This window comes from Acinetobacter halotolerans (genome assembly GCF_004208515.1).
Classification (GTDB): Bacteria; Pseudomonadota; Gammaproteobacteria; order Pseudomonadales; family Moraxellaceae; genus Acinetobacter; species Acinetobacter halotolerans.
In genome coordinates, this window is sequence record NZ_SGIM01000012.1 from 1 (window position 1) to 100,164 (window position 100,164).

Here is a 100,164-nt window from a genome sequence, read left to right on the forward strand (position 1 = left end):
ATTTAAGTGGATATTTTTAGATCAATTTCACATTTCTTCTTATATTTTGCTAGTGAATTTGTTTTAATAATAGGTGAATAATTAAATTGTATTCTGCTTAATATGTTTCGTGTTAAATAACACGATCATTTTTATGACTGTATTTCGCTCAAACAGCGATTAAGGATTGATATGCATTACTCCAATTTTATCTTGCTTGGGTTGTTAACTGCTGGAGCATGTTCATCCGTATTTGCTCAAGAGACAACTAATAAAGCGGCAATTGATAGCAATACGACTGTAAGCTCGATATCAGATGAACATAAGCCATCAACAATACAAGCAATAAAAGATTTAAAACATCTCACAAAAAATGATTTAAAAGTCAATGCAAATGCTGCTCAGCCAGATGCAGTGAAAGACCCATTACAGCCATTAAACCGTCAAATCTTTCTCTTTAATGATGCGTTAGACCGTAATCTATTGAAACCAATAGCAATACAATATGTTGCTAAAGTTCCAGAGCCTGTGCGTAGCCCCTATCGTCAATTTCGTAAAAATCTAGGCGAGCCATGGAATGCTGTGAATCAAGTTATTCAAGGTCGACCAAGCCGTGCAGCAAAAACCTTAGGCCGTTTTACTGTGAATACACTCACAACTTTGGGCTTTGCTGATCCTGCTCGTCGTTTAGGTTTATCCACAGAAGAAGAGAATTTCGGGGTAACTTTAGGTTATTACGGTGTTCCTTCAGGTCCATATGTCATGTTACCGTTCTTTGGTCCGAGCACTTTCCGAGACGGTGTTGGTTTAGCTGCAGATAGTTTTGGTCGCCCACAGAAATATCTACTTGACGATCAAGATGGTATTTATTGGTCAACAAATCTATTACAAGTTGTTGATGCCCGTTCACAAATTCTTGAAGTTGAAGAAAGCTTAAAAGGTGATAGATATTCGATGATTCGTGACTTTTATCTGCAACGTAAGGCTTTCCAAATTGCGGAGAAACGTGGCGATGCAAATGACATTTCCTTTATCAGCGACGAAGATGATATTGATGAGTCATTTTCAGATGAAGAATAGTTAATTTAAAATAATGTCTTACAAACTTATGTGTCGCTAGTGAATTTAAACGCTAGCAACACTATGTTTTAGGTTATCTTTCATCTATGATGAATTAAAAAATGATCATACAAAGGATTGGCGATACATCAATGTATTTCATTCAACCCACACGCTCCATACCCTACTTAGATCAAGCTTTAACTGAGTTACCCACCCTCCAAATTATTCAAGTTAATGATTTAGATTTGTATGATCAAACAATTATTGCGATTGCTGATGTACAAGACTTCTTAAAATATCAGTGGAAACTTCCAACCATTGTGCTTGCATTTGAACATGAAGGTGCTGCGTTAGCCCAAGCTTGGGAAATGGGCGCATTAGCAGGTTGGATGTGGGATAACCTCCCCAAAAATCCGATACATTCATTATTTAAGATTGATGCGCAATACAAGCGGAATCAAGACAGTCGAGATCTCCCTTCTGCGGCTGAATTACAAAAACGTCTTTTACCAAATGCAATTGAATTACCAAATTATCAATTCGAATCTTTTTTTCAGCCATCAGCCTATTTATCTGGCGATTGGTATGATTACTGGCGTTTAAATGATGAAGAGGTATTATTTTATCTTGCTGATGTTTCGGGACATGGTGTCACTAGCAGTTTATTGACCTCATGGATGGCTGCATTTCATGGTCGATCAAAAACACCTCGTCAACTCATTCAAAAACTCAATGCAATGTTGGTGCAAGAAAATATAGAAAAGCACATTACCATGGTCGCGGGGATTCTAAACTTGGTCACCAATGAGGTTCGCTGGTCAAGTGCAGGACATTACCCTCCTCCCATTATTTTTGAACCGAACCAACCACCACAAATTTTATCAACCAGTAGTTTTCCTTTAGGTCTCACAGAAGAACTCGAAGTTGAAGAGCATCTTTGTGTACTCAATCGCCAAGCAAGGTTCATTTTATGTTCTGACGGCGCACTTGAACCTTTTGATGGTGGATTGAATGATCAATTTAATCAATTGGTCGAACACCTACAGAATAACTCCTTCCAAGCACCAGAACATGTCGCCGATGACATTGCCATTCTGAGTTTATGCCGAATGAATTAACCTTAAAATCAGCACTTTAACTAGTTCACGGTATGCAAGCCCTTGTGTCTGGAATATCACTATGGGATAATTTTATATCCTTTCTCTGAAAATGGCATTTATATGTCAACAGGTCATGTTGAATATGCAAGTTTGAACGGAACGCATATTTTCAAGCTTATTGGCGAAGTGCGTGCTCACTCTTGTATAAGTTTAGACAAACTCCTCAACCGAATTGAACAACAACAGAACGTTGTTGGTGCAATCGTTGATTTAACCCAAGCCACTTTTATTGACAGTACCGTTTTAGGAATACTGGCAAAATTAGGCTTAAAACTTAAACAGACGCACCACATTCAAGCCGTGATGCTTTCAACAAATGCAGATATTACGACCTTAGCCAATAGCATGGGGCTGGCACAAGTGTTTGTGATTCTGAATTATTGTGGTGACCCTAACGTCTGTACACTCGAACTCACAGAGGAACATATCACGCATAGTGCTATGCTTAATACTGTGCTCGATGCACATAAAACCCTCATGCGCTTGAATGAAAATAACCAGAATATGTTTGAGCCTCTGGTTAAACAATTGCAAAAAGAACAAGATTGCTTAAGTATCGATGTACAAAAACAAAATGTTTGATCACTAAATTAATTGTGACTGGCTTATGACCTTACTTTCAGTTGTACAAATGAACTCCCAAGATGACATTGAGGCTAACTTCCTTGTCATTGAATCATTGATCCAACAAAGTAAGGCACAAGCCGCTAAACTGATTGTCTTCCCTGAAAATTTTGTCTGCTTTGCTGCTGGTAAACAACGTGAAACTGCTGAACAATTTGAAAGCATTCAACAACGCTTAGAGCAGCTTGCTCATCACTATCAAATTTGGATTGTTGCGGGCACTCTCCCTTGCCCTTTTCGTCCCGATGGTTCAATCATTACTGACGGTCGCGTTCGGACTGTGAGTCTATGTATTAGTCCCGAAGGCACAGAAGCGCGCTACGACAAAATTCATTTATTTGATGTTCAGGTTGGAGATCGCGTTGGGGGCTATCAAGAATCAAAATTCTTTGAACCAGGCAATCAGGTTGTTGTAGCAAAAACACCATTTGGCAATATTGGCTTAATGGTCTGTTATGATTTACGTTTCCCTGAGCTTGCTTTAACTTTACGCCAGCAAGGAGCAAATATCTTAACTGCTCCCGCAGCGTTTACTTACATCACGGGTCAATTACACTGGCAATTATTGTTGCAAGCACGTGCAATGGATAGTCAATGTTATGTGTTGGGAGCAGCACAACAAGGATGGCATGGTGAGCAACGCCAAACCTGGGGGCATGCAGGGATCACCGATAGTCGAGGCCAACTATTGCAAATGGTAAATACAGAGGGTCATGCTTTAATCAGCACTACTTTTGATCTCACTGAACAAGAGAAAGTCCGACTTGCAATGCCGTTGATGCAACATCGCCAACTCATCCACTATTAGAAATATAATTCCTACTTTAAATATCCAAACTTTTATTTCTTGGCATGAACTGACTGTTCTGATCAATTTTAGCGATGCGAGCGTGCTGAAATCATGATTTAATATAAATTATCGATCTCTGTCGAACAAAGCAAAATGCTTTTATTCTATGAGTGAAATAATATTGTCAACTAATTCTTATTAAGCCTTTGTTCATGTTTAGATTTATTACCATATTGTTTTTTCTAGGGGCACTTACTCCACTACATGCAGCAGCAGTAGAGGAAAATCCTGATGTATCAACCAACACACAGAATAACTTATCTACCCCCCAAAACTTGTCTCTCAATGCTTTTGGTCAATGGATTATTGGTTGGGGAACGGGGGCAGAAGGTGCAAGACAACGCTTAGACTATATTCAACGTGAGGATGTTGCGATCATCAAACAAAAAGGGACAACCTTGGAAATGATTAGGGCATGGCAGCAGTATTATGAACAAGAAGCTCACAATAATTTGAGCAACCCCACCGCTCGTTATAGAGCGCGATTAATGAAAAGAATTGCTGAACTTTGGTAAACACAATCTACAACAATCAGTACTTAATATTCAAAATTGAACAACTTTTACTTACTTGTTTTTTCATTCATATAGCGTACGATCTAATGCTATTCAATAATATTCAGGAATAATAATCATGTCTTTAGAAAAAGTGGTTTATAGCGCAAAAGCGAAAGCAACAGGTGGTCGTGATGGCCGTGCAACTTCTTCTGATGGTGTCTTAGACGTTCAATTAGGTGTGCCAAAAGAAATGGGCGGTGCTGGTGGTGCTGTCACCAATCCAGAGCAACTTTTTGCCGCAGGTTATTCTGCATGCTTTTTAGGGGCAATGAAGTTTGTTGCGAATCGCGATAAGTTCAATATAAGTAAAGATGCTTATGTTGAAGGTGAAGTTGGGATCGGCCCTATTCCGAATGGATTTGGTATTGAAGTGACTTTAAATGTCTATCTCATAGGAATGGAGGAAGCAGAGGCACAGCAACTGGTTGATGCTGCTCACATTGTCTGTCCATACTCGAATGCAACACGCAATAATATTGATGTGAATTTTAATATCGTGACTGCTGAATAATATTCCTGATCAAAAAAAACAGCATGAATTCATGCTGTTTTTTTTCGTGCCCCTAATTGCTTACCCTTCAGCAGCTTCATTAGTGACGCGCAGTACTTCTTCTAAAGTGGTTTTCCCAGCCAAAACTTTTCTTAAACCGTCATCACGGATTGAACCCGATTGTTTACGAACATAGGTTTCCAACTCATATTCAGCAGCATTGCCATGAATCAGGCGGCGCATCGATTCATCAACAGGTACAATTTCATAAATGGCCGTTCGTCCGCTAAAACCTACATGCGAACAATGCTCGCAGCCATTCGGCTCAGGTAACTCCATTTGATGATTGACATCGAGGTGTTTGAAAAGTTGTTGTTCGAAATCATCTGCTCTACGCCATGTCACACAATGTGGACATAAAGTACGAACCAAACGTTGTGCAATCACGCCAATCAGCGAACTTGCAAGTAAGAAAGGCTCAATCCCCATGTCTTTTAAACGAGTGACTGCACCAATTGCCGTATTGGTGTGTAGCGTTGATAAAACCAAATGACCCGTCAATGAAGCTTGAACCGCAATTTCTGCCGTCTCAAGATCTCGAATCTCACCGACCATCACCACATCAGGGTCCTGACGTAGCATGGCTTTAAGCGCTCGTGCAAAGGTCATATCAACTTTAGTATTGACCTGAGTTTGACCAATCCCTTCGAGTTGATATTCAATCGGATCTTCGGCCGTCAAAATATTACGCGTGTGATCATTCAAATCAGAGAGTGCTGCATACAACGTGGTGGTTTTACCCGAACCCGTTGGTCCAGTCACCAGGATAATGCCATGTGGCCGATGTACCAATTGGGTTAAACGGTCATAATCACTTTGCATCAAGCCCAAATGGGTCATATTTAAACGCCCAGCTTGCTTATCCAGCAAACGCATCACCACGCGTTCACCATGTGATGATGGCAATGTCGATACACGCACATCAACTTCGCGCCCTGCTAAGCGCAAGGAAATACGACCATCTTGCGGAATTCGCTTTTCTGCAATATCAAGTTTAGCCATGACTTTGATACGTGAAACTAACAACGGCGCTAATTCACGACGCGGCTGTACGATTTCACGCAGTTGACCATCAACACGCAAGCGTACCGAAAGTTTTTTCTCAAAAGCTTCAATATGAATATCTGACGCACTGACACGAATTGCTTCTGACAGCAAGGCATTGATAAGGCGCACAATAGGCGCATCATCTTCCTGATCCATCAAATCTTCCGCTTCAGGAACTTGATCCGCCAAGCTCAGCAGATCGGGGTGATCTTCTAAACCCGCAGCAACTTGTTGCGACTCGCCGGTATCTCCTGCATAGCTTGAACTGAGTAAAGCATGAAACTCTTGCTCGGTACAAAGTTGATCATGAGCTGACTTCCCCAAAATTCGACGTGCTTCCTGCAAAGCAATACGCGCCGTTTCCTTGCGTCGCACAATAAAAACTTGATCGCCTTCATAACGGAACAAAACGCCATGCCGTTTGGCAAAACTATATGGAATTTGTATTTGTTTAAGTATTTGCATCACACAAATAATGATAAAAGAAAGCATTGAGTGTACTCTAAGCTGGTTACAGCGTGAAGTCTCTTTAGCATCCTCACAAAGGAATTTTGCATCTTGTCTCAAAATAATCTATATGAAAGACCTCATTCAGAATCTTTGAAGTGGTGGGGCGAACAAAAATTTGAAATTCAACAAGCCAAAGCTTGGCAATTCGGTTCATTACTCTTCCGTCTCACACGCGGAATTAAAGAGTGGCGATTGGAATACCATCGTCCGCACTATCAGAACGATTATGAACAACAATGGCGAATTCTAACGGATACTGAATTTGCAATGCCACAACCAGCAAAAATTGAACGCTACATGCTCCATAAAACCAATGAGACGTTTCATTTGATGCCACGTCTAGCCAACCGTTCAGTGGTCATTAAACCCGTAGATCCTATTTATATCCCAGCAGGTCAACGGGGAACACTCTATATCAGTACACCACTGTGGATTGCTGGTTTGGCTGACGGATTGGCAGAGCCTTTGTTTGACATTCCTGTGATTCAACCCAAAGACACGTGGTTCGGGAAAAACCCTCAACATGGGGAAATTTGCTACGCCACTTCTGTCGATGGTCGCACGGATTTAAACCTTTTAACACCACGTGCCTTTCGCGCAGTCACACCCATCGAATTTCAAAACAACAGCCTACATCAACTCCGTTTTGACCGTATGAATGTCCCAGTTCCTGCCCTCCCCCTATTTTATAGCGAAGGCACTGGCCGACTATGGACCTCTAAGATCAAGGTTTATTATGATGGTGCTGAACAAGCACGAATTCGCATCGAGAATAGAACACCGAATCAAGCAGGAGAAGTGACCTATATTCACCCTCCACGCTCACCCAATAGTACTTTTTTGAATATGTTTGACTCGTTTTTTTAAGAGGTTGCTATGCCAGATTCCAATATTCCGAAAGATGTTGCAAGCAATCTCACCAGCATTTTTACCAATATTAATTTTGCGCGACTGAGTGAAATTGTAGTCGCGATTATTTTGTGTTTTATTGGTTTTATCATTGCAAGATTATTATCCAATACCTTTATCAGAACCATTGGCAACCGACTCAATGCACATCAACGCCTTTTGTGGCGTAGGGGTATTTTCTATTTCATTTTCTTACTGTTCATTATGACCAGTCTAAGAGAAGCAGGATTTAAACTCAGCGTTTTTTTAGGCGCGGCAGGTATTCTCACCGTCGCACTGGGTTTTGCCTCACAAACCTCTGCATCCAATTTAATTAGTGGTTTGTTTCTGATCGGCGAAGGTTCTTTTGAAGTCGGTGATACCATTCAAATCACCTTGATTCGAGGACATACCATTGAAGGTGAAGTCATTTCGATTGACCTTCTTTCAGTCAAACTACTTACCCTAGATAATGTTTATATTCGCCTTCCAAACGAGCAATTGATTCGTGCGCCCGTCATGAACTTATCTAAATATCCAATCCGACGAATTCCGATTACATTGGCGATTAATTTTCATGAAGATATCATTAAAGTCAGACATGTCTTACTTGATGTTGCATCAAAATATCCTTTTGTGATGGATGATCCCAAACCTGCCGTAACAGTGACCGCTTTTAAAGAGTCTTCAATCGAAATTTTGTTTGCGGTCTGGTGTCGTCAAGAAAACTATATTCAGGTTCGTGATGAAATGCAGGAACGTGTTCGTAATGGTTTCTTGGAAAATGAAATTGAAATTCCAGTACCAAAAATGGGTTTAATTGATCGACCAACATCATTAGAAGATGATGAAGTCGATCAATATACACATCAGAAAGAGCTCAAAAAAGAACAGAAAGAGAAATAATCAACGCTGTTTCTCAGGCTCGTCAATCGCAGGTGGTAAAGGTGCAAGATATGCAATCACCAACATGATGGCACCAGACCCAATAAATGAAATCACACGGGTCAATGTGCCACTTTGCGATAGATCAAGTAATAACAATTTAGCCACCACAATCCCTAACAACGCAGCGCCCACAAACCAAATTTGACGAATATGACGACGACTAGAAAAAGTCATTAATACAAAAGCCAAAATCATCCACAATAAGGTCAAGCTCAGTTGCACATCACCGTTTCGCCAAATTGCCCCACCCCATAACGGCGTATCTAAATAATGATGCATGGCACGAACCACCACACTACTCAAGACCAATAAACCAATTAAAATGGTTGTAACTTTAAAGCCCCATTCAATCGATCGTTCTGCACTGAAATCATGATGATAAATGATCCAAATCATGCCAATGAACATCAACAAAGACAGAATGTCAGTCAAATTTAGCAGCGGTAACACATAGTATTGCTCAGCAGAATAAGGATCTAGACTGACCAGCAGCAACCAAAACAAAGTTAAACCCCAAACTGGGAGCTGATGCAACAATTGGGTCTGCTTCGATGTAAACAACCAAATACTATAGATCGCTGGGATAAGTGCTAAAGCAATCACTGGCATGCTCGGGAAAATAGCTAAACCAATACTCGCCAAGCTCAGCCAAAGCAAAGTTGACCACACCAGCAGATAAGTTTTGGATGCTAAAGACTTTAACACCACAAGCAACACGGTTAAACCAATTGAAGCAATCAAAAAGCTCACTTGACTTAAGTGACTTGACCAATGCCCTAACGAATAGACATTTTCAGCCAAACTTGCGCCATAGAGTAAAAATAATAGTCCGCCTAACAAGATGAGCTGTAAATGCTGCCATTGCAATTTTGATTTCAAATAGACTGCAACACTAAATATTGCTAGCAATATGACAGCAATAGCTAAGTAAGGACTTAATCCATGTTGCTGCCACTGCATCAACTCAACACCCGCGATCGCACCCGCGTACATGCCTAATGCGATAAAAATCCCACTCAACATGCGTGAACTAAAATACTTTTCGACTTGTTGATAATGTAATAAATAGAATGCCGAGATAAATTGAGCTAAGGCATAAATGACGGTACTGAGGACGGGGAAATGGTCATTGGACCAAACTTGGAACATCAGTGCAATTGAACTGAATAAAACCAATGCTACCCCAATGTAACGACTCAGACGATAACGTTCTGTCACACCCCACACAATCAATGCCGTTCCTTGAATCACCCAACCGGTTGAGGTCCAATGTGCACCTTTAGCAAGCGGGAAAATCAGCGCGATAAAGACCACAGCAAGGATAAAAAAGCTTTTAGCTAAGATCGATAATTGAGGATGCTGACGTTTAATCCAGATATTTAAAACGATATAAACAACCGCCAATGCAACTGCACCCCAAGTCAATGCTGAGGTTGAGTTATGCATTAAATAAGCATGTAAAGAAAAACCGAGCACAGGCACACTGAAAATGAGCCCAACATCCAAAATTGGCTGTAAACGCTGTGCTTTAGGCGCTGTTTCTTCTTGCAGATTTTGCGCGCGTAACATCAATTGACTATAACGAATACTCAGCCAAATAAATAAGGCGATATGCAACCAAAGAATAAAATCAAGCGTTGTGTATTGTTGATGATCTGCATAAATACCAATGACCGCCCCACCAATAAACATGGTCACAAAAAAGGCAATTTGGTGCAGGATCTTCCAAGGTTGAATAAAATTTACCGCTGCAACGGCTAAATTAATTATGAAATAATAACCAAACAAGAAAATGACATCAGGGTGGTTTTGCGGAATAAGTAATGGCGCAAGATAGGCCATAGTCAACGCAAGGATCGCCAAATAAAGTGCTTGTTGTTTGAGACTGAGATAGACGGTTGCCAATAGTAAAATCACAAAAAGGATACTGGCAGTGGTCAAACTGGCAATCACTGCAAAATGATGCGAGAAAATAAGTGTTAAAAAGACAATCGCTAAACCTAAACCTTGTAAAGCCACTGCAAATAGCTGATTTTTCTTTTGTAGCAAATAACCTGCAACGGTCGTGATCCCACCCGCACTGGCAATAAAGCCAAGTTTAACACCGAGGCTTAACTGCCAATGTTCACTGGCAAAACGTAACAACAACACCACACCGACCATTAAAATCGCAACCGCGACACGTAAAATCGGATTGCCATGGACCATCCAATCAAATGCAGGTTGCCACCATGCAGCATCTTTAGCTTCAGAAGCAGGGATTATCGGTAGCGGGTTTTGAGTATTAGTTTGTTGACTTGATCCAGTATTGGCTTGCATCCAAGCAGGATGTTGTAGCTCAGACGCTGGGAAAGCAGCGGTTGTCGTCGAAGACTGTGATGGTTCTATATCTTGAGAAAAATGTGTGGATTCAATTTTCTGTGCAGCAATTGAAGACTGTTCTAAATGTAGCAATCTGGTTTGAAATGCACTGATAGTTTGAATCAAACACAGCATCAGCACCAATAAAGCACCACCCGCCAACCACATCCACGTATTAGCATAAGCAAATAATGCAACCAATGCCGCGCTATAAATCAGCACCCGCTGTATCCCAATTCCAGCGGATTGATCCGAAAAACCTGAACGGGCTTGTTCCAACTGACATAAGCGTTGGTGAATTTCAGAAAGGATGTGCACAATAGCAACGGTTAATCCCACGGTAGCGGCAACAATTGTTCCGTGCCATTTAAATGCAATTGCACAAGCCAGCAACACAGTCAAAGCAATTAAAACAATGACGATTCCCTGTTTGTCTTTTTTATACATAGACTTATATCAATAAAACAGCTTCATTGAAGCTATCTTACTTGATCAATAGATAAGCAGCTATTTTTGCATACAAAATACTGCAATTTTTTAAAGCGTCACAACTCGTCATTGCACAACACGGTGACCAGGACAGGCATCGCTTTTTCACGTAAAATACCTGCTAACTTATAATTAGGATTTGCGCAATGCCACCTTTTGTCTTGGTTGACGGGTCTTATTTTTTATTTCGTGCTTATCACGCGTTACCACCGTTAACGACGTCTACTGGCTTACATACCAATGCAATACGTGGTGCAATTTCTGCAATTCAAAAATTGATGCGTCGTACACAACCGACGCATATGGCGGTGATTTTTGATACGCCTGAACCTACTTTTCGCCACGCTCTTTCACCTATTTATAAGGGTGATCGTCCAAGTATGCCAGAAGAATTGTCTCAACAAATTCCATATTTGCACGCATTAATTAAGGCACAAGGGATCCCTTTATATTATCTCGCAGGCGCTGAAGCCGATGATATTATTGGAACTTTGACCAAGCAAGCACTAAGTGAAGGTCATCATGTTCTGATTTCAACGGGTGACAAAGACATGGCCCAACTGGTCAATGAACATGTCAAACTCGAAGATAGTTTCAAAGAACGTGTGCTTGATGAAGCGGGTGTTTTTGAAAAGTTTGGTGTTCATCCGCATCAAATTATTGACTACCTCACCCTTATGGGCGATGCGTCAGATGGCATTATGGGTGTTCCAGGTGTTGGTGCAAAAACTGCAGCTAAGCTCCTCAATGAATACGGCTCACTGAATAATATTATTGCCAATGTCGATCAACTGAAAGGCAAAATCAGTCAAAATATCAAAGACAGCTTAGACAACATCAAGATTGATCACCAACTGGCAAGTATCGTCTGTGATCTTGAGCTAAACCTAGATTGGCACGAGCTTAAACTTAGCAGCCCGAACATCGAAAGTTTACGTCATCTCTATACAGAACTCGAATTCCGTAATCAATTACAATCCTTAGATCATCCAAATAATCCGAATACCTCGGCTTATCAACAAACATCTCAAAAAATTGTGAAAGCTGAACAAAAAGCTGAAACGATTGTGACCGAAGACCATGCCACACTATCAAGTCAAGATGATCAGCTCGGAACAGCCACCTACCATACGGTTCTCACACAACAAGATTGGGATGCTTTGTTACAACGAATGCAGCAAGCTGATCATTTTGCCATTGATACAGAAACCACGAATTTAGATTATCGTATTGCCGAACTTGTTGGTTTCTCAGTCGCATTTGATGCCAATGACGCATTCTATGTGCCGGTGGCGCATGATTATGAAGGTGCACCACAACAACTCGATCGCGATCAAGTATTAGCTCAAATCAAACCAATCCTTGAAAATGAGCAGGTCAAGAAAATTGGTCATCATCTAAAATATGATGCCCATATCTTTGCCAATCATGGCATTACCATTCGAGGCTGGTACTTCGACACCATGCTGGCATCCTATGTATTGAATGCAGCAGCAACACGTCATGGCATGGATGACGTCGCCCGACTTTATCTAAGCCATTTGACCACCACATTCGAGCAAATTGCAGGCAAAGGTGCCAAACAGAAAACCTTCAATCAAATCGAACTCGAAGTTGCGGCGCATTATGCAGCCGAAGATGCACATGTCACCTATCGTCTGTATGAGGTCTTATCAGGGAAACTAAAAAACTCCCCAGAACTTGTGAATATTCTGCACAATATTGAAATGCCAGTTGCACGCGTATTGACCGCCATGGAAGAAGATGGCATTAAGCTTGATCATCAATTTCTTGATCAGCTCAGTGTTGAATTTTCGAAGACCATACAGACTCTAGAAGATCAGGCCACTGAACTGGCAGGTGAAGCTTTTAATGTATCGTCACCCAAACAAGTTGGTGAAGTTCTATTTGAAAAGCTGGGAATTAAAGGTGGGAAGAAAACAGCAACGGGGCAATACAGCACCAGTGAAAGTATCTTAGAAAAAGTTGAACATCCACTTGCTGAAGTCATTTTAGAGCATCGTGGATTGGCAAAACTTAGAAATACTTATACCGACCGTCTTATTGAGCAATCTCATAACACAACGCACCGTGTTCATACCAGTTATCATCAAGCTTTAACTGCAACGGGGCGCTTATCTTCGACTGATCCAAATCTACAAAATATTCCAATTCGTACCCCGATTGGTCGTCAAATCCGTAAAGCTTTTATTGCACCTGAAGGTCGCGTTCTACTTGCAGCCGATTATTCACAAATTGAACTGCGATTGATGGCACACTTTTCCCAAGACGATGCTTTGATTCATGCATTCCAGCTTGGCCAAGATGTACACCGTCGCACTGCTTCAGAAGTATTGGGTATTGCAATTGAAGATGTCACCAATGATCAACGTCGCCAAGCTAAAGCAGTCAACTTTGGTCTACTGTATGGTATGTCAGAATTTGGCTTAACTCGTCAACTTGGTTTTACGCGAGAAGAATCACGTGGCTATATCGCACGTTATTTCCAACGCTATCCGGGTGTACTGGATTATATGGAACGCACTCGTCAGATTGCACGTGAGCAGGGTTTTGTCGAAACTATTTTAGGTCGTCGCCTCTATACACCTGATATTTTGGCCAACAATAAAATGATCAAACAAGCTGCCGAGAGAGCTGCAATTAATGCGCCATTACAAGGCAGTGCGGCTGATATTATCAAATTAGCGATGATTGCTGTGGATCAAATGCTGCCAAAAGATCAAGCCAAACTCCTGCTACAAGTACACGATGAATTGGTATTTGAAGCAGATGCAGCAATTGCGGATGAGCTTTCTAAACAAATCGCAGAGGTAATGCAGTCAGTCTTGCAAATCTCAGTTCCATTCGTGGTTGAAGTGGGTCAAGGACTGAATTGGGATGCTGCGCATTAAGCTTCTATTTCCACAAAAAAAGAGATGCTAAGCATCTCTTTTTTTAAAGCAAAAATTTATAAACACTCAAGCTAGACAATCGCTCTCAGCATTGTTTCCGCCACAAATAACACTAAAAATGCAAGAATCGGTGATAAATCAATCATCCCCATATTTGGCATCACTTTACGGAATGGCGCCAAAATAGGTTCAACCAACTCCTGAATCACCTCCATATACGGCGAACGGAATTGCGAAAGCATCATGATCCAGCTACAAATAATAAAGGCAAAAATCATATATTTAAGGATCGTCACCAAAGACAATAGCATCTCTTTTACTGTAGAAACAATAAAATACAAGGTACTCCCCGTACCTACGCCAGCTAAATGCTTTTCTCCCCACATTTTCAGGAAGTAAAGCAAAATAACCAAGATTAGTGCGGCTAAATTGACCCGACCTTTGCTTACCGTTGGAAATATACGACTGAAAACATCTACAATCTTAGTCGCTTTCGTCGTTGAAAGAACAACAGGATTGTAGGGAGTAACTGCCGCCAATTGCATTAAAAAACGGAAAAAGATCAATAAAATTGCAACATTGATCAAAACACCAAAAATTAGCGCAGAACTTGCACCCATAATTGTCTTATCCTACTTAAACTGATTTAGTCTTGTCACTCAACTCTTGCGCAAGCTCTTGGCTACGTTTTTGAGCTGCTGCAAGCGCTGCTTGAATATTTTGTGAAATCTGGCCACGATCAAACACCTCTAATGCTGCTTGAGTTGTGCCATTTGGTGAGGTCACATTTTTACGTAATTCTGCTGGAGAATTGGAACTGGTAATGGCCATTTGCGCCGCACCCAGTGCAGTCTGCAAAGTCAATGCAGTGGCCACTTTTTCATCTAAGCCCAAGTTTTTACCCGCGCGAATCATACTTTCCATTAAATAGAAAAAATAGGCTGGACCTGAGCCAGATACCGCAGTTACTGCATCAATTTGCGCTTCATTATCAACCCAAATGGTTAGACCCGTCGCCGCTAAAATTTGACTGGTTAATTCACGATCTTTAGTACCCACAGCAGCAGATGCATAGATACCATGTGCCCCCGTTTGCACCAATGCAGGTGTATTCGGCATTACGCGTACAATCCGTTCACTGCCGCCAATTAAATCAGAAATGGTTTGGATTTCAGCGCCCGCAATAATTGAAATCACGAGTTTATCTGACAACAAGCCTTTTAATGGTTGTAAAACCGTTGCTAATACCTGTGGTTTCACTGCCAATACAACGACATCCGCCTCTTTGATTGCTGCAACATTATCCGTCGTGGTTTGAATCCCTTTTTCTTCTAATATTTGACGAATCTGCTCTACTGGATCAGACACTGTAATGCGTGTGGTCGGCAAGCCCCGAGAAAGTAGCCCACCAATTAAGGCCTGCGCCATATTTCCGCCGCCGATAAAACAGATATTTTGATTCAATGTTGTCGCCATGTCCTACTCATCATGTGATAAAGACTGATGAAAAATACAGTCAGAAATTAAACTTGGTTGCCAACCGCCCTGTACTAGATACTCAGATTGTGCTAACCAAAAACCTTTTGGGCTAAAAACCCCAAGCATAACATTATCCACGACTAATATTTGAATTGTATGACGAAACCAAGGCAAAATCTGCGCGTCTTGAATGGCTTTTTTGAGTGGCCAATGCCCAACTCGACCATATAGATGAATTTTCTCACCACCCTGTCGTTTTAATAACTGCAGCTCTCTTCCGAAGAGTAGAGGAGAAAGACCTAAACTTTGAGACTCAATTTTAAACCGCCCTGCTGCAACTTGAATGCTCTGCCCTAATAAATATCGCTGTGAAATAACATCAGGAAGTATTGATAATTTTTCTGCATACAAAACCTCATGGCTTAACCGATACAAGGTTTTTTGATAACGCACATAATAATACGGATGCACATGTAAAGTTGCTTGCGCATCTGGTTTGGCTAAAATGACTTCTTGTTGTAAACGCTGAACCATGTCGTAACTGGGTCGGTATTGCGCATCGCCTTTTATCCATGAGGAGAGCAATTGACGCTGGCGCGCATGAGATAATTCTTTGAGTTTAGTTAAATTGAGTTCATCGAATGTTGCGCATTGCTGCCAATCCGTTTGCAACACTTCATCTAAAATCTCAGCCGCATCTTGCATTAAATAACTACTACGTGCGACCGCCGCCTGCATTTTAGGAAATCGATGTTGTAATACATCCCACAGCACTTCTCGACACCACGCACGATCATAATGAATATCTTGATTGCTTGGGTCGGTCACATACTCAAGACCGATCTGTTGTGACCACTGTTCAACCTGTGCTCGACTTAGATCTAAAAAGGGCCGCCAAATAGTCATCTCTTTACGCACATCAATCTGCTGCATCGCAGCCAATCCATTTACACCTGCACCAGAGAATAAGCGTAACAAAACTGTCTCGGCTTGATCTTGTTGATGATGTGCTAAAACCAGAATTTCATTGGGTTGTAAATGTTGGAGATAGGCTTGATAACGGGCTTGGCGAGCTTGTTGTTCTAGATTTCCAGCCCTAACATCTACTTTTTGAATAATACACGGGACATTATGGATATCTGCATGACACTGAACCACATCGCCCCACATCGCACTTGATGGTTGCAACTGGTGATCGATATAAATCGTACGGATTTTCTTCGGGAAAAGTTCGGACATTAGAGACAGCAACAGCATGGAATCCATGCCGCCGCTACATCCAATTAAGAAGTGAGTTTGTTCAGAAAAATGTTGCGCTTGCGCTAGGATGCGATGCCTAAATTGCTGCTGCCAAACTTCATTAAACGTTGATAACGTGCTTCGCATCGTGCTTGAGCATCCATCGGTTGCAATTCTTCCAAGGCTTGTTTTAACACATCTTTTAGGTCATGCATGACTTTTTCAGGTTGCAAATGCGCCCCCTCACCTTCATCCACGACATATTCAACAATACCAATCGCTTTTAACTTATCAGCAGTCAATGCAAGTGCTTCACTCGCTTGCGCTGCTTTTTCTGCTGTTTTCCATAAAATAGAAGCACAGCCTTCAGGTGAAATCACCGAGTAAATACTGTGTGAAAGCATGATAACACGATCAGCCACACCAATACCCAAAGCACCACCAGAACCACCTTCACCTAGTACTGTTGCGATCACAGGTACTTTCAAACTCGACAGTTGTGCCAAGCTCGTTGCAATTGCTTCTGCTTGACCACGTTCTTCAGCACCGACACCAGGATAAGCCCCCATGGTATCAACAAAAGTAAAAACAGGTAAATTGAAACGTTCCGCCATATCAAGTAAACGTTGAGATTTTCGATAACCTTCTGGGTTACACATCCCAAAGTTATGTTGTAGCTTCTCACGGGTACCACGCCCACGATGTTGACCTACCACCATGACAGGCTGTCCGTCAAAACGAGCCAGACCACCAATCATTGCACCATCATCACCATATAGACGATCACCATGGAGTGCATCAAATTCAGTAAAGATTTCACTCACATAATCGAGGAATTGCGGACGTTCAGGATGTCGCGCAATTTGAACCGTAGTCCAAGCCTTGGACTGAGTCGCTTTATTTTTCATAAGTCGTAAATAATCCCTAACAAGGATGCAAGGTTTGTTGACACTTTCTATAAGTTATACGCAAATTGCGTTTCAAGCTGAAAGGTCAACAGCACCTAAGTTAATCAACAAATTTGTCTGACAAGATATGTAAGCCAATGTTCCAATGCTTAAATTGCACTTGTTCGTCATGCAGATCAGCAACCAGTAAAGGCCATTGCTTAGCATCGCCAGAAACACTCAGTTGCCATTGTTGATCATTTACCACACTCAGTTCAATGGCAGGAAGCATCTGATCACTACGACTATGGTTCAGTAAAACTGCAAGCCGAAGGATCATACAAAGATAAACCAAATGATGACCACCAACTTTCAATACATCGTTTTTAGCATCTGCGCGTAGCTTACGACGATGATGAGAAATCAGATGCGAAAGATGATTTTGATCAATTTGTGAAAAACCAGGAATATCTGAATGTTGTAATAAATAGGCACCATGACGGTGATAACCACCATGACTAATGGCTAATCCAATTTCATGTAAATAAGCCGCACGACGCAGTAAGTCACTGTCTTCAGTAGTTAAATCTAGTGAGTCAGCCACACCATTAAACAAGTGCTGGGCTGTATTGACCACACGCTCTGCTTGTTTTGGATCGGCATTATAACGCCCCATCAATGCTTGAACACTGCGATCGCGAATATCTTCATGTTTGAATCGACCCAGTAAGTCGTACATTACACCTTCACGTAATGCCCCATCCGAATAAGCAAGCTTATCAATATTTAATACATCAAAAATCGCATACAAAATCGCAAGTCCAGCTGGCAAAACTGCTCGACGATCTTCACGTAAGCCTTCGAAATCAATTTCTGAAGTATGCTTAAATTTCAACAAACGATCTTTGAGCTTATATAGACCATCACGAGTCAGGTTTTCTTGTTCGTCACTCAAACCAAGATTCACTAAAATTTGACGACAGGCTTTAATGGTTCCACTTGAACCCACCACGGTATCCCAGCCTTCCATTTTATAGGTATTGGCAATCCCTGACATTTCTTTACGTGCGGCAACGACAGCCTTATCAAAGGCTTTATTCGAAATTTCACCTTCCGCAAAGAAGGTTTTACTATAAGCCACACAGCCCATCTGCAAGGACTCGGTATAAATCGGCTCGAATTCTTCACCAATAATAAATTCTGTTGAACCACCGCCAATATCAATGACTAGACGTCGACCACCATTGGCCATGGAATGTGACACCCCAAGGTAAATTAAACGTGCTTCTTCACGACCTGCAATAATTTCAATAGGTTTAGGTAAAATTTCAGCTGCTTTCTGTATAAACTCATGACCATTCTTGGCTTGTCTTAACGCATTGGTTGCAACAATCCTTAAACGATTGGGTTGAACTGAACTCAAACGTCCAACAAAACGGGCTAAACAAGCCAAGCCTCGCTGTTGAGCAGCTTCTGTTAAATTTTTATTTTCATCTAGTCCAGCAGCCAATTGGACTTTTTCTGACATTGAAGCAACTTTTTTAACTTCACCGTGATCGACACGAGCAATTGCAAGATGGAAACTATTTGATCCCATATCAATTGCAGCAAGTAATTCTTCATCAATCAGAAAATCAGACATTATTCATATAAACCCATGCTCAATTCACGCATTAGAGTAATTCACATGCTTACAATTTTAAAGTCATTTTAAACAATAAAACGCGTGTATTTTCGCTTATGACATATAAATGATTGTTTAAGTCGATGATCAGCATCGTGAGCAACCATTAGACTTTTCACTTTCTAACTTGAATAATCAGAACAAACCCTTACATTGAATAAAGTAGCAATGTAATATTCTTTCTGATACTGACTTGATACTTTATTTCTTAAATTTGGAGCAATCCCATGTCTGCGACTATTGTTAATACATCTGATGAGAACTTCCAAGCAGATGTTTTAGATGCTGAAACTCCCGTACTTGTTGATTTCTGGGCTGGCTGGTGTGCACCTTGTAAAGCAATTGCACCTGTACTAGAAGACTTATCAAACGAATATGCTGGAAAAGTAAAAATCGTTAAAGTTGATGTTACTGCCTGCGAAGAAACAGCAGTGAAATATAATATCCGTAATATTCCAGCATTATTGATGTTCAAAAATGGTGAAGTTGTTGATCAACAAGTTGGTGCAGCGCCTCGTTCTAAACTTGCAGCGTTTATTGACCAAAACATCTAATTAGATTGTATAACTGTCCATCTGTGGAATACGCTATCCATTGATTAGCGTATTCCTCCTTAAAAATTGACAAAGCAGTTGATTTCGTCTATATTTCTCGATCAAGAAGCTTTGAATGGAATCTACTTCATTGCGCTTCTTACACGATACAAAACATAAGATCGCCGCTCGGCAATAACAATTGTTTTCACATTTCTCTCTGAAACAATGAACCAGACTACTGGATCGTAATTGTTTAATACAATTACATCAGTATATATGCGGTCGATTTTTTCTTTCCCAACACAATCCTCCACTTATTCCATTCTGTCTGACCACTTATGAACTTAACTGAACTCAAGAAAAAACCCATTGGCGAACTCATTAAAATTGCGGAGTTTATGGGCCTTGAAGGCATGGCACGTAACCGTAAACAAGATATTATTTTTGCCATTTTAAAACGCCATGCAATGAATGGCGAAGAAATTTTTGGTGATGGCGTTCTAGAAATCCTTTCTGATGGCTTTGGTTTTTTACGATCTGCTGCTGGTTCATATTTAGCAGGGCCAGATGACATTTATGTCAGTCCATCACAAATTCGCCGTTTTAATTTACGTACGGGTGATACCATTACAGGTACGATTCGCCCACCAAAAGAAGGTGAACGTTATTTTGCTTTATTAAAAGTAAATCAAATTAACTATGACACACCAGAAAATTCCCGTAATAAAATTTTATTTGAAAACTTAACCCCGTTATTCCCAACCGAGCAAATGGTGATGGAACTGGGTAATGGTACAACAGAAGATTTAACCTCTCGTGTTGTCGATCTCGTCGCACCGATTGGTAAAGGTCAGCGTTCAATTATTGTTGCACCGCCAAAAGCGGGTAAAACAATGCTTTTACAAAACATTGCTCAATCTATCGTCCGTAACAACCCAGAAGTTTTCTTAATTGTATTATTAATTGATGAACGTCCAGAAGAAGTAACGGAAATGGAGCGCACAGTTCGTGGCGAAGTTGTGGCATCAACATTTGATGAAGCCCCTGCTCGACATGTTCAAGTTGCCGAGATGGTGATTGAAAAGGCGAAACGTCTGGTCGAGCATAAAAAAGATGTTGTGATTCTGCTTGACTCTATTACTCGTTTAGCGCGTGCCTACAATACAGTTGTCCCTTCATCAGGAAAAGTACTTACAGGTGGTTTGGATGCACACGCGCTCGAACGCCCAAAACGCTTCTTTGGTGCTGCACGTAATATCGAAGAGGGTGGTTCATTAACCATTATCTCTACGGCATTGATTGAAACAGGCAGCAAGATGGATGATGTCATCTACGAAGAGTTTAAAGGTACAGGTAACCAAGAAATTACTCTTGATCGCCGTATCGCGGAAAAACGTGTCTTCCCAGCGATGAACATTAAGAAATCTGGTACACGTCGTGAAGAGCGTTTAATGGGAGAGGATAACCTGCGTAAAGTTTGGATTTTACGTAAGCTACTTCACCCAATGGATGAACTTGCAGCGATGGAATTCTTACTTGATCGTATGAAAGAAACTAAGACCAATGATGATTTCTTTGACCAAATGAAGCGTAAAGCTGCAAACTAGGTTTAAGATCGCATTTCCACAACAGCCACCTTTATGGTGGCTGTTGTGATTTGGTTGACACGCTTACACAATGGTTACAATTGAGTTCTTATTTCTTTAAATTTACTATCTATTTGATTTATATATGGATGTATAAGCACCCCCTGTCATTTTTCTCTAGAATACCGATTCACAAATGATCCTTCATAGTTATTTTCTATCAAAAAATGACCGATTTTTGTCTATTTTTGTCGTTTTGCCAGACAGAATAGTAGTAATTCATGATTTGCTTTGATAGGATAGCAGCTGACTAGTTAGACTGCTCCCTGCGTTGTTTCCTAAAATATTTAGGAATAATAAAAGCACAAACAGACTAACTCAGGTTTTTTTTAATCTCACAATTTTATGAGAGTGATGCCATGTTATTCAAAAAATTCGCTGTTATTGCTGCTGTTGCAACTACTTTAGCTTTTGTTGGTTGCTCTAAGAAAGAAGACGCAGCTGCTACTGACGCAACTGCTGCTGCTTCTGAAGCTGTAGCTGCTGCTTCTGAAGCGACTGTTGCTGCTTCTGAAGCGACTGTTGAAGCTGCTGCTGAAGTTGCTGCTGCTGCATCTGAAGTTGCTGCTCCTGCTTCTGTTGCTCAATAATCTAGTTTTAGATTAAAAAAAAGAGAACCTTTTGGTTCTCTTTTTTTACGCCTAAAAATATGTTTGGATTTCTAACAACATTTCAGGCTTAAAAAAGCAGATCAATCGATCTGCTCATTTCCAACGCGCTGTCTAAATTTCTGACCCGCTCTAAAGGTAACAACTCGACGAGCAGAAATCGGAATCTCTTCTCCCGTCTTAGGATTACGTCCAGGGCGCTCACGCTTATCGCGTAACTCAAAATTCCCGAACCCTGAGAGTTTGACTTGTTCACCAGCAATCAATGCTTGGCTAATTTCGTCAAAAAACAACTCGACCATTTGTTTTGCTTCACGGCGATTTAAGCTGGTAAGTTCACTTAAATGGTCCGCCATATCTGCTTTTGTTAATGCTGTCATGAGGCCCTCAATGTCGCTTGATAAGTGTTTTCCAACACTTGAATAATGTTATCCATACCAGATTTGATTTCAGCATCTTCAAGCGTACGAGATGGGTGCTGCCACAACAATGCAAAAGCTAAAGAACGTTTGCCTTGTTCGACGCCTTGCCCCGTATACACATCGAACAACCATGTAGAGTCAAGTAACTCACCCCCAGTTTGCTCAATCATGCGCTGAATATCTTTCACCACAATCTTATCAGAGATTAAAAGCGCAATATCACGTCTAACCGATGGAAAACGTGATAATTCTGTAAAATTAGATACATAAGATTGCAAAACTGCTTGTTGATTCAACTCTGCAACCCAAGTCGTACCCAAATCCAAATCATTTTCTAAAGAAGGATGTAAACGTCCTAAATAACCGATTGACTGCCCCTCAACCAAAATTTCAGCTGATTGTCCCGGATGTAACCAAGCTCGCTCGGTCCGAACGAACTCAACATTTACTCGACCAGCAGCCAAAATTTCTTCAATTTCACCTTTAAAATCAAAGAAATCCATTGCAGTTGGTTTAGCATGCCACGACTCAGGCACTTGTGAGCCTACTGCGATAAGCGCTAATGTAGGAATCTGCTTGAGATCATGAATATTTTTCGCATTTTGATAGTCAAAACGCAAACCTAACTCAAAGAAACGTACACGATGTTGTTGACGATTCAAGTTATATTGCACACAAGGAATCAAACTAGAAAGTAGTGTGCTACGCATTGCCGCCAAATCACTTGAAATTGGATTGGCAAGCATGAGTGGCTGTACATTTGGATTAAGTTGTTTTTCCAATTTCGCATCGGCAAAGCTAAAGCTAATCGCTTCTTGATAACCCAAAGTTGCAACACTTTGACGCAGTTGGGTGATATCAAAACCATCTTGATACTTTTTCAACATCACATCTATTTTTGGCAAACTGATTTGAATATTGTCATAGCCATGAATACGGGCAACCTCTTCAATCAGGTCTTGATAAATCACCATATCATAACGATGCGAAGGAGGAATCACAGACCACTGACCTTCGGCTACAATCTCTACATTACAGCCAAGGCGAGTTAAAGCATCAACGATAAACTCACCTTCAACCTGATAACCTAACAATTGATCAACTTGGCTTTGCTTTAACTGAATTGTTTCGCGTTTTGGTAATAATTCAGCTTGTTCAGCAACCGTGATTGGACCAAACTCACCACCTGCAAATGCTTGAATCAGTTCACAAGCACGGTGCATTGCGATCATTGGCAACTCAAAGTCCACACCGCGTTCATAACGCTGTGAAGAATCGGTATGCAAACCCAAACGACGTGCACGACCAGCGATCGCTAAAGGTGCAAAGAATGCACTTTCAAGGAAGATATCTTGTGTATCATCAGTAACCGATGAATCTAAGCCACCCATAATCCCTGCAATCGCCAAAACTTTTTGATCATCTGCGATCACCATCATGTCATCTTGCAATTCAACATCTTGGTCATTCAACAGCATCAGCTTTTCTTGAGCTTTTGCTTGGCGTACTTGAATTGAGCCAGCAATTTTCGCCAAGTCAAAGGCATGCATCGGTTGACCTAATTCAAGCAATACATAGTTAGTAATATCGACCAAGATACTATGGCTACGAATACCAGAACGAGTGAGTGCCTGCTCCATCCACTCAGGCGTTGCTGCCTTTACATTGACATTTTTGATGATACGACCCAAATAGCGTGGTGTACCTTCAGTGCTAATCGATACTGATTTTTCATCGGCAATATTTGCTGCAATGACTTGAATCGCTGGTTGATTCACACCTAATTTATTAATGACGGCAATTTCACGGGCAATACCACGAATACTAAAACAGTCACCACGGTTTGGCGTGATGCTAATATCAATGACATTGTCATCAAGTTTCAAATATTCACGGATATTCATCCCGACTAATGCATCAGCAGGTAGCTCTAATAAACCATCAATTTTATCTTCTAAGTCAATTTCAGAAGCACCGCAAAGCATTCCTTGTGATTCCACACCACGTAGCTTGCCTTTTTTAATTTTGAAATCACCTGGTAACACTGCACCAATAGTCGCCACAGGTGCTTTCATACCTACACGTACATTCGGTGCACCACACACAATTTGTAATGGTTCATCTGAACCAATATTCACCGTGGTTACTCTTAGACGGTCTGCATCTGGATGCTGTTCAACAGTCAAGACCTCGCCTACCACAACACCTGTAAATGGTTTAGCTACAGGCGCCAATTCATCAACTTCCAAACCTAACATGGTGAGTTGATCAGACAGCGTTTCGCTATCGATTGCTGGATTGACCCATGTGCGTAACCAATTTTCACTAATTTTCATTTGTATAAACCTTATTTAATCCTGAAAAAATTGTTAGGCAAATTGGCGTAAGAAACGCACATCATTTTGGTAGAACATACGTAAATCATTGATGCCATAACGCAACATCGCAAAACGCTCTACCCCTAAACCAAAAGCAAAGCCTTTGTATTTATCAGGATCAATCCCTGCGGCACGCAGTACATTTGGATGCACCATGCCACAACCTAAAACTTCTAACCAACGCCCACGCTCATCCATAATATCCACTTCTGCACTCGGCTCTGTGAATGGAAAATAAGAGGGACGGAAACGTACTTTTAAATCTTTTTCAAAGAATTCATTCAGCAGGTTAATTAATAAACCTTTTAATTCAGCAAAGCTGGTATTTTCCGCCACATACAGACCTTCGATCTGATGGAACATCGGAGAATGCGTTTGATCTGAATCACAACGATAGACACGGCCCGGACACACAATACGAATAGGTGGCTGATTACTTTCCATAGTACGAATCTGCACACCCGATGTATGGGTACGAAGTAGATGTGTCGCATCAAAATAGAAAGTATCATGCATAGCACGTGCTGGATGATGTCCCGGAATATTTAGCGCTTCAAAGTTATGATAATCGTCTTCAACTTCAGGCCCATGTGCAACTTGGAAACCCGCTTTGGTAAAGAACTGGCAAATGCGCTCTTGAACTTGAGTAACAGGATGGATACTCCCCATGCGTTGACCGCGACCAGGTAAAGTAATATCAATCGTTTCACTTGCTAATTTTTTTTCAAGTTCGGCTTGCTGTAAGGCCTGTTGACGCTCAGTCAAAGCAGCATTGATTGCTTCACGAACAGCGTGGATCGCAGCACCTTGTACTTTCCGCTCTTCAGGATCCATTTTTCCAAGTGCTTTCGACTGTTCTGCAAGCTGGCTTTTCTTCCCTGTAAATTGAACTCGAACTTGATCGAGTGCAGCAAGGTCTTGAGCCGCTGCAATGGCAGCAAGCGCTTCAGTGGTCAGGGCTTCCAGTGACATAGTAACTCTCAAAGCAACAAATTATAGAAATATAATAAAACGCTATAGTTTATCAGCTTTTTATCTATTTTTTGAAGATTAAGCCGATTGAAAAAACATATACCGCAACAATTTGATAAAATCGCCATTACCGCTAAAAAACCAAGAGTAAAAACAATGGCGCTCGATCAAATCTGGAAAGCACAATTGACGCTTGTCACCTATGGCAATGAGTTTTTACAGCAAGACTTAAGTATTAATGATTGGATTAACCATCCTATCTTTGCTCAACATCATTTGGTTTTTCGTGATTTAGCGTCTCAACAGCTTTTGGCACAACATTTTCGAGTTTGGTTAGAAGCATTAAAACAACAAGGGGTAGATAAACTAAGCCTACATAATTCAAGCATTCTCGATGAAGAAAGCAACCCCAATCCAAACGTTGAATTACTTCCCTACGCTCACTTTATTGTCAGTCATCAAGGCAAAAATAAAGCGGCATGGATTTGCGGTCATGAACTTGCAGAATGGCACCCTTATGACCATCCCTTTACAGCTCCCGCTACACAACAAATTAAATTCAGACAAGAGATTTTTTGGCGTTATCCACTCAATGAAAAACTGTCTAAAAAAATTACTTCAGATTTAAAAGATAATGATTGGCATGAAATAGAGAAATTTATTGATCAAGAGCTTTTCAACCATAAATGTGCAAAAAACTTCTTAGAGTCAGAACAAGTGGAGCTACCTTTTTATGGCTATGAGCTAGAACAAAGCCATTTAGATAAAACGGTCTTAGCTATTATTCCTACAACCTATCAAGCAGAGTCAGCCCATCAATTGATGCATCGTATGTCCGCGCTCACAGGTTTCATTGAGTGTCAACGCCTCAATCCATATGATAATGAAGGTGAAATCATTAGCCCTGAACAACAAATTGTCTTACGCAACTTTGCACAAAAAATAGATGATGTATTTGGCAGACTTATTACTAAGATTGCCAATCATTATAAAAATATTGATTTTGAAATGCCGATGGAACCTTATGATCGAACTATGGATGTTCCAGTCGGATCAGCTTCCACAAGTTCATACAAGACCAATCACTCCAGCGTGATTAAACTGGTGCTGATCACGGTCGTAATATGTGTGTTGGCTTATTATTTTGGGCTTTAATATTCAGTATAATCCAGCTCATCTTCGTCAATATTAATGAAGTTTGGTTCAGGAGTTTGCTCAAATCGCACCGCTAGAATCTCAGTTTGCTTAAGTAAGCTTGCTTTAGCAACATGATGCATCCCATCCATGACCCGACCCTCAGCACACAAGATAATGGGATAACTGAGATCTGCATCCTAAACTAATTGAAAATGCTCAATGATTTGCTGTGTCGTTGGATATTGATCTGGAAACCAATAGGCTTCGTTGAGTTCCTGAATATCAACCCTATTTAGCCAAAAGTTGTGCTCGAACCTGCATAAGTGCAAAACCGAGCAAATTTAAGCCCTTCCACAAACTAGGGTCTTGCACATGCTCGTGGTCTTGCGCCATACCAATACCCCAAACCCGATCAACAGGTGACGCTTCAACTAAAATAAGGTCATTGGTGGCAATTAAAAAATCTCTCAATTCTGAATACTGCGAGAATTTCGCCAAGTTTGCCTCTACCACGATTTCAAAACGTTTTTCCTGCCACACCTGTTCATCGTAGTTAAGTACTTTACGACCTAACTGTTTTGCTTCATTCGGATGTTTGACTTTCAAAATCTGATTAAATATTTCATCATCGTTAAAGAGTTTAGCTTTTTGTGCCATCATATAATGTTCAGCGGTGAGATATTCAACCCCATTCTGTGTAAATGGTGATGGAAACCACTGACTAAAACAACTCTTATCAACCATATTTGTTTGCTTTGGAGTATGCCCCCAAAAATATAAATATTTAAAAAAATGACCTTGTTGGACTTGTTGAATTAAATCATTTAAAAAAATTTCATCTTGCATATTATATCTCTCTACTTATTATCTATTATTTAGACCGAATGTTCTAAAAATAAAAAAGACCGCTAAAAAGCGGTCTCTTTTGAATCTCTAAGCTTATGCAGCTAATGCACCTTTAGCTTTTTCAGCTAAAGCAGCAAATGCAACTGCATCATGCATAGCGATGTCAGCTAATACACGACGGTCGATGATTACTTGAGCTTTTTTCAAGCCATCAATCATGCGGCTATAAGACAAACCGTTAAGACGAGCACCAGCATTGATACGCGCAATCCATAAAGCACGGAATTGACGTTTCTTCTGACGACGGTCACGGTAAGCATATTGACCAGCTTTGATTACTGCTTGGAACGCTACGCGATAAACGCGTGAACGAGCACCATAGTAACCTTTAGCGCGAGCAAGAATTTTCTTGTGACGACGATGCGCCACTACACCACGTTTTACACGAGCCATTTATAATCTCCTTAGATGTATGGGCACATACGACGAACTGATGCAACATCACTTACGTGAACCATTACACAGCCGCGCAATTGACGAATACGCTTAGCAGATTTTTTGGTCAAAATGTGGCGTTTGAACGCTTGTTTACGCTTAAAACCGTTAGCAGTCGCTTTAAAGCGTTTAGCTGCACCACGGCGAGTTTTCATCTTAGGCATAACAACCTCTTTTGAACACCTGTTCGGAACGTTTGCACCATTGCAAAAACGACCTGCAGGTAAGGGAGGCAGTATCATATAGTATTTTTGCTTAAAACTAAAGCAAAAATTATGGGTTCAAAGCCGAGCATTCGAGATGCCTTTGCAGATTTGATAAAGCCCTCAATACTCCCCTCAATAAGCTTACGGACTGAGAAATTCAGCTAAATAACCCTAAATATAAAGCATACATAAATAGATAACGCCCGCCTTTGGCAATCGTCACAATCAATAAAAATCGTCCAAACTTTTCTTTCATTAATCCAGCAATTAAGGTGATCGGATCCCCAATCACAGGTACCCAACTCAAAAGTAAGGAATAAAAACCATATTTATGATAAATCTGCTGAGCTTGTTCTAAACGAGGTTGAGAAACTGGAAACCATTTTTTATCTTTAAAATGTTCTATTTTTAGCCCCAACCACCAATTCACACATGAACCTAGTACATTACCAATGGTTGCCACGAGAAGTAAATAAAAGGGATTTGAAAGACCTTGTACTAATAGCGTCATTAAGACGGCTTCTGACTGTAAAGGAAGTAACGTTGCAGCCCCAAAAGCGGATATAAATAATAAGAAATAAGACATCAATTCAAAGTTTCACTCAGACTTGGGCAAAGCATACAGGCATTACCCAAAGAACATAACTTGTAATTATTGATTTAAAGCTAATTTTTCCCACAGTTGTTGCAATTGCTCTTTTTCAAGATTAATTCGCAAAACAGTTTTCATGGTTTCCTCAAAATCACTAAAAGTAGATAAAATCTTTTTATCCGACCTTTCTTTGCCATGTATTCTTAATACACGGTCTTTTAAAGTCATTCTACTCTCTGAATTGACCGTAAATAACATCAAATGCTGTGTAAACAATGATTCAGGTGATGTGGATATATACCAATTTGCAATCATAGCATCGGCTGGGGCAATCTTTTGCTCAGGATTAATGGCATATACATTGACCCATTCATCATGCAGAAAGACTTGCAACATATATTTCATATCCGTCAGCTGCGAAGCATCAATTCCACACGCTGCAATATCAACGAATCTGAAAGGCTCTAATGGCGTTGGCTGCATTTTCCCGATCGCCTCAAAAGACAAAATGGTTGTCGGTGTCATGCCACCAAACCCTGGATCATATAAAAATAATTGTTGATCAAGTCGAACCAATGTTACCAAGTGCGTGCGTACTGGCGCTACGGTGTGGGTACTTTGATAATACACTCGACCTAACACGTTAAATGCGTCATATCCCAATTCAGTTAACGCAATTCTGGTTAACGTACTGTGTTCTAAACAATATCCTTCCCGATTTTCAATTAATAACTTCTGAACAAGTCGATCAGGTTCTAATGAAACCTCTTCTCCCAAAAAAGAAGCAATATTACCAAAAGGAATGTGCTGCACATGCAAGCTTAATAAGGTCTTTAGATTATCCTGCGTCGGTGTGAAGTCGCCTTCAAAACCAAGCTTATTTAAATAACGTGTTGAAATTATTTGCTTCATGACTGACTATGCTTTTTATGATTAAACTATCCTATAATGATCAAGCCAATTTTAGTTTAAAAATTACACAACTATAAAATAGTCATTCACACCCTGATTAGATTACGGTTTTTGAAATGTCTAATCCTTCATCCGAGCTAACTTGGATCGAATAACATAAGTAAGGATTGAGAAAAGAAATGGGAAAATAAAAGCCATCCAGAAGGTGAGATCTGAGGTTACAATTTCTTGGTACAAGGTGAGTTGAGTATCCCCATCTGAAACTGCCGCCCAGTCAATGGATACCGTATGATCAAGATAAGTGCTTAACAATAACGACAGGCTTAAAAAGCCCACGAAAAGCCAAGTGCTATAATATGAGTTTCTAGTTTCCACCTGTAGCCAAGCAAATAACGAAGAAAATAAAAGCCCTAAAACACCAATCAAAACAAATACCAAAATCCCTAAATTATCCTCGGAATAGTGATTTTGCAGCTGAGCGCAAAGGATTGCTGTGATGAAGAGCAATCCCATTGCAATTGCCCAATGCTTAAAATAGCTGTGCCATCCAATGCCCTGATTCATCCAACTTTTATTGACAAGGCTTTTTGTATCGCAGGTCGAGCGGTTAGGCGCTCAATATAATCTTTCACATAAGGATAATCTTCGAGTTGAATACCTTGCCACTCATAACGTAATGCCCAAGGTAAAATCGCCATATCCGCAATTGAATATTCTCCCGCAACAAATTTCTGACCAATCAGCTGTTTATTCAACACCCCATAGAGACGTTTGGTTTCATTGATATAACGATCAATCGCATAGGGAATACGTTCAGCAGCAAACTTATTAAAATGATGATTTTGCCCAAGCATTGGCCCGAATCCACCCATTTGCCACATCAACCATTGCTCAACTTCAACACGTTCTTGCTCATCACTTGGATAGAACAACCCAGTTTTGCGACCCAGATATTGTAGTATCGCACCAGACTCAAATACAGAAATCGATTCGCCACGTGGTCCATTCTGATCAACAATCGCAGGAATTTTATTATTCGGAGAGATTCTTAAAAAGTCAGGCTGAAACTGATCATTCTCTAAAATATTGATAGGGAAAATTTGATATGCAAGTCCCATTTCTTCTAAAGCAATTGTTATTTTATGCCCATTGGGTGTACCCCAATAATATAAGTCAATCATTTATATTATCCTATTCATCGTTATCATGACTGTTTATGGCGTTATAGCATATTTAATCAGCGCTTCGTATTATTCCAATACGAAACAAAACAATAAAATGCACCTTTTCAATGGGCTGGTGTAAGAAAACTACTGGCTTGCTAAGTATGCTTTGGCTTTTTCACCGACAAACCGACGCCCCGCATTTTCGCCATCGATCCATTCTTCAACCGTAAATAAGTTGAATAATCCAACTTTAACCAAAGTGGGAATAGCCAGCGCCAACTCCTGTTCAACCTCACCACGTGCACCTGCATTATATAAATCAATGTTATGCAACATGGTTGCTACAGTTCCAGTTTGAACCTGACTACCATCCTTTAATCTAACTTGCGGTAAAATCTCTCCATCCTGTACCACTTTTTGATTTATTTCAGATAATTCATGTGTACCATTTATCGTAGACATTCGCGTGTGCCTCTATAGAAATAGTTTAATATTCAAGTAAATTTATCATGAATTAGCTTAAAAATTTAATGATTATCGTTATTGAGTAAATATTTTTTGCAAAAAAAAGCACCGCTTATTGCGGTGCTTTTTTATCAAGAAAAATTACTTTTTCTTTTTCGGGCCCAATAACATGCCCATTTGACGGCCTTCCATTTTTGGAGCTTGTTCAACAACGCCAAATTCAGCCACATCGCCCTCAATTTTTTGCAATTGAGCTAAACCAAGCTGTTGGTGTGCCATTTCACGACCACGGAAACGCAAAGTAATTTTCACCTTATTTCCTTCTTCAAGGAAACGTAAAATTGCACGCAATTTTACTTGATAATCACCCACATCCGTCGCAGGACGTAACTTGATTTCTTTCACTTGCACTTGATGCTGTTTTTTCTTCGCATCTTTTTGCTTTTGCTTTAAGTCAAATAAGTGCTTGTTGTAGTCCATGATTTTACAAACAGGAGGTTCTGCATTAGCAACGATCTCAACAAGGTCAAGATGGGCTTCTTCAGCAGCACGCAACGCTTCAGTTAATGAAACGACTCCTTTTTGCTCACCATCTGCTGCAACGAGACGTACTTCTTTCGCACGAATCTCATCGTTGATGGCAGGACGGTTACTTTTAGCACCTTGTTGTTGGTTACGGTCAGGCTGTTTAATCTTTATTACTCCACGATATACCGGCCACGTTCGGCAACGGCAGATTTCACTAAGTCAATAAATGCATCGATTGACATAGTACCTAAATTTTTTCCTGAGCGAGTACGCACGTTTACGGTACCTTCTTCAACTTCTCGATCACCAAGAACCAAAAGATAAGGAATACGCTCTAGGGTACGCTCACGAATCTTAAATCCGATCTTTTCATTTCTCAAGTCAGAAATAGTACGAAGACCATTTTCTTTGAGTTTTGCAACCACTTGTTCGCATGCTTCAGCTTGTGAATCGGTAATATTCATTACACAAGCTTGGATAGGAGCAAGCCAAGGTGGCATGAAACCAGCGTAGTGTTCAATTAGTATACCAATAAAACGCTCGAAACTGCCAAGAATTGCACGATGTAACATGACTGGTTGATCACGCTCATTATCTTCTGTGACATAAGATGCATCTAAACGAATCGGCAAATTAAAATCACATTGGATTGTACCGCATTGCCATACACGACCTAAGCAATCTTTTAACGAAAATTCAATTTTCGGGCCATAAAATGCCCCTTCACCTGGTTGCAAGTCCCAAGCCAAGCCAGCATCATCAAGTGCATCGGCCAAAGATTTTTCAGCGATGTCCCAAAGTGCATCATCACCCACACGCTTTTCTGGACGTGTTGATAACTTCATTTGTACTTCTTCAAAGCCAAAATCTTTATAAACATCTAAAGTCAGTTTAATAAAGTCAGCAACTTCTTTACCAATTTGTTCTTTGGTACAGAAAATATGGGCATCGTCTTGCGTAAATCCACGAACACGCATGATGCCGTGCAAAGAACCCGATGGCTCATTACGATGACAAGAACCAAATTCCGCCAAACGAATTGGTAAATCACGGTAAGACTTTAAGCCTTGGTTAAAGACTTGTACGTGACATGGGCAGTTCATTGGCTTCACCGCATAGTTACGACTTTCCGAATGTGTCGTAAACATGTTTTCTGCGTAGTTCGCCGCATGTCCAGATTTTTCCCACAAAGTGAAGTCAACAATTTGTGGTGTCTTAATTTCTAAGTAACCATTGTCTTGTTGAACTTTACGCATGTATTGTTCAAGCACTTGATAAATTGTCCAACCATTTGCATGCCAAAACACCATACCCGGCGCTTCTTCTTGCATATGGAATAAATCTAAAGCTTTACCAATTTTACGATGATCACGCTTTTCGGCTTCTTCAATACGTTTGATATATGCAGCTAACTGTTTTTTATCCGCCCAAGCTGTACCATAAATACGTTGCAGCTGTTCATTCTTCGCATCACCGCGCCAGTATGCACCAGAGATTTTAGTGAGCTTGAATGATTTTAAGAATTTGGTGTTTGGTACGTGTGGTCCACGGCACATATCCAAATAATCTTGATGGTAGTACAAGCCCATTTGTGTTTCTTCAGGCATGTCTGCTATCAAGCGTAACTTGTATTCTTCACCACGCGCTGTGAACTCAGCAACGACTTCATCACGTGGTGTCATTTTCTTAATAACATCATAATCTTGATCGATGAGCTTTTTCATACGCTCTTCAATCGCTGCCATATCATCCAATGTAAATGGACGTGGCATCCAGATGTCGTAGTAGAAACCTTCTTCGATCACAGGACCGATCACCATTTTCGCCTCTGGGAACAATTGCTTAACAGCATGTCCAACCAAGTGCGCACATGAGTGACGAATAATTTCTAAACCTTCTTCATCTTTCGGTGTAATAATCTGAACTGTTGCATCTTCTGTGATGAGATCACAGGCATCCACCAAGCGATCATTGATACGACCTGCTACAGTATTTTTCGCAAGACCCGGACCAATGCTCTGAGCAAGTTCCATTACGGAAATCGGATGATCAAATTGTTTCTGATCACCATTTGGTAAAGTAATGATTGGCATAATAAAATCCTTAAGGAGTGATGCCCTCTACGAAGGAGCATATCACCGCGAGATTATGTATTGAGGTAAACCTCAAAAGATAAAAAACGGCGGATAAAAAGTATCGAAGATTTTACACAGGTTTAGGCAAGGATGAAACCTCTGTGTCAGAAAAACCCAAGTTCATTCAAGGTTTTCTCTCAGACTAAAGCCTAAATGATTTAGATTGAACTAAACACTATGTTGATTAGATAGAGATGACAAAAACATTTAGGGAGCAATACACATGGTCAGTGCTTATGATGAGTTACCACAAACACCCGCAAACTTCGTCGCCTTATCTCCATTACGCTATTTAGAGCGTGCCGCCTATATTTATCCAGATCAAGCTGCGATTATTCATGGTGAGCGCCAAATTACATGGAAACAAACTTATCAGCGCTGTCGTCAATTCGCCCATCAACTCGAAAAATTAGGAATTCAGAAAAATGATACCGTCTCGGTGTTATTACCCAATATCCCTGCCATGATTGAAGCACATTTTGCGGTACCGATGGTTGGTGCGGTTTTAAATACCTTAAACACTCGCCTTGATGCAAAAACCATTGCCTTTATGCTTGAACATGCTGAAGCAAAAGTCCTATTGGTTGATCCTGAATTTCGCCCAATCGCTGAAGAAGCGCTCACACTTATCGCACAAGAAATTATTGTGATTGATGTGTTTGATGCCGAATTCGATGGCGAGCAAATTGCCATTGGACAATACGAATATGAATCTTGGATCGCCCAAGGTGATCCTGAGTTTGAATGGCATTTACCTCAAGATGAATGGGATGCGATCAGTCTAAATTACACCTCAGGCACTACGGGTAATCCCAAAGGTGTGGTCTATCACCATCGAGGAGCCTACCTCAATGCTGCAAGCAATATTTTAGCTTGTGGGATGAAACCACGTGCGGTGTATCTGTGGACACTCCCGCTATTTCACTGCAATGGTTGGTGTTTTGCATGGTCAATTGCAGCCAGTGGTGGTACTAATATTTGCTTACGCCGTGTAGATCCAACACTGGTCTTTAAATATATCGCCAAGCATAAAGTGGATTATTTCTGTGGTGCGCCCATTGTTTTATCGATGCTGATTAATGCACCTCAACAACAAAAAATAGCATTTGAACACCACGTAGAAGTTATGGTAGCGGGTGCCGCGCCTCCCGTTGCCATCATTGAAGGAATGCATCATATCGGCATTAATGTCAATCATGTGTATGGTTTAACCGAGACCTATGGCCCTTCAGCACTTTGCGCTACACAAGCAGGCTGGAGTGATTTATCTATTCAGGAACAAGCTCAACTTCATTCCCGTCAAGGTGTGCCATATCCATTGCAAGACAGTATGCGTGTACTTGATCCCGAGACCATGCAACCTGTGCCTAATGACGGTCAAACTATGGGAGAAATTATGTTCCGTGGCAATATCGTCATGAAAGGTTATTTGAAAAACCCTCAAGCAACGGAAGAGGCATTTAAAGGGGGCTGGTTCCATACCGGTGATTTAGCTGTGTGTCATCCTGACGGCTATGCCAAAATTACCGACCGTTCTAAAGATATTATTATTTCAGGTGGCGAAAATATTTCATCTTTAGAAGTTGAGGATGTGCTCTATCGTCACCCCGCAGTATTAACTGCAGCTGTGGTGGCAAAGCCAGATCCTCGCTGGCAAGAAGTACCATGTGCATTTATTGAATTAAAACAAGGCGCATCTACGTCAACGGAAGAGATCATTGCGCACTGTCACAAAGAGCTTGCTCGCTTTAAAGTTCCTAAAGATATCGTGATTACTGAAATTCCAAAGACATCGACAGGCAAACTACAGAAATTTATTTTACGCGAGTGGGCTAAACAACGCGCGTCAGGTGAGTTTGGAAATTAATCCAAAAAAAAAGAAGTTTCAAATGAAACTTCTTTTTGGTCTTTAGCCTTGTTCAGACAACAACGCCACTTGCTGTACATAATTCACCAATTTAAGTTTAGAGGCTGCAAGCTCTTCTTCACTCACTTCTCGTTTAATATCACGATGAATACGCAATACATGCTGCCGTAAAGTATGGCGTTCAGAGGCATTATAGACTTTACTAAATTCATTAATGATTGGATCACCCTGATCAATCATACGATCGACCCAACGTAACAACTGTGCTTGTTTCTTCGCACCTTGTTGAGGAGTTAGATAAGATAAAATCGTTGTTTCATTTTCATTGCGCAGTAATTTACCAATTCGTAAGAACTGACGACGTTTTGCTTCATATGAACTAATCGTTTGTACATCAAGCAGCGCATCAATTAAACGCTCATCGACAGGCAGCTTTTGAATCTGTTTTGGATTCAATTGAGCCAGTTGTTCACCCAAAGCGGCCATGCGCTGTACCGCTTTTTTTTGCTCAGTTCTACTTGCACGCCCTTCTAATGACTCGAAATCTTCATCGGTATAACGCTGCTGGGTACGACGTGACACTATTACTCTGCCTCATAAAATTTTGCTGCGAACAGCGATTGAATTTCTTCCAGTGCCTTTTCTTCATCAACACCTTCGATGACTAATCTTAATGTGGTGCCCTTACCAGCACCCAACATCAACAACGACATAATATTTTTTGCATCAACCAACTTATCGCCCTTACCAATTTGAATAAAAGAACGAAACTTCGTTGTCACTTCAATAAGTTTACCAGATGCGCGTGCGTGTAAGCCGAGTTTATTAATTACATCAATTGTTGTGTCTATCATGACCAGTGCTTCATTTCTCTATGTAAGATTTGGACAGCCCATTTTGCCTCAAGGGCTTGTTTGAGTCTATCCACAATATAAACTGAACGATGTTGCCCTCCAGTACACCCCACTGAAATGGTCATATAGTGGCGATGTCCTTCTGCAAATGCAGGCAACCATTTCTCTAAAAAAGTATAAATATCTTCAAACATTTCATCCGTTTGTTGACTACTTTCTAAGAAACGACGTACAGGCTCATCCAAGCCTGAAAAACGTCGTAATTCTAAATCCCAATGCGGGTTAGGTAAATGACGTACATCAAATACATAATCAGCATCAAGTGGGATACCGTGCTTATAACCAAAGGATTGCAAAATAACAATCAAATTATTCGACTGTCCAAGTTTGGACAACAAAATATGCTTTAAATCATGGACACTTTTATCCGTGGTATCAATATGTACATTTGATCGAAATTGTATCGGAATCAGTAACTGTTTTTCTTCCTGTATACATTGCAACAGGCTATTAAAACGATTCGCCAAAGGATGTGGTCTTCGTGACGCACTAAAACGCGCAATCAAATTTTGATCTTGCGTGGTTAAGTAAATAATATCCACTGAACCATGTTTTTGTAATTGGTCGAAAACTTGATCGAACTCTTGCATATCTGCACGAGTACTTCGAACATCGACACCTAAAGCAAGTTGTTCCAGATTATTTTCACGATCCAGTTTTGCCACTATTTCAGGCAACAATGCCAAAGGTAAGTTATCTATACAATAATATCCCAGATCTTCGAGCACTTGTAATGCAGAGGATTTCCCTGAGCCAGATTGTCCTGTGACGATAAGAATACGCTTCATGGCATTTTGCCCTTTTTATTTTTCAAGTTCTAAGTTTTAAAATGTATTTGTAAATTATCAATCAAACGTGTTGCACCTAGTTTTGCAGCAATAAATAAAACCAAATCTTGGTCAAATCGTTCTATAGGTTGCAAGTTGGTTTGCCGAGCTTCCACATAATCCACAATGAACCCTGCGTGTGTCAATTGAGCAGAGACATTTGCTAACACTTGGGAAAGTGCTTGTCCCTCATGCAATTGTTGCTCAGCTTGTTTTAACGATTGATAAATTGTAGGTGCAACAGCTCGTTGTTGTTCAGACAAATATCCATTGCGTGAGCTTAATGCCAAACCATCTTCAGCGCGCACAATCGGCACACCAATGACTTCAAGTGGCATGTTCAAGTCTTGAACCAATTGACGAATCACAGCCAACTGTTGATAGTCTTTTTCACCAAAGAAGGCGTAGTCAGGTTGTACAATATTGAATAACTTAGTAACAACAACAGCAACCCCGTCAAAGTGTCCTGGACGTGACTGACCACACAAATCATCAGTAATTTGAGCTACACTGATATTTGTTAAACGAGGGTGCTTGCCATACATTTGCTCGACAGAAGGCGCAAAAATAATATCGCAACCCACATCAGCCAATAGCCGACTATCTTGCTCTAAAGTACGAGGATAGCTATCAAAATCTTCGCCTACACCAAACTGAATAGGATTGACGAAAATACTAACCACCACCACATCGCAGATCTTTTTTGCAGCACGCACTAAAGTCAAATGACCTTCGTGCAAATTTCCCATTGTAGGTACAAAACCAATCATTTTTTTTGCAGTACGCGCAGGTGCAAGTGACGCAGTTAAGCCTTGTATGGTTGTTTCTGTTTTCATGAATCAAAGCTCAACTTGGAAAGTATGTTCTTTTGCTGGGAAAGACTGATCTTGAACGGCTGCATGATACGCTTTAAATGCATCTAAAATTGCAGTTTCACCGGCCTGCTCTTTCATGAAATTACGTACAAAACGCGCAACACGTCCAAAAGTTAAGCCCAACATATCTTGTGCAACGAGAACTTGTCCATCGGTTTCATTTCCTGCACCAATGCCAATTACAGGTGTATTCGGGAATAATTCAGCAATTTCTTTACCGAGTTGAGCTGGCACACATTCAAGCAGTAAAACAGCAGCACCGGCATCCACAACCGCTTGGCAGTCAGCAATCAGTTGATCTGCTGCTTCACGTGTTCTTGCCTGAAGCTTATACCCCCCAAACACGTGGACGGATTGCGGTGTTAAACCCAAGTGCACACAAACAGGAACGCCATTACGGGTCAAAACCTGAACCAACTCACTCAGCCAAGCACCACCTTCAATCTTGATCATTTGCGCGCCAACTTGCATGACCGCTTTGGCATTTTTCAAACCATCTTCAAGTGTCGCATAGCTCATGAAGGGTAAGTCCGTCATAATGAGGGCATGAGCATTACCACGGCGCACAGCGGCTGTATGATAAGCCATATCTTCAACCGTGACAGGAAGTGTTGAATCTCTTCCCTGAATCGCCATTCCGAGAGAATCACCGATTAAAATCGTATCAATTTCAGCCAGTTCCATTGCTTTCGCCATACTTGCATCGTAACAAGTTAGGCAAGAAAACTTGCGTCCTTCGGCTTTAAACTTTCTTAAGTCACTTAGACTAATCATGATGATGTCCTCTACAGGCATTTCCAGAACAAAATAATCTTAAGCGGTTGCCCAAGACTGATTTGCAACTACAGTCAAGTTTGCTTGCTGTACCAGTTCTAAATCTTTTAACGAATGACCATTTAACTGTAAATGAGCATCTAAATCTAATAAAGGGATAATCACAAAATCACGCTCAAGAAGGCCAATATGAGGCACAGTCAAACGTTCATTGTGAATTTGTTCCTGACCATAGATCAACAAATCTAGGTCAAGGGTACGTTCGCCCCAACGACGTAAACGTACACGCCCTGCTTCTTGCTCAAAGTGTTGTAATTGATCTAATAAAGCTAGAGGCGCAAGTGTGGTATCCAGTTGAACAACCGCGTTTAAGAAATTAGGTTGATCTTGAGGTCCCATCGGTGGGCTTTGATAGAGCTTGGAAACCTTTACAGAGCCTAAAGTCTCAAGTTTCGCAACAGCTTCATTTAAAATCTGCTGCGAATCTCCTAAATTACTTCCAAGACCAATAAAAGTGCGAATTGTCATTGCGTTGGTCCAAATACCACTTGACTTAAATCACGTTGAACACGCTTACGCTTGAGAATCGGATGATCCGCATGAATCTGATGAGGATCCATCGTTGCTTTTTCAATAAAACGATTCGCAGATTCAGTTGTTCTCACCCGCTCTTTTTTAGCACGACGATTTCTTGGTTCTGGTTCATTCACTAAAGGCTCTATTTCACTCACTTTAGCTTCATCCGCATCAGCAACCTTGCGACGAGTTCGAGTGCGCTGACGATTGTACTGACGAATTGCCGCTTCTTTTTGATCAACCGACATTTCTTGGTAGTTTTCCCACCAAACACCCATACCTTCAGTTTGGGTATCACCAGATTTCTCACGAAGTAACAAGAAATCGAATCCAGCACGGAACCTTGCATGTCCAGCCAAAGCTTCTATTTGCTGTGGTTTTGGATTCAACAAACGCGTTTGCATTTCCCAAACTTCACGGATAAAAGTTTCAGCAAAGCGTGGAATAATGGTACGGGTTGCTTGACGCTTCAATACATCAAGTCCAGCTTGAGCACGTGCTTCAGCAGGAACAATCCCTTTATTCAAATAAAAATCACAACGCTCTATAAATGGTTTCCATAACAATACTGCATAAAAGAATGCAGGATTAATGGTTTTACCAATTTGAATCCGTTGATCAGTATTTCGGGCTGCACGCTCTATAAATGCGGTGATATTTGGTGGAATTTCAGCAAATAACTGCTTCCACACCCCAAAATCAATCAACATCGGTAACACACGTGTTAAGTGTCCCATGGTAAAGAGCTTTTGCGATTCATCATATAAACGATGTGGCGAAACATCACGCAATAGCTGCGTCATGTCTGGATTAAATACATCGAGAATAGATTGATCAATTTGAAAATTCAGTTTCGCCGCAAAGCGTAAAGCTCGCAACATACGCACTGGATCTTCTTCAAAACGTTGTGCAGGTTCACCGAGAAAACGTAATGTACGTGACTTTACATCTTCAACAGCATTGCAAAAATCCAGCACAATGCCTTGACGAGGCTGATAATACAAAGTGTTGATTGAGAAATCTCGACGTGCGAAATCCTGCTCAATCGTTCCCCAATTATTATCACGAAGAATCATACCAGATGCACTGGTGACTGCTTTTTTAGGGGGGGCACGGAAAGTCGCAACCTCAATGAGTTCGCGACCAGAATAAACATGTGCTAATTCGAAACGTCGCCCAATAATCCGGCAACGTCGACCAAAAACTTCTTTCACTTGAGCTGGTGTCGCATCCGTAACTGCATCGAAATCCTTAGGATTAAGACCTAACATTAAGTCGCGAACACCACCACCCACAATATATGCCGCATAGCCAGCTTTCGTCAGGCTATCAATCACATCTAATATGGAGGAAGGAAGTTGAGTTGTGGATAACCCACATTTTGACGCACGCAAAGTTTGCAAAAGACACTGTCTCCTACGTCAGGACGTAAATAACAATTTGTCGCTAATCATAGCTCTAACACACACAAAGGGCAATTTATTCTGTTGAAGATTCAGCAGATCGATGTGTTTAATGCGTGATTTCATCCCAAAATCCACTTTAAAGTATCAGTCTTGCTTTATTCTTCTCAAGTAACTTTGACCCTATTCCTTTTACATTCATAAGTTCATCAACCATTTTAAAACCACCATTCTTTTGACGATACTCAACAATAGCTTGGGCCTTTTTCTCCCCGACACCATCTAAGGTTTGCAACTGCTGTAAGTTCGCTTGATTTAAACTAATTTTATCACCACGAATATTTACAGAAGATGAAACCTGCTTGGTACTATGTTGATGTGTCGGTCGCGAAAGATAATAATTATTGTTAGGCTGATTCGCCAATTGTTGATCACGTATTTGCTGCTGCGCTTTCCATTTTTCATAGGATTGATCAAACTGCTGTGCATGAATACTCGGTAAGAAACCCAAGCATAAAAATATGCACAAAAAAATATTATGTTTGCTGCTGGGTTGCGGCAAATTCATCGAAGATCCCCTGAGGTTTTAATTGTCGTTTTGCTTGCTCCCATAGTTCATCCATTTCTGCCAAACTCATTTCTTGCAAGTCTTTCTGTTGTCGTTGTGCTTGTTGTTCAATAAAAGCAAAGCGATGTCTAAATTTATGAATCGTTGCCAACAATGCCCTCTCACTTGACAGCCCTAGTTTACGTCCTACATTGATCAAAGAAAATAGACAATCACCAAACTCTTCTTCTATTTCATCGGCTTTTTGGTTTTTTATCGCTTGCTGTAACTCTGCCAATTCCTCATCAAGTTTTGCATAAGCATCTTCAATCGTTTCAAAATCAAAACCGAGTTGTGCTGCTTTGTGCTGGATTTCATGAGCCTGCACCAGTGCAGGTGCATGTTTGATCTCGTCTAAACGCGACTGAGCTTTACCCTGTTTCTCTTGCTGCTTAATTTGTTTCCATAATGCACTGACTTGTTCGGAACTTAGATTTTGAAATTTCTCAGCTTGAAATACATGAGGATGACGGCGAATGAGTTTCTCACTGATCGCATTCACAATATCTTGGAAATCAAATGCGCCTTGCTCACTAAACATCTGTGCTTGAAATACGACTTGGAGTAACAAGTCTCCAAGCTCATTACGAATTTCATCTAAATCCCCCGCTCGGATCGCAGCTTCAACCTCATAAGCCTCTTCAATAGCATAGCGAGTCAAACTGCTTGGTGTTTGTTGTTGATCCCATGGACATTTTTCTCGTAACTGTTGCATGATTTCTAATAACTTTTCCATGATGATCTCCCAAACCCGATAAAGCCAAATTGTTGCAGCATAAAACAGCTTATGCGTAATATACACCCACTCAAGAAATATCAATATAAAGGAAAGCCATGCAATATAGCGTTTTTATCACTGGAGCAGCCCAAGGAATCGGGGCGGAAATCGCTCGACTTTTTCATCAAAAAGGCTTCAGAGTCGGAATCTATGATATCAATGAACAACAGGCCCAAACTTTAGCTCAAGAACTTGGGGAAAATGCTAAAGCCGGATACCTAGATGTGAGCAATGATCAGCAATGGCAAATCGCGCTACAAGAGTTTCAACACTGGGCAGGTGAACTCAATATTTTAATCAATAATGCTGGAATTTTATATTCTGGTGCATTTGAACAGACTTCAATTCAATCACACCAGCGTACAATGGATATTAATATCAAAGGGGTTTTAAACGGCTGTCATACTGCTTTTCCATATCTTAAAAATGCCAGTTTTGCTCGTGTGATTAATCTCTCTTCAGCGTCAGCAATTTATGGTCAAGCGGATTTAGCATCCTATTCTGCCAACAAGTTTGCAGTGCGCGGTTTAACAGAAGCACTCGATGTAGAATGGCAAAAATATAATATTCGCGTGTTAGATGTTATGCCTTTATTTGTAAAAACCGATATGATTAAAAATATGGATGCAGCAAGTATTCAAAATATCGGCGTTGATTTAACTCCAACCGATGTAGCTAAACAGGTATTTAATTTAGCACTACAAAAAAACCATCTCCTCCTCCCAACACATACTCCAGTAGGAATGAAATCAAAACTCATGTATCAACTATCTAGTATTAGTCCACAATTTTTAAATCGGCTCAGCAATTTATTATTATCCAGACAAAATAAATCATTTTAATCGCAGCATTATCCTCAAATAAAATATAGGGTGGACGTTTTCCATAACCCCACCCATATTTGGTTGAAATTTCACATAAAACTCAGTTTTCAAATAAAATGCGATCAAAGAAGAACAAATTTTCATAATTTCAAGGAATATAAAATATATCACACAACCACAAATAAAAAATAAAATAAATTATAAAAATCAATAACATAAAATAAAAACTCTTTATTAAAAACACAATCAATATAACTAAAATTAAGTTAAATAATAATGTAGACAGACAATTCTTTAAAAAAAGTATTAAAAAATAGTGACATTTAAAAACAAATTAAATAGAATCCACCCGCCAAACATATCTTGGTCATTTAACCGAAAACCTTTTAAAGTGTTTATAATATGAAAAAATTATTAGTTTTAACTGCTGCTGCAGCCCTTTCTTTTTCAACTTTTGCAGCAACTGAGGGTAAACCTTTCTCAACGACTGAATTAAGAGCGATGGACTGCCCAACGCTTTCTGTTGAGCAAGCCAATGCGAAACGTGAACTCGCTGCAGCTGAAAAAAATATTGCCAACATTAACGCCAACGCTCAAGCACCTGGTAAAGCAATTAGCAAATGGGCTGGCGTTGCGGGTGGTGCATTAGCTGCATTTGGAGGTAACTCTGAGAAAACAGCGAAAGCAAGTCAAATTGCAAATAATATTGCAGGTGAAGACGATACTTCTGATGTCAACAACCTTTCTGTTCAAGAAGCAGTTAAAGCGAAGGCTCAAACCAATATTGATAATATTGCCACTTATCAAAAAAGCAAAAAATGTAAAATCTAATATAAATATTATGTTCAGATTTATCTGAACATTCATATTTATTGATCACAGATATAATAAAACCCGCCTAAGCGGGTTTTATTATGATTCAACAATATTTAACTGCCTTGAACCAAACGTCTTGCACTAATAATCCCCGGTTGTTGCTCTAAGCGAGCCAATAAACGAGAGAGTTGTGCTAAACCTTTAACTTCAATTAGCAACTTCATATTGGCAATACCGTCTGATTCGGAAATGGTATTAACCTGACGAATATTGATTTGATCAGAAAAGATCACTTGGGTTAAATCTTTAAGCAAACCACGACGATCATACGCCTCAACCACGATCTGCACACTCTGACCGCGGGTCGGCTGCATTTCCCAATCTGCTTCTACTGCACGCTCAGGCTCTAGCCCTGTCATCCGTATATAATCCGTACAAGCGACCTTATGAATGCTCACACCACGATTTAAAGTGATGTAGCCGCCAATCGACTCACCATGAACAGGCTGACAACATTGAGCAATGTGTAGTTCCACATTATCCAAACCATCAATCAAGATCCCATGTGCAGATAAAGTATGGCTGGCACGCGGATTCAATGCTGGCTTCAACACCAACTCAGGCTCATCTTGATCCAAATGCATCTGACGATTCACTTGGTTAATCAGCGCATGCAGACTAATGTCCCCACTGACTAATGCCACCAAAATATCATCACCAGATTTTAGATTAAAATGAGATGAATAATCCTTTAAATCAATACTTTTCGGGTGAATAGCCAGCCGCGCGAGCTCCTTATTCAACAGCTCTCGACCCACTTCAATATTCTTACTACGATCTTGTTGCCTAAACCAGTGACGTAGCTTGTCTCGTGCGCGCGAAGTTTTGATATAACCTAAGGAATTTACCAGCCAATCACGGTTTGGTTCCCGATCTTTCTTGGTTAAGATCTCAACCTGTTCACCCGTTTTTAAGGTATAGGTTAATGGCACATACCGCTGATTTACCCGTGCGGCATAGCATTTGTTCCCCACCTCGGTATGCACATGGTATGCAAAGTCAAGAACCGTTGAACCGCGTGCCAATTCTTTAATATCACCATCACGACTAAACACATAAATCTTTTCAAAATTCTCAAAATCTTGAATCTGATCTATACCATTTGACTCATCATCTTCGCCATGTGGTGTAGTTTCAGTACGTTCCTGATAATGCTCAAGTACTGCACGCAAGGAATGCAAACGATCATTAAAGGAGTGATCGGTATTTTTTGCACCTTCTTTATAGTTAAAGTGCGAGCAAACTCCGAGTTCAGCTTCTTCATGCATCTCGAAAGTACGAATTTGCACTTCTAGAGATTTATTCTCTGCAATGACTGCCGTATGCAAAGAGCGGTAACCATTGGCTTTCGGATTGGTAACATAGTCATCAAACTGATTAGGAATATGCCGCCACAACTGATGCACAATTCCTAAGGCATGGTAACAATCGGGTACGCTTTTCAATAATACACGCACTGCCCGTATATCATAGAGCTGATCGAAGCTGAGATTCTTACTTTTCATTTTTCGATAAATCGAATAAATGTGCTTCACTCGCCCTGTAATTTCAGCATCAATATCATATACACTCAATTCAGTCTTAAGCTTGTCAATCACAAATTGAATATACTGCTCTCGCTCCAAACGTTTTTCATTCAGTAAAGATGCAATTTCTTTATAACGTTCAGGTGCTAAATAACGAAAGGCAAGGTCTTCCAACTCCCATTTCAGTTGTGCAATCCCTAAGCGATGTGCCAACGGAGAGTAGATGGTTAAGATTTCACGAGCGACACGTTCTTGACGCTCTTTACTTGCATTTGCTAACTCACGCAATGCATAAGTACGTTCTGCCAATTTGATTAATACAACACGCACATCCTCTGTCACTGAGATGAGCATCTTATATATGCCGTTTAAATGTTCACGTTGGTTATTATTAAAATGATCTTCTAGGCGCTTATTTTTTTCAATCAACTCAGACAGTTTACCCATCGCAAGTGTACCTTTGACGAGACCTAAAACTTGCTCACCAAACTCACGCTGAATATCCTCAAGTGTGATCAATCCTTCACGTACACTTCGATATAATACTGCCGCTGACAACGTATCTTCATCTACATGTAAATGCGCTAGAATATCTGCCATACCAATCCCTGTACTAAAGGTATTGGTATGATGATTAACCGTAGTTTCTAACTCTTTTGCTAAGGTAAGCTCTGCAACTTTTTGTAGTTGTTTCAGCTCATCCCTATCCAAGATATCGCACACTCGATCTAGCCAAGAAACTAGACTACTTTGCGCTTCAGCGGCATGTTCTACAGTCGCTTCCTCAGACAATTCTTGGAATCGTCCAGGTAACTGTTCACGTACTGTGACCATACCATTCTCCTCTGGATATATAACTCATTTTCTAATCGTTTATCTCTTAGATTTTATCAAACTCATTTTTTTCAAATAAGGCAATAGATTCAACATGTTCAGTATGGGTAAACATATCCATTACTGCAGCTTTCCTAAGCTGATAACCATATTGTGCCAATACACCCGCATCCCTTGCCAGTGTTGAAGGATTACATGAAACATAAACGATTCTTTTTGCTCCAAACTTCGGTACATACTGCATCACCTCAAATGCACCCGATCTAGGAGGATCAATCAATAATGCATCAAATCCTTGTTTTGCCCAAGAATGATGCGAAAAGTCTTTTGTTAAATCTTGTGAAAAGAATACGGCATGAGCCAGCTCGTTTGCTTTTGCATTCTCCGTCGCTCGTTGTACCATTTCATCACTTGCTTCAACACCCACCACTTGACCTGCCTCACCAACACAACGCGCTAAAGGAAGAGAGAAGTTGCCTAATCCACAAAATAGATCAAGTACCCTTTCCCCTGGTTGTAATTCTAGCAATTCACATGCCAATTGAACCATTTTAGCATTTATAGCGCCATTTACCTGTGTAAAATCTAACGGTGAGAATGCGAAATTGACGTCAAACTCGTCTAAACGGTAATGCAAACGCATCGGTGCTCGCGGGTCATCCACGCGATGTACACTGTCTGGCCCTTTGGGTTGTAAGTACAACTGCCATTGCTTGTCTAGCGCGAATTGACGTAATTGGTTGACATCCGACACATTTAATTCGTCCAAGTGACGAATTAACAATGCAACATCTGTATCCCCCATTGCCAACTCGATGTGTCCAATCTGGGCTTTAGCAGTTAAATTTTCCAGTAGCTTTCTCAGCTCAGGTAATGTGGCAGATAAAGTTTGCTCCAGCACATTACACTGCTGAATCGCAGTTAAATGATTACTATGATGTTCCCGAAAGCCCATCACGAGGCGGTCTTGCCTAGCGATATAGCGAACACCAATCCTAGCGCGACGTCGATAATCCATTTTTACCGAGCGAATAGGATCGAGCCACTGTTCAGGTTGTAAGCCCGCAAAATGTTGTAGATGGGACTGCAACACATTTTGCTTTAGTCGAATCTGCTCATCAGGATGGATATGTTGTAAGCTACAACCACCACACACCCCATAATGTGGACAAATCGGCTCAATTCTCTGCTCTGCTGCCTCACTCTCAAGTGTCAGCATTTCAGCTTCTTCTAGACGAGTAGTCTGATGGGTAATTCTTGCTCGTACAGTCTCACCGACTAAAGCATTACGAATAAAAACTTTTTTACCCTGCTTTTCTTTCGGATGATCTGCATGCGTTCCATAATGTGCAATCCCTCGCCCCTCATGCGAAAAAGCTTCGACTTGAAAGGTATAAATAGGACTTTGGGCTGGACGCTGTTTCGCTTTATGTTTCAAAAGATGAACCTAATTTTGGGGCGCAAAAGTGTGTGCGGTGAATACAGTATATTGCGATGTTCGCTGCCATACCTGTAAAAAATCTGATTGTTGCGTTTGCGTTTGTAAATATTCAACTGTTGACTGAATCATCTGTTGATGATCTTGTTGATTTAGCTGCCCTTTTAACAGTAACCAACGTAAATACACCAACCATGTATTTAGAACATCGCCTTCACAATAACTGGTCAGTTTTAACCATTGCTCAGTACGGACATATTCAGGCACATGATAACCAGACTCGCCACGCTTTCCAGGGAAACCAAGAAGACACGCAATATCATCCAATTTTTGGAAATTACGACCATTAAACATGGCCATGACATCCATCAAATCAACATGACGATGATGGTAACGGTTCTGGTAATTATTAAAGCGCTTTTGGTTATCAATTTCACCTTGATCAAACAAACTCGGTGCCGTAAGTCCATGGTACATGGCACGGAATAAAATCACCGGCAAGTCAAATTGTGAACCATTCCAACTAACCAAAGTTGGCTGTTTTTTATCAAAAATAGATAAAAACTTAGTCAACATTTCCGCTTCAGAGTTCTGTTCCCGACTAAATGAAAACAGTCTAAAACCTTTTTCATCAATCCATAAGCCTGAGATACACACAATTTCATGTAAAGGCAAACGCTGAAAGTCCATACCAGACTCTTGACGGCGAATCTTGGTCAGTGCCTGCTCCACATCGGCTTCAGGCAAATCAAGGTGATACAGATGAGCACCAGCTTTTAAATCAGTCAGTGTTTCAATATCAAAAACTAAAATCGGAAAACGTAAGCTCATCATTCAATACAATTCAGTTAGGCTTGGTCTTCATCTTGCACTGAAAACAATCCAGTCGACAAGTAACGATCACCTCGGTCGCAGATAATACAAACAATCACGGCATCTGGATTCTCTTCTGCGATTTTGAGCGAAGCCCAAACAGCGCCGCCCGAAGATGTACCTGCGCTAATTCCTTCCTTACGAGCAAGTTTACGCATGGTTCTTTCCGCTTCGATCTGTGGAATATCCATAATACGATCGACACGACTGGCATCGTAAATGGTAGGTAAATATTCTTGCGGCCAACGACGAATACCCGCAATGCTCGATCCATCTGAAGGTTGTAGACCAATAATTTGAATCTCAGGGTTTTGTTCTTTTAAATACTTTGAGACACCCATAATCGTGCCTGTGGTTCCCATCGAACTGACAAAATGCGTGATTTTTCCAGCAGTTTGCTTCCAGATTTCAGGGCCAGTGGTGAGATAGTGTGCTTCTACATTGTCAGGATTGCCAAACTGATTGAGTACAAAGCCTTGACCCTGTGCTTGCATCTGCAATGCCAAGTCACGTGCGCCTTCCATACCTTGTTGCTGTGTCACTTCAATTAACTCAGCCCCATACGCCGACATGGCATCTTTTCGTTCTTGGCTCATGTTGTTCGGCATGATCAGCTTCATGTTATAGCCGCGCATGGCTGCGACCATCGCTAACGCAATCCCTGTATTTCCACTGGTTGCTTCAATTAAAGTATCACCTGGCTGGATTTGTCCGCGCTTTTCGGCTTGGATAATCATATTGTATGCAGGACGATCTTTGACTGATCCGGCAGGGTTATTGCCTTCTAATTTGGCTAATACCGTGGCCTGAGTATGACTTGCTAACCGCTGTAAACGCACTAAAGGAGTTTTACCAACATAATCATCGAGTAAAAATTCATTTGCTAAAAAATCAGTTTGCATGTTCGTCATGATCGACACCGATATCAATGTGGCGACTATTGTATGAAAAAAACAGAGAAACTGCACCTTTTCACGCTGCTTTTTATTGACCGCTAAACGCTCACGCGATGTAAAGCGTGCTAAGATATTTTGCAGAATGATAAATCTGCCCCAACTATGTCAAATTTCAATAAAGCCATCTCCAAACGTTTACGGCTCAATCATGCTTACGGACAACTGATCGCACTCATTTTCGTTCCGATCGCGATTTTGACAGGTGTGGGAATCATTTGGGTTTTATCTGAAACAACCAATGCCGCCAAACAACAACAAAATGCGGAAGCATCTGCCATTTTGGCGCGTTACCATCAGACCTCGACTGAGCTATTTCATCTCATACAAGAACATCCTGATCAGTACGATCGCGCTCAAAACCTCATGCAGAAGATGTTTGATGAAAAAAACTTACAACGCGCAGTGTTGATTGACAATAAAGGACAAACTTACTTAACTGTTGGCTATCAAAATAATCGCTTCTGGCCAAACTTTCCTAAAAATAGTCATTTTTTTGGTCCTATTCCACATAATGATAATAATATTTATGGTGTAAGACTGGATAACAGCAACCCCAATTCAGTGTGGTTAATGATTGAGTTGAACAACCACTCACTCGAACTCGCTCGCTATAAGATTTTATTATCACTGGTTGCGACAGGACTGTTAACACTCTTAATTTTATTGTTTTGCTTAAATGTTTTTTCTCGTCGTTGGCTGGCACCTTTATACGAGATCCGTATGCAAATGCAACGCCTCAATGCCGATACATTGGATCAGCATATTGTGGTCAACAGTACAGGTGAACTGCGATTACTACAACGCGACATTGCTAATGTGGTCAAGCGCTTACACTTCAGTTTCTTAGAATTAAAAGAACATACCGAACAAACTGAAGAAGACTTACGCCGAACACTGGACACTTTAGAAGTTCAAAACATTACCTATCGTCAGGCACGTGACCAAGCTATTTCATCGAACCAATCGAAATCAGTCTTTCTCGCCAATATCAGCCACGAGTTAAGAACACCACTGAATAGTATTGATGGATTTATTCACTTGTTGCTACGTCAGCAGAACTTAAGCAACGAACAGAATTTATACCTACAAACCATTCGTAAATCATCGGCACATCTTCTAGCGCTTATCAACGACGTTCTTGATTTTTCTAAAATTGACGCTGGGAAATTAGAGCTTGAAACTGCACCCTTTGACCTAGAAGAAGCCATCTTTGATGTGATGGATATGCTGTCTCCCTTGGCCGCACAAAAACATATTAATATGGCATTTTATTATGCGGATAATATCCCACAACATGTAGTCGGTGATGCCTTACGCTTTAAGCAGATCCTAACCAACCTCATTTCTAATGCGATTAAATTCACACCTGATGGTGAAATCATCGTTCGTGTGCGTATGGAAGATGATGAGATTGGACAGTGTCTATTACATTTTAGCGTGCAAGACAGTGGGATTGGTTTAAGCGGCACAGATCGCAAGAGATTGTTTGAGTCCTTCTCGCAAGGCGATGCGTCGGTCACACGTCAATTTGGCGGTACAGGACTAGGCTTAGCCATCTCCAAACAACTGGTGCATTTGATGCGAGGACAAATCGGCTTTGAAGACAACCAAGAACGCGCACCGACTGAAAAAGGCTCAACATTCTGGTTTACCGCTTCATTTAAAGTAGAGGAACAAGATGCCATAATCGAACATCCTCGATTTGACCATTTACAAGTGGTGTCTTATCTTGCACACCCTGCGACAGCCAGTGTACTTCGCTTATATCTCGAAAATTATCATGTTGATCATATCGAAACGCAGTCGATTTTAGATTTATTTAGTCGACTCAATCACCTAAATCAGCAAGAAAATACTTGGCTGATTGTCGATCACAGTGGTGATACCGAAGCGTTACTCAAAGAAATTCGTCAACGCTATCATGGCAATCTCGCTGTTTACGGCTATCAGATGAGTCTCGATCCCACCATGTTGAATGAGTATCGTGCTCGACCAATTTACCAACCACTCAGCCGTCGTGAACTGATTCAACTGTTAGGCAATCAACCTATTTTTGAGCAAGAACCAGAGGATTTTAATGGTCAAGGCTTACACATCTTAGCTGTAGATGACCATTTACCGAACTTGATCGTACTTGAAGCGCTATTAGGTGAACTGAATGTCACCACCACCAAAGCACTGAGTGGGCAAAAAGCTATTGATATCATTCAAGAGCGTATAGAACAAAAATCGCCACCTTTCGATCTGGTCTTTATGGATATCCAAATGCCTGTGATGTCAGGTATTGATACCACTCGTGCGATTCGCTCATTAGAGTCAACTTTAGATTCAGGTATGCAACTGCCGATCATTGCACTGACTGCACATGCGCTGGCAGATGAAAAACAAAAACTCCTCAAAGTTGGTATGAATGACTATGTCACCAAGCCGATTCAAATGGAGCAAATCATTCAAATCTTGACGCAGTGGACCAAGAATAATTTTAGCTCTCAACCTGTAAATAGTGAAACCAAACGCCCTGTAGAATCAATTGATCCGCAAATTTTAAATTGGCAACAAAGCATTCAACTGGCTGCCAATAAAGAAGATTTGGCCCAAGACTTATTGCGTATGTTAGTCGATAGTTTTGATACCGAATTGACAGAAATGCAACAACTGATTGAGGTGGAAGATTTCCCACAACTTGAACACGTGTTGCACCGTCTATATGGTGCTACGCGCTATGTCGGTACACCAACCTTACAACGGGTGGCAGGTGAATTTGAACAGTTTGTTTCGACACTGCGTAAAGAACGTCGCAAAGCAGATGAAAGTTTTACTCGAGAAACCAATCATCGTTTTAATGAACTCAACTTTGCAATTGAACAAGTTAGACAATCAGCAAATTTAATCCTTAATTTAAATGACGGTTAAGGTGACTGTTGTGTCATGTTTCATCTTAAAAACTCATGCTATGCTGCCGATCATCAAACACAATAAGAGTATGACAGATGGCCGTTTTACGCGTTGAAAAGAACAATGGAATTGCAACGGTTTACCTCAACCGTCCAGATAAACGCAATGCAATGAGTTTTGCGTTGTTAAAGGAACTTGTCGCAACTGCCAAAAAAATTGAAAAAGATCGCTCTATTCGCTGTGTCATTTTAACTGGCGAAGCACAAGTCTTCAGTGCTGGTATTGATCTTTCTGATCTAAATAATCCTAAAAATACTGTATTTGCGGCATGGGAACTGATCAAACCGGGACAAAGCCTTTTTCAAAAAGCGTTCTTAATTTGGCAAAACTTACCGATTCCCGTTATCGCGGCAATTGAAGGCTATTGTTTCGGCGCAGGTATGCAACTTGCACTCGCTGCCGACATTCGTATTGCCACACCTAATACACAAATGTCGATTATGGAAAGTCGTTGGGGGCTTGTGCCTGATATGGGCTTAACCCGTTCTTTAAAGGGTTTAATCGGCGTTGATTTAGCAAAAGAATTGACTCTAACAGCACGTATTTTTGATGCGCAATATGCCAAAGAAATCGGCTTGGTCACGCATTTGGACGCTGATCCATTAGCAAAGGCAAATCTCATTGCCCAAGAAATGCTACAACGTTCACCTGATGCATTGATGGCTGCCAAACGCGTATTAGATGCAATGCAACACCAACCTCAAAAAGCGTTACGTTTAGAAAAGCTGTGGCAGCTTAAACTGATTTTAGGTAAAAACAGCGCACTTGCACGTAAGAAAGATAAGAACCCTGAAGTTGAATTCTTACCGCGTCAGTATAAATAAGCTAAATTCAATATACAGTTTGCCCCATAATTCACTATCGTGGGGCAGCATGGATGCCGCCGTTGAGCTGCTTTGCACTGCATTCAAAGCGTTGCTTTGAAATTGCTCAGGATGTGCCGTCAGCTCAACAAAGAGGTTTTGTTACTTTTGCCCAGTCAAAAGTAAGGCTAACGCCTACGCAAAAATAATTTGATTTCGCACAATTTAAGCGGCTATTTAAAGCTTAATATAGAGATAAGCTACAAATAGCGTCTCCAGATATCATATTTCAGTGAAAAATCTTAAATCAAAAATAATGAGGTTATTGAGTTTTTATATGCAAATCGATCAACAAACACCAATTGCTTTCTTAGGTATGGGTTTAATGGGTACACGCATGACTGCCCGACTCCTTCAAGCAGGCTACTCAGTTGCTGTTTGGAACCGCAGCCCACATGCTTGTGAGGCACTGATTCAACAAGGTGCAACCGTTTTAGAACTTGATCAGATTGCAGACTACCCCGTGATTTTGACCTGCTTGGCAGACGACAAAGCAGTTCAAAGTGTCTTTGCTCAAATCCAACCTTATCTACAGCCACAACAAATCATTGTCGATTTCTCTAGCTTATCGGTAGCAGTAACCCAAGAATTAGCTCGATCTGCTCAACAACAACAAGTCACATGGATCGACTCCCCTGTTTCGGGTGGAACGATGGGCGCGGAACAAGGCACACTGGTTATCTTTGCAGGTGGAATTGCCAAGACCATCGAACAACTGAACCCAATCTATCAAGTTCTATCACAACGCGTAACCCGTATGGGCGATTCAGGAACAGGACAAGCAACAAAGATTTGCAATCAACTGATTGTTGCCGCTAATAGTACCTTGATTGCTGAAGCCGTTGCACTGGCCGACCAAGCAGGTGTGGATACGACTTTACTCGCTCCTGCACTTGCAGATGGATTTGCTGATTCTAAACCGCTACAAATACTTGCTCCCCGTATGGCGACTCATACCTTTGAACCAGTGCAGTGGAAAGTCCAAACCCTTTCCAAAGATTTAAATAATGCGTTACAACTCGCACAAAGCTTTAACCTAGAGATACCTGTTGCACAAAAAGCCCTACTACAGTTACAAGCGCACCAACAAAATGGCTTTGCTGAGAATGATTTAGCTACTATCATTCAACATATAGAACAATAATTAACGCGTCATGGAGGTTAATATGAGCCATCTTGCAGTCAACTTATCGATGATTTTTACTGAAGTGCCTTTAATCGAACGTTTTGCTTTGGCACATGCACATGGTTTTCAGCATGTAGAAATTCAATTTCCCTATGAATTAGAAATTTTTGATATCAAAACCCAACTTGACCAATACAACCTCTCTTTATGTCTTATTAATGCCCCTGCTGGAGACCTGATGCAAGGTGGTAATGGATTGGCAGGTGTTCCCGGATTAGAAACGACATTTTATCAAGCACTTGAACTTGCGATCAGCTATGCCAATGCATTGAATGTGCCTCGCATAAACATACTCGCAGGCAAACAACCCTTAGATGCCGATTTATTGCCTTGCTTAAACACACTGGCAAGCAATCTTAAGCTCGCATGTCATATGCTCACGGAGCATGATATTGAGCCTGTTTTTGAAATGATCAATGGCACAGATATGCCCCGTTTTTTAATACAAAATATTGCCCAAGCGCAAGAAATGTTAGAGGCGGTGAACCATCCTGCACTTAAAATGCAATACGATTGTTATCACATGGCAATGATGGGTGAAGATGTTTTAGCGGGTTTACAAGAGAATCTTCATCATATTGGGCATATACAATTTGCTGATTGTCCGAGCCGCCATGAGCCTGACACTGGAAATATTCCTTATAAACAAATCTTTGACTGGTTGTTACAAAGTGATTATCAAGGTCTAATTGCCGCCGAATACAGACCAGAAACACATTCAGATCAATCATTTGCATGGAAAAAGAAATATTTTTCCAATGATGTGAATACATAAACTGTTACTGCTGACGTTTGAATTTTTTTGTTAAAAACGGTATATTTGACAATGAGCAATTGTCAGGAAAATATACCCTCTATGAATTTAGAACCATCGCCCAGCGCTTCTAATTCTCACGACCTAAAAATCAAAACTTCAAGCACCGATGTACAGGCTTGTTTAAAAGTCGTACATGAAGCCCTTACTGATGTAAAAGCCAAAGATATTTTAGAACTAGATGTCAGTTCTATTAGCAATGTTGCTGATGCAATTGTTATTGCCAGCGGCACTTCAACCCGTCATGTTAAAGCCCTCGCGGATAATGTTGCTGATGAAGCACGTAAAGCAGGTTTTCGCCCAATCGGTGTCGAAGGTGAACGAGACGCTGAATGGATCTTAATTGACCTAGGTTTCGTCGTTGTACACGTCATGCTGCCTACTGCTCGTAAATTCTATGACCTTGAAAGTTTATGGCGCGCTCCTGAGTCTGTCGCATAAATTTAAGAAGTCAAAAAAAACCTGTCATTTTTATGACAGGTTTTTTTTGACTTTGAGTCTTACCAGTTATTTTAATTTCTGCATGCCCCCCAAAAACAAAATACCTTTTTTAAAACCTGACATGCTAAATTGTCAAATTTAACGTATTATAAAAATGCTTAAACACTCAACCTATAAAAAGTCATAACTGGAGTAAACAAAGTGAAGATTCTGATTACTGGTGCAAATACGGGTATTGGTTTTTCCACCGCTGAACAATTAGTTAAGCAAGGACAGCACGTTATCTTAGCCTGTCGCAACCCGCAAAAAGCCCAAGCGGCACAAGACAAACTCCGCGCACTGGATCAAGGTCAAGTCGACTTAGTATCACTTGATTTAAATAGCCTCGAAAATACACGTAAAGCAGCAGATGAAATTGCCAATCGCTATGGTAGCCTAGATGTTCTAATTAACAATGCTGGACTATTTTCAAAGACCAAACAATTAACACAAAATGGTTTTGAGCAACAATTTGGTGTCAATTATCTTGGTCATTTTCTGCTAACGCACAAACTTATTCCAGTTTTACAGCAAGCACCCAAAGCTCGAATTATCCATCTCGCTTCAATTGCACATTGGGCTGGATCAATCAAACCTAATAAATTTCGTGCCGAGGGTTTCTACAACCCATTGTTCTATTATGGTCAGTCTAAACTTGCCAACTTACTATTCAGTAATGCATTAGCCGAGCAGATGGCAGATAGTACCATTAGCAACAACGCCCTACACCCAGGTGGTGTCGCTTCTGACATTTATCGCGATTTGCCGAAACCCATTTATGAAGTAATGAAAATTGGTTTAGTACCCACTTCTGTTCCAGCCAAACTCATTACTCAAATGGCGATAGGCGATGAATGGGAAAACCGTAATGGAGACTATGTCAGTGCACACATGCCAGATTGGCGTTCACCTCATGCTAAAAACCAGCAACTTGCCCGTGACCTGTATGCGCAATCGATGAGCCTTGTAGAAAAGTATCTTTAATCAAAAAACAGCAATAAAAAAGCCACCCGAAGGTGGCTTTTACAATCTTGATTTAGGTCAGATTAGTGACCACCACCATTGATTGCTTTAGTCATGTCTTCAACCACTTTCTTCGCATCACCAAAGACCATCATGGTTTTTTCATTGTAGAACAAGTCATTATCTAGACCAGCATAACCTGTTGCCATAGAACGCTTGATCACCATAATCGTACGAGCTTTGTGTGCTTCAAGAATCGGCATACCGTAAATCGGTGATGTCGGATCATCTTTCGCCGCAGGGTTAACTACGTCATTTGCACCGATAACAAGAACAACATCAGTTGCAGGGAAGTCTGAGTTAATCTCATCCATCTCTAAGATGTCTTCATACGCAACATCAGCTTCAGCTAACAATACGTTCATGTGACCAGGCATACGACCAGCAACTGGGTGAATCGCAAAACGAACTTTTACACCTTGTTCTTTTAAGATTTCACACAATTCTTTAACTGCATTCTGTGCACGACCTTGCGCCATACCATAACCCGGCACGATCACAACGCTGTCCGCATTTGACATCAAGAAGCCAGCATCATCAGCAGAACCAGAACGATAGTTACGTTGTACTTGCTCACCTTTGTCAACTGCAACTGCTGCGCCACCCATTGCACCACCAAATAATACATTGATGATAGAACGGTTCATCGCCTTACACATGATGTAAGAAAGAATCGCACCAGAAGAACCAACAAGCGAACCTGCAACGATCAACATATTGTTTTCAAGTGTGAAACCAATACCTGCTGCCGCCCAACCAGAGAATGAGTTCAGTAACGATACCACAACTGGCATATCACCACCGCCGACTGGCGCAATCCACATCCAACCAAATGCCAAAGCAAATGCAGTCATGATGTAAAATGCAGTCAAGCTATCTGTAGCGAAGTACACACCACCGAAAACTAACATCGTGATAAATAACAAAGCTTGTAGTGGTTTTACCCATGCACCTGAAATGGTTTTCGCCCATTTCTTTGCTGCGAGTTTGCCGTAAGCAAATACAGATGCTGTAAAAGTAATCGCACCAATAAAACAGCCCACGAACAATTCAAAACGATAGGTACTGCTAAAGCCAGTAAATGCTGTATAGCCTTCAGCCAACATCGCTTCATTCACAGAAGTCAATTGTGCTGCATCAAACTGACCAAAATGAGCCGCTTTTAATACAGTCGCAATCGCAATCAATACTGCTGCTAAACCGACCAATGAGTGCATCAATGCAACCATTTCAGGCATTTGCGTCATTGGTACTGCGCGCGCTTTGGTAATCCCGATCGCTGCACCAGCAACCATTGCCAAACCGATCATCCAAACCACTGGACCTTCAGCCACAAAGAATGTCGTTGCAACCGCGATTGCCATCGCAATCATACCGTAACGGCTACCCGCAATCGCTGTCTTAGGACCTGACAAACCACGTAAAGTTAAGATAAAGAGGACAGCACCAATCAGGTAGAACCAATCCGCATAGTCTCGAATAAATTCCATCACACGCCCTCTTTTTTCTTTTGCTTAGGTTTGAACATTTCAAGCATGCGCGCCGTTACAGCGAAACCACCGAAAATGTTAATACTTGCAAGGAACACAGCGATTGCACCTAAAATGCTAATCGGGTTAATGGTCTCAAAATAAACCGAACCCTCAATCCCAATAAATGGCAAACCGACGGTTTGAATCATTGCACCAACAACAATAATTGAAGACAATGCGTTTGTTACAGCCATCAATGGCGTATGTAACGCTGGCGTTACACCCCAAACAACGTAATAACCTACGAAGATGGCAAGGACGAAAATTGTAATCGTTTCAACCATGAGAACTCTCCTTAACCACGCTTGAGCAGTACTTGACCGCCATGTGTCACGAGTAACGCTTTTTGGATTTCATCTTCTTGATTGATCGCAAAGGCTTTGTCTTTGTCAAACAATGTCTCAAGGAAGTTAAATACGTTACGTGCATACAATGCAGATGCTTCAGTTGCAACTGTGCCCGGAATATTTGGGATGCCCAAAATTTTCACGCCATTTTCAGTTGTTACTGTTTCGCCTTCTTTAGAACCTTCAACGTTACCACCCGTTTCAACTGCCATATCTAAAATGACAGAACCCGGTTTCATTTTGGCAACGGTTTCAGCTTTAATTAAACGCGGCGCATTACGACCAGGAAGCAAAGCAGTTGTGATCACGATATCTGCATTTGATACCGCTTTATCCACAATCGCAGCTTGATCTTGAATGTATTGCTCACCCGGCATCCAACCATAACCATTCTTGGCAGCGTCGGCAGCTTTTTGCTTTTCTTCATCAGACATCGGTACGTCTAACCATTTACCACCTAAAGACTCAACTTGCTCTTTAGCGGTTGGACGTAAATCAGTCGCTTCAACGATTGCACCCAAACGTTTTGCAGTCGCAATCGCTTGAAGACCCGCAACACCAACACCCATGATCACAACACGCGCAGGTTTTACAGTACCCGCAGCCGTCATTAACATCGGGAACATACGTTGATATTCAGCCGCAGCCAACAATACAGATTTATAACCTGCCAAGTTTGCTTGAGAAGAAAGTACATCCATGTTTTGTGCACGTGAAAGTGTACGTGGAAGTAACTCTAAAGCAAAAGCAGACACTTGCTGAGCAGCAAATTGATCTAATTCTGAATTTCGGTAAGGGTCAAACATTGCAATAACAGCCGTATTCGCCGCAAGTTTTTGAATTTCGTTACCACTTGGGGCACGTACTTTCAAAATAATTTGGCTACCTGTATATGCATCATCCGTAATGGCTGCGCCAACTTGTTCATAAGCACTGTCAATATACGCAGCTTTAACACCAGCGCCACGTTCAATAACAACGCTATGACCTGCGTTAATCAACTTCTTCACTGTCTCTGGTGTTGCAGCAACACGACTTTCACCGACGACAGTTTCGGTTGGGATTCCGATCTGCATGAGCGTTCCTCAAGCTAGTTTTTCTTAAGTAAACATCGCGAATCGCAATGTTTCCCCCAGGAGTATTCTTTGTAGAGACTTAGGATTTTAATGGAACTTTTTTAAAATTCCACCCAATATTTATTTAATAAATACCTATATTTTGAACTGATGATTCATATTAATGTTTAAAACTTGTATGATCAGTATGTTTGATTTTTATAATGCAAACCTACTTTTCTATACTGTTAAAGATGAAATGACACTCTCATCCACATAAATATGCTCATTTCTACCCTTTGTATCGTATGAGTGATTGAATAGCAAAGCGATATTTATTCAAATAAATCCACATCACAGTTTTCACCATTGATAAACCTCGTTCAAATGCGTTACATATCAACGGCACTCAAGTTAGGCTTCTATAGATTTACTGCTTGAATCGGCATCATAAGCATGCGATGAGTTTGGTGGATTGGCTTATTTGAACTTTTATCGTTTTTTTCGGCTACTTTTATCAATTGTCTTGCTCACATGAATTCACCGTGATTGACTGAATCGAAATTTCAACCCACCTAGAACAGAAATGCTGTTTAAATAATAAACATTATTAAAAAAGAAATGTAAAAACCCAGCTTGGCATTTTCTCAAGTGATATTTGTTTAATTTTTAGCAGTAAAATTTAGCATATTGCACAATATTGGTGCAATTATTAAGCAAACTAATCTATCTCATCATTTTTTTGGCTGAGTAAAAATAAAATTTCCTGAAAATGAGCACCCATTGCCTCTTTTGCTAAACAATCATCAGGGTTTCTTAAAGGACATTGCTCCAAAGACAGGCAACCACAACCGATACATTGATCGAGTTGTTGCCGTAATTGCAATAACATCATGATTTGCTGATCAAGTTGCTGTTGCCATTGTTGAGACATGGTCTGCCAGTCTCGTTTAGTTGCCACTTGTTGTTTAGGTAGAGAAGCAAAGGTCTCTTTAATTTGCTGCAAACGAATTCCCACCTGTTGTGCCGCCTTAACAATCGCAATTCTTCTCAGCATGGCACGTTGATAACGGCGTTGGTTACCCGCGGTTCGCACACCCCATATCAGTTCTTTTTCCTCATAAAAGCGGATGGTTGCAACACTAACACCACTTCGTTTTGCAAGCTCACCAATCGTGAGCCAAGCCTGTAATTGTTCTTGTTCCAAAATATGCTTGACCTCTAGTTAACTTGAGCTTTGATACTAACATAACTCAGTTTTCAGAACGGTGTTTTCCAATGAATAAAGCAAATACGCAAGCATTTAAAATAATCAATCCAGATGAGTTGTATGACCCACGTGTCAATGGATATAGCCATGTCAGCATCGTACAGCCCAATATGCGTACCATTCATATTGCAGGTCAAGGCGGTGAAAATAAAAATGGTGAACTGTCACAAGATTTTGACCAACAGGTACAACAAGTCTTTTATAATATCCAACATGCTTTAACTTCAGCTCAAGCGCAACTTCAAGATATTGCGGTATTACGTATTCTGGTTGTGGATCACGATGCTGAGAAACTTCAAAAATTGACTCATATCATGCAGCATTTGTGGAAAAATCATGTTTTTCCAGTATGCACACTTATCCCTGTGCCATGTTTAGCATTAAAAGACATGCAAATCGAAATTGAAGCAACTGCATATACCGCTTAAACCCGTTATAGAGAGAATTATGTCTGCTCCCCAAGATATTAGTCAAAATAAAGCCCTACTCTGGTTTATGGCTGTGGCATGTGGTTTGTGTGCAGGTGCAAACTATTATAGTCAACCGTTAATCCATTCGATTCAGCAATATTTTGCAGTGACAGAGGGTCAAGCGGCCCTCACTGTCACATTTGCACAGATTTCCTATGCATTAGGCTTACTCTTTATTGTACCAATGGGCGATGTGGTCAATAAAACTAAGTTCATTCCCCTGCTCATGTGTTTTTGTGCGGTTGGCTTATTTATTAGTGCTTTCTCGGTGAATTTGCCGATGTTATGGCTTGGAACAATCTTAGCTGGTTTATTCTCAGTTGCTGCACAAATCCTGATTCCATTGGCAACCATGACCGTACAACCTGAAAAAACAGGCGAAGTGGTTGGCTTCCTAATGAGTGGGTTGTTAGTTGGGATTCTACTATCGACCAGTTTGGCAGGGTTATTCTCCAATTTATTTCACTGGAAGATGATCTATGCAGTCAGTGGGGTATTAATGTTGATATTGGCTTATGCCCTGAAAAGTCGCTTGCCGTATGTGATGCGGATGAAAATGAATTATGGTCAAGTGTTTGCATCCATGGCACAACTACTAAAACAAGAAAAACGACTCTTATTACGTGCACTTTCGGGTGGATTTGCATTTGCAGCCGTCAGTATTTTGTTCTCTACCATCGCTTTACTTTTGGCTTCCGCACATCACCTGTCTGATCTACTGATCGGCATGGTTGGATTGGTCGGTATCTTTGGTGCATTATCGACACAATATATCGGTAAATATGCAGATCGAGGTTATACCCAGCAATTGACATGGATGGGCTGTGGTTTATTTATTGTGAGTTGGATCTGCTTCTATTATGGTCAGACTTATTTATTCAGTTATATTCTTGGCTTCGCGCTGATCCAATTGGCTCTAGCACTCGTTCACACCAGTAATCAAAGCATTATTTTCCGTTTACGCCCTGATGCCAAGTCACGTATCAATGCAATCTATATGACCACCTATTTTATTGGCGGCGCTTGTGGATCTGCATTGGGAATTTTCTCATGGAATCATGGAGGCTGGAGCATGACTTGCTTGGTGGGTCTCAGTTTGGTTTTCGCTTGTATGTTCTTTAGTTTCTTGGATAAGCTGGTTTCATCCAAAACTATCTCCCCCTAAACGAAAAATGCCAAGAAGAATCATCTTCTTGGCATCTATATAAGGATAGCGTTTAAAGTCTTAAGTTATTCGGCTCGATCGCAACAATATCCTCTCGCGCCGCAATAAATTCAGGTCGGGGTTTAAGCCCACCTAATGGCTGCTGTAATTGATTGTCGATACTATTATAGACAAAGAAAATATTACTGCGTGGGAATGGGGTAATGTTACTGTTTGAACCATGCATTAAATTGCAGTCAAAGAATACAACACTACCCGCCAACCCTGTACACGAATGTATTCCGCCCATATCGGCCAAATAGCGCAATAAGCTACCATCGGGTACACCATACTCTTGCTTTTTGAGCGACTTTTTATAGTGCTCATCAGGGGTCTCACCCTGACAAGAAATATAGTGTTGATGTGAACCAGGGATCACCAAAAGTGGCCCGTTGTGATCATCATTATCCGTTAGTAAAATCGAGCAACTTAAAGCACGCATTCTCGGCATGCCATCTTCACTATGCCATGTCTCAAAGTCGGAGTGCCAAAAAAACTCTTTGCCATGCAAACCCGGTTTATAGTTAATACGCGACTGATGTATATAAACATCGCTTCCCAGTAATGATCGAGCGATGTTTAATACACGTTCATCAGAGACTAGATTTTTAAACACATCATTTAAACGGTGTACATTAAAAATCGAACGCACTTCTTGGCTTTCACGCTCAATAATCGCTTCAGGGCGTTGTTGAACGGCGAAATCTTGGCGCATTTGATGCAACTCATTCAGTAGATGTTGTACTTCATCTTGACTAAATAATTGATCAACTTGCAAAAAGCCATTTTTTGCATAATCTTGTTTTTGCTGTTCGGTTGCACCTTGAACGACATCTTGCTGATAAACCACTGGATCTGCACGCGAAATGATTGCAGCGGCATCACTTCTTCGAGTCAGGTAAGGGTTACTCATTTGCACGATTACACCTCCTCCTCAGTCTGTTTCATCATCTGTTCTGGTGTTGCATACACGCCATCTTTGTCATGCACTTCATTGCCCACTAAAGCAGGATTAAAAGTACAGACCAGAACCAAATCAGTGGTTGCACGTAGATAATGATTGTCATGCTGATTTAAGGCATAGAGTGTTCCCGGCGTGATTTTATACACCTCTCCAGACGGAATAAGTTCAATCTCTCCCTCACCTTTTACACAATACACCGCTTCTAAATGGTTCTTATACCAAATATGCGTCTCTGTACCTGCAAAGATGGTGGTTTCATGCATCGAAAAGCCCATACCATCTTCACGTAATAATAAACGACGACTTGCCCAAGTGTCTGTTTGCACATCACGATCAGTATTTAGAATATCTTGTAATTGACGTACGATCATGAAACAACTCCGTGTACTTTAACTGTCGATTTTATTTTCGCTTGAGATAAATTGGCTTGTGTGTAGACCTGAACCACATGTTCAATCGCCTGCTCTAACAGCTCAATCCCTTGTTCTAAGATTTCAGGCTCAATCGTCAATGGCGGTAGTAATTTCACCACTTCACCACGACTGCCAGAAGTCTCAATCACCAAACCAAGTTGGAAGGCTTGAGTTGTCACTTCATCGGCCCAGTCAGGGTTTTTAAATGCGATACCTTGCATCAAGCCACGACCACGATGGGTTAACTCTGCCGCAGGGAATTTCTTCACAATCTCTTGTAGTCGACGACTCACCAATTCTGACTTCTGCGCCAATTCCGTTTGGAAGCTTTGATCCGCCCAAAAGTGTTGAATTGCTTTAGTCGCCGTAACAAAAGCTAAATTATTGCCACGGAATGTGCCATTGTGTTGACCCGGACGCCAAATATCTAATTCTGGTTTAAACAAAACCAAAGACATAGGTAAACCAAAGCCCGACAAAGATTTAGACAAGGTCACGATATCGGGGGTAATCTCTGCTGTTTCAAAGCTAAAGAAATGACCTGAACGACCACAACCAGCCTGAATATCATCGACAATCAATAGAATCTTGTGCTGTTTACACAAGGCCGAAAGTCGCTTCAGCCAATCAATACTAGCCGAATTTAAACCGCCTTCGCCTTGCACACACTCAACAATAATTGCGGCTGGCAGATCAATACCACTACTACGATCTGTCAAAAGCTTATTCAGCATCGCAATGGTATCGACATCTTGACCAAAATAGCCCGCGTATGCTGCATGATGGACATTGCCCAAAGCCACACCCGCAGCTTCACGAAACTTTTGATTTCCTGTTAATGAAAGTGCGCCTAAGCTCACCCCATGAAAACCGTTGGTAAATGCAATAATATTGTGGCGCTTGGTAACATTACGAGCCAACTTAATTGCTGCTTCGACGGCATTGGTTCCTGTTGGACCCGTAAACTGCAATTTATAATTTAAAGTACGTGGCTTTAAAATATATTGCTCAAAAGACTCTATAAAAGCCTTTTTCGCAGAAGTTGCCATATCCAAGCCATGCACAATGCCATCTTGCATCAGATAATCAATTGCAGCCTGTTTCAGCACGGGATGATTGTGCCCATAATTCAATGTGCCCGCACCCGCGAGAAAATCAATATAAGATCTATCATTCTCATCCACCAAAACTGCATTTTTTGCAGTTTTGAATATGGTAGGAAAAGAATGAATATAACCTCGAACTTCAGACTCCAATCGACTGAAAATATTCATGAATAACTCCAAGTTAATTTAAAAAGGAATAAATGTCTTAAATACTACTCAGTCCCAATCCCAACGACCGATGGTGTATAAGTCTTCTGGCTCATGCTGAGTGTCGAATTCTTCTGGTTGTAGAGGCTGCAAAGCTTGCTTTGATAAAAACGGGCTGACTTTACAATCAACATCAAAACGTTGAGCGAAGCTGCGGAAAAGATTTTGAGAGGCTTTATTACTTGGAGAAATTGTTGTTTTGAGGAGTTTTAATTGGCGGGATTCTAAGCATTGTTCTTTTACGTTATCAAGGAGTAAGGAACCAATCCCATTTCCTTGCTCTCTGGGCGAGACCGCAATTTGCCAGAGGAAGTAAGTATCTGGATCTTCTGGACAAATATAACCCGTGACCACACCCGATATTTCGCCTTTGTGATTATATGCCACAAAACAAGTATCGGTGTGATGCTCAGCCAGTAAAGCATAAGCATAGAGTGAGTTGAGGTCCAAAGTTGGACAGGACTGAATCAAAGCGTGTACTTCACGTACATCTTTTGGTTTGAAATTACGAACGCTGCAGTGATTCAGCTGATGAATAATTGATTGTTTAGTCAAGCGAATTGACTGTCTTGATAAAGCTTCCACGCTATCTCCTTTTGTATTTCCATACTCGGCATACTCAAGTTATAAGTGTGGTATCAGGATAGTATCTACGCATGTCATTGAATAACAATCACATTGATAATCTGTATTACCTTATTTTCAACTGGATTTAATTTGGAACTTTTGCCTCAAGTAACTGGGCAAACCGCTCTAATGAAACAATGAGATGTTGTCTCTCATCATTGGTCAAAGCTTGTAAAGCCAGTGAAAAACCTTCAGGTAACGCAGACGGTGATTGATCTAATAATTGTTCGCCTTTAGATGTTAGGCTGACACGTACATGTCGACGATCTTGCATATCCCTCATACGCAGTACCAAGCCTTTTTCCTCTAGACGATCAATGATTCCAACAACGGTACTCGGACTTACAAAAATTGCTTTGCCAATCGCAGACATACTGCACGGGCCAATTTTTGCAATGGTCATTAGCGCAACTAATTGCGGTGTTGTGATTTGGTGAAGTTGAGACAATCGTTTGGAATAAAGCTCCACACATTGCTCAATCCGCCGAACACTTTGTAAAACACGAACAGCATCATCCATCTCAATCACGCACAAAAAAAGCTAAACACACTATTGTAGTACGTTGTACATGATGTTGTCTGTATTTTAATAAAACATCACCGCGCTATTTATTTACGCCTCATCTTGGTGCCAAGTACATTTATTTCCCGATACCTTGAGTAGAAATCATTATAGGTAGTGAATATTTTTTCTTCAAATCAATTCATATCAAATAGTTTGAATAAGAATGATTTTATCGTGAATCATTTTTTTTAATCTATATAAATCAAAGTATTATAAATTATGTAATTTTGTGTAATCCCACCCGCCCCAAGAAAACCCGCATAATGCATAAAAAACAACCATTCAAGATTCATGCCATGACCAATATCTTGTGATCATTGTTGATTTAGTACCATCGATTATTCAGCTGAAATAGCTGAACTTATTTAACAAAATCTGCTTATGCAATATTTAAAAAAGCAGACGATCTAAAACGTGATGGCTGGTTAAAACCCGCCCTTTTCAGATCGTCACTGAGGTTTGAAATTTTACTGATTACGTTGATTGACACGCTTAGAAAGTTCTTCAGCAGACTCTTTGCGTTCAGAATAACGATTTTTTAAGTATTGTGTCTAATTTACGGTATACATCTTAATGTCATTACTAAATAAAAATATAATTATCATGAATATCAGCGGCCACTAAAATCTAAAAACACCCAATGAAATTCATCGGGTGTTTTTTAATATTTACTTATTTCAAAACTAAAACGTAAATCAACAATGATCAGCAGTTCAAAATTGACCACCGTATTTCAACTGTTAGTACTCTGTTGAAATTATCGTAGGGGTGTCGGTTGTAAAATTTCAATCCAATAATCATCTGGGTCTTTAATGAACGCAACATGGTTCATACGTCCTTCTGAAAGTTTCTTTTGAAATTTAACACCCAAACGCTCAAAGCGTTCGCATTCAGCGACCACATCTGGTACCGACACGCACAGATGACCGAAGCCTCGAGGTTCACTATTACCATTATGGTACTTAAACGATTCATCTGTTTCTGTACCATGATTTAGTGTCAACTCAAGCACACCTGATTGACTCAGCACCCACTCTTTGCGTAGCACATCATCAGTCGGTATGTCACTAAAGGCTCTTCGAACCAAATACACAATAGTAAATGCGGCGTCATGAAATATTTCTTCATAAACAGGCACAAAACCGAGTACCTTCGAGTAAAACTCAATCGACTGATTTAAGTCTTTTACCCTCAGCATGGTATGGTTAAATACATAGTGCCTGGTTTCTTCTTCTATCGCCTCAGAAACGTTAAATTTTCCAAGTAGATCACTTAAAGCCATTATATTTTCCTCAAATAAGACATATCAATTGAGAGAAACACCTATATTTAAAATTAGTGTGCGATTTCTTGATAATGATGTTCGTCATACGGTTCAGTTAAATAAGAGTTAACTACATCATTAAACGCAATCCAATGTGGTGTTTTTTGATGTTTATTCAACACTTCTTTATTTTCCCAAAGTTCAATTAATGCATACGAGTCGACCGCATTGGTGTCTTGCCAAAGTTTATATATTAGACAACCTTGCTCTTTATTTGACTCGACCACCATGTTGTTGAGAACGTTTAAGAACTCAGTACGCTTTTCAGAATTTACATTGAAGAATACATTTAAAGTAATCATATCAGCTCACCTATTCATCCATCTTGTTTCAGTAAAGCCAGTATATCTAAACGATATTTTAAAAAAATTGAAAAATAATGAAGTTAAAGTTTTCCAAAATGGAAAATAAAGTTATGCTAAAAGTATGCTCTCCAGCGGATTGAAATAATGAAAATTAAAGAACTCGAAGCATTTATAGCGGTGGTCGATGAAGGAGGAATTGTTAAAGCAGCTGAAAAAATGTTTTGTGTTCCATCAAATATTTCAAAATTAATCAATGAATTAGAATCTAGGAATGAGCAAACGCTCTTTAATCGCGATCACAGAGAATTGACACTTACACCTTATGGTCGTTTTTTTTATGAACAATCTAAAAAGTTTATCAATGACGTAGAACGCTTTAAAGAAATTACCCTGCAGTCACAAGAGATCAAATTGCTCATTGGTGGGATTGACATCGCATTGGATTACTTTCTTCCCAAGTATATTTACCGATATCAAATGGCCAATAAAAATGTAAATTTTCAAATATTACGTGGTTACTCGCGCGGTTTAGAATCGATGATTTCTAACCACGAATATGATCTCATTTTTTCAGATGGCCCAATTAAATCACCTCGACTCGACAGTAAATTGGTATTTGAGGAACAATTACTTCTGGTCAGGAATATAGAGATTGGTGATAACCCGACTATCTACTCCTATGGAAAAACATGCACATACCGCGAGTACACTGAACAATGGGCAAGAGAGTATCTTAAAGATTTTCGAATTATTGAAATTGAATCTTATCCATTAATGCTCACACTCATTCATAGTGGCATGGGTATGGCTTTTATTCCCAACTCGATTATTCAGCAAAATATACAATTTAAACCCTTTGTTGACTCAAACTATTCAATTAAATGCGATATTTATATGATTTGGCATAAACTCAATAAATCCAGTGCACTGAGAAAATTTATCGAATACTTTAGCTTAGAATAAAGAGTACCAGCTTGACCGATCTAACATCATATTTACTAGGGGTAGATACTAGATCAGCAGGCAATCTATTGGGAATTCATCCTAATTCTGCTGCTCTGTTTTTCACAAAAAAAAGCTAGCAATATCAATGAAAATTACGTCCAAGATGATTCATCATTAATGAAGTTATAATGCTTAGACATTGCAGACATTGGCAACTACGGATTTGTCCGTGACGTCATTTTGACAACGGATATGGTCCTATCAATGGAATCAAATTTTTTTTGGACCAAGTAAAAAGAATTTTAAGAACATAAAATGGAATTCCTAAAGATTCTTTTTACCTGTTAATCAATGGTATAACGTTGAGTTTATAAACTACGTTGGTTGATTGACACGCTTGGAAAGTTCTTCAGCAGATTCTTTCCGTTCAGAGTAACGATCGGTCAAGTAGCGACTTTGTCCACGTGTTAATAAAGTGAACTTATAAAGTTCTTCCATCACATCCACGATACGATCATAGTAAGATGATGCTTTCATACGACCATCCTCTTCAAACTCCAAAAATGCTTTGGGAATTGAAGACTGATTTGGGATGGTAATCATCCGCATCCACCGACCTAAGATACGCATTTGATTGACACTATTGAATGACTGCGATCCGCCACTCACTTGCATCAACGCTAAAGTTTTGCCTTGTGTTGCTCGTATCGCACCGCCAGCCAGTGGAATCCAGTCAATTTGTGATTTAAAGATCGAACTCATAGAACCGTGACGTTCAGGCGAGCACCACACCATTCCCTCAGACCATGCCAGTAACTCGTGCAACTCTTTGACTTTTGGATGCTCCATATCTGCATCTTCGGGTAAAGGCAGTCCTTTAGGATGAAAGATTTTCACCTCAGCCCCTAAATACTCCAAAATACGTCCTGCTTCCATCACCGCCAATCGACTATAAGAGCGTTCCCGATTTGAGCCATATAGCAATAAGATGCGCGGGGGATGATCGAACGCTACGGCCTGAACCTGTTGAAATTCAGGCTTTGGCAGTAATTCAAGATCAATATTCACTACATTTGAATCAGATTTATTCATTTGGAAAACACTTCTTCTTTAACCAGAGTGATACGCTCACTAGCGCAATCAATACAGGCACTTCAACCAATGGACCGATGACCGTAGTAAATGCAACAGGCGATGCTAAACCAAAGGTGGCAATCGCCACAGCCAGAGCTAGCTCAAAATTATTCCCAGCCGCTGTAAATGAAATCGCTGTCGTGCGAGGATAATTGTTCCCCATCCACTTACTCATAAAGAAGCTGATAAAGAACATCAGCACAAAATAGATCGTCAATGGAATCGCAATACGAATCACGTCCAAAGGCAAGCTCACCACATCACTGCCTTTTAAACTAAACATCGCCACGATCGTAAACAATAATGCCAGCAAACTTAATGGACTAATTTTGGGTAAGAATTTATTCTGATACCAATCCAAACCCCTAGATTTGACCAAAATCAAACGTGTCATAAAGCCAAGGAAAAATGGAATACCTAAATAAACCAATACGGCATGGGTAATCGTCCAGAAATCGACATCGATCACCTGTCCTGCCACACCAAAATACGGTGGTAAAACAGTTAAAAACAACCACGCATAAGTACTAAAGAATAAAATCTGGAAGATACTATTAAACGCGACTAATGCGGCGACATACTGATTATCACCACAAGCTAACCCATTCCAGACCAAGACCATAGCAATACACCGCGCCAATCCGATCAGAATTAGACCTGTCATGTACTCTGGATAGCTATGCAAAAAGATAATCGCCAATGCAAACATCAATATCGGTGCAATTAACCAGTTTTGTACCAACGACAAAATAAGCGTTTTCTTGTCTTTAAACACTTCTGGTAAAGTCGCATAGTCGACTTTTGCCAACGGCGGATACATCATCAAAATCAAACCGATCGCAATCGGAATATTGACTGAGTCAAAACTCATTCGATCTAAAGCGACTGACGCTTGCGGAAAAAATACGCCGATCGCAACACCCAATCCCATCGCCATAAAAATCCAAAGCGTGAGATTTCGATCTAAAAAGGACAATCCTGATTTAGCCATGTTCTACCCAACTAATCGATATGTGAGATTTGATTGATTGCTGCAATCATTTCTGGACGCGTCATATTCGCGGCATCAAGTGCAAACAAAGCATCAAGACGACGATTGATATGATCGACAGTGACTTTGAAAGCTTTGAGCTTTTCATCTTTAGGCAGTTCTAAATGTGAAGGATCAGCCAAACCCCAATGTGCTTTGATCGCCCCACCCAGATACAGCGGACATGCTTCTTGCGCAGCAGAATCACATACCGTAATCACAACATCAGCTTGGTATTGTTCGCAATCATCAATGGTTTTACTCCACAATCCCTCAGTAGAAAGATTTAAAGCTTGTAAGGTTTCGATCGTTAGTGGATGAACTTGGCCAGATGGTTTACTGCCAGCACTATATGCTTTCCATCCCTCTGGGGCACGATCGTTAAAAAGCACTTCTGATAAAATACTGCGACAACTATTTCCAGTGCACAAAAAAAGAAATTTCATGATGTTTTACTCGCAATAGCTCTGTGTTGGTAGAGCTGCTAATGGTGGGATATTACTGGGTTGCTGTGTGGTCAATACATTTAAAATGTCATGGCACCAATTCGGTAATTGCGGATTTATGCTGTAATAAACCCATTGGCTTTGACGTCGGTCTTGTAGTAATCCAGACGAACGTAATAAAGCGAGATGTCTTGAAATCTTGGGTTGGCTAAGTTGTAACATTTCCGTCAGATCACAAACACACAACTCTTTATTCTCTACAACTAAAGTGACGATATTGAGACGGGTTTCGTCTGATAAGCATTTAAAAAAATTAACTTGATCCATATTCACACCTTATTTGTTTATTTGAATATGCAGATAATCACATATCTGTACTAAATTTTTTAATTTATCCGTTGTCCATTTTCATCGATCACTTGTTCACCATCTTCTTTAGTGAAAGCACCTTTCTGCGGTAATGGCAAAATATCCAAGACGATTTCGGAAGGACGACTAAGACGAGTACCCAAATCAGTTACAACGAAGGGGCGATTGATCAAAATTGGATGCTCAAGCATAAAGTTGATGAGCTGTTCATCCGTCCACTCTTCACGCTCCAATCCCAAGTCACGATATGGGTCAACATTTTTACGAATCGCCTCTCTGACCGTTAAGCCAGCATCATGAATCAATTGAATCAACTCATCACGGGTGGGTGGTGTCACAAGATACTCAATCACAGTCGGCTCAATCCCTGTATTGCGGATTAAAGCTAAGGTATTTCTTGAAGTTCCGCAGGCTGGGTTGTGAAAAATCTTCACATCGAATGAAGTTGTCATTTAAATGAACTCTAGTTTGTATATTCTTATATCTTTATATACGAATTAGCATATATACTCAATATGTACTGCGCTTATTTTCTATCGATATTCTTCATAATTGTTCAATAGATCATGCAATAAAGTAAACCTTGAGCGCTGCAATTTAACCATCCTGCCATGACATTAAATACAAAACTTAAATCAGAAGTATTGTAAGCGGCACGTGCATTCCAGCCTTTATTCACGAAAAATTCACCATCAAATTGGTACAAATTATGAGAGTCTTATATTGATCTCTATTCGATATTGAAAACTATAAGATGAATAAGACCTAATCAAAAAAAAATTAAACCTAAGATCATAATGATCAAGGAGATAGACCATGGACTCTCGTCTGCTTATTGCGATTATGCTAAGTAGTTTTAGTGTAACAACATTTGCGTCAAGTCATCGCGAAGCGCCGTCAATCACTAAAATGCCAAAGGTGGATGCTACAGACTTTTATATGTTTAAAAGTTATGAGCCGAACCGAAGTAACTTTGTAACTTTACTCGCTAACTATCAGCCTCTACAAGATGCTTATGGTGGCCCTAATTATTTTTCACTTGATTCCAAAGCACTATATGAAATTCATATTGATAATAATGGAGATGCACAGGAAGATATCACTTTTCAATTTAACTTTAATCAAGAACTCAAAGACCTTAAAGTACCAGTAGGTGGTAAGAACATTTCTGTTCCTTTATCAAATATTGGCCAAATAACAAATGATACGAGTTCAGCGCAAAATACGGCTGAAACCTATACTGTCACCATGATCAAAGGAGATCGTCGTAAGGGACAACGTCAAGTGCTTGGCACTTTCAAAAAACCCTTTGATAATGTCGGGAATAAATCCATCCCCAACTATCAAGCATATGCAGATAGTTTTGTTCAAAATATTAACCTAGGTAGTTGTGGTACAGGCAAAGTTTTTGTTGGTCAACGTCAAGAATCCTTTGCAGTCAATTTAGGTGAAGTTTTTGACTTGGTAAATATCAAAATTCCAGCCACTCAACTTGCACCTTCTGGTGTAAATGCTGAAGATCAAGGTTTAAATACCATCGGTGATAAAAATGTCACCACAATCGCGCTGGAAGTCCCTCAGTCATGTTTAGTTTCTTCAAATGACACGGTAATTGGTGGTTGGACTACAGCAAGTTTGCCTCAAGCCACACTTTTAAATCCTAACCCTGAAAGCAACTTGACCAGTGCAAGCAAAGTCGGTGGTGCTTGGACACAAGTGTCACGTTTGGGTATGCCCCTCGTCAATGAAGTTGTTATTGGCTTAAAAGATAAGGATAAATTCAACGCAAGCAAACCTGAAAACGATGGACAATTTGCTGACTATGTAACTAACCCTGCCCTCCCAACACTAATCGAGGTACTGTTTAAAGATGCTACTGGTGGAGCAGTTGTGGCACCAACCAACTATCCACGTACCGATCTAGTCAACACCTTTTTGCTTGGCATTCCAGGTTTGAATCAGCCAAAAAATGTTAAAGCGTCTGAAATGCTTCGCTTAAATACAGCGATTGCTCCAACCACTAAAGATAAGCAAAACCGTCTTGGTGTAATTGGTGGCGATACAGCAGGTTTCCCAAATGGTCGCCGTCCTGGCGATGATGTGGTCGATATTGAGCTTCGTGTGGCAATGGGTTTATTGTGTACGATTGATGGCGTAAATACCGCTGTAGGCTGTAAAGCTGCAGATGCAAAAGCGGGTGGTATTAGCTTTACAGATGGTGCTTTACAGTCACCTGAACAATTTGGTACTGCATTCCCTTATCTCAATACTCCAGTGTCGGGTTCACCATTTAATACAGCTAGCAAATAACGAGGAGTGAACACTATGAAAAAGTTTATTTTCTTGTTCATGATTGGTATTGGATTAAGTGGATGTGGTGGAGATGATAATAAATCAAAGCCCAATAATAACAATCAATCTCAAAGTGATCCTGTACTGAAAGAGACTTTGTTATTAACCAGCCAACCTCAAAATAATTTTGAACAGGCAGAACCCAAAAGTCTGAATGTAATTTCAGAAAAAGCTATAGATAACCGCTCAGAACCTCTCAGCGTTAAATTTTAAAAAAATAAGGCTCTTAGCTTAATTCTTTTTGCTAAGAGCCTTTTTTAGGAGTCTTTTAAATGTATATTCATCAAGTCACAATTATAATAATGACATCACTATATTTTAGCCCAGCTTATGCACACCCAAAACATCAACATACCCATAACAATACAAAAGTAACAAGCACAAACTACTCAAAGCAACTCAAAAATCATCAGGATGACGAACTTAGAAAACAAATCGTGAATCTCTTACTTGAAAAATCTTACGCACAAGGTGATGGCGAGTTACTGGTGCAAGCTGAAGATTTGATCCGAGCAAGTCACAACCCTTTAGATATCGAAAACAGACTACTCCAGACAAGAATTGCTCAAGCAAATCATGATTTTGATGAAGCAGAAGAAACACTACAGCACATATTAAAAAGCAATCCGAAGAATTCTAATGCAATTTTGCAGTTAGCAAACATCTATAGATTACAAGGTAAATTTAGTGATTCTTTAGCGCTATGTCATCAATTGAATGATAAAGATGTTGAATGGTATCAAGCAGGTTGTGTGCTTCAAGTAGATGCCATGACCTCGAGTTTTTCTGATTTAAAAGCTAAAACAGATGAAATTTTACAATCAACGATTAGACTAAGTAAAAATGATAAACAATGGATGGGAAATATCCTGCTCGAAATTGCCACTCGATTTAATGATCAAAACTTAGCTCAAAAGTCCATTCCATTATTATCTGTAAATAATTTACCCAATACACTCGCCAAATCGAATTGGTACATATCTCAAAAACAATATTTATCTGCATTAAACATCTTAAAAGAATATCGTTATCATGATGGTGCTCTCTATCGAATTATTCTAAGTAAACAGAAAATCAGTGATCCTTCAGCGCAAAAGGATCTTAATGAACTTACTCAAAGAGTTGAAAAACTATTAAAAGATAAAGATCATATTCATCTAAGAGAACAAGCTCAATATCTCTGGATCGCGAAAAAATATAATGAAGGTTTAAAAATAGCGGAACAAAACTGGGATATGCAAAGAGAGAGCGAAGACTTTGAAGTCTATGCAGCACTCGCGATTGACGGTAACAGCAAAAACAGTGCAGAAAAATTATTAAATTGGAGTAAAAAAACAGGTTATAGACATCCTATATATATTCAAAAATTAAAAGCTGTATTAAATCAGCTTTAATTTTAAATGATGTGAAATTAAAACTAAGTTATATTTTCACAGTGATTTCACAACCCAAAAACTAACATAAGTTATAAAAATTATATTTGTGAAGCAAATGAATACTAAAATTATTTCAGCACTTTTGATTAGCAGCGGTAATATAGGCATTCACCAAATAACGAATGCTGGTGGTGAATTCATTCACCACTTACCCACTATAAAAATCAGTGCTAACGCTACGTCAAATAATGCGTTCGGTGCTGCTTTTACGTCATCACAAGGAACTATTTCGAAAGAGCAAATTGAAACACGCCCTTTATCGCGACCTGCTGAAGTTTTAGAAACGATACCTGGTGTAATCGTGACCCAACATAGTGGGACAGGAAAAGCCAATCAATTTTTCTTAAGGGGATTTAACTTAGATCATGGCACTGATTTCGCGACATCATTTGATGAACAGCCAATTAATATGGTAAGTCATGCACATGGTCAAGGTTATACTGATTTAAACTTCTTAATTCCTGAAATTATTGATTCAATTCAATATCATAAAGGAGCAACTTCAATTGAAGATGGGGATTTTGCTTCAGCAGGAACAGCAAAAATTTCAACTATTCATGCATTGGAACGCCCCTATGTACAAGTGACACTTGGAAAAAATGATTTAATGAGATTTTTGGGAGTAGGTAATTTTATTTTAGAAAGTGGTGAAGTCATTGGAGCTATTGAGAATTTAAACAATGATGGACCGTGGAAAAACCCTGAGAACTTATCCAAACAAAATTTATTTTTAAAATACTACACTGGTAATCACAATAAAAATCAATCCTTAGGCTTTCAACATTATCAAGCAAAATGGGATGCAACAGATCAAATTCCTCAGCGACTAATTAACAATGGTGAACTCGATCGCTTCGATAGCCTCAATACAAGTGATGGCGGAAAATCATCTCGCACAGCGATTTGGTTCAATTCTAAACATAATGAAGGCAGCCAATACACCGAGCTTTCATCATATGCTATCTATAATAAGCTTAACTTATTCTCTGATTTCAGTTATTTCTTAAATGATCCTATTCGTGGTGATCAATTTGAGCAAGCTGAAGAAAGAACCACAATTGGGGCAAAATACCAAAAAAGCTGGTTAACCAATTGGTATCAAAAAGAACAATTGAACTCGTTGGGTTCATCTATTAGATATGACAATATTAATGATTTAGGTCTTTATCAAACCCAAAATCGCCAACGATTTAATACAATTAGAGAAGATGATATTCACCAACTTTCTATAGCTATTTGGGCACAAAACCAAACAAGCTGGCAACCTTGGTTAAGAACCATCTTAGGATTACGTACAGACTATTATTCCTTCGATGTAAACTCCGATCAAAAAGAAAATAGTGGACAAAAAAATGATCATATTTTCAGTCCAAAATTCAGTCTCATTTTAGGGCCATGGAAAAACATTGAATATTATTTAAATTATGCTTATGGTTTTCACAGCAATGATGCTAGAGGAACCACCACCAAATTAAATGTTGATCCTCGAGATAGTCAATATTTACAACCGCTTGATTCTGTATCACCATTAGTAAAAACCATTAATTCTGAAATTGGTCTTAGAGCCAATATAATCCCTGAGCTAACCAGTACCCTTGCCTTGTGGCGTCTTGATTCAGATTCAGAACTTATTTTTATCGGTGATGCAGGTACAACTGAAGCCAGTCGCCCAAGTAAAAGACAAGGCATCGAAATATCACAATTCTACCAACCGACTGATGCTTGGATCATTGATATTGATGCTGCTTGGTCAAAAGCTAGATTTAAAAATGATAGTCCTGAAGGAAACCACATTCCTGGAGCAATTGAAAAGACCTTGGCTGCGGGTTTTACTTACAAATTGAGCGATAAGTTGAACTTCGGTGGACGTTTACGCTACTTTGGTACAAGACCCCTTATTGAAGATAATACGGTACGTTCTGAATCTTCGACACTCGTTAATTTACAAAGCAGTTATCAATTTAATAAAAACCTGCAAGGACAGCTTGAAATATTTAATGTTTTTGACCGTAAAATAAATGATATTGAATATTACTATGCATCTTGTGCTAGCCAAGACCTAAACTCAGCTGCATGTTCTCCTTCCTCAAACGAACGTGAAGGTATTTTTGATAAACATGTACATCCTAGCGAAGGTAGAAATCTACGCCTGACGCTGCGTTATCTATTCTAATTTAAAGGATTAGTGTGAAGGAGTTAAAGTATGTGGCCTCATCAACCCAAATTTAAAGCTTCCCATTGTGCTTTATTCTTTAGCATTATCCTTCATATATTGATATTTATCATATTATTAAATTCAGAATTCGAAAATAAAGTAAATCAAATTCCAGAGATGAAGGTAAGCTTGGTTTCCCTAACCATGCCAACCTCTAAACAACCAGAAAACGAACCTTCAAAAATGCCTGAACCTAAGATTAAAGATATCCAAAATGATAGTAATCAAATTACCAATAGTTCGGATCCAGCGAATGAAATTTCAAATAATAATATCCATGATCCTATAGATGTGAAAAAAAATACTGAAAACTTATACACTAAAGATTTATACGACCCTTTACTTGATGCACAAAACAGGGCCAAGAAAGCAGTCATTGATGCTAAAAAAAAATCAGATTTGTATAATAACTCCTTAGAGAAATTTGATGGTGATTTAAGTAAAATACTTGAAAATAAAAATTTCCGTGAAACACAGGATAACGATATTTCAAACAATTTATATAAAATTGAAATTATTAATAATTCAACAGAGACCCTAGAACACTCGCATATTATAGAACAAGCACTATTACATACCAAAATCCCAGAAGAAATACAAAAGATTAACCATCTAAAAGAAACGGTTACTCTTTTATTTAAAAGCGATATTCTCTCAAAAAAATCAGATTCTAGAACTTCAATAACATTTATTGTAGTTCCAAAAAATTTAACGATTCTAATTAAGCTCGACCCTAGCAATATTTATTCAGAAGAAAAAATAGAACAATTCATCAAACAAGAAAATTTAGATCTAATTTTTATTAACTCCAATTTAAATGATGCCCCTTATTCATTTTCAGTGGAAATCTAAGAAGAATAATTGTCATACTTCATCAAAGATTACTCTACATGTGCCTTTACAGAACAATAATTACAATCTAAATTCGATCACACGATATCAGCTTAAGTCTAGCTTCTAGCCGCATAAACCATTACTCCCCTTAAACAACAAACTATTTTTCCCCACGATGGTGTAAAATTCAAGATAAGTGTTAATGGCAAAACATACATTCACAGGTGTTACCATGCGTTTTCACAGATTCAAAGACTAGATTGCAAGGTATGATTTTTAATGACGCCGAACCAAACCATTGAAACAACTTCAAACCCACGAATCAGTGTAGCTCCGATGATGGATTGGACAACCAAAGATTACAGATTCTTTGCCCGTTTATTTAATCCAAATGTGGTGCTGTATACCGAGATGGTCACTACAGGTGCAATCATTTATGGTGGAGCGAATCGTCATTTAGATTTTAACAAACAAGAACATCCGATCGTGTTGCAGCTCGGTGGTTCAAATCCACAAGAATTAGCCACCTGTACCAAAATGGCTGAAGACTGGGGCTATGATGAAGTCAACTTAAACGTCGGCTGCCCAAGTGATCGCGTTCAGAATAATAAGATCGGTGCATGCTTAATGGCTGAGCCAAATCTGGTTGCAGAATGTATTCATAGCATGCAAAAAGCGGTATCAATTCCTGTGACGGTCAAACATCGTATCGGCATTGATGACATGCACTCTTATGAAGAAATGCTGCATTTTGTTGATACCGTTGCAGCAACAGGTTGCACCCATTTTATCGTACATGCGCGGATCGCAATCTTGCAGGGCTTATCGCCGAAAGAGAACCGCGAAGTGCCACCTTTACGCTATGAAGATGTCTATCGCTTAAAACAAGAGCGTCCACATCTCACCATTGAAATTAATGGTGGCATCAAGACCCTTGAGGAAACCCAACAACACCTACAACATGTCGATGGGGTGATGATTGGTCGTGAAGCTTATCACAACCCCTATTTGCTGGCGGAAATGGGACAGTTGTGGGACTTAGAAGCGCCTAATCGTTTCGAGATTATGCAGCAAATGATGCCGTATATTCATCAACGCGTTGCTGAGGGTGCCCCTCTCTCCATTATCACACGACATATTCTCGGCTTATTTCAAAACTTGCCAGGTGCGCGTAAATGGAGACAAGCTCTGAGTGGCGGCAACGCAAAGACTATTACGGATATTGAAAATGCGATTCAGAACATCCAAGTGGCAATGCAGCGTACCGAAGACTATATTCGAGAACAACAGCTCTAGTTTTGGTATCGATTGATACAACGAACTCTTTTATTTATACCTGTAAGGGATGATGCTCAAAGCTCATCCTCTTAATAGTTCAGTTTCTCATAAATTTTATTTATAACAGTGCCTTGTGGACATTTAACGGCCTTCATCTAAAATAAAATACTCTCACATAAACGATTTAAAATATCTGTACTGTTCATGAACGCACATTTAAGTGAATCACTTGTTAAATTTTCTAATGAATGACAAAAGTCTTAAAATTTTAAACATTTAAAAATATTTACATATAAAACAACAACTTGATAATAAAAAATCAATTCTTTCTCTTTTTACTCACCCAAAAACGCTCATTTAATACACGATTTTGAAATATAATATTACAAATCATTTTATCTAAAGTTAACACTCTCCAAACTGATGATAATTAATAAAAAAATTGTTCTACGATTTAGGTAAGTTTAACCCAAGCGCCCTCAAATGATACATTATTACATTACAAAGGGGCTTTTATGCTTTTTTTCGCTTACCATGTCTTTCGCCAAGAGTCTGGCATAAGTCTGGTTATTTAGAAATGCGATAGAGATTATAAATGATTTATGATGCGCCCTCAGTTGATCACAGTATGGTTCACACCCCACCTCATCAAATGATTGTGACGACCAAAGATGTACCAAAACAGCCTTCACTCGATGTCATGGCATTTGCACAAAAGTTAACGCGTAGAGCTTCTTATCGTAGTTCAGCACAATGTGCCAAATTCGTCAGGATCGCTTTACAATCTGCGGGTGCAAAAATCGTCAATCATCCTGTTGCAGCATCTGATTGGGGCAAAACCTTACAAGAAATCGGTTATAAGAAAATCACCCCTGCTTTTGATCAACCGCAAAAAGGTGATATTTATATCATTCATCGCACCAAGAAGCATCGTTACGGACATATTGCTGGCTTTTCGGGGACACAATGGATTTCAGACTTTAAGCAACGCAGTCATGATATTTATAAAGATAAAAATGTGACGTATAGTTACTACCGTTTAAGTTCAAATTATATCTAATCAAACTCAGGGCTGTAATCATCAGCCCTTCTTTGCATCTAACTTTTTCAAAACCTCTGCCACTGCAACCATAGCAAAGCTTGATGTCACGACAACGGCTGACCCATAGCCACCACAGCGTAAGCCTGCACTTGGATTAAATGCGGCATCTCCCGACGTCGAACAAACTTCTGTATTTGAAAATGGATTATCGATTGAATACACACAAGTAATCCCAAACTTTTCTTTTGGTTTTTTACAGATGCCTTTAGAACGAAGTTGTGCTCGCAGCTTTGCCAACATCGGATCTTGTTCAGTTTTAGATAAATCAGCCACCCGAATCTTAAGCGGATCAAGTTTGCCCCCAGCCCCACCCGATACAATCAATGGAATCTTGTTAAAGCGACAGTGCAGCATCAACGCCAGTTTGGCTTTGACATCATCAATACAGTCTAAAATGATATCGGGAACAGGATTTAAAATCTCTTTGACATTTTCAGGCGTTAAGTAGTCATCTATTACATTGACTTTCATACGTGGATTGATCTGACGACAACGCTCCGCCATCACTTCGATTTTTTCTTGCCCCAAGGTTGATGTCATCGCTGGAAGTTGACGGTTAATATTCGATGCGGCAACCACATCCATATCGACAATTGTTAACTCACCAATTCCTGTACGTGCCAGCGCTTCTACAGCCCAGCTCCCTACACCACCAACGCCGATCACCATCACATGACTGTTTTCATAATGGCTAAATGAACTTTCTCCATAAATCTTTGCCACACCAGCAAAACGGCGGTCATATTCATCATTTACAAGCACATCGGTCATAACAGTGGCGATCTATATCTTTCAATCAAAGTGCTATTTTAACTCGTTTAATATAGTTTAGGTTAGGAAGATGAGACTTTGATTGCGAATCGATGACGTCCACTTAAAATAATTAATATTACAAAAACAAGAACACTCATCGATAAAGCCAACAGGTTAGCATTCATCCAACCAACCTTCGTCAAAATCGGTGCAGGTAAGAAAGCACCGAGCGTCGCGAATAAGGCTATTATAGTTTCATTAATACCTTGCACACGATGCTTTTGCTGTTCGTTTAATCCAGCCAATAGCGTAGACGCACCTGAATAAGCAAAGTTCCAGCCTACGCCCAGAATAATCAGAGCAACATTGACATAAACTCCCTCTTGCCCAAGCATTGGAATTAAAGAGGACAACATTAGTAAAACAAAACCGATATAAATCGTGCGATGTGTTCCCCAGCGTTGGATCAACTTAGATACAAAGAATGAAGGAAGGAACATGGCCAAGACATGTAATTGAATAGAGATAGAAGCATAATGAAATGAATGATGTTCCTTTAAATGCAAGGAAGACATAATCATCATGACATTCATAACATAGTATGCAAATGCCCCACTGATCACTGCCACAACAATAAAATTGACAGGTAATTTAGCTCGCTCTAATGACTCAATCACAACTTGCTGTGCTTGCTGTGATTTAAATTTCTGATTCCAAACATACAAAATTGGCGACAACAACAATGCCAACACACTGAAAATTAAATAAATCGCAGTAAAATCAGGTAAGCCTTGCACTTGTTGAAATTGAATCGCCAAAACAGGTGCAATAATAGCGGCGACTACGCCGCCAGAAATAACCATCGCTGTGGCTTTCGGGATTAAATCAGAAGCAAGACGATCAGAGGCAGCAAAACGGTAAAAGTTTGCAGTAGAAATAAATAAGCCCAGTGAAAAATGACTAAGGCACAATAAATAAAACTGTTCACTTTGTAATGCAAGATAGCCAAACACACCTGCTAAAAAAAGACAAATGCATCCAAACTGGTACACCAGATGTCGACCCAGTTTTTTCATTAAGAATGAAAAGATAAATGTTGTCAGCAACATTGCCAAGAATTGCAAACCATACGGTACAGTCGCCAAAGCCTGAGTTGGCGCAAGTTTTAAGCCAACAATCGCTGAAACCGTTACCGATAATACCGCTGCAATTAAATTAAATGCTTGCGCAGCCAATAAATAATAAACATATCTCGGCAACTGATTCAAAGCCATCATCCTCACAGATTAATGGCTATCACCTTAACGCCGAAAAGGTAAAATTCAAACAAAAAAAAAGATGAAAGACTAGCTTCCATCTTTTTACAACAACTGTTTTGGTGCTATGCAGCGATTAAATTCCGCAGTACATAATGCAAAATCCCACCTGCTTTAAAGTATTCCACCTCATTTAAGGTATCGATTCGGCATAACACCTTAAATTGCGCTTGGCTGCCATCTTCTCGAATCACATTCACATCTAAAGCCTGATGCGGTTGAATCTCATCAGATAAGCCATGAATTGAAAGAACCTCTCGACCTGTTAGGTTTAAAGACTGACGTGTTTGCTCATTAATAAATTGAAGTGGTAATACGCCCATGCCAACAAGGTTTGAACGATGAATTCGCTCAAAGCTTTCTGCAATCACTGCTTTAATGCCAAGTAAATTTGTACCTTTCGCAGCCCAGTCTCTCGATGACCCTGTGCCATATTCTTTACCTGCAATAATAATCAGCGGTGTTTGCTCCTGTTGATAACGCATAGAAGCATCATAAATCGACAATTTATCACCACTTGGTATATGAATGGTATTGCCTCCCTCTTCGCCACCTAACATTTCATTCTTAATTCGAATATTGGCAAATGTTCCTCGCATCATCACTTCATGATTACCACGACGCGAACCATAGGAGTTAAAGTCATTCGGGTCTACGCCTTGTTCCTGTAAATAACGACCTGCTGGACTATCTTTCTTGATATTCCCCGCTGGAGAAATATGGTCAGTCGTTACTGAATCACCCAGCACCGCCATGATACGGGCCTGATCAATATTGGTGATTGCTTTGGGCGGTTGCTCAATTCCCTCAAAGAAAGGCGGATGACGAATATAAGTTGAATTGTCCTGCCATGCATAAGTTTGGCTTTGCGAGATTTGAATCGCTTGCCAAGTTTCATCACCATCAAATACGGCGGCGTATTCTTTATGGAACATGGCAGTAGTCACTTGTTTCAATGCTTGGTCAATTTCAGCCTGACTTGGCCAAATGTCTTTTAGATATACATCTTGTCCATTTTTTCCAGTACCAATCGGCTGTGTCGTTAAATCGGTACGGATATTACCAAGCAAACCATACGCAACCACCAATGGTGGTGAAGCCAGCCAGTTGGTTTTTACCAATGGATGCACACGCCCTTCAAAGTTTCGATTGCCTGAAAGCACCGAAGCTACATTTAAATCATGGCATTGAATGGCTTCTTCAACAGGATCTGGTAAAGGTCCAGAATTACCAATACAGGTCGTACAACCATAACCTACAAGGTTATAACCGAGTTGATCGAGGTATGGTGTCAATCCTGCTGCAGCCAAATAATCTGTCACCACTTTTGAACCAGGTGCGAGTGAACTTTTTACCCAAGGTTTGCGTTGTAAGCCTTTCTCGATCGCTTTTTTCGCCAATAAACCCGCAGCCAACATAACACTTGGGTTCGAAGTATTGGTACATGAAGTGATCGCGGATATCACCACATTGCCATGATTTAAAGGATATATTTGTCCATCAATGGTACAAGAGGGACTCTCATGTGGAAGATTGGCCTGATGAGCTGCAACCGCTGTACCGCCCCCTCCTTCATTTTCCAATTGTTCTTTCATCTCTTGGGCTGGTTTTAATGTCAGCTCCATGAGCGCATTAAAGGTTTTCGGTACATCTGCCAGTAGCACACGATCTTGAGGACGCTTAGGACCAGCCATGCTGGCTTGAACCGTACTCATATCAAGACTCAATGTATCGGTAAATACAGGCTCATCCCCAGCATTTCGCCATAAACCTTGTTCTTTACTATATGCCTCCACCAAATCAATCCGATCCTGTTGGCGGCCTGTCAATACAAGATATGCCAGTGTCACATCATCAATTGGGAAGAAACCACAAGTTGCACCATATTCAGGTGCCATATTGGCAATCGTGGCACGATCAGCAAGTGGCAAGTCGGACAAACCGTCCCCATAGAATTCAACAAATTTACCAACTACACCTTTTTGACGTAGCATTTGAGTAATGGTTAAAACCAAGTCTGTTGCGGTAATGCCTTCATTGAGTTTACCAGTCAGTTTGAAACCGATCACTTCAGGAATCAACATCGAAACAGGTTGTCCGAGCATCGCCGCTTCTGCTTCGATCCCGCCGACACCCCAACCCAACACTCCAAGTCCATTAATCATGGTGGTATGTGAATCTGTTCCGACCAAGGTATCTGGAAAAGCAAAATGTTGACCATCCTCTTCACCCAGCCAAACGGCCTGAGCCAGATATTCTAAATTGACTTGGTGACAAATACCCGTACCTGGTGGCACCACACTAAAGTTATTAAAAGCCGACTGCCCCCATCGTAAGAATTGATAGCGCTCGCCATTGCGCTCCATTTCAATTCTCACATTTACGGAAAATGCATTTTGATTGGCAAAATGATCAACCATGACTGAATGATCAATCACTAAATCAACAGGTGACAATGGATTAATTCGATTCGGATCACCGCCAGCTTTGGCCATGGCTGCGCGCATAGCGGCTAAATCTACAACCGCAGGTACACCCGTAAAATCTTGCATCAATACTCGCGCTGGTCGATATTGAATTTCTTGATCGGAGCTACGCGTTTTCTGCCAGTCGACTAAAGCTTGGATATGTTCAACTTTTACACTTTCTTGGTCTTCAAAGCGAAGTAGATTCTCTAATAAAACTTTTAACGATTTAGGTAGATGGTCAATATTGCCAAGTGTCTGCGCGGCTCGCTTCAAGCTAAAAAATTGATATTGTTTTGAGCCAACAGTAAGTGTTTGTAATGCGCTATAACTATTGATTTTGCTATATCTGGCCATAGGATTATCCTCCCAGTTTGGCGATTTCATTCGTTTATTATGAAGTTCTTTATTTAATGTAAGCCAGTTTGAGAAATGCTGTGTTCCCTTTTAGTTATCTTATTTAAAATTACATGATTATTATTCTATTTCGGACAGGTATTACTTGAGATGTAGTGCCTCAAATGAGTTGTGCCAGAGTTGTGCGGCAAGCTGTGCTTGAGGCAACTGCAGTGTTTGAGCCAAGCCTTCTAACACATAAGGCAAATTCACAGGTGTATTGCGAGTTCTATGTTCGGTTGACGTCTGGCAACACAACGGCGTCATATCAGGACAGTCAGTTTCAATCACCAAATTTTCTGCACCAATCGCTTGTACCACTTGATGTAATTTTTTGGCATTTGGATTGGTGATTTGTCCGGTTATCCCAATTTTAAAGCCAAGTTTCACCAACGCCTTCGCTTCTTCAATACCGCCACTAAAGGCATGAGCAATTCCACCCCATTTGAATTTTTGCGCTTTTAAAATCGCAAGCGTTTCTGCATGGGCTTTGCGAATATGGAGTAACACAGGCTTGTTATATTGGGCTGCCAGCTCAAGCTGAGCATTAAAATAATATTGTTGTTTGGCAAATAATTCAGGCTGTTTGTGTTGCTTTAAAAAAGTATCTAAACCAATCTCACCCACAGCAACACAATGATGTTGCTGTAAAATCTGCTCCAACTGGGGTAAATGTTCTGACTGATGTTGCTCGATATAAAAAGGATGCAAGCCCGGTGCTAAATGAGATCGAGGTACGTTCTGCCACTGTTGTAATTGTTGATGTGTAGCCATTAACTCATCAAAGCGGGATGCAATAAACCCGATCAGAACCAAATCCTCGACCCCCGCTTGTTTGGCTCGTAAAGCCAGTTGTTGCCGATCATGATCAAAATCGGCAACATCAAAATGGGTGTGGGTATCAAACAGTTGCATTAGGTCTTGCTTTTGGTATCTGCAACAACGGTTGAGGCCGCTGGCACATCTACTTTTGGCAAATATTCAGGCTTTAAAACCCCTTTCAATTGATCAAATGGGATCACCAAGCGAGGTAAACCCACCACATAAGGACCGATCTCATATTCACCGTATTGAAGAATTAAACCGTTTTCTCCTAACAAGAAATTATCAGTCATTTCAAATGGCCAAGCTTGCTCATATTCTTCAGGATTATTGGCTAATTTAGAATCTACAATCCATGCCTTAAATGCATCATGCGCCAGCTTTTTCAAAGCTGCTTGCTGTTTTGCTAACAACAAATCATTGAGATTAATTTGCTTTTGATTGACCAAATCGAAATTATAATAACGTTGTGAAGTTGAGCCATGCGCTCCGCCCATATAACTACTACTATTGAGTACCACCGTCGCCAAAGAGCCTTCTGTTTGTAATATCTTTGGTTTAACCAACAAACTAATTTGATGACTGATACTCAGCGCTTTTAACTCTTCATCAATTTTAATAAAAGCATTCGCGTAGTGCTGTACTTGTGTATCTAAATTCGGCTTTTGCTCAGCGGCCTGTACCGTCGATATGGCCTTATCAGCATCGACTACATCTAACATTTTGCTGAGTTGATCGAGGATTTGCTCATCCAGAAATTGATCAATAAATGAAAAGTTACTCTGCAAACGTTCAACCACAAAGTCAGGGCAAGTATTACCCTTACACTCTGGTAAAGTCAGTGCTACTTTTACACTCTCTCCACGCAATGTAGGTTCGGTTTGCTGCTGTATCGTCGCTGGGTCTTGTGACTCCTGTGATTCTTTTGGCTCTGATTTCGGTTGGCATGCCGCAAGTAAAATTGCGCAAGCAAGAACGCTATATTTATAAAAATTTTTCATCTAAACCTATCACCATTATTCGTATACAAGCTTTTTAAAATGCTATCTGACTTCGCTCGAAACCACCATAAACACATGCGATTTCTATACATATCTTAGTCAAGTTAGAACATTTGCTGATAAATATCGGGCTGTAACATCTGTTTCGTTTGTTCTGCTGTGAAATAAATATCCAGTTGCGGCGCATCTTTACTGATCTCATTGGCGCGATAATGCAGTCCAATGCCCTCGCCATCAAAGAACCAATCCGCTTGCCCCCAGTATAAGGTCTTTGGCACTTGTTTTTTCACTTCTATAGATTGCTGCTCAACCCATTTCTGATAATGGACTTGAATCACATCATGCATGGCATTTTGCTGCTTTTTTTGAATGACATCTAAGACCGTTAAATGCTTTTGTAGCTTACGATCGGCAACAAAGAAATAATAACGATCTTTTACCTCAACATCTTCTTGTTTGGTATCGACACCCACTTGTAGCAAGACATACTGATTACGTTGTGATGCAATTCGAGTATTCAGGTGCAATGCATAAGCTTTGTTTTCTGAATATTTATCCTGCCATTCATCAGACTTTTTAACATATGCATTAATGGCTTGTTGTAGGGTCATACTTTGTTTGAGTTCTATTTGCTGTTGAATGACCATGGCTTGATTTCTCTCAATCCAAGTATTCAGCCATTCATCTTGAGTTTTAACGGTTTGAATATCAACATCAATACAATTTTTCTTTTCACAGAAAGGCAACGCATATTTCGCTTTGCTTTCTTGGATATTTAAATACGGAAGAATATCCGCTTTTTCAGTCTTTGCTGTTTTCTGCTCATTGATTTGTCCTGAGTCAGATTCATTGTTTTTAGGATAATCACATGCGGTTAAAGCCATCATTCCAATCATTACTGTGATGCTGAGAAGTGGTTTTAAAGCGTTCATATCATTATCCTTTATTTTAAGGTGATTCAATTAAAAACAGCCTCAAAATAGAAGCTGTTTTTATTTATTTTAATGTTCTCGCGTACTGCTAAACTGAATATCAGGCCAACGCTCTTGCATCAACTGCAAATTGACACGGCTTGGTGCAAGATAAGTAAGGTGACCACCACCATCTACTGACAGCTGATCATGCGCCTTTTTCTTAAATTCATTGAAGATTTTTTCATCATCACAATGAACCCAACGTACAGTGTGAACACTCACAGGCTCATAGATACAGTCTACTTTATATTCTTCTTTCAAACGGTAAGCAACCACATCAAACTGTAACACCCCCACGGCACCCACAATCAGATCGTTACTCATTTGCGGCATAAACACCTGCGTCGCGCCTTCTTCAGACAACTCTTTCAAGCCTTTTTGCAACTGCTTCGACTTTAATGGATCACGCAAACGGACACGGCGGAACATTTCAGGTGCAAAGTGAGGAATACCAGTGAAATGAAGGTTCTCACCACTGGTAAAAGTATCACCAATTTGAATAGTGCCATGGTTGTGTAAACCAATGATGTCACCCGGCCAAGCTTCTTCTAGTTGTTCACGCTCACCAGCAAGGAAAGTCAAAGCATCACTAATACGTACGTCTTTTCCGATACGTACATGATTCATTTTCAAACCTTTTTCATATTTACCAGAGCAAATACGCATAAAGGCAATACGGTCACGATGCTTCGGATCCATGTTGGCTTGTATTTTGAAGACAAAGCCCGTAAAGCCAGCTTCATTGGCATCCACCACACGTTCTTGTGCAGGATGTGCTTTCGGTTCAGGCGCCCAATTGATAAATGCATCGAGGACATGGTCAACTGCGAAGTTACCCAATGCTGTACCAAACAAAACTGGGGTTTGTTTACCTTGTAAGAACAACTCTCGGTCTAAAGGCTCATTTGCCATCTGCACCAATTCAAGAGATTCTTCAAAAGATGCCCACGCTAAATCACCGACTTTTTCACGAATATCAGGATAATCATATCCCTCACGCACTTCGATATCGGTAATAGTTGAACCAAAACCGGCCTTGTAGACATACAATTTATTTTCGAGCAGATTATATACACCTGCAAAATCACGCCCCATACCTAACGGCCATGTAATCGGTACACAGCGAATTTTCAGGACATTTTCAATTTCATCGAGCAACTCTAAAGGCTCACGAATTTCACGGTCCATTTTGTTTACGAAGGAGATGATCGGTGTGTCACGCATACGACACACTTCCATCAATTTAATGGTACGTTCTTCGACACCTTTTGCACCATCGATCACCATCAATGCAGAGTCAACCGCAGTCAAAGTACGATAAGTATCTTCAGAGAAATCTTCGTGTCCCGGTGTATCGAGAAGGTTAATGGTGTGCTTTTTATAAGGGAACTGCATCACAGAGGTGGTAATCGAAATACCACGCTCCTTTTCCATTTCCATCCAATCGGATGTTGCTGCGCGGTCAGATTTACGGCTCTTCACCATACCTGCAACTTGAATCGCTTTACCCCATAACAGCAACTTTTCTGTCATGGTGGTTTTACCCGCATCGGGGTGGGAAATAATCGCAAAGGTGCGACGTTGGGCAACTTGTGCCGCTAATTCATTTTTAAACATGAGAAAAATCTACACTAATTGTACCCATTTGTATCTGCAAACTGAGGCGAGAACAGATGGCGTACGAAAGAATTTAAAATTGGCGCAATTGTAGCAGATTTAGAGGACTTGTTTTCCGATTATTGCTATTTCAATATTAAGTATTTTTTTAAAAATTCATGTGAAATATCCAATGCTAATTCATTTGGTGAGAGCGTCTCCCTACCGATCAAACAATCTTAAACATATTAAACTCATACACATTAAATAAAAAAATTTATTTATCTTTCTAAACCTTGAAACACATTTGATTTAACATAAGTATTTTAAATATCAAATAAAATGCACAAAGATACTCCGTTGATACTAGTTAAATTTAAACATTTTTTATATAAAATAATATAAAATCATTGCTTAGCAGCTTTATGTAAAATTCTTTGTATAACAGTTCTAGTAACCGAAAACTGCTTAGCTAAAGAGTAAACACTTTCACCCTTCTTGAACTTTTCGATCACTTGTATCTTTTGATCATTCGTCAGAATCTCAGGTCGACCAACCTTTTTGACGACATTTCTTTTATTCTCGTTACTGCACCTAAATAATTTTTCAAATTCGTAACACAATTTTAAGAAATGAATAAAAAAAGTTTTAAGATCGCCTTCGATCTCATTTTTGGAATAATCCAAACAAATGAATCTAATTTTTTTTTGATAAATTTTATCTATTATCGATAGAATTTCTTCAAAACTACAGCCTAGACAATCTATACTTTTTATTACCAAAAGATCGCCCTCCTCTAAGGAGTAATTAATTAAGTTTAAAAATTTATCTCTAAAAACAATGGACTTATCGACTGAAACCTCTTCTAAAACCAATCTATTTCTTTGAATTTTATAGCCATATTCATTAAAAAATGAGAGAAACTTCCCTGATTCCATTTGTAGATTAGGATCTAATCTAACATAGGCATATGTTCGCATATTAAAGCACCCAAAAGATACAAAACATAACAAAAAAAAGATGCTAGCACACATTTGCTGAAAAAAACATGAACCAATTCACACTATTTAATTGAGAAGTGTTCAAAACACCTGTCTTTAAAGGTATTGATTTATAGTAAAAATAATTCAGAAATAGTCAAATTAACAGAAAAAACCAAAAAAAATTAATAATAATAAAGCGTTACTTTTACTTGAATAATTAAAAGATCTCTATCAAAAAAATTGAAATTCAGAACCCAATTGAAGATTTCCATACAATTAAAAATGTATTAAATATTAATGTTTAAAATACATGTTTTAATTCAACGAATGTATAAAACACAAAAAATAAAAATATTAAAATATACATCAATTACTTAAAAATATCGTTAGATCAATTATTATAATAAATAACCCAGCAACCTATAATAAGTTAATTTAAAAGACAACCATACAAAAACAACTCTCAATCAGGTTTTATAAAATACAAGAAATTAACTATTCACAATTAAAGGAAAACATTATAGAAATGGATTAATAACAATAATCGCAGATCAAACATTGATCTATTTTTTATTTCTCACGGAAATAAAAAACAGATGCAAGGTGCACTGCATAAAAAAATATATAATTTATAGAAAATAAATCCCTCTTGGATTTTTTGAATTTTGATATAGCAATCAATATTGAGGAAATCAACAATAAAGACTCATTAAATCAAAAAAGCAATAACCACTCTAGAAAAGAAATTAGTTTAGTTAATAATTTCAATATCTGTTTCTTGGAGCAAGAAATTTATGGTAACGCTATAATAAAGGGTATTTCATACAATGAAAAAAATTATTGATGAGAAAAACCTTAACAATGCAATTAAAGCTGAATATCCACATATAAAAACAGAATTTCTTTAGCGGAAATGAAAAAGTTCTGGGTGTTTGAAACAGTTAGTGTTTTTTTCGAAAAAGGTGAGTTAATTGAGTTATAGTCAGGTGAGACTGAAAATGGAGTACGATTCATTCAGGAAAAACAGAAAATACATATTAAAAAATTAATTAATCAAAATGCATCTTTTTTACATGACCAAATTTTAGATACTGGTGAATTTGTTTATGGCTATTTTCCAGCTTTAAACAATGAGATCAAAAGCTATAATACTGTACGACATTGCACTTCAGCTTACGCTCTTATTGAAACTTTTGAAATTGAAAATAATAAAGATTTTTGGCCTAAAATTAATTTAGCTATTCAATATTCTTTAGATAACTTTTATAAAAATATAAATATAGAGAAAGATACAGCGCATATGATTGACTCTCCTTTAAGAGACTCTGAAATAAAGTTTGGGGGGGGGAAATGCCGCAGCAATATTGATGTTATATAAATATCAAGAGATAACAAATATCAAGCTTATGCTGAAAAAAATAGCGAATGAAATTCTTTCCATGATTAATAAAAATGGAGAAACAACTCATGTGTTAGAGTATACCAACTTAGAAATTAAAGAAAAGTTTCGCATTGCATATTATGATGGAGAAGCCGCACTAGCATTATTAAGACTCTATCAGATAAATAATAATGAATTACTCTTAAAAACTGTAAAATTGATGTTCGAAATTTTTATATCAAAATCTTATGAAAAACACCATGATCATTGGTTAAGCTATTGTACAAACGAACTAACAAAAATATGTCCTGATGAAAAATACTATATATTTGGTATAAGAAACTATTTAAATCACATGGATTTTATTAAAAATAAAAAAACTGCTTATACAAATTTTTTAGAAATGATGATATCTACATATAAAATAGTTAGAAGATTAAATATACAAGGCCATAACAAGTTATTTGAATTATCAAAATTTGAAGAGTTAAATTCTTTAATTAATTTAAGAGTCGAATTTCAACGAACTGAATTCTTTTATCTTGAAATTACAATGTATATGAAAAACCTGATAAAATATTAGGTTCTTTTTACGTTAGACATGATCGTTTCCGTACACGTATTGATGATCAAGAGCACAATTTATCTGGATATATAGCTTATTTTTTACATTTCGAGGTTTAAATATGAATAAGAATACAAGTCTTTCATCCAATGACATTACTCAGATTGAGTTCTATAAAATCGAAGAAAAACTTCAAAAGTTAAATATAAATATGATTTTTATGAAAAAAAACCCAAAAAAAATAGTTAAATTAAATAACGATCTAAAGATTGAAGGAAACAATAATTTTTATAACTTAGTTTCGAGTTTATGTACTATCGGTGCATTTTCATACTCTTCTTCAAATTTAGGTTATGGTGTTTCGATTGGTCGTTACTCTAGTTTAGCAACAAATATTAAAATCATGGGGGCACATCATTTTCCTGAATGGATATCTACTTCTCCACATTTTTACTCTGAACAATATCATGATATAGATCCTCTTACGACCACACATCTGGAACGTACTAAGAGAAATGTTTGTATCGGTAACGATGTATGGATAGGTGCTGATGTTGTATTAAAAAGTAATATTACAATAGGTGATGGTGCAATTATTGCCTCTAATAGCGTTGTCACAAAAGATGTTCCTCCTTATATGATTGTGGGCGGTAATCCAGCAAAAATAATCAAAGCGAGATTTAGTGAGAGCATTATTGAAAAATTAACCAACTTAAAATGGTGGCGATTTCATAAAAATGATTTAACCGGTTTAACATTTAATCAACCACTCAACTTCATAGATAAACTTGAACAAAAAATACAATCAGATAACATAATAGAATACTCACCTACAATCATTACAAAAAATGATTTATTACACTCAACCATCAAAAACCTTCCATATTAATTTTTTATAAAAATGGTTAATTATGAAAACTGAATATTTCTTCTTATTCCCTAAAATTGATGAGAAAAAAAATGGGTTGGTTTTTGCCCTATTGAAACGAGCCAAAATATTATATACACAACTGGGTATAGATCCAATTATCATTACTACAGATTTTGATCGTTATTTAGCAAAAAATTATTGGGATTTAATTTCTAATCAACTTGCGCCACCGTCAATTGGCTACCTTAATTTATATGGGAATTTACAAGGTACACATCTGCGCCTTTCCTCTCATCTGCATCATCCACCCCAAGAAACCATGTACAATTCAAATGTTCAAAAAACTCAAATTCCGTCTACTTTAAATCAGCGTTTTCACGATAAAAATAATAAGAATTATTTATATGAAATAAGAAATCAAGAATATCCTACTCTACGTTATGTTAACACTTTCCAGAATGGCATTAAGAATGGCCGGCTGATTTATGATACTTATGGTTTTTTAAGCTGCATTCAAATCATCAACCCTTTAACTAAAACAGTAATAACTGAAACTTATTATCACACAAATGGACATCCCGTCATTATAAAAAACTTTCAATTAAACAAAGACAACAAGAATATTCTAGTCAACATCTTTATTTTAAATAATCATGGCGTTATCACCGAAGTTTTCGACACTGAACATCAATTGATTCAATACTGGTTCTTAATGATTGCTCAGAAATATAAAGATGATTTGATGTACTTGCTAATTGATAGAGCAATTCATTTTTATGAGCCGCTTAGAAAAATAAAACTTGATAATATGCGATTTATTGGAACCATTCATGCTACTCATTTAAATGGTAATGATATTTATAAATCTAGTATTAATCGTCATTACCAAAGCTATTTCAAACATTCTGACTCACTTGATGCATTAGTGATACTAACAGACCGTCAGAAAGAGCATATCCAGAAGCGTTTTAGTTTAGATGAAAAACTATTCGTTATTCCTCATATTTACGAAAAAACGATTCATCAAGTTGATTTTGATAGTCGTGACCCACTTTTTTGTTTAACAGTTGCACGTTATGACAAAGCAAAAAATTTAGATAGTTTAATTCGTGTATTTAGCAAAGTTGTTGAAGTAATTCCAAGTGCATACTTGAACATCTATGGCTTTGGTGCTGAACAAAAATTTTTACAAGCTGAAATTGATGCTCGAAATATGAGTAATCATATCAAACTAATGGGTTACAACGAAAATACTGGCCACCTGTATAATCAAGCAAGCTTATTTTTATTTTCAAGTCGATCTGAAGGTTTTGGTATGGCTGTGTTAGAAGCACTTTGTCATGGTTGTCCCGTTATTAGTTATAATATTGATTACGGCCCTTCTGATATGATTATAGATAACAACAATGGGTACTTAATTACTTTTGAAGACGAAGAATTATTCTCTCAAAAAATTATTTCTTTATTGAAAAATAAGCAAAAGCGGAAAGAATTTAGCGAAGCTGCTTACGCTTGTACACAACTTACAGACCAATCAAAATTTGCTCAAAAATGGCAAGAATTGTTTTTAAAGATTCAATAATGAAGTTATCTAATATTTCTTGGCGTTTATTCATCTTTGTGCAATTCTTATTTTGTACTAATCTAAATGCGAGCTCATCTTGTACATCGAGTAATGCTCCTATTATTGCTCAACTCGATAAAGTTTATTATGCCAATTTAAGCCTACGTATTTTTTACACAAACACTGGTTTAAATGCTAGATCTTCATTAAAGGATGAAAATAAAAAATAATATACCTGACTATATCGAAAATATTGCAATTCAAGCCAATAGTGTTCGTATAGCATGGAATTTTTTAGGTTATCAAGACCTTTTAAATAATCCTCGATATAAAATATTGAATATATTGATATCCATGTACGAAAATTGAATGGCTTAGGTTTAGCTTATGACGACAAACCCCACAGACATACGAATCATCCAATAAAGAAATGCATGTGCTCTTATTCTTGAAGTTAATAGTCAAATCACTAATTTTACAACGGAGTCTTCATTAGTCGTACATGAGCTGTTTCATCTTTATGCATATGGTTACAACATGTTTAAGCAACCGTGGCTAACAGAAAGTATTGCTGCTTGATCTGAGAGCTTAATTATTCAAGGGAATTTGGGTACATATGGTCAAAGAAATTTACCTAGTAGCATTAATAAATTGAATAAATATGTTCTCGTAAGAACTTTATAAATCCTCTCAATAATGGAATCATCTTACACTTCTCCTTGATCAATCTAAAGGCCAGTTAAATTTACCATCAAATATATCCTATGCGCGCTATGGTAATGGTCAACCAGTTTTTCGTGATCAATCGCTCAAAGGTACTCTTTTCACAAGAACTTTTTTAGAGAATCTAGGCAAGCAAGACAATCAGATTTCTAAACTTAATCATTGGAAACCGTATGAATGGAAGGAATCTCGACAACGATTGCCTGAGCTAAATGTGCAAGTACTTTCTGTTCTTTTGAAAAACATTAATCTAGTAAATAGTCAAAATAAAGAAGTTAGAGAATTTCAGCTTTTGTTAAATACCTATGCTGATGGACAAAATAAATAATTCACCCGTAATATTAATATTCTTGAATCTTTGAATCCTCTTTTTATCACAAACCATTAATTTAAAATATAAAAAAAAGAGAAGGCACGCATGCCTTCTCTTTTTAATTAAAAATTTACATCAATGATTCTTGATTAGAACAAAAGTTGATTATTTTGCAATAAGTCATCTAAGGTCACATCTGTATTTTTCAATGTGAGTAGTTCTGCAGAGTTAAACGTAGAACCACTACCATCTCTATCAATACTGATAACAGTATCATCACCAACCTGAGTCACTGTTACAAACTGACCAATATTATCATTACCAACAGCTTGACCTGCCAATAACTCAGTAATATCAATCTTATCTCCTTCTGCCAAGTCGAAATCGGTCCATGTATCATGACCATTTCCACCTAATGCATCAGCATTATCCAGCAAATCGAAGATAACTGTATCAGCACCACCATTAGTAGTATAGGTATCATCACCAGCACTGCCTGTAATGATGTCATTACCAGCACTTGTGTTGTAATTTTCACCAGCATTAATGGTTAATGTTGCGATAGATTCATCACCATTAGGTGCAACAAGTTTATATGTAAACTCATCATTTGCACCACCCGTTAATGCGCCATCTGTTACATCATAAGTATAGCTACCATCAGACTTGATCGATAAGGTTCCATGGTTTCCAACAAAGTCACTACCTGTACTGAGAACTTCAGTCCAAGTCGCTCCACCATCAGTTGACACGAATAGATCTGTATACACAGAGGCTAAAGTATCTGTACCAGCACCATCATCATCTGTATAAATATTACCTGATACAGCATCAATTGGTGTTTTAGTGAAGTCATCTAGATGTGTCGTTTCAATTTGTGTTGTTACTGCAACACCCCCTAACACACCAACACCTGTATTGTAACCTAGTACAAATCGATACTGGCCAGCTTCTTGCTGTTCATATACTTTGCCATTTCCATTTGAGAAAATGCCAAGGAAATCACCAAGACTATTTGCACTGATAGTATCTTTAGTCACCCAAGTTCCATTTTCAAACTTCTGGAACTGTAGTGTTAATGAACCACCGAGACCTAATCCACCCGATGTAGATGCCGAAGCAGTGATGTCTGCAAACGTATTTTCAGCTACTGTAATTACGTCCGTAATGACTGTACCAGATTGACCGAATCCAACAAGCCAATTATGCGAGGCTGAAGGCCCAGCAGCTGTCTCAGTAATATTCGTTGCATCAACACCAATCAGATCAGCATTATCTGTAGCCACTACAGTTACTGCATTCACTGTTGGATTTTCTGCATCCCATGTCAAGCCTAGATCACTGTTTGTACCAATTTGAATAATCAGATTAGCAGTATCAGATTTACCAGTTACTGGGTCAATCACTGTATATTCAAACACTTCGGTCTTACCGATTACCCCAACATCGCTGTTCGGCGTATAAGTGTAACTACCATCCGGACTGATCACTAATGTACCGTAATCACCCGTAATTGTTGTTTCACCTAATACAGCTTGACCATCCACTTCGGATACAACTGCACTAGCTGGTACATCATCTTGACCATAAGCATCATCCGTATCCGTAATGACATTACCGTCAACTGGTGTTACAGCTGTTACTGTAGGCTCCTGAGCAGTGTCATAAGACTTAATAATAATATCAGTCTCAACCCAACCCGGTAGAGTGACTGCATTGAAGCTACTCATGTCAACTTTATATTGACCACTAGTTAGACCAGATAGTTCAAGTTTAGCTACCTCACCAAAGATGCCAATAAAGTCTAGAAGACCTCCTGATGAACTACTACCAACCTCAACCCATGAACCATTTTCAAATTTAGACACTGTAACTGAAACACTGTCAAAGAATGATGCCCACGATCCAGATGAGATTTCCAATGTAACATCAGCTATCTGATCTTCAGCAACTGTGAACTCAGTCGAACCACTAGTTGTACCAATTACAAGTCCGAATGCACCGATGAGCCAACTATAAGAAATTGCGTTATCTAAAGTAGATTCTGTAACAGGGTACTCAAAATCAACCCCAGCTGTTACTAAATTATCTACTGCATCTACTTGGATATCTGGTGCAGTTGCTTCTGTTGGAGCAGATTCATTTCCAGCAACATCTGTCGCAGTCACATCGACCACTTCACCATCATTTAATGGATCTGCTAACTCTACAACATAGTTACCATCTTCATCGGTAACTGCTGTACCAAGGACGTTACCGTCTTGATCCTTAACCGTAACAGTTGAACCAGCTTCTGCTGTTCCACTTACAACCGAACCATCTTCATTGAATTCAGCTGTCGGAGCATCTGGTGCTGTAGTGTCGTCAGCTAG

Annotated in this window: 93 protein-coding genes and 3 pseudogenes; 35 read left to right on the forward strand and 61 right to left on the reverse strand. The window is 39.5% G+C overall.

What is annotated here, in order from left to right:
- Nucleotides 1-171: 171 nt before the first annotated feature.
- The 6 genes from EXE30_RS13110 (at nucleotide 172) to EXE30_RS13135 (ending at nucleotide 4,743) form a co-directional block, all read left to right on the forward strand.
- Nucleotides 172-1,059, forward strand: a complete 888-nt coding sequence (locus tag EXE30_RS13110; RefSeq protein ID WP_130162784.1) for an MlaA family lipoprotein — start codon at nucleotides 172-174, stop codon at nucleotides 1,057-1,059.
- Between the two features lie 131 nt (nucleotides 1,060-1,190).
- On the forward strand, nucleotides 1,191-2,159 hold the full coding sequence (gene gigA / locus EXE30_RS13115; RefSeq protein ID WP_130162862.1) for an RsbU family protein phosphatase GigA: 969 nt from the start codon (nucleotides 1,191-1,193) through the stop codon (nucleotides 2,157-2,159).
- Between the two features lie 102 nt (nucleotides 2,160-2,261).
- On the forward strand, nucleotides 2,262-2,783 hold the full coding sequence (gene gigB / locus EXE30_RS13120; protein ID WP_130162785.1) for an anti-anti-sigma factor GigB: 522 nt from the start codon (nucleotides 2,262-2,264) through the stop codon (nucleotides 2,781-2,783).
- A 25-nt stretch (nucleotides 2,784-2,808) separates the two neighbouring features.
- Nucleotides 2,809-3,633 (forward strand): carbon-nitrogen hydrolase family protein, encoded by an 825-nt coding sequence (locus EXE30_RS13125; RefSeq protein ID WP_130162786.1) that lies wholly within the window; start codon nucleotides 2,809-2,811, stop codon nucleotides 3,631-3,633.
- Nucleotides 3,634-3,827: 194 nt separating this feature from the next.
- Nucleotides 3,828-4,190 (forward strand): DUF4951 domain-containing protein, encoded by a 363-nt coding sequence (locus tag EXE30_RS13130; RefSeq protein WP_130162787.1) that lies wholly within the window; start codon nucleotides 3,828-3,830, stop codon nucleotides 4,188-4,190.
- Between the two features lie 118 nt (nucleotides 4,191-4,308).
- On the forward strand, nucleotides 4,309-4,743 hold the full coding sequence (locus EXE30_RS13135) for an organic hydroperoxide resistance protein (protein WP_005198385.1): 435 nt from the start codon (nucleotides 4,309-4,311) through the stop codon (nucleotides 4,741-4,743).
- 60 nt (nucleotides 4,744-4,803) lie between these two features.
- On the opposite strand, the gene gspE is transcribed toward EXE30_RS13135, so the two are convergent.
- Nucleotides 4,804-6,294, reverse strand: coding sequence for a type II secretion system ATPase GspE (gene gspE, locus EXE30_RS13140; RefSeq protein ID WP_130162863.1), 1,491 nt, complete (start codon nucleotides 6,292-6,294; stop codon nucleotides 4,804-4,806).
- 93 nt (nucleotides 6,295-6,387) lie between these two features.
- Between gspE and EXE30_RS13145 the strand changes: the two genes are divergently transcribed.
- Both EXE30_RS13145 and EXE30_RS13150 read left to right on the forward strand, forming a co-directional pair.
- Nucleotides 6,388-7,206 carry a hypothetical protein gene (locus EXE30_RS13145; protein WP_130162788.1) on the forward strand — a complete coding sequence of 273 codons (819 nt, stop codon included), beginning with the start codon at nucleotides 6,388-6,390 and terminating at the stop codon, nucleotides 7,204-7,206.
- A 9-nt stretch (nucleotides 7,207-7,215) separates the two neighbouring features.
- Entirely contained in the window at nucleotides 7,216-8,133 is a 918-nt protein-coding gene (locus EXE30_RS13150) for a mechanosensitive ion channel family protein (RefSeq protein ID WP_130162789.1), read from the forward strand.
- Here the strand turns inward: EXE30_RS13150 and EXE30_RS13155 are convergent, their stop codons facing one another.
- Nucleotides 8,134-10,983, reverse strand: a complete 2,850-nt coding sequence (locus EXE30_RS13155) for a DUF2339 domain-containing protein (protein WP_130162790.1) — start codon at nucleotides 10,981-10,983, stop codon at nucleotides 8,134-8,136.
- Between the two features lie 188 nt (nucleotides 10,984-11,171).
- Here EXE30_RS13155 and polA point away from each other — a divergent pair, with 188 nt between their 5' ends.
- Nucleotides 11,172-13,937: a DNA polymerase I gene (gene polA, locus EXE30_RS13160; RefSeq protein WP_130162791.1), complete on the forward strand. Its 2,766-nt coding sequence runs from the start codon at nucleotides 11,172-11,174 to the stop codon at nucleotides 13,935-13,937.
- 71 nt (nucleotides 13,938-14,008) lie between these two features.
- Here the strand turns inward: polA and EXE30_RS13165 are convergent, their stop codons facing one another.
- The 5 genes from EXE30_RS13165 to ppx all read right to left on the reverse strand — a co-directional run bounded on the left by EXE30_RS13165 (nucleotide 14,009) and on the right by ppx (nucleotide 19,184).
- On the reverse strand, nucleotides 14,009-14,557 hold the full coding sequence (locus tag EXE30_RS13165; RefSeq protein ID WP_130162792.1) for a YggT family protein: 549 nt from the start codon (nucleotides 14,555-14,557) through the stop codon (nucleotides 14,009-14,011).
- A gap of 16 nt (nucleotides 14,558-14,573) precedes the next feature.
- Nucleotides 14,574-15,413, reverse strand: a complete 840-nt coding sequence (gene proC, locus EXE30_RS13170; protein WP_130162793.1) for a pyrroline-5-carboxylate reductase — start codon at nucleotides 15,411-15,413, stop codon at nucleotides 14,574-14,576.
- 3 nt (nucleotides 15,414-15,416) lie between these two features.
- Complete coding sequence (gene tilS, locus EXE30_RS13175; RefSeq protein WP_130162794.1) at nucleotides 15,417-16,802, reverse strand: tRNA lysidine(34) synthetase TilS; 1,386 nt, start codon at nucleotides 16,800-16,802, stop codon at nucleotides 15,417-15,419.
- Nucleotides 16,739-17,563: an acetyl-CoA carboxylase carboxyltransferase subunit alpha gene (locus EXE30_RS13180; RefSeq protein ID WP_130162795.1), complete on the reverse strand. Its 825-nt coding sequence runs from the start codon at nucleotides 17,561-17,563 to the stop codon at nucleotides 16,739-16,741. The genes tilS and EXE30_RS13180 overlap by 64 nt, the downstream gene beginning before the upstream one ends.
- A gap of 100 nt (nucleotides 17,564-17,663) precedes the next feature.
- Nucleotides 17,664-19,184, reverse strand: a complete 1,521-nt coding sequence (ppx, locus tag EXE30_RS13185; RefSeq protein ID WP_130162796.1) for an exopolyphosphatase — start codon at nucleotides 19,182-19,184, stop codon at nucleotides 17,664-17,666.
- Nucleotides 19,185-19,453: 269 nt separating this feature from the next.
- On the opposite strand from ppx, the gene trxA reads away from it, so the two are divergent.
- The 3 genes from trxA to EXE30_RS13200 all read left to right on the forward strand — a co-directional run bounded on the left by trxA (nucleotide 19,454) and on the right by EXE30_RS13200 (nucleotide 21,998).
- A complete protein-coding gene (gene trxA, locus EXE30_RS13190) occupies nucleotides 19,454-19,780 on the forward strand; it encodes a thioredoxin (protein WP_130162797.1) in 327 nt (108 codons plus the stop codon).
- A 320-nt stretch (nucleotides 19,781-20,100) separates the two neighbouring features.
- Nucleotides 20,101-21,369 (forward strand): transcription termination factor Rho, encoded by a 1,269-nt coding sequence (gene rho, locus EXE30_RS13195; RefSeq protein ID WP_004672538.1) that lies wholly within the window; start codon nucleotides 20,101-20,103, stop codon nucleotides 21,367-21,369.
- Between the two features lie 398 nt (nucleotides 21,370-21,767).
- On the forward strand, nucleotides 21,768-21,998 hold the full coding sequence (locus EXE30_RS13200) for a hypothetical protein (protein ID WP_130162798.1): 231 nt from the start codon (nucleotides 21,768-21,770) through the stop codon (nucleotides 21,996-21,998).
- 101 nt (nucleotides 21,999-22,099) lie between these two features.
- On the opposite strand, the gene EXE30_RS13205 is transcribed toward EXE30_RS13200, so the two are convergent.
- Genes EXE30_RS13205 through pheS form a run of 3 tightly spaced genes read right to left on the reverse strand, consistent with a single transcriptional unit; the run spans nucleotide 22,100 to nucleotide 25,788 of the window.
- Nucleotides 22,100-22,396 carry an integration host factor subunit alpha gene (locus EXE30_RS13205; RefSeq protein WP_000126166.1) on the reverse strand — a complete coding sequence of 99 codons (297 nt, stop codon included), beginning with the start codon at nucleotides 22,394-22,396 and terminating at the stop codon, nucleotides 22,100-22,102.
- Nucleotides 22,393-24,774 carry a phenylalanine--tRNA ligase subunit beta gene (gene pheT / locus EXE30_RS13210; protein WP_130162799.1) on the reverse strand — a complete coding sequence of 794 codons (2,382 nt, stop codon included), beginning with the start codon at nucleotides 24,772-24,774 and terminating at the stop codon, nucleotides 22,393-22,395. The genes EXE30_RS13205 and pheT overlap by 4 nt, the downstream gene beginning before the upstream one ends.
- Nucleotides 24,775-24,807: 33 nt before the next feature.
- A complete protein-coding gene (pheS, locus tag EXE30_RS13215) occupies nucleotides 24,808-25,788 on the reverse strand; it encodes a phenylalanine--tRNA ligase subunit alpha (protein WP_130162800.1) in 981 nt (326 codons plus the stop codon).
- Nucleotides 25,789-25,944: 156 nt separating this feature from the next.
- Between pheS and EXE30_RS13220 the strand changes: the two genes are divergently transcribed.
- Nucleotides 25,945-26,943, forward strand: coding sequence for a hypothetical protein (locus tag EXE30_RS13220; protein ID WP_130162864.1), 999 nt, complete (start codon nucleotides 25,945-25,947; stop codon nucleotides 26,941-26,943).
- Here EXE30_RS13220 and EXE30_RS13225 read toward each other — a convergent pair.
- From EXE30_RS13225 to thrS, 11 genes and pseudogenes are all read right to left on the reverse strand, one after another.
- Nucleotides 26,940-27,266, reverse strand: a pseudogene (locus EXE30_RS13225) (hypothetical protein). The gene EXE30_RS13220 and the pseudogene EXE30_RS13225 overlap by 4 nt on opposite strands.
- Nucleotides 27,214-27,771 carry an NADAR family protein gene (locus tag EXE30_RS13230; protein WP_130162801.1) on the reverse strand — a complete coding sequence of 186 codons (558 nt, stop codon included), beginning with the start codon at nucleotides 27,769-27,771 and terminating at the stop codon, nucleotides 27,214-27,216. The pseudogene EXE30_RS13225 and the gene EXE30_RS13230 overlap by 53 nt, the downstream one beginning before the upstream one ends.
- Nucleotides 27,772-27,864: 93 nt before the next feature.
- Nucleotides 27,865-28,224, reverse strand: a complete 360-nt coding sequence (rplT, locus tag EXE30_RS13235; RefSeq protein WP_004664213.1) for a 50S ribosomal protein L20 — start codon at nucleotides 28,222-28,224, stop codon at nucleotides 27,865-27,867.
- Between the two features lie 11 nt (nucleotides 28,225-28,235).
- Nucleotides 28,236-28,430 (reverse strand): 50S ribosomal protein L35, encoded by a 195-nt coding sequence (gene rpmI / locus EXE30_RS13240; protein WP_004278281.1) that lies wholly within the window; start codon nucleotides 28,428-28,430, stop codon nucleotides 28,236-28,238.
- Nucleotides 28,431-28,629: 199 nt separating this feature from the next.
- Nucleotides 28,630-29,058 carry a YqaA family protein gene (locus tag EXE30_RS13245; RefSeq protein ID WP_130162802.1) on the reverse strand — a complete coding sequence of 143 codons (429 nt, stop codon included), beginning with the start codon at nucleotides 29,056-29,058 and terminating at the stop codon, nucleotides 28,630-28,632.
- Between the two features lie 66 nt (nucleotides 29,059-29,124).
- Nucleotides 29,125-29,976, reverse strand: a complete 852-nt coding sequence (locus EXE30_RS13250) for an arylamine N-acetyltransferase family protein (protein WP_130162803.1) — start codon at nucleotides 29,974-29,976, stop codon at nucleotides 29,125-29,127.
- 120 nt (nucleotides 29,977-30,096) lie between these two features.
- Nucleotides 30,097-30,540 carry a hypothetical protein gene (locus tag EXE30_RS13255; RefSeq protein WP_130162804.1) on the reverse strand — a complete coding sequence of 148 codons (444 nt, stop codon included), beginning with the start codon at nucleotides 30,538-30,540 and terminating at the stop codon, nucleotides 30,097-30,099.
- On the reverse strand, nucleotides 30,537-31,157 hold the full coding sequence (locus EXE30_RS13260; RefSeq protein WP_130162805.1) for a glutathione S-transferase N-terminal domain-containing protein: 621 nt from the start codon (nucleotides 31,155-31,157) through the stop codon (nucleotides 30,537-30,539). The genes EXE30_RS13255 and EXE30_RS13260 overlap by 4 nt, the downstream gene beginning before the upstream one ends.
- A gap of 129 nt (nucleotides 31,158-31,286) precedes the next feature.
- The gene (locus EXE30_RS13265; RefSeq protein ID WP_130162806.1) at nucleotides 31,287-31,604 is read right to left on the reverse strand and encodes a DUF7709 family protein; all 318 of its coding nucleotides are present in this window, start codon (nucleotides 31,602-31,604) and stop codon (nucleotides 31,287-31,289) included.
- A 144-nt stretch (nucleotides 31,605-31,748) separates the two neighbouring features.
- Complete coding sequence (gene infC, locus EXE30_RS13270) at nucleotides 31,749-32,300, reverse strand: translation initiation factor IF-3 (protein WP_130162807.1); 552 nt, start codon at nucleotides 32,298-32,300, stop codon at nucleotides 31,749-31,751.
- A gap of 5 nt (nucleotides 32,301-32,305) precedes the next feature.
- Nucleotides 32,306-34,228: a threonine--tRNA ligase gene (gene thrS / locus EXE30_RS13275; RefSeq protein WP_130162808.1), complete on the reverse strand. Its 1,923-nt coding sequence runs from the start codon at nucleotides 34,226-34,228 to the stop codon at nucleotides 32,306-32,308.
- Nucleotides 34,229-34,493: 265 nt separating this feature from the next.
- On the opposite strand from thrS, the gene EXE30_RS13280 reads away from it, so the two are divergent.
- Nucleotides 34,494-36,137 (forward strand): acyl-CoA synthetase, encoded by a 1,644-nt coding sequence (locus EXE30_RS13280; RefSeq protein WP_130162809.1) that lies wholly within the window; start codon nucleotides 34,494-34,496, stop codon nucleotides 36,135-36,137.
- Nucleotides 36,138-36,179: 42 nt separating this feature from the next.
- Here EXE30_RS13280 and yjgA read toward each other — a convergent pair whose 3' ends face one another.
- The 9 genes from yjgA to mazG all read right to left on the reverse strand — a co-directional run bounded on the left by yjgA (nucleotide 36,180) and on the right by mazG (nucleotide 42,849).
- The gene (gene yjgA, locus EXE30_RS13285; protein WP_130162810.1) at nucleotides 36,180-36,719 is read right to left on the reverse strand and encodes a ribosome biogenesis factor YjgA; all 540 of its coding nucleotides are present in this window, start codon (nucleotides 36,717-36,719) and stop codon (nucleotides 36,180-36,182) included.
- Nucleotides 36,720-36,721: 2 nt separating this feature from the next.
- Nucleotides 36,722-36,991: an HPr family phosphocarrier protein gene (locus EXE30_RS13290; RefSeq protein WP_130162811.1), complete on the reverse strand. Its 270-nt coding sequence runs from the start codon at nucleotides 36,989-36,991 to the stop codon at nucleotides 36,722-36,724.
- A complete protein-coding gene (rapZ, locus tag EXE30_RS13295; protein WP_130162812.1) occupies nucleotides 36,988-37,839 on the reverse strand; it encodes an RNase adapter RapZ in 852 nt (283 codons plus the stop codon). The genes EXE30_RS13290 and rapZ overlap by 4 nt, the downstream gene beginning before the upstream one ends.
- A 29-nt stretch (nucleotides 37,840-37,868) precedes the next feature.
- Nucleotides 37,869-38,714, reverse strand: coding sequence for a pantoate--beta-alanine ligase (panC, locus tag EXE30_RS13300; protein ID WP_130162813.1), 846 nt, complete (start codon nucleotides 38,712-38,714; stop codon nucleotides 37,869-37,871).
- 3 nt (nucleotides 38,715-38,717) lie between these two features.
- Entirely contained in the window at nucleotides 38,718-39,527 is an 810-nt protein-coding gene (gene panB, locus EXE30_RS13305) for a 3-methyl-2-oxobutanoate hydroxymethyltransferase (protein WP_130162814.1), read from the reverse strand.
- Between the two features lie 39 nt (nucleotides 39,528-39,566).
- A complete protein-coding gene (gene folK / locus EXE30_RS13310) occupies nucleotides 39,567-40,055 on the reverse strand; it encodes a 2-amino-4-hydroxy-6-hydroxymethyldihydropteridine diphosphokinase (RefSeq protein WP_130162815.1) in 489 nt (162 codons plus the stop codon).
- On the reverse strand, nucleotides 40,052-41,506 hold the full coding sequence (gene pcnB, locus EXE30_RS13315; RefSeq protein ID WP_130162816.1) for a polynucleotide adenylyltransferase PcnB: 1,455 nt from the start codon (nucleotides 41,504-41,506) through the stop codon (nucleotides 40,052-40,054). The genes folK and pcnB overlap by 4 nt, the downstream gene beginning before the upstream one ends.
- A 139-nt stretch (nucleotides 41,507-41,645) precedes the next feature.
- A complete protein-coding gene (locus tag EXE30_RS13320) occupies nucleotides 41,646-42,074 on the reverse strand; it encodes a ComEA family DNA-binding protein (RefSeq protein ID WP_130162817.1) in 429 nt (142 codons plus the stop codon).
- Nucleotides 42,043-42,849 carry a nucleoside triphosphate pyrophosphohydrolase gene (gene mazG / locus EXE30_RS13325; RefSeq protein WP_130162818.1) on the reverse strand — a complete coding sequence of 269 codons (807 nt, stop codon included), beginning with the start codon at nucleotides 42,847-42,849 and terminating at the stop codon, nucleotides 42,043-42,045. The genes EXE30_RS13320 and mazG overlap by 32 nt, the downstream gene beginning before the upstream one ends.
- 98 nt (nucleotides 42,850-42,947) lie before the next feature.
- Between mazG and EXE30_RS13330 the strand changes: the two genes are divergently transcribed.
- Both EXE30_RS13330 and EXE30_RS13335 read left to right on the forward strand, forming a co-directional pair.
- On the forward strand, nucleotides 42,948-43,733 hold the full coding sequence (locus EXE30_RS13330; RefSeq protein WP_130162819.1) for an SDR family oxidoreductase: 786 nt from the start codon (nucleotides 42,948-42,950) through the stop codon (nucleotides 43,731-43,733).
- A 384-nt stretch (nucleotides 43,734-44,117) separates the two neighbouring features.
- Nucleotides 44,118-44,546: a hypothetical protein gene (locus EXE30_RS13335; protein WP_005198459.1), complete on the forward strand. Its 429-nt coding sequence runs from the start codon at nucleotides 44,118-44,120 to the stop codon at nucleotides 44,544-44,546.
- Nucleotides 44,547-44,644: 98 nt separating this feature from the next.
- On the opposite strand, the gene EXE30_RS13340 is transcribed toward EXE30_RS13335, so the two are convergent.
- The 4 genes from EXE30_RS13340 to cysM are packed head-to-tail and all read right to left on the reverse strand — an operon-like array spanning nucleotide 44,645 to nucleotide 50,173.
- Nucleotides 44,645-46,951 (reverse strand): RelA/SpoT family protein, encoded by a 2,307-nt coding sequence (locus EXE30_RS13340; protein ID WP_130162820.1) that lies wholly within the window; start codon nucleotides 46,949-46,951, stop codon nucleotides 44,645-44,647.
- A gap of 46 nt (nucleotides 46,952-46,997) precedes the next feature.
- Nucleotides 46,998-48,389, reverse strand: coding sequence for a 23S rRNA (uracil(1939)-C(5))-methyltransferase RlmD (gene rlmD / locus EXE30_RS13345; protein ID WP_130162821.1), 1,392 nt, complete (start codon nucleotides 48,387-48,389; stop codon nucleotides 46,998-47,000).
- Between the two features lie 9 nt (nucleotides 48,390-48,398).
- On the reverse strand, nucleotides 48,399-49,220 hold the full coding sequence (locus EXE30_RS13350) for a 3'-5' exonuclease (protein WP_130162822.1): 822 nt from the start codon (nucleotides 49,218-49,220) through the stop codon (nucleotides 48,399-48,401).
- Between the two features lie 17 nt (nucleotides 49,221-49,237).
- Nucleotides 49,238-50,173: a cysteine synthase CysM gene (gene cysM / locus EXE30_RS13355; protein ID WP_130162823.1), complete on the reverse strand. Its 936-nt coding sequence runs from the start codon at nucleotides 50,171-50,173 to the stop codon at nucleotides 49,238-49,240.
- A gap of 147 nt (nucleotides 50,174-50,320) precedes the next feature.
- On the opposite strand from cysM, the gene EXE30_RS13360 reads away from it, so the two are divergent.
- The 6 genes from EXE30_RS13360 (at nucleotide 50,321) to EXE30_RS13385 (ending at nucleotide 57,500) form a co-directional block, all read left to right on the forward strand.
- Nucleotides 50,321-53,131: a GacS-like sensor histidine kinase gene (locus tag EXE30_RS13360; protein WP_130162824.1), complete on the forward strand. Its 2,811-nt coding sequence runs from the start codon at nucleotides 50,321-50,323 to the stop codon at nucleotides 53,129-53,131.
- 77 nt (nucleotides 53,132-53,208) lie between these two features.
- Nucleotides 53,209-53,997, forward strand: coding sequence for a crotonase/enoyl-CoA hydratase family protein (locus EXE30_RS13365; protein WP_130162825.1), 789 nt, complete (start codon nucleotides 53,209-53,211; stop codon nucleotides 53,995-53,997).
- A 316-nt stretch (nucleotides 53,998-54,313) separates the two neighbouring features.
- Nucleotides 54,314-55,180, forward strand: a complete 867-nt coding sequence (locus EXE30_RS13370; RefSeq protein ID WP_130162826.1) for an NAD(P)-dependent oxidoreductase — start codon at nucleotides 54,314-54,316, stop codon at nucleotides 55,178-55,180.
- 22 nt (nucleotides 55,181-55,202) lie between these two features.
- On the forward strand, nucleotides 55,203-55,997 hold the full coding sequence (locus tag EXE30_RS13375) for a hydroxypyruvate isomerase family protein (protein ID WP_130162827.1): 795 nt from the start codon (nucleotides 55,203-55,205) through the stop codon (nucleotides 55,995-55,997).
- A gap of 81 nt (nucleotides 55,998-56,078) precedes the next feature.
- Nucleotides 56,079-56,477: a ribosome silencing factor gene (gene rsfS, locus EXE30_RS13380; RefSeq protein ID WP_004672480.1), complete on the forward strand. Its 399-nt coding sequence runs from the start codon at nucleotides 56,079-56,081 to the stop codon at nucleotides 56,475-56,477.
- 201 nt (nucleotides 56,478-56,678) lie between these two features.
- The gene (locus EXE30_RS13385; RefSeq protein WP_130162828.1) at nucleotides 56,679-57,500 is read left to right on the forward strand and encodes an SDR family NAD(P)-dependent oxidoreductase; all 822 of its coding nucleotides are present in this window, start codon (nucleotides 56,679-56,681) and stop codon (nucleotides 57,498-57,500) included.
- A 62-nt stretch (nucleotides 57,501-57,562) separates the two neighbouring features.
- Here the strand turns inward: EXE30_RS13385 and EXE30_RS13390 are convergent, their stop codons facing one another.
- The 4 genes from EXE30_RS13390 to soxR all read right to left on the reverse strand — a co-directional run bounded on the left by EXE30_RS13390 (nucleotide 57,563) and on the right by soxR (nucleotide 61,680).
- Entirely contained in the window at nucleotides 57,563-59,029 is a 1,467-nt protein-coding gene (locus tag EXE30_RS13390) for an NAD(P)(+) transhydrogenase (Re/Si-specific) subunit beta (RefSeq protein WP_004672475.1), read from the reverse strand.
- Complete coding sequence (locus EXE30_RS13395) at nucleotides 59,029-59,355, reverse strand: proton-translocating transhydrogenase family protein (protein WP_004672473.1); 327 nt, start codon at nucleotides 59,353-59,355, stop codon at nucleotides 59,029-59,031. Before EXE30_RS13395 ends, EXE30_RS13390 begins: the two co-directional genes overlap by 1 nt.
- Before the next feature lie 11 nt (nucleotides 59,356-59,366).
- On the reverse strand, nucleotides 59,367-60,494 hold the full coding sequence (locus EXE30_RS13400) for a Re/Si-specific NAD(P)(+) transhydrogenase subunit alpha (protein ID WP_130162829.1): 1,128 nt from the start codon (nucleotides 60,492-60,494) through the stop codon (nucleotides 59,367-59,369).
- A 700-nt stretch (nucleotides 60,495-61,194) separates the two neighbouring features.
- A complete protein-coding gene (gene soxR / locus EXE30_RS13405; RefSeq protein ID WP_130162830.1) occupies nucleotides 61,195-61,680 on the reverse strand; it encodes a redox-sensitive transcriptional activator SoxR in 486 nt (161 codons plus the stop codon).
- 71 nt (nucleotides 61,681-61,751) lie between these two features.
- On the opposite strand from soxR, the gene EXE30_RS13410 reads away from it, so the two are divergent.
- Nucleotides 61,752-62,171 (forward strand): RidA family protein, encoded by a 420-nt coding sequence (locus EXE30_RS13410; protein WP_130162831.1) that lies wholly within the window; start codon nucleotides 61,752-61,754, stop codon nucleotides 62,169-62,171.
- 19 nt (nucleotides 62,172-62,190) lie between these two features.
- Nucleotides 62,191-63,378: an MFS transporter gene (locus EXE30_RS13415; RefSeq protein ID WP_130162832.1), complete on the forward strand. Its 1,188-nt coding sequence runs from the start codon at nucleotides 62,191-62,193 to the stop codon at nucleotides 63,376-63,378.
- Between the two features lie 52 nt (nucleotides 63,379-63,430).
- Here the strand turns inward: EXE30_RS13415 and thpD are convergent, their stop codons facing one another.
- The 8 genes and pseudogenes from thpD to EXE30_RS13455 all read right to left on the reverse strand — a co-directional run bounded on the left by thpD (nucleotide 63,431) and on the right by EXE30_RS13455 (nucleotide 68,925).
- Nucleotides 63,431-64,336, reverse strand: a complete 906-nt coding sequence (gene thpD, locus EXE30_RS13420; RefSeq protein WP_130162833.1) for an ectoine hydroxylase — start codon at nucleotides 64,334-64,336, stop codon at nucleotides 63,431-63,433.
- 2 nt (nucleotides 64,337-64,338) lie between these two features.
- Nucleotides 64,339-64,752, reverse strand: a complete 414-nt coding sequence (locus tag EXE30_RS13425; RefSeq protein WP_121930522.1) for an ectoine synthase — start codon at nucleotides 64,750-64,752, stop codon at nucleotides 64,339-64,341.
- On the reverse strand, nucleotides 64,749-66,068 hold the full coding sequence (gene ectB, locus EXE30_RS13430) for a diaminobutyrate--2-oxoglutarate transaminase (protein WP_121930521.1): 1,320 nt from the start codon (nucleotides 66,066-66,068) through the stop codon (nucleotides 64,749-64,751). The genes EXE30_RS13425 and ectB overlap by 4 nt, the downstream gene beginning before the upstream one ends.
- A gap of 48 nt (nucleotides 66,069-66,116) precedes the next feature.
- Nucleotides 66,117-66,692: a diaminobutyrate acetyltransferase gene (gene ectA / locus EXE30_RS13435; RefSeq protein WP_130162834.1), complete on the reverse strand. Its 576-nt coding sequence runs from the start codon at nucleotides 66,690-66,692 to the stop codon at nucleotides 66,117-66,119.
- Nucleotides 66,693-66,819: 127 nt separating this feature from the next.
- Entirely contained in the window at nucleotides 66,820-67,254 is a 435-nt protein-coding gene (locus tag EXE30_RS13440) for a MarR family winged helix-turn-helix transcriptional regulator (protein WP_130162835.1), read from the reverse strand.
- 512 nt (nucleotides 67,255-67,766) lie between these two features.
- Nucleotides 67,767-67,850, reverse strand: a pseudogene (locus EXE30_RS13445) (arsenical resistance protein ArsH); the annotation flags it as partial.
- A gap of 206 nt (nucleotides 67,851-68,056) precedes the next feature.
- Complete coding sequence (gene gloA / locus EXE30_RS13450; RefSeq protein ID WP_130162836.1) at nucleotides 68,057-68,581, reverse strand: lactoylglutathione lyase; 525 nt, start codon at nucleotides 68,579-68,581, stop codon at nucleotides 68,057-68,059.
- Between the two features lie 53 nt (nucleotides 68,582-68,634).
- The gene (locus EXE30_RS13455) at nucleotides 68,635-68,925 is read right to left on the reverse strand and encodes a putative quinol monooxygenase (RefSeq protein WP_130162837.1); all 291 of its coding nucleotides are present in this window, start codon (nucleotides 68,923-68,925) and stop codon (nucleotides 68,635-68,637) included.
- A gap of 147 nt (nucleotides 68,926-69,072) precedes the next feature.
- Here EXE30_RS13455 and EXE30_RS13460 point away from each other — a divergent pair, with 147 nt between their 5' ends.
- Nucleotides 69,073-69,891: a LysR family transcriptional regulator gene (locus EXE30_RS13460; protein WP_130162838.1), complete on the forward strand. Its 819-nt coding sequence runs from the start codon at nucleotides 69,073-69,075 to the stop codon at nucleotides 69,889-69,891.
- 357 nt (nucleotides 69,892-70,248) lie between these two features.
- Here the strand turns inward: EXE30_RS13460 and arsH are convergent, their stop codons facing one another.
- The 6 genes from arsH to EXE30_RS16130 form a co-directional block, all read right to left on the reverse strand.
- On the reverse strand, nucleotides 70,249-70,965 hold the full coding sequence (gene arsH, locus EXE30_RS13465) for an arsenical resistance protein ArsH (protein WP_130162839.1): 717 nt from the start codon (nucleotides 70,963-70,965) through the stop codon (nucleotides 70,249-70,251).
- Nucleotides 70,958-71,998, reverse strand: a complete 1,041-nt coding sequence (gene arsB, locus EXE30_RS13470; protein WP_130162840.1) for an ACR3 family arsenite efflux transporter — start codon at nucleotides 71,996-71,998, stop codon at nucleotides 70,958-70,960. Before arsB ends, arsH begins: the two co-directional genes overlap by 8 nt.
- Before the next feature lie 11 nt (nucleotides 71,999-72,009).
- Complete coding sequence (locus EXE30_RS13475) at nucleotides 72,010-72,483, reverse strand: arsenate reductase ArsC (RefSeq protein ID WP_130162841.1); 474 nt, start codon at nucleotides 72,481-72,483, stop codon at nucleotides 72,010-72,012.
- A gap of 6 nt (nucleotides 72,484-72,489) precedes the next feature.
- Entirely contained in the window at nucleotides 72,490-72,810 is a 321-nt protein-coding gene (locus EXE30_RS13480; protein ID WP_121930515.1) for a metalloregulator ArsR/SmtB family transcription factor, read from the reverse strand.
- 59 nt (nucleotides 72,811-72,869) lie between these two features.
- Nucleotides 72,870-73,304, reverse strand: a complete 435-nt coding sequence (arsC, locus tag EXE30_RS13485) for an arsenate reductase (glutaredoxin) (protein ID WP_130162842.1) — start codon at nucleotides 73,302-73,304, stop codon at nucleotides 72,870-72,872.
- Between the two features lie 104 nt (nucleotides 73,305-73,408).
- Nucleotides 73,409-73,531 carry a hypothetical protein gene (locus EXE30_RS16130; RefSeq protein ID WP_265937117.1) on the reverse strand — a complete coding sequence of 41 codons (123 nt, stop codon included), beginning with the start codon at nucleotides 73,529-73,531 and terminating at the stop codon, nucleotides 73,409-73,411.
- 137 nt (nucleotides 73,532-73,668) lie between these two features.
- Here EXE30_RS16130 and EXE30_RS13490 point away from each other — a divergent pair, with 137 nt between their 5' ends.
- The 7 genes from EXE30_RS13490 (at nucleotide 73,669) to EXE30_RS13520 (ending at nucleotide 82,027) form a co-directional block, all read left to right on the forward strand.
- Nucleotides 73,669-75,162 (forward strand): DUF4331 domain-containing protein, encoded by a 1,494-nt coding sequence (locus EXE30_RS13490; protein ID WP_130162843.1) that lies wholly within the window; start codon nucleotides 73,669-73,671, stop codon nucleotides 75,160-75,162.
- A gap of 15 nt (nucleotides 75,163-75,177) precedes the next feature.
- A complete protein-coding gene (locus tag EXE30_RS13495; RefSeq protein WP_130162844.1) occupies nucleotides 75,178-75,417 on the forward strand; it encodes a hypothetical protein in 240 nt (79 codons plus the stop codon).
- Nucleotides 75,418-75,476: 59 nt separating this feature from the next.
- Nucleotides 75,477-76,598 carry a tetratricopeptide repeat protein gene (locus tag EXE30_RS13500; protein ID WP_130162845.1) on the forward strand — a complete coding sequence of 374 codons (1,122 nt, stop codon included), beginning with the start codon at nucleotides 75,477-75,479 and terminating at the stop codon, nucleotides 76,596-76,598.
- Between the two features lie 97 nt (nucleotides 76,599-76,695).
- Nucleotides 76,696-78,813, forward strand: coding sequence for a TonB-dependent receptor (locus EXE30_RS13505; protein WP_130162846.1), 2,118 nt, complete (start codon nucleotides 76,696-76,698; stop codon nucleotides 78,811-78,813).
- Between the two features lie 30 nt (nucleotides 78,814-78,843).
- Nucleotides 78,844-79,707 carry a hypothetical protein gene (locus EXE30_RS13510; protein WP_130162847.1) on the forward strand — a complete coding sequence of 288 codons (864 nt, stop codon included), beginning with the start codon at nucleotides 78,844-78,846 and terminating at the stop codon, nucleotides 79,705-79,707.
- Between the two features lie 261 nt (nucleotides 79,708-79,968).
- Nucleotides 79,969-80,985 (forward strand): tRNA dihydrouridine(20/20a) synthase DusA, encoded by a 1,017-nt coding sequence (gene dusA / locus EXE30_RS13515; RefSeq protein ID WP_130162848.1) that lies wholly within the window; start codon nucleotides 79,969-79,971, stop codon nucleotides 80,983-80,985.
- Nucleotides 80,986-81,619: 634 nt separating this feature from the next.
- Nucleotides 81,620-82,027 (forward strand): CHAP domain-containing protein, encoded by a 408-nt coding sequence (locus EXE30_RS13520; protein ID WP_407641643.1) that lies wholly within the window; start codon nucleotides 81,620-81,622, stop codon nucleotides 82,025-82,027.
- A 21-nt stretch (nucleotides 82,028-82,048) separates the two neighbouring features.
- On the opposite strand, the gene EXE30_RS13525 is transcribed toward EXE30_RS13520, so the two are convergent.
- The 8 genes from EXE30_RS13525 to EXE30_RS13560 form a co-directional block, all read right to left on the reverse strand.
- Nucleotides 82,049-82,840, reverse strand: a complete 792-nt coding sequence (locus EXE30_RS13525; RefSeq protein WP_130162850.1) for a tRNA threonylcarbamoyladenosine dehydratase — start codon at nucleotides 82,838-82,840, stop codon at nucleotides 82,049-82,051.
- A 62-nt stretch (nucleotides 82,841-82,902) separates the two neighbouring features.
- Nucleotides 82,903-84,096: an MFS transporter gene (locus EXE30_RS13530; protein ID WP_130162851.1), complete on the reverse strand. Its 1,194-nt coding sequence runs from the start codon at nucleotides 84,094-84,096 to the stop codon at nucleotides 82,903-82,905.
- 107 nt (nucleotides 84,097-84,203) lie between these two features.
- On the reverse strand, nucleotides 84,204-86,960 hold the full coding sequence (acnA, locus tag EXE30_RS13535; protein WP_130162852.1) for an aconitate hydratase AcnA: 2,757 nt from the start codon (nucleotides 86,958-86,960) through the stop codon (nucleotides 84,204-84,206).
- A gap of 141 nt (nucleotides 86,961-87,101) precedes the next feature.
- A complete protein-coding gene (locus tag EXE30_RS13540; RefSeq protein WP_130162853.1) occupies nucleotides 87,102-87,914 on the reverse strand; it encodes a TatD family hydrolase in 813 nt (270 codons plus the stop codon).
- Nucleotides 87,914-88,822, reverse strand: a complete 909-nt coding sequence (locus EXE30_RS13545) for an RsiV family protein (protein ID WP_130162854.1) — start codon at nucleotides 88,820-88,822, stop codon at nucleotides 87,914-87,916. The genes EXE30_RS13540 and EXE30_RS13545 overlap by 1 nt, the downstream gene beginning before the upstream one ends.
- Before the next feature lie 104 nt (nucleotides 88,823-88,926).
- The gene (locus tag EXE30_RS13550; protein WP_130162855.1) at nucleotides 88,927-89,754 is read right to left on the reverse strand and encodes a hypothetical protein; all 828 of its coding nucleotides are present in this window, start codon (nucleotides 89,752-89,754) and stop codon (nucleotides 88,927-88,929) included.
- A 69-nt stretch (nucleotides 89,755-89,823) separates the two neighbouring features.
- Nucleotides 89,824-91,413, reverse strand: coding sequence for a peptide chain release factor 3 (locus tag EXE30_RS13555; RefSeq protein WP_130162856.1), 1,590 nt, complete (start codon nucleotides 91,411-91,413; stop codon nucleotides 89,824-89,826).
- A gap of 386 nt (nucleotides 91,414-91,799) precedes the next feature.
- Nucleotides 91,800-92,372 (reverse strand): recombinase family protein, encoded by a 573-nt coding sequence (locus tag EXE30_RS13560; RefSeq protein ID WP_130162857.1) that lies wholly within the window; start codon nucleotides 92,370-92,372, stop codon nucleotides 91,800-91,802.
- A gap of 715 nt (nucleotides 92,373-93,087) precedes the next feature.
- On the opposite strand from EXE30_RS13560, the pseudogene EXE30_RS16205 reads away from it, so the two are divergent.
- The 3 genes and pseudogenes from EXE30_RS16205 to EXE30_RS13575 form a co-directional block, all read left to right on the forward strand.
- A pseudogene (locus tag EXE30_RS16205) lies at nucleotides 93,088-94,440 on the forward strand (poly alpha-glucosyltransferase); the annotation flags it as partial.
- Nucleotides 94,441-94,442: 2 nt separating this feature from the next.
- On the forward strand, nucleotides 94,443-95,210 hold the full coding sequence (locus tag EXE30_RS13570; protein ID WP_130162859.1) for a CatB-related O-acetyltransferase: 768 nt from the start codon (nucleotides 94,443-94,445) through the stop codon (nucleotides 95,208-95,210).
- Nucleotides 95,211-95,232: 22 nt separating this feature from the next.
- The gene (locus EXE30_RS13575) at nucleotides 95,233-96,774 is read left to right on the forward strand and encodes a glycosyltransferase (protein WP_130162860.1); all 1,542 of its coding nucleotides are present in this window, start codon (nucleotides 95,233-95,235) and stop codon (nucleotides 96,772-96,774) included.
- A gap of 1,167 nt (nucleotides 96,775-97,941) precedes the next feature.
- On the opposite strand, the gene EXE30_RS13585 is transcribed toward EXE30_RS13575, so the two are convergent.
- Nucleotides 97,942-100,164 (reverse strand): BapA/Bap/LapF family large adhesin (locus tag EXE30_RS13585; protein ID WP_130162861.1); only part of this gene is annotated, 2,223 nt, incomplete at its 5' end.

Bases quoted from the DNA above. Each gene is read 5' to 3' on its own strand.
- EXE30_RS13400 (WP_130162829.1), bottom strand. From the start codon at position 60,494: ATGCAGATCGGAATCCCAACCGAAACTGTCGTCGGTGAAAGTCGTGTT.
- EXE30_RS13490 (WP_130162843.1), top strand. From the start codon at position 73,669: ATGGACTCTCGTCTGCTTATTGCGATTATGCTAAGTAGTTTTAGTGTA.
- ppx (WP_130162796.1), bottom strand. From the start codon at position 19,184: ATGTCTGATTTTCTGATTGATGAAGAATTACTTGCTGCAATTGATATG.
- polA (WP_130162791.1), top strand. From the start codon at position 11,172: ATGCCACCTTTTGTCTTGGTTGACGGGTCTTATTTTTTATTTCGTGCT.
- EXE30_RS13525 (WP_130162850.1), bottom strand. From the start codon at position 82,840: ATGACCGATGTGCTTGTAAATGATGAATATGACCGCCGTTTTGCTGGT.
- EXE30_RS13220 (WP_130162864.1), top strand. From the start codon at position 25,945: ATGGCGCTCGATCAAATCTGGAAAGCACAATTGACGCTTGTCACCTAT.
- EXE30_RS13440 (WP_130162835.1), bottom strand. From the start codon at position 67,254: ATGGATGATGCTGTTCGTGTTTTACAAAGTGTTCGGCGGATTGAGCAA.
- rho (WP_004672538.1), top strand. From the start codon at position 20,101: ATGAACTTAACTGAACTCAAGAAAAAACCCATTGGCGAACTCATTAAA.
- arsC (WP_130162842.1), bottom strand. From the start codon at position 73,304: ATGACAACTTCATTCGATGTGAAGATTTTTCACAACCCAGCCTGCGGA.
- pheS (WP_130162800.1), bottom strand. From the start codon at position 25,788: ATGTCACTGGAAGCCCTGACCACTGAAGCGCTTGCTGCCATTGCAGCG.
- EXE30_RS13230 (WP_130162801.1), bottom strand. From the start codon at position 27,771: ATGCAAGATGAAATTTTTTTAAATGATTTAATTCAACAAGTCCAACAA.
- EXE30_RS13265 (WP_130162806.1), bottom strand. From the start codon at position 31,604: ATGTCTACGATAAATGGTACACATGAATTATCTGAAATAAATCAAAAA.
- EXE30_RS13505 (WP_130162846.1), top strand. From the start codon at position 76,696: ATGAATACTAAAATTATTTCAGCACTTTTGATTAGCAGCGGTAATATA.
- EXE30_RS13250 (WP_130162803.1), bottom strand. From the start codon at position 29,976: ATGAAGCAAATAATTTCAACACGTTATTTAAATAAGCTTGGTTTTGAA.
- ectB (WP_121930521.1), bottom strand. From the start codon at position 66,068: ATGAATATTTTCAGTCGATTGGAGTCTGAAGTTCGAGGTTATATTCAT.
- EXE30_RS13365 (WP_130162825.1), top strand. From the start codon at position 53,209: ATGGCCGTTTTACGCGTTGAAAAGAACAATGGAATTGCAACGGTTTAC.
- EXE30_RS13415 (WP_130162832.1), top strand. From the start codon at position 62,191: ATGTCTGCTCCCCAAGATATTAGTCAAAATAAAGCCCTACTCTGGTTT.
- EXE30_RS13155 (WP_130162790.1), bottom strand. From the start codon at position 10,983: ATGTATAAAAAAGACAAACAGGGAATCGTCATTGTTTTAATTGCTTTG.
- gloA (WP_130162836.1), bottom strand. From the start codon at position 68,581: ATGGCTTTAAGTGATCTACTTGGAAAATTTAACGTTTCTGAGGCGATA.
- EXE30_RS13370 (WP_130162826.1), top strand. From the start codon at position 54,314: ATGCAAATCGATCAACAAACACCAATTGCTTTCTTAGGTATGGGTTTA.
- EXE30_RS13395 (WP_004672473.1), bottom strand. From the start codon at position 59,355: ATGGTTGAAACGATTACAATTTTCGTCCTTGCCATCTTCGTAGGTTAT.
- arsH (WP_130162839.1), bottom strand. From the start codon at position 70,965: ATGAATAAATCTGATTCAAATGTAGTGAATATTGATCTTGAATTACTG.
- arsB (WP_130162840.1), bottom strand. From the start codon at position 71,998: ATGGCTAAATCAGGATTGTCCTTTTTAGATCGAAATCTCACGCTTTGG.
- dusA (WP_130162848.1), top strand. From the start codon at position 79,969: ATGACGCCGAACCAAACCATTGAAACAACTTCAAACCCACGAATCAGT.
- gigB (WP_130162785.1), top strand. From the start codon at position 2,262: ATGTCAACAGGTCATGTTGAATATGCAAGTTTGAACGGAACGCATATT.
- panC (WP_130162813.1), bottom strand. From the start codon at position 38,714: ATGAAAACAGAAACAACCATACAAGGCTTAACTGCGTCACTTGCACCT.
- proC (WP_130162793.1), bottom strand. From the start codon at position 15,413: ATGGCGACAACATTGAATCAAAATATCTGTTTTATCGGCGGCGGAAAT.
- EXE30_RS13410 (WP_130162831.1), top strand. From the start codon at position 61,752: ATGAATAAAGCAAATACGCAAGCATTTAAAATAATCAATCCAGATGAG.
- EXE30_RS13480 (WP_121930515.1), bottom strand. From the start codon at position 72,810: ATGGATCAAGTTAATTTTTTTAAATGCTTATCAGACGAAACCCGTCTC.
- EXE30_RS13500 (WP_130162845.1), top strand. From the start codon at position 75,477: ATGTATATTCATCAAGTCACAATTATAATAATGACATCACTATATTTT.
- EXE30_RS13245 (WP_130162802.1), bottom strand. From the start codon at position 29,058: ATGTCTTATTTCTTATTATTTATATCCGCTTTTGGGGCTGCAACGTTA.
- EXE30_RS13110 (WP_130162784.1), top strand. From the start codon at position 172: ATGCATTACTCCAATTTTATCTTGCTTGGGTTGTTAACTGCTGGAGCA.
- EXE30_RS13330 (WP_130162819.1), top strand. From the start codon at position 42,948: ATGCAATATAGCGTTTTTATCACTGGAGCAGCCCAAGGAATCGGGGCG.
- pheT (WP_130162799.1), bottom strand. From the start codon at position 24,774: ATGAAAATTAGTGAAAATTGGTTACGCACATGGGTCAATCCAGCAATC.
- gspE (WP_130162863.1), bottom strand. From the start codon at position 6,294: ATGCAAATACTTAAACAAATACAAATTCCATATAGTTTTGCCAAACGG.
- EXE30_RS13475 (WP_130162841.1), bottom strand. From the start codon at position 72,483: ATGAAATTTCTTTTTTTGTGCACTGGAAATAGTTGTCGCAGTATTTTA.
- EXE30_RS13205 (WP_000126166.1), bottom strand. From the start codon at position 22,396: ATGACAGCATTAACAAAAGCAGATATGGCGGACCATTTAAGTGAACTT.
- thrS (WP_130162808.1), bottom strand. From the start codon at position 34,228: ATGCCAATCATTACTTTACCAAATGGTGATCAGAAACAATTTGATCAT.
- EXE30_RS13460 (WP_130162838.1), top strand. From the start codon at position 69,073: ATGAAAATTAAAGAACTCGAAGCATTTATAGCGGTGGTCGATGAAGGA.
- EXE30_RS13320 (WP_130162817.1), bottom strand. From the start codon at position 42,074: ATGAATTTGCCGCAACCCAGCAGCAAACATAATATTTTTTTGTGCATA.
- trxA (WP_130162797.1), top strand. From the start codon at position 19,454: ATGTCTGCGACTATTGTTAATACATCTGATGAGAACTTCCAAGCAGAT.
- EXE30_RS13335 (WP_005198459.1), top strand. From the start codon at position 44,118: ATGAAAAAATTATTAGTTTTAACTGCTGCTGCAGCCCTTTCTTTTTCA.
- EXE30_RS13540 (WP_130162853.1), bottom strand. From the start codon at position 87,914: ATGCAACTGTTTGATACCCACACCCATTTTGATGTTGCCGATTTTGAT.
- EXE30_RS13350 (WP_130162822.1), bottom strand. From the start codon at position 49,220: ATGAGCTTACGTTTTCCGATTTTAGTTTTTGATATTGAAACACTGACT.
- EXE30_RS13530 (WP_130162851.1), bottom strand. From the start codon at position 84,096: ATGGCTTTGAATCAGTTGCCGAGATATGTTTATTATTTATTGGCTGCG.
- EXE30_RS13280 (WP_130162809.1), top strand. From the start codon at position 34,494: ATGGTCAGTGCTTATGATGAGTTACCACAAACACCCGCAAACTTCGTC.
- acnA (WP_130162852.1), bottom strand. From the start codon at position 86,960: ATGGCCAGATATAGCAAAATCAATAGTTATAGCGCATTACAAACACTT.
- rsfS (WP_004672480.1), top strand. From the start codon at position 56,079: ATGAATTTAGAACCATCGCCCAGCGCTTCTAATTCTCACGACCTAAAA.
- cysM (WP_130162823.1), bottom strand. From the start codon at position 50,173: ATGACGAACATGCAAACTGATTTTTTAGCAAATGAATTTTTACTCGAT.
- rapZ (WP_130162812.1), bottom strand. From the start codon at position 37,839: ATGAAGCGTATTCTTATCGTCACAGGACAATCTGGCTCAGGGAAATCC.
- EXE30_RS13180 (WP_130162795.1), bottom strand. From the start codon at position 17,563: ATGAAAAATAAAGCGACTCAGTCCAAGGCTTGGACTACGGTTCAAATT.
- EXE30_RS13390 (WP_004672475.1), bottom strand. From the start codon at position 59,029: ATGGAATTTATTCGAGACTATGCGGATTGGTTCTACCTGATTGGTGCT.
- EXE30_RS13375 (WP_130162827.1), top strand. From the start codon at position 55,203: ATGAGCCATCTTGCAGTCAACTTATCGATGATTTTTACTGAAGTGCCT.
- EXE30_RS13135 (WP_005198385.1), top strand. From the start codon at position 4,309: ATGTCTTTAGAAAAAGTGGTTTATAGCGCAAAAGCGAAAGCAACAGGT.
- EXE30_RS13570 (WP_130162859.1), top strand. From the start codon at position 94,443: ATGAATAAGAATACAAGTCTTTCATCCAATGACATTACTCAGATTGAG.
- EXE30_RS13495 (WP_130162844.1), top strand. From the start codon at position 75,178: ATGAAAAAGTTTATTTTCTTGTTCATGATTGGTATTGGATTAAGTGGA.
- mazG (WP_130162818.1), bottom strand. From the start codon at position 42,849: ATGGAAAAGTTATTAGAAATCATGCAACAGTTACGAGAAAAATGTCCA.
- EXE30_RS13425 (WP_121930522.1), bottom strand. From the start codon at position 64,752: ATGATCGTACGTCAATTACAAGATATTCTAAATACTGATCGTGATGTG.
- EXE30_RS13455 (WP_130162837.1), bottom strand. From the start codon at position 68,925: ATGATTACTTTAAATGTATTCTTCAATGTAAATTCTGAAAAGCGTACT.
- EXE30_RS13340 (WP_130162820.1), bottom strand. From the start codon at position 46,951: ATGGTCACAGTACGTGAACAGTTACCTGGACGATTCCAAGAATTGTCT.
- EXE30_RS13510 (WP_130162847.1), top strand. From the start codon at position 78,844: ATGTGGCCTCATCAACCCAAATTTAAAGCTTCCCATTGTGCTTTATTC.
- EXE30_RS13125 (WP_130162786.1), top strand. From the start codon at position 2,809: ATGACCTTACTTTCAGTTGTACAAATGAACTCCCAAGATGACATTGAG.
- EXE30_RS13150 (WP_130162789.1), top strand. From the start codon at position 7,216: ATGCCAGATTCCAATATTCCGAAAGATGTTGCAAGCAATCTCACCAGC.
- EXE30_RS13165 (WP_130162792.1), bottom strand. From the start codon at position 14,557: ATGGGTGCAAGTTCTGCGCTAATTTTTGGTGTTTTGATCAATGTTGCA.
- EXE30_RS13560 (WP_130162857.1), bottom strand. From the start codon at position 92,372: ATGCGAACATATGCCTATGTTAGATTAGATCCTAATCTACAAATGGAA.
- panB (WP_130162814.1), bottom strand. From the start codon at position 39,527: ATGATTAGTCTAAGTGACTTAAGAAAGTTTAAAGCCGAAGGACGCAAG.
- EXE30_RS13520 (WP_407641643.1), top strand. From the start codon at position 81,620: ATGATTGTGACGACCAAAGATGTACCAAAACAGCCTTCACTCGATGTC.
- EXE30_RS13290 (WP_130162811.1), bottom strand. From the start codon at position 36,991: ATGATAGACACAACAATTGATGTAATTAATAAACTCGGCTTACACGCA.
- EXE30_RS13200 (WP_130162798.1), top strand. From the start codon at position 21,768: ATGTTATTCAAAAAATTCGCTGTTATTGCTGCTGTTGCAACTACTTTA.
- EXE30_RS13260 (WP_130162805.1), bottom strand. From the start codon at position 31,157: ATGATTGACTTATATTATTGGGGTACACCCAATGGGCATAAAATAACA.
- EXE30_RS13550 (WP_130162855.1), bottom strand. From the start codon at position 89,754: ATGAACGCTTTAAAACCACTTCTCAGCATCACAGTAATGATTGGAATG.
- tilS (WP_130162794.1), bottom strand. From the start codon at position 16,802: ATGCGAAGCACGTTATCAACGTTTAATGAAGTTTGGCAGCAGCAATTT.
- folK (WP_130162815.1), bottom strand. From the start codon at position 40,055: ATGACAATTCGCACTTTTATTGGTCTTGGAAGTAATTTAGGAGATTCG.
- EXE30_RS13545 (WP_130162854.1), bottom strand. From the start codon at position 88,822: ATGAAAAATTTTTATAAATATAGCGTTCTTGCTTGCGCAATTTTACTT.
- rplT (WP_004664213.1), bottom strand. From the start codon at position 28,224: ATGGCTCGTGTAAAACGTGGTGTAGTGGCGCATCGTCGTCACAAGAAA.
- EXE30_RS13555 (WP_130162856.1), bottom strand. From the start codon at position 91,413: ATGTTTAAAAATGAATTAGCGGCACAAGTTGCCCAACGTCGCACCTTT.
- EXE30_RS13255 (WP_130162804.1), bottom strand. From the start codon at position 30,540: ATGAATCAGGGCATTGGATGGCACAGCTATTTTAAGCATTGGGCAATT.
- rpmI (WP_004278281.1), bottom strand. From the start codon at position 28,430: ATGCCTAAGATGAAAACTCGCCGTGGTGCAGCTAAACGCTTTAAAGCG.
- EXE30_RS13575 (WP_130162860.1), top strand. From the start codon at position 95,233: ATGAAAACTGAATATTTCTTCTTATTCCCTAAAATTGATGAGAAAAAA.
- EXE30_RS13130 (WP_130162787.1), top strand. From the start codon at position 3,828: ATGTTTAGATTTATTACCATATTGTTTTTTCTAGGGGCACTTACTCCA.
- EXE30_RS13360 (WP_130162824.1), top strand. From the start codon at position 50,321: ATGTCAAATTTCAATAAAGCCATCTCCAAACGTTTACGGCTCAATCAT.
- gigA (WP_130162862.1), top strand. From the start codon at position 1,191: ATGTATTTCATTCAACCCACACGCTCCATACCCTACTTAGATCAAGCT.